Here is a 109,600-nt window from a genome sequence, read left to right on the forward strand (position 1 = left end):
GGCCCTTCACCGACGCGCGAACGCGCCGGCCGTCGGGAGCGATCGCCACATACAGTAGATCAAAATGGCCGTTCTCGCGCATCTCCTTCGACGGCCCCTCGCCGGCCTTGGGCGCATTCGGGCCGGTCTTCTCGGCGTTGGCTGCCATCACCAGCCTGGCGTTTGCCTGGCCCTGCTCGCCGTCGCCGGTCAGCACCATCTCGTCGTAGACGAAGTCCTGGCCGTACGGAAACCCGGTCAGCATGTTGGCACGATGGACGTTGCGCGTGTTGACGAGCGCCATCGCGAACGGCGCGGCCCAGGACTGCAGGTCGTCCTCGTAGAGCGGCCGGTTGGCCGGCGGCTGCTTCGGTCCGCGGAAGCCAGGCGTCAGCGCAAACGGGTCCTTCATGACCGCGACCAGGCTCAGATCGCGCGCCAACGCGGTCGCCGTCGCCTTGGCACTCGCAGCGGTGCCGCCCGACAACGAGCCGCTCATGCTGCGAATGCGGCCCTTGACGCGGGGCGCGGCGGCGCCGAGCACGCGCCGGGCCAGCTGCTGCACGTAGTGCACGCCGAGTTCGAACGGCACAGAATCGAAGCCGCACGAAAACAGGATGCGCGCGCCGCTCGTCTCGGCGTCGGCCTGATAGCTGTTGATCATCTGATGCATCCACAGCGGCTCGCCGCAGAGATCGACATAGTCGGTGCCCGTTGCCACGCAGGCGGCGAGCACGTCGGTCCCATACAGCTGATACGGCCCGACCGTCGTGAGCACGAGCTTCGCCTGATCGACCATCGCGCGGATCGAGGCGGGATCGCTGGAATCGGCGACGATCAACGGCAAATCGTCCGGCGCTCCGATCGCATCGCGGACGGCGGCAAGCTTCTCGCGGCTGCGCCCGGCGATCGCCCAGCTCAGCTCGGAGTCGCCGCGATCATGCGTGGCGATGTACTCGGCGACGAGCTGGCCGGTGAAGCCGGTCGCACCATAGACCACGATGTCGAATGTCGCAGACGTCATTCGTGCTCCCGAATGGATGCGGATCGGTTGCGCGCCCGTCGCGTCTCAGCTCTCCACCGCAAACGTCAGCCCGGCATTGTCGACCAGCCGCTTGATCAGGCTGTCGCGCAGCGCTGCGCCCGGCGTCCAGAAGCCGCCCTTCACGCTGGCGCCGTCACGCAGCAGGCCGATGGCGCATTCGCTGATCATCTTGGAGGTCGAGCCGTAGCCGGGGTCGCGGTCGCCCTTCACGGAGGCGTGGACCTGGCGGCCGTCGGGTGCGATGGCGACAAACAGCAGATTGTAGTAGCCCTTTTCGCGCTCCTCTTTCGACGGCCCCTCGCCCGGCTTCGGCGCGCTCGGGCCGGTCTTCTCGGCGTTGGCCGCCATCACCTTCTTGGCGATGGCCTCGCCCTTCTCGCCCGGGCCGGTCAGCACCATCTCGTCGTAGACGAAGTCCTGGCCGTAGGGAAAACCCATCAGCATGTTGGAGCGATGCACGTTGCGGGTGTTGATCAGCGCCATCATGAACGGCGCGGTCCAGGACTGCAGATCCTCCTCATAGGCCGGCTTGTTGCCGGACGGCTGCTTCGGCCCCTTGAAGCCCGGCGTCAGCGCGAACGAATCCTTCAGGATCGCCACGAGGCTCAGATCCTTGGCGACCGCATCGAACGTCGCCTTGGCGCTCGCCGCTGTGCCGCCCGACAGCGTGCCGCTCATGCCACGGACGCGGCCCTTCACGCGCGACGCGGCGGCGCCGAGTACCTTCTGGGCCTGCTGCTGCACGAAGTAGACGCCGAGCTCGAACGGCACGGAATCGAAGCCGCAGGAGAACACGATGCGGGCGCCGCTCTTCTCGGCGGCGGCCTGATGCTTGTCGATCATCTGCCGCATCCACACCGGCTCGCCACAGAGATCGATGTAGTCGGTGCCGGTTTCGGCGCAGGCGGCAACGAGCTCGTTGCCGTAGTACTGATACGGGCCGACCGTGGTCAGCACCAGCCGGGTCTGCGCCACCATGGCCTTCAGTGACTCAGGGTTCGATGCATCCGCGACGATCAAGGGCGTGTCAGCCGGCGCGCCGATCTCGTCGCGCACGGACGCAAGCTTGTCGAGGCTCCGGCCAGCCATCGCCCAGCGCAGCGACGAGTCGCCACGATAGCGCGTCGCGAGATATTCAGCGACGAGCTTGCCCGTGAAGCCGGTGGCACCGTAGACGACGAGGTCGAATTTGGAAGAGGTCATGCTTGTTCCTTGGAGATCAGCTGAATAACGGTTGCTCCGTCATTGCGAGGAGCCAACGGGTCCGCGCAAAGCGCGGCCCGATGACAGGCTCGGCGACGAAGCAATCCAGAGTCCATTGCGTCGCTTTGCTCGCAATGACGATCATCTACTTCTTTCCATAAGACACGCCCATGCCGGCGCGCACGTCGTTCTGGATGCCGTAGGGCGCGATCGGATAGCGCAGGCCGTTCCTGGCCAGCTGTTTCATGCCGGCGATCGCCTTGGCGAGATCGGCCGGCTTCAGCGCCATCAACATTTCTTCATCCGGCACGCCGCCATAGCGGCGCTCGGCGAAACACGGCAGCGACAGGCTCGGCTCGCCGGTCTTCAATGCGCGGCCCCAGGAGTCGGCGCAGGCGGTCTCGCCGACCACGCCCCATTCGAACTTCTTGTAGCCGACATATTGCAGGCCGTTGATCAGGATGATCATCTGCCCCGGCGTCGCGTAGACGAGGCAGATGTCCGGCGGATCGAGCCGGCCGCTCGCGAGCGGGCTCACCGCCATCGCCTGGTAGCGGCCGAACGGCACCACGTCGAGCGCCTCCTGCCGCTTGCGCGCATCCTCGGCGGTGCCATGCCAGACGCCGACATAGTTCTCGCCCTTGAGCCAATTGTCATCCTGCGGGCCGAGACCGATCACGGCGCGGCACTGCGCGCCGACCAGATCGTCGCCGGTGATACCGACGGTCCAACCGAGCCGCGCGGCCATGCTGACGATCTGGTCGGTCGTGTGCACCGCATTGGGCCGGCGGATCTTCTCCACCGCTGCCATGTCTTCGACGCGGGCGAACATCTTGATGCCGATCACGGTGGTCTTCAGCCGCAGCAGGCTGTTGAGATCGGCAACCATGGCCGCCAGGTCCAGCCTGTCCGGGGTCGGCTGTTGCATGTCGCGCTCCCTCCCTGATGCGTCGCCTGCGCCTATCGTGCGTGGTTCGGCTTCGGGGCGCTTGTTAGACCCTCGCCCGGCGCGATGCCAGTATTTCCGCCCCCAAATGCTCCCTCGAGGCTCGTCCGCCTTACCATGATCCTTCTCGATCCCCCAGGAATCACTTATCAATTTCGTTTCCTCAGGCAGGACCATGCAATGAGCCGCAGCGACCGGAAGGAAGGCGCCACCAGCGCGACGCCCGGGCCGGGCGGAACAGCGGTGCTGTCGCCCGCGGCGCTCTACGAGGCCGGCCTCACCCATCTCGGCGGTGGCCGTCTGCTCGACGCCCAGATGTGCTGCGAGCAGGCCCTCGCCGCCGATCCGAACCACGCCGACAGCCTGGCGCTGATGGGCATCATCGCGCTGCAGAGCGGCCAGTTCGACCACGCCGTGGCCTGGTTCTCGCGCGCCATCCGGCAGAGCCCGAAGATCGACTATCTCACCAGCCTCGGCTTCACCTTGAAGCAGATGGGGCGGCTCGACGATGCGCTGGCCGTGTTCGACAAGGCCATTCAGCTGAAATCCGACGATGCCGAATTGTGGAAACACATGGGCAGCGTGCTGCTGGCGCAGAATCGCGGCGCCGAGGCGCTGCTGAGCTATCAGCAGGCGCTCACGATCAATCCCGGTCATCGCGACGCCGCCTGGCAATGCGGGATGCTGCTGCGACAGCAGCAGCGCCTCGAAGAGGCCGTGCAGGCGTTCACCGTCTGCCTGACTCAGCAGCCGGACGATCTGCCGGCCCTGCAGATGCGGGCCAAATGCTTTGCCGATCTGAAGCGCTACGACGATTATCTTGCGGATTCCGAACGGGCGCAGGCGCTCGCGCCGGGGGATCCGATCACCTGCAACAATGTCGGTGACGCGCTGGTCCGGCTCGGCCGCAACGCCGAGGCGCTGCGATGGTTCGATCAGGCGCTGGCGGCGCGGCCGGATTTCGTCGACGTGCTGCACAACAAGGGCTTTGCCCTGCTGCAGTCGTTGCGGTTCGAGGAGGCGGCCGAGGTCTATCACCGGATCCTCGTCGTGGAGCCCGGCAACGCCAAGGCCGAATGGCAGCTCGCCCATGTCGAGCTGCAATGCGGCGACTACGCCTCCGGCTGGGCGCATCGCGAGGCGCGCTGGAACACGCCGGGTTTCTCGCCGGATTATCCGCGCTTCGTTCAGCCGAAATGGCTCGGCAAGGAGGACATCGCCGGCAAGACCATCCTGATCGAGGAGGACGAGGGGTTCGGCGACAACATCCAGTTCGCGCGCTATCTGCCGATGGTCGCGGCGCGCGGCGCCAAGGTGATCCTGGTCGTGCGCGAGGCGCTGCGGCCGCTGATGGCCGGCGTCCAGGGCGTGTCGCAGTGCCTTGCCTTCACGCCGGACCTGCAGCGGCCGGCCTTCGACATGCACTGCCCGATCCTGAGCCTGCCGCTCGCCTTCGGCACCACGCTCGACACGATTCCGTCCGCCAACTATCTGCCCCCGCTGCCCGCCGATCGTATCGCGGCCTGGGAGCAGCGGCTCGGCACGCATGATCGTCTGCGCGTCGGCCTGGTCTGGACGGGCAATCCGCACCAGGCCAATGACGGCAACCGCTCCATGCCGCTGACGACGCTGCTGCCGCTGCTCGAGGTCGACGCTGATTTCATCAGCCTGCAAAAGGAGCTGCGATCCGCGGACCAGGCGCTGCTCGCGCAGGAGAGCCGGATCCGCGATCTGACCACCGAGCTGACCGACTTCGCCGAGACGGCGGCGCTCATGTCCTGCCTCGACGTCGTCGTGACGGTCTGCACCAGCCCGGCGCATCTCGCTGCGACATTGGGACGGCCGACCTGGATCATGCTGCCGCATCTCGCCGACTGGCGCTGGCTCAGGGATCGCGACGACAGCCCATGGTATCCGAGCGCGCGGCTGTTCCGGCAGGATGCGAGCCGCCGTTTCGAGCCGGTCGTTGCCCGCGTGCGCGATGAGCTCGCAGCAAAGGCGGCAGGCTTCAGCAGGACGGGCGACTAGGCCGGTCCCGGAAACAGATCGTCGATGCGGCCGCGCAGGCGGTAGGCCAGGAGCCCGATCCATTCGCGCACCGCGATGTCGGTGCGCCGCAAGCCGAGCAGCGAGACGCCGTCGAAATCGAGCACGCGGCCGACGCGCCAATCCACCGGATAGGGCTCGACCGGAAAACCTGCCTTGCGGAACAGGCCGACCGAACGCGGCATGTGATAGGCCGAGGTCACCAGCAGCCAGCGTTCGCCGGGCTTCGGCGCCAGCATCGCCTTCGAGAAGATCGCGTTCTCGTAGGTGTTGCGCGACTGCCGCTCGAGCAGCAGCCGCTCCTTGGCGACGCCGAGGCTGAGCAGGATCTCGGCACCGACATCGGCTTCCTTGGCCTCCGTCGCGATCAAATTGGCGCTGCCGCCGGTGAACAGGACGCGCGCATTGGGATAGCGCCGCGCCAGCGCCGCCGCCTGAATCACCCGGTCGGCGCCCGCCACCGTCACCGGCATGCCGTACATCACGGAGAGATCGGAATCGACGGGACCACCGAGCACGATGATGCCGTCCGGCGCGCCCTTGGCCGGGTCCCAGATCGGAAACCGGCTCTCCAGCGGGTAGAGCATCAGGCTGCCGAGCGGCGACAGCCCGGCGATCGCCAGCAGCAGCATGGCCGACACCACCAGCCGGCGGCCGAGCACGGCCAGGCGGGTCAGCATCAGGATGGCGCCAACGAGACCGAGCGCGATCATGAAATTGGTCGGCAGCGCCAGCAGGCCGAGCGTCTTCGACAGGACGAAAAACATTCCGGGCTCCGGCGCGGGATGAGGTGTCACGGCCGCCCTCATACACGACAGCGGCCATGCGCCGCCATCTCTCTGCGAACGCCGTGCGATGCGCTATGCTCGGATCAGAACCGGCAACAATGAGAGCATCATGGCCCATCACCATCTGCACGCCAGCCCCGAGACCTGCCATTGGGGCTTCTTCGAATCCCGGCTGAAGCCGGTGCTCGCGGTCGACAGCGGCGACGAGGTCACCATCGACACCATCAGCGGCGGACCGGACGTGCTGCCGGACACCAGCAAATTCCACGTGCCGCCGGAATTGTTCGACGTCCATGCGAGGTCCGAGCGCATGGTGCCGGGCCACATCCTGACCGGCCCGATCGCGGTCAGGGGCGCCGAGGTCGGCGACGTGCTCGAGGTCGACATCCTCGACGTGCGGCTGCGCCAGGACTGGGGCTACAATTTCATCCGGCCGCTGGCCGGCACCCTGCCCGACGATTTCCACGACAGCCGACTCTTGAACATCCCGCTCGACAAGGAGCGCATGGTCGGCAAGCTGCCCTGGGGGCTGGAGCTGCCGCTGGCACCGTTCTTCGGCGTGATGGGCGTAGCACCGCCGCCGGCCTGGGGCCGCATCACCTCGCTGATCCCGCGCGCGATGGGCGGCAATCTCGACAACAAGGAGCTCGGCGCCGGCGCGAAGCTGTACCTGCCGGTGTTCGTGCAGGGCGCGCTGTTCTCCTGCGGCGACGGCCATGGCGTGCAGGGCGACGGCGAGGTCTGCGTCACCGCGATCGAGACCGCGCTGCAGGGGCGCTTCCGGCTCACGGTGCGCAAGGACCTGAAATTCGACTATCCGCGCGCCGAGACCGCCACGCATTACATGACGATGGCGATGGACCCCGACCTCGACCAATGCGTGGTCAAGGCGCTGCGCGACATGATCGTGCTGCTCGGCGAGAAGCGCAATCTGTCGCGCGAGGACGCCTATACGCTGTGCAGCCTCGCCGCCGATCTCCGGGTGACGCAGACCGTCAACGGCTCCAAGGGCATTCATTGCATGATCGCGAAGGCGGTCGTGCACGGGTGAGTGCCGTATGGCCCGTGCGCGCGCGACTCGCTCCGCTGTCGTCCCGGGCTTGACCCGGGATCCATAACCACCGGCCCGTGTTGTTGGGCCTGATCGTCGACGAGCGTGCCACCACCTGCTTCCTGTGGTTATGGGTCCCGGGTCAAGCCCGGGACGACACCGATGATGTTGCGCCATTGGTGCGCCTTCCCGCGGCAGATGCTGCCCGGGTTATGCTGCAGATCTCGCCCTCTCAAACATCGGAGGGCGCAGGGAAGGCCAGGCGTCAGCTGACGCCTGCGGCCCGCCTGCGAGAAAAATGCAGGCGGCAGAACCACAGGTGCAGCCGAGTACGCCCGGCCTTCCCTGCGCGATGGTCTTCACGCTTATGGCGCGCTCTCCCCGGTGTCCGGCTTGATAGCCACCGTCGTCGGCGGGATCATCATCACCCGCGGACTTGGCGCCAGCTTCGGGGCGCCAGGACCACACGCTTTTGCGTCCGCAACGAGCCGTTCGTCCGCGCATCCCAGAAGGACACGCTGCGGCTCGATCGCAGCCATCGCATCCCCGCCTCGCGTGTCGTGACGATCGCGCGCTACGCCCCTACCGAGTGAGGCGGGATGTGCACTATAGAGCACATCTTCCGGAAAAACGAAAGCAGTATTTTCTGGATAATCGAAATAACGATCGAAGGCGCTGCCGTCGCGCGATCGCCGTCCTGGTCGGCGGCTGCCATGCGCCCTCTGCTTGACGCCGCTGATCGGCCCGGGAACCGCCGCGGAATGAGTCCCGCCAGTTGAAGCGCGAATCCTCTCCACCCGCTCGTGTACCGTGCCAATCCGGGCCCGGACTCGCCGAGCGGGCGGAGAGTCACCGCCACGACCGCCCCGATTCGTCAGATTTGTTTATAATTCAATGTCTTAACCACTTATCCCCAGGCCGCTGTACAACCTAGTGGATTCCTAATAGAGTCTAAAAAGTTACTTTTCTGTACCCCGGTTACGGACTAGCTTTTCAGCATGGCGACGGAAAAAGCCGAAACTGACCGCATCCCCGTAACCCTGGCCCTGGCAACCATTGGCTATCTCGAAAAGCTCGTGAAACAGGGCACCCACGGCACCAGCGTTCCGGGTGTCTGCAGAACGTTGATCGAGGAAGGCATCCGGCTCGCCATCAAGGATGGGCTGCTGTCGATTCGCGACAACGGACGGGCGTAACAGGGACACGTCAAGCGGAGACAGTTTCGGGTGCAGCCGTCGGCCAGGACGATCCAGGACGGATCAAACTTGGAAGCGACACAATGCCCGCCGAACGACAGACCCAACCCACCTGGACCGAGGAACGGCTCCAGGCCCTGAAGCAGCACTTTGAGGCCGGGCTGACCTGCCGAGAGATCGCCGCCGAGCTCGGCGTCAGCCGCAATGCCGTGATCGGCAAGATCTCCCGCCTCGCGCTGACGCGCGACAATGGCGGCGACACAAGGCGCGTGGTCCGCGCCGAGAATGCCCGCGACGGTTCACGCCGTCCCGTGCCGAAGCTGCGCCGCCGCATCCTGCGCGCGGTGACCAACGATCCGCCGCCGATCCTGATCGAGGAGCCGCCCGCCGGCCCCGTCGAGAACGGCTGCTCACTGTTCGAGCTCTCCAAGGAACGCTGCCGCTGGCCGATCTCGACCCCGGGCGCAGACGATTTCTGCTTCTGCGGCTCGAAGCCGATCGACGGCCTGCCGTATTGCCCGAGCCATACGCGTATGGCGTATCGCGTGGCGTCGTCGCGGTAGGAAGCCATTTGACGAACTGACTCGTCGAAACGTCCTGCGGCGTAGCCGGCCCGCGCTTGATGACGTTCGCGCTGCTACGCTTTGCTTAGTCTCCGCGTTCTGCGGGGACGGCGCGGCGCTCTCGTCTCCCCTCCCCCTTGCGGGGAGGGGTCGGGGGTGGGGGTCCACGCACGCTGAACTTCGTGAAGTACACCGTCTATATTTCCCAGCACGTCGTTGTTCCAGAAGCGAAGAACGCGATATCCCATCGCTTCGATCTGTCGCGTGCGTGCAGCGTCTTCTTCCGCTGCCAATCATGCTGGCCACCATCGACTTCAAACACGAGCTTAGCCTTACGGCTGACGAAGTCGACGATGAAGGGCCCGATCTGGGCCTGGCGGCGGAAGTGAGAGCCGGCCAGCTTGATATCATTCCTCAGACGTTGCCAGAGGGCGCGTTCGGCTTCGGTGGGCTCGGCGCGCATTCGCTGGGCGAAAGATCGCTCACTGTCATCCATGGCAGTCTGATCTCATCATAAGCGGCGGGACTCGTGGACCCCCGCCCCCGACCCCTCCCCGCAAGGGGGAGGGGAGCTCACCGTCTCCTCGGCTGGAGGCTGCTCCCTAACTAACTAATCCCCTACCCCAGCTTCCAGCCAGCCTCCTGCACGAAGCGCTGGAAGAACTCCGGTTCATACGCCTGCTCCGGGGATTGGCGCACGCGCATGTCCAGCAGCTTGGCGTCCTCGCCGACGAGGATGCGCCATTGCTCGGCTTTGACGCCGTCGAGGATGATCTTCGCCGCCTGCGCCGCGGTCGTCGGCGCCTCCTCGAGGAAGCTGCGGGCGCGCTCGCGGGCGGCGGCCTGGATGTCCTGGTCGCTCATGGCGGAGACGTCGATGCCCATGCCCTTCATGCGCTGGCGCGCCTGGGCGATCTCGGTCTCGCTCAGTTCGTCCGAGGTGCCTCCGCTCTGCATCTTGCGCGAGTTCGACACGATCGAGGTGCCGATATGCCCGGGCATCACGACCGAGCACTTGACGTGCGGGGCGTTGAGGCGGAGGTCGTTGATCAGCGCCTCGGTGAAGCCCTTCACGGCGAATTTCGCGGCGCTGTAGGCGGTGTGCGACACGCCCATGCCGACCGAGGCCCAGAAGCCGTTGACGCTCGAGGTGTTGACGATGTGCGCTTCGTCCGCCTTCAGCAGCAGCGGCAGGAAGGTGCGGACGCCGAGATAGACGCCGCCCCAGCAGATGTTGAAGGTGCGCTCCCACTGCTCGCGGCTGTTGCTGAACAGGCTGCCGCCGCCGCCGATGCCGGCATTGTTGAACAACAGATGGATCTTGTCGGTGGCCTGCTGCTCGATGAGCTCGTCGCGGAAGCGCTGCAGCTGCGCCTCGATCGAGACGTCGGCGACATGAGCGGTGACCCGCAGTCCCTGCGGCAGCTTCTCCGCCTCGCACAGCCGCTTGGTCTCGGCCATGGCCTCGGCGGAGACGTCGCACATCGCGACGTTGCAGCCCTCGGCAACGAGCTGACGGGCGAGCTCACGGCCCATGCCCGTGCCGCCCCCGGTGATCACGGCGATCTTGCCGGCGAAATCCTTCATCGGACGCACTTCCTTCCCTGCTCTGCCGCGTGACGGCCGATGCCGCCGCGGCGACTCCTCGTTCGCTTGCACGTTCTCTTGGCGGAACGCGCCGCGAGCTTAGGGCGTCTGGGGTCAATGACCAGAGCAGATGTCGGTGCGCCCCTTGCCCCCTCGACGCGAGAACGTCAGCGCACGGGAAAAGCGTCGACGCACCATCGTGCCGGTTCTGCGGGACCGAACGCGTTGCATACAATTGAAGACGATTGCTCAATAATTAAGCTTATCTCTAGCGATCAAAGATTCTGCCCAACATCTCACCAATCGCAAATCACCAGGATTTCAGTGGCTTATTGAGCCTCCACAGCGTCCCGACCCTGGCACAAAGCTTGAAAGGTTCGTTCGCGAGGCTCCGCCGTGACGGTGAAGCCGAGATGACAGGAGCGGGCCAAGGGCTCGCCGAGGGAGCACACCAATGGACTTTGGCAGGATTTCGCGACGGCATCTGTTGCAGGGTGGCGCGGCGCTGACGCTGGGCGCAGCCGCGGGCCTGCGGCCGGCCTTCGCCGCGGAGACGACGATCGGCTTTATCTATGTCGGCTCGCGCGACGACTACGGCTACAACCAGGCGCATGCGCAGGGCGCCGCGGCGCTGAAGAAGCTGCCCGGGCTGAAGGTGATCGAAGAAGAGAAGGTGCCGGAGACCGACGCGGTCGAGAAGACGATCGAGTCAATGATCAATCTCGATGGCGCGACGCTGCTCTTCCCGACCTCGTTCGGCTACTACAATCCGCACATGATCAAGATGGCCAACAAGTACCCGAAGCTGCGCTTCGAGCACTGCGGCGGTCTCTGGAGCGAGAAGGATCCGAAGAACGCCGGCTCCTATTTCGGCTACATCGACGAGGCGCAGTACATCGCCGGCATCGTCGCCGGCTATACGAGCAAGAGCGGCAAGCTCGGCTTCGTCGCCGCCAAACCGATCCCGCAGGTGCTGCGCAACATCAACGCCTTCACGCTCGGCGCGCGGCTCGCCAATCCCAAGGCGACCACGCAGGTGATCTTCACCGGCGACTGGTCGATGCCGGTCAAGGAAGCCGAGGCCACGAACAGCCTGATCGACCAGGGCGTGGACGTGCTGACCTGCCATGTCGACGGTCCGAAGACGATGGTCGAGAACGCGGCGCGCCGCGGCGCCTTCGTCACCGGCTATCACGTCAACCAGTCGCCGCTGGCGCCGAAGGCCTATCTGACCGGTGCGGAATGGAACTGGGAGGCGCTGTATCCGAAGTTCGTCAAGATGCTGGCCGCCGGCGAGAGCATTCCGAACTTCTATCGCGGCGGTCTCAAGGAAGAGCTGGTCAAGGTGTCGCCCTATGGCGAGGCGGTGTCGGAGCAGGCGCGCAAGCATGCCGACGAGATCAAGGCCAAGTTCCTCGGCGACGGCTATACGATCTTCAAGGGCCCGATCAAGGACAACAAGGGCAACACGGTGATCACCGCGGGCACCGAGCGCGGCCAGAAGGATCCCGAGCTCGAAAAGATGGACTACCTGGTCGAGGGCGTGATCGGAGCGACGTCGTGACCACGGAGGCGGCCGATCCGGTTGATGCGGCCGCCATCGCGCCAGCCGCGGAGGCGGGCTTTCTGCAGCGTCATGGCGCGAGCATTGAGTACATTCTCATTCCGGGCGCGGCGCTGGTCGCCGCGCTCATCCTGTTCGGCATCTTCGTCGCGCTGTTCGGCAAGAACCCGCTCGATCTCTACTGGTACATGTATTACGGCGCGTTCGGCACCTGGTTCTCCTGGCAGAACACGCTGAGCCGCGCCGCGCCGCTCATCCTCACGGCGCTGTGCACCGCCCTGCCCGCGCAATTGGGCATGGTGATCATCGGCGGCGAAGGCGCGCTCCTGATCGGTGCATTGGCCGCGACGTCGGCCGCACTGGCGCTGCAGGGCATGCCGCCGCTCGTGGTGCAGACCGCGATGGTAATCGCCGGCATGACCGGCGGCGGCTTGTGGATCCTGCTGTCCGGCGGCCTGCGGCAGTATCGCGGGGTCAACGAGACGATCTCCAGCCTGCTGCTGGTCTACATCGCGCTCGCGATCCTCAACCATCTCGTCGAGGGCGTGATGCGCGATCCGGCGAGCCTCAACAAGCCGTCGACGCGCGAGATCGGCGCCGCCAACATGATCGGCACCATTCCCGGCACCGACGTGCATTGGGGCCTGGTGTTCGGACTGATCCTGGCGATCGCGTCCTATGTGCTGATCTATCACACCACCTTCGGCTTCGCCGCGCGCGTCGCCGGCGGCAACATCCGCGCTGCCAAGATCGTGGGTCTCTCCGTCGGCAAATTGATCCTCACCGTCTGCTTCCTCGCCGGTGCCTGCGCCGGCCTCGCCGGCATGGTCGAGGTCGCCGCGGTGCAGGGCCGCACCAACGCCAATCTCGCGGTCGGCTACGGCTTCACCGGCATTCTTGTGGCGTTCCTGGCGCGGCAGAATCCGCTGGCGATCATTCCGGTCGCGATCCTGCTCGGCGGCATCAATGCCTCCGGCGGCCTGTTGCAGCGCCGGCTCGGCCTGCCCGACGCCTCGGTGCAGGTGCTGCAGGGCATCATCTTCATCTCGGTGCTGGCGAGCGACGCGCTGTATGGGCGCATCGGCTTCCTCAAGGGAAAGTCGTGAGACATGAAAGTCGTGAGACATGGCTGACGGCAACATCGGACTCTGGACCGTGCCGCTCGCGGTGCTCGGCGGCGCGATCCGCGTCTCCACACCGTTTCTGTTCGTCAGCCTCGGCGAGTGCATCACAGAGCGCTCCGGCCGCATCAATCTCGGCCTCGAGGGCACGCTGGTGATGGGCGCGATGAGCGCCTATGGCATCTCCTATCTCTCGGGCTCGCCCTGGCTGGGCGTGCTCGCCGCCGGCCTCACCGGCGCACTGCTGGGGGCGCTGCACGCTGGCATCTGCTCGCTGCCGCGCGTCAACGACGTCGCGGTCGGAATTTCGCTGATGCTGTTCGGCACCGGGCTCGCCTTCTTCCTCGGCAAGCCGCTGATCGAGCCGACCGCGGCGCGGCTGCCGGCGATCGATTTCGGCTGGTGGAGCGACGTGCCGCAGGTGCGCGCCGCGCTGCGCATCAACGTGCTGTTCCTGCTTGGCGTGGTGCTTGCGCCGGTCCTGTTCTGGGCGTTCAAGACCACACGCTGGGGGCTCCTGATCCGCACCGCCGGCGAGAGCGCCGACGCGGCGCGTGCGATGGGCCATTCGGTGCTGGCGATCCGGCTGCGCGCCACCATGGCCGGCGGCTTCCTCGCCGGCATCGGCGGCTCGTTCCTGTCGCTGTTCTATCCCGGCAGCTGGAACGAGGGCCTGTCGTCAGGACAGGGCATCACCGCCGTCGCGCTCGTCATCTTTGCACGCTGGGACCCGATGCTGTGCCTGTGGGCCTCCCTGGCCTTCGGCGGCGCCGCCGCGCTCGGGCCGGCGCTGCAATCGGTCGGCGTCACCTCCGGCTATCATCTGTTCAACGCCGCGCCGTACATCCTGACGCTGCTGATCATGATCATCACCTGCTCGCCGAAGCGCACCCTGAGCGGCGCGCCGGCCGAGCTGTCCATTACCCGCTGATCTCCGGGAGACTGCCCATGACCGCGCGCACCATCCGCTCCGAGCCCTATGCCTGGCCCTACAACGGCGATCTGCGCCCGGAGAACACCGCGCTGATCGTGATCGACATGCAGACCGATTTCTGCGGCGTCGGCGGTTATGTCGACAAGATGGGCTATGACCTCTCGCTGACCCGCGCCCCGATCGAGCCGATCAAGAAGCTGCTGACCCTGATGCGCGCGCAGGGCTTCCTGATCATCCACACCCGCGAGGGCCATCGCACCGATCTCTCCGACCTGCCCGCCAACAAGCGCTGGCGCTCGCAGCAGATCGGCGCCGGGATCGGCGATCCCGGCCCGTGCGGCCGCATCCTTGTGCGCGGCGAGCCGGGCTGGGAGATCATCGACGAACTCGCGCCGGCGCCGGGCGAGATCGTGATCGACAAGCCCGGCAAGGGCTCATTTTGCGCCACGGACCTCGAGCTGATCCTGCGCCTCAAGGGCATCCAGAACATCGTGCTGACCGGCATCACGACCGACGTCTGCGTCCACACCACGATGCGCGAGGGCAACGACCGCGGCTTCGAATGCGTGCTGCTGTCTGACTGCTGCGGCGCCACCGATCAAAGCAACCACGACCACGCGCTGAAGATGATCAAGATGCAGGGCGGCGTGTTTGGCGCGGTCGCGACCTCCTCGGCGTTGATCGAGGCGCTGTCGTGATCGGCGAGGATCCGACACCAACGGCTGCATTCGGCGTCGAGGCCATCGCCATGACGATGCGCTTCGGCGCGTTCACCGCGCTCGACAATGTCGAGCTGAAGGTGAAGCCCGGCTCGTTCCACGCGCTGCTCGGCGAGAACGGCGCCGGCAAATCGACGCTCGTGAAATGCATCATGGGCTACTACCGCCCGACCGAGGGCGACGTGCTGATCGCCGAGCGCGCGCGCGCGATCGGCAACCCCAGGGATGCCCACGCGCTCGGCCTCGGCATGGTCTACCAGCACTTCACCCTGGTGCCGGCGATGACGGTCGCGGAGAACCTGGTGCTGGCGCGCGACGACGTGCCGGCGGTGGTCAATTGGGTGAAGGAGAAGCAGGAGCTGCAGGCGTTCCTGGCGCGCATGCCGTTCCGCGTGCCGCTCAATGCCAAGGTCTCCGACATCTCCGCCGGCGAGCGGCAGAAATGCGAGATTCTCAAGCAGCTCTATCTCAAGCGCCGCTTCCTGATCCTGGATGAGCCGACCTCGGTGCTGACGCCGGGCGAAGCCGATGAAGTCCTGGGCATGCTGCGCAAGATGGTCGAGGCCGGCGAGCTGACCATCCTGATGATCACCCACAAATTTCGCGAGGTGATGGCGTTCGCCGACGAGGTCACCATTCTCCGCCGCGGCAAGCTCGCGGGCCGCGGCAAGGTCAGTGAGCTGACGCCCGACGACATGGCGCGGATGATGATCGGCGCCGAGCAGCTCACGGTGCAGCCGTCGCGCACCGGCGAGGCCGGCAGGATCAGGCTCGAGGTCGAGAGACTGGTCGCGCGCGACGACGCCGGCGGCCTCGCCGTGCAGGACCTCTCGCTCACCGTACGCGCCGGCGAGATCGTCGGCATCGCCGGCGTCTCCGGCAACGGCCAGCGCCAGCTGGTCGAGGTGCTCGCCGGCCAGCGCGAGGCCGAAAGCGGCGCCGTCCGGGTCTCGGGCGCGCCCTATTCCGCGCGCCGCGAGGAGATGCGCCGGCACAAGATGTCGCTGCTGCCGGAGGAGCCGCTCAAGAACGCCTGCGTCGGCGGCATGAGCGTTGCTGACAACATCGCGCTGCGCGAGTTCGACCGCGCGCCGTTCGCCAGCGGCGGCTGGTGGCTCAACAAGTCGGCGTTCCGCAAGGACGCCACCAGCAAGATCAACCGCTACAAGATCAAGACCCGCACGCCGGATACGCCGATCTCGGCGCTGTCGGGCGGCAACGTGCAGCGCGCGGTGCTGGCGCGCGAGCTCGGCCACGACGTCGAGGTGCTGATCGCCGCCAATCCCTGCTTCGGCCTCGACTTCGCGGCGGTCGCGCAGATCCACGCCGAGATCATGGCCGCCCGCAACCGCGGCGCTGCCGTGCTGCTGGTGAGCGAGGATCTCGACGAACTGCTCGAGCTGTCCGACCGTCTCGTCGTGATGTTCCACGGCCAACTGGTCTACGAAACCGTCGCGGGCGAGGCCGACCTCACCGAGATCGGCCGGCACATGGCAGGGCATTGATCCGCGCCGGACAAACGACATCAACCACTGACTTGTCCCGCGGCGTTGGCATGCCCTCGGCGGATGTCGTTGACGCCGGTGCTTCGCCGCGCCCGGCCCGCCATGGCTTCGGCCGACATTGCAGTGCACGATCGAAAGATCTCATCCTGGGGTTGAACCTTGCGCTAACGCCTCCGACTTAATCTTGGGGAGACAGGCTCGAGGAGGTTCGCATGGCGTACCAACAGGGGCACTGGCAGGAGAAGCACTGGCACACGCCGATCCCAGATCCGGTCGTGCAGGACGAGGGTGCCTATCTGACCGGCTGGACGATCAGCGGGATTGCTGTCATCGGCACCATCGTCGCGGTGTGGCTGCTCGGGATCTGATCGCTTGGGCCGTGGCTGCTGACGCAACGAGGCCCCGTGCCTGATGGCACGAGGCCCCGTGAGATGGCTTGCGCACCGTTCGCTGTCAGCGGCCGGTGCCGCCGCCCGATGGCGTCAAGGTCGAGCCGCTCGGCGACGGATTGAGCAGGCTGTTGCCCGACGGATTGAGATTGCTGTTCGCGGCGGCCGCGGCGCCGCCGGCATTGTAGTTCGGGCTGCCGGCCCCGAGACCGGTGGTGGTGCCTGGCGTGGTCGTGCTGCCGGTTGCCGAGCCCGGCGTCGTCGTTCCGCCGACGGCCGCCGAGCCGCCCACGGTCGCGCCGCTGCCCGTGCTCTGGGCCATCGCCACGCCGCCGGTCAACGCCATCGCGGTCGCCAGTCCAATCGTCATGAGCTTCATGAAGGCTCCTCCTGTGCATCCCCGGGGGGGCTTGATCCAGCGGATCGAAGCCTCTGGTCAAACCGTTGAGCACGTTGACGTTCCGGGAACCGTCCTGAGCCGGACGCGGAGCAGATGGCGGCGTGGCGCTCGTCTCCTGGCAACATTGGATGCGGCGGTGCCCAGACCGGACCCTAGACGATCCGAGCGTCGGATCGCTGTCTGCCAGGCGCGTATCCGCGTCGACGACTTCAACGCATTCGGGACAAATCCACCACTTTGAGCTAACCTGCCCAGGTCGGTCCTTGAGCGATCGTCAGTTGCGATCTCTCGCCGATTTTTTCTGTTCTTTTTTCATTCTTTTTCATCAACGGATCGATCTCATGAAAGCCTATTTCATCGGCGGCGGCATCGGCTCTCTCTCAGGCGCGGCATTCATGATCCGCGACGGCGGCGTGGCCGGGCGCGACATCACCATCTACGAGAAGCGCCTGCCCTATGGCGGCAGCCTCGACGGCGCCCGGCTCGCGGACGGCTCCTACTCGATGCGCGGCGGCCGCATGCTGACGACCGAGCAATACGAGTGCACCTGGGATTTGCTGTCGACCATTCCGAGCGCCTCGCAGCCGTCCGAGGACATCCTCAGCGAGACCGAAATGTTCAACAAGCTGCACGTCACGCATGCGCAGGCGCGGCTCGTCGACATCAACCGGCACAAGGTCGACGTCTCCACCATGGGCTTCTCCATGCAGGACCGCATCGAGATGACCAGGCTCACCGAAGCGTCGGAGGAGAAGCTCGGCAATGCGCTGATCTCCGACTGGCTGTCGCCGCCGTTCTTCACCACGAACTTCTGGTACATGTGGCAGACGACGTTTGCCTTCCAGCCGTGGCACAGCGCGGTCGAGTTCAGGCGCTATCTACGCCGCTTCATGAACGAATTTCCGATGATGGATACGCTCGGCGGCGTCAAGCGCACCGTCTACAATCAGAACGACTCGATCGTGAAGCCGCTGCTGCGCTGGCTGGAGGGCCAAGGCGTCAACTTCGTCGGCGGCACCGATGTCACCGACATCGCGCTGGCGACGGAGAACGGCCGGCATCGCGCCACCCATCTGGTGCTGACGCAGAACGGCGCGCCCAGCACGATCGAGTTAGCCCGCGACGACCTCGTGTTCTACACCGCCGGCTCGATGACCGACGCCACCAGCCTCGGCAGCCATGACAGTCCGCCGAAACAGCTCACCAAGGAGGACAGCCACGGCTGGACCTTGTGGGAGAAGCTCGCCGCCGGCCGGCCCGAATTCGGCAATCCGGCGATCTTCAATTCGAACATCCCGGAATCCAGCTTCGAGTCCTTCACCGTGACCTGCCGCAACGCGCGCTTCTTCGACGCGATGCAGGCGTTCAGCGGCAACGTCGCCGGCACCGGCGGCCTCGTCACGTTCAAGGATTCGAACTGGCGGATGTCGATCGTGCTGTATACGCAGCCGTATTTTCCGGACCAGCCTGCCAACATCAAGATCTTCTGGGGCTACGGGCTGTATCCCGACCGCATCGGCAACTTCGTCGGAAAGCCGATGGCCGAGTGCAGCGGCGCGGAGATCCTGAAAGAACTGTGCGGACATCTGCGCTTCCCGCTTTCGGTGTTCGAGGACGCCACCTGCGTGCCGTGCTGGATGCCCTACATCATGAGCATGTTCATGCCGCGCAGCTATGGCGACCGGCCGCTGCCGGTGCCGCTGACCTCGCAGAACCTCGCCTTCATCGGCCAGTTCGTCGAGCTGCCGGAGGACGCCGTGTTCACCATCGAGTACTCGGTGCGCGCGGCGATGCACGCGGTCTATCAGCTCATGAAGATCGACCGCGCCATTCCGCCGGTCACGCCCTATGACAAATCGCTGAAGGTTTTGTTGCAGTCGGCGATCAAATCCTTCGCCTGAAGGCTGCAGATCGCAGCCTTCATACGGCATCCCCTCGCTTCGCCTTCTCGCGCGCCGCCACCAGCGCCACGCGCGAGATCGTGATCACGCCGCGCGGAGCCGTTTGACCTGGATCAGTTCCCCTGCGGAACCCCGCGGCTAATCCCGGGCCGCAATAAACGATCCGGGTGAAGCATCATGAAGTCCTATTTCATCGGCAGCGGCGTCGGCGCCCTCGCGGGCGCGGCATTCCTGATCCGCGACGGCGGCGTCGCGGGAGAAGACATCACCATCTTCGAGAAGCACCTGCCGTTCGGCGGCAGCCTCGATGGCGCCAAGCTGCCCGACGGCTCCTATTCGCTGCGCGGCGGTCGCATGCTGACCACCGATCACTATGAATGCACCTGGGACCTGCTCTCGACCATCCCCGGCGGGGCGGATCCCAGCCGCAGCGTGCGCGACGAGACGCTCGCCTTCAACAAGGCGCATGTCGCGCATTCGCAGGCGCGCCTGGTCGACCGCAACCGCCACAAGGTCGACGTCTCGACCATGGGCTTCTCGGTGCAGGACCGGCTCGAGCTCGTCCGGCTGACCGAAGCCTCCGAGGAGAAGCTCGGCAACTCCCGCATCACCGACTGGCTGTCGCCGGCGTTCTTCACCACGAACTTCTGGTTCATGTGGCAGACGACGTTCGCGTTCCAGCCCTGGCACAGCGCGGTCGAGTTCAAGCGCTATCTGCATCGCTTCATGAACGAGTTTCCGCGCATCGAGACGCTGGCCGGCGTCAAGCGCACCGTGTTCAATCAGTACGACGCGATCGTGGTGCCGCTGGTCAAATGGCTCGAAGGCCATGGCGTGAATTTCGCGGGCGGCGTCGATGTCACCGACATCGAGATCGCGAGCGAAGGCGGCAAGCATGTAGTCAAGCGCCTGATGCTGGATCGCAGCGGCAAGCCGGAGACGATTGCGCTGTCGAGCGACGACCTCGTGTTCCTGCAGAACGGCTCGATGACCGATGCGACCAGCCTGGGCACGCAGGACGCGCCGCCGCCGCGGCTCACCAAGCAGGACAGCCAGGGCTGGGCGCTGTGGGAGAAGATCGCAAAGGGCCGTCCCGAGTTCGGCAATCCCGCCGCGTTCAACTCATCGATTCCGGAATCCTGCTGGGAGTCCTTCACCGTCACCTGCCGTAACGCGCGCTTCTTCGACGCGATGCAGGCGTTCAGCGGCAATGCCGCCGGCACCGGCGGGCTCGTCACCTTCACCGAGTCGAACTGGCTGATGTCGGTCGTGCTGTATCACCAGCCGCATTTCGCGGATCAGCCCGACAATGTGCAGGTGTTCTGGGGCTACGCGCTGCATCCCGACCGCATCGGCAATTTCGTGCCCAAGGCGATGGCCGATTGCGGCGGCGCCGAGATCCTGAAGGAGCTGTGCGGCCATCTCAACTTCGACCTCTCGGTGTTCTCCGACGCGACCTGCGTGCCGTGCCGCCTGCCCTACATCACCAGCATGTTCATGCCGCGCAACCGAACAGACCGGCCGCTGCCGGTGCCGGCGAATTCGAAGAACCTCGCCTTCGTCAGCCAGTTCGTCGAGATCCCCGACGACGTCGTGTTCACGGTGGAATATTCGGTGCGCGCCGCGCAGATGGCGGTCTATCAGCTGCTCGGCATCAGCAGGGCGATCCCGCCGATCACGCGTCACGACAAATCGTTCCGTGTGCTGATCGAGACCGTGGAGAAGGCGTTCGCCTGACCCGAAGCAATCAATTCGCGGCAACGCAACGTCGTTGCCGCGGAATGTTAGCTCGGTTCGAGCCGCCGATCAGTTCGAGCACCTTTCCGGGCCCGCAGGCGCTGCTTTGAATCGTCACGCGGGCCCCGAGCGGAATAGTGCCCGACGGCGGCTCACCAGGCTGCGGCCCGCTCAAATCGACCGCCGCGGGCAAGGATCGCCGCGGGGGTTCGGTTCTCACGCTGTCGCGCTTCACCGCAGACTTCTCGGTTGGTTCGCAGCTGCCATCGGCCCGCGGCTGCGATCCGCCCTGACAAACGATCTTGACGCAACTTTCGCCATTTGTGCGATAGCCGGTCTCGCATGACAACGGACAGGCCCGCGATGTCCGGGCCTTGAGCACTTCGAGCGCGGCAAGGCTCGGCGCGGACGTCTCCAGATTGGTGCGCGCGTAGCCATTGAACTGGGTGAGAGCGCGTGTGGAGGCATCGTCCCAATTGCCGCTGGCGGCACCATCGAAACAACCGACACGCCTCAACTGAAGCTGGAGCGAGGTCGCAAGTTCGGAGTCGGATAGTCCCGGACGCGTCGCCGGCATCACGATGGCGGCCATCTTTTGAGTGTCGCCGCCCTTGTCGCCCGCGCGCTTCTCGGCAGCGGCCACCTTGTCGCCGTCGATGCGCGCCTGCTCGGTCGCCTTGCGCCGCTCGGCCTTGAGCCGCTCCTCTTCGGCGACCATCTTCTTCAATTGCACCCGCGCAAGATTGGCATAGAAGCCGCTCGGATAGCTCTGGAGGTAGGCCTCCCAGGCCTCCTTGTCGCCGGCCTGAAGCGCCAGCTCGTAATCGTGGCGCGCGTTGTCAATCGCCTTCGGCTCCGCGCCGGTGATCGCCGGTGCCGGCACGAGGGATACGTCCTCACCACCGAGCGAGCCGTAGACGTAAGGCTCTTGTCTGTTGCCTGTGCTCCTAAGCACGTCATCGCGCACAAAGCCGAACGCCTTCCGGAGATCGAGCCCAGGCTTCGGCAGATGCTCGGCCAGCGCCGTCGCAAACGGGCTGTTGCCGGCATCGCCGTCAGCGGCGGTCGATCCGGCCTTGGCCGCGAAGGCGATCATCGTATTCGGCGCGTTGGGCTCGACCTTGGCAAGGCCTCTGCCGATCGATCGTGACGCCATGGTCCGCTTCATCGTCTTCGCAAACGGGTTGTCGCGGCAGGCATCGAGGATCACGAGCCGAAGCTGCTTTGCGGGTTCGACTGCGACCAGCATGCGATCGAGCGACAGCGCCTCGTCGAGCACGTCGGTATCGCTCTCGATCGTGGCGTCGGTTGGAATGAGGTAATTGATGCCGTCCAGTTCGATGCCGTGCCCGGCGTAATAGATCACGGCCAGCTGCGCGTCGCGGGCCTTTGCGGCGAACTCCCGCAGCGCCTTGCGCATCTCGTTGATATTCAGGTCGAATCTGCTGGTGACCGACTCGAAGCCCGCGGTCTTGAACATCTTCGCCACGAGGGCGGCGTCATTGGCCGGATTGGTCAGCTTCGCGACGTTTCGATAGGCCGAGTTGCCGATGACCAGCGCAACCCTACGCTCGGCGTGCGCGGCGCCGCACCCGATCCACAACGCCAACAGTAGCACGGCGACGGACCGCAGCGCAGTCATGCCTTCTTCCCCCGATTTCCAGCGCAGGCAGGATAATCGGGAGATCATCAAATGCCAGTCCGAACGTCTGTGACATAAATCACAGTTGGATCGGTTTCGCACCGGTCTGCGGAGCTAGGGACGTCTGGAGCGAAGAGCCTTATGCACGACGTTCTACAAAACAGCTGGAACCTGCTCGACTAACAACTAATAGCCCAGCAGCGCGAGACCGACCCAGCTCACGGCGAACAGCGACACCACGGATGTTGCAGCGGCAAAAACAGACAATGAGACCTTCAAAGTCTTGAGGACCATACGCGCCTCCTTCAACGATAAAAGCTGCCTTCGGGACAACCCCGAGACCGATCCAAAATTCCTAAAAAGCGACTCGTCTCCGAGACGAATATCAGGTTGGTCCGCGCATCGACACGCAGGTTCAATGCAAGGGTGTGGCTCCCCTCGTTTTGGATCACAGCATTAACGCATAGGCGCGAATGCGGTTCCGGCGCGGAACTGGAACCGCTCTAAGTGCACGCTAAGCTTCGCAGGAACTGCAACTACATTCCACCGACGGTTGCAGCGACTATTTCAATGGCAGGAACAGATCTGCGACGGTCTCGTGCTCCGGCACTTCGGGAAAGAAGCTGAGCCGCTGGCAATAGATCGGGAAGTCGCGCGCCTCCTCGCCGCTGGCGGGGAGCCAGTCGCGATACAGATAGAGCGCGGCGGGCTCCAGATTGTGGGTGTGGCCGACGACGCGCAGCACCGCGCAGCGCCCGCCGGGGATTTCGCCGGCCTTGACCTGCTCACCATTCGCCTCGATGGGCCCGTCAGTTCCGACGCAGAGGTCAACGCTGTAGTCGGCGGGCGATGCCGGACGCCGTTCGGAGCGCCAGACGTTGAAGGTCGGGCTCGTGCTGGGGTGCAGGCCGGCGGCCTTGCGCCAAGCGATGAAGCGCTGGATCGTGGCACCGAGCGTCGCGGGGTCGCCGCGATGCGCGATGATGGCCACGCGTGTGGTCGGCACGTCGCGTATCGTCACGTCGTCAGGGGTGAAGGTGGTCTGCATCAGCTTGCTCCTCGCATCGTCGAGAGGCCCGAAGGCCGCAAGCCACGGCTCCCAGTCGGGAGATTTCCGGAACGATGATGGCGACTGCTTGAACCTCTGCCGAAAGGCGCGGGCGAAAGCATCCGGCGCATCGTAGCCGGCCTCCATCGCGACATCGGTGATGCTCTGCGCATCGCTGGACGCCAGCAAATATGACGCCCGCTTCATGCGGGCGAGCTGGACGTAGCGATGCACAGACAGACCGAAGGTCGCGGTGAACTGCCGGTGGAAATGGTACTTCGAATAGGCGGCGATGCTGCTCAGCGCGTCCAGATCCAGATCATCGTCGAGATGCCGGTCGATGTGATCGAGCACCCGTTGCATCCGGGCATGGTAGCTCTGCAGCGCCGCCTTCATCGTTCTCTGCTCCGTGGCGGCACCAGCTAAGCGGACCCCGCCGGGAGACGCTCGACCGATCTTGCGGCTTTGTCGGGACGGGCAGAACTTCCTAGTCGGGTCTCTGTCCCCGGCCTATGGATCGACTGCGGTCGCGATCCAGAACGCCGCGGGCATCATGACGCCCGGCCCCTTTGCATAGCGCGCGAGCACCTTCTTCACCGCCGCGGTCGCGGCCTCGACCTGCTCCGGCGGCTGGCCGGCCAGCGCGCGGCCGGCAGGGCCGATCGCGAGCGCCGTCTGCACCGCGCCATCGACGCCGGCGCCGCCGCCGAGGTCGAGACTGACGTCGCAACGCTCCAGCCGCACGCGCCGCAGCCCCGCCTCCGTCATCACCTTGTCGACCCACTCGCTCGCACCGAACGCGAAATCGTCCGGCGCGTGCGGCGGCAGCCCCGGCAGCTTCGGCACGTGGTCATAGGCCGCCTGCAGCGGCTCCAGCGCCCATGGGTTGTCGCGCAGCTCGCCCCAGCAGGCGAAGACGACGCGGCCCTCGGAGCGCAGCGCATTGCGGATGTTGAGGACGGCGCGCACCGGGTTGGCGAAGTACATCACGCCGAGCCGGGAGATCACGACATCGGCGCTCGCGGCCTTGAAGTGATGCACCATCGCGTCGCCCTGCACGAAGCTGACGGGAGCATCCGACGGCGCGAGTGCATGGGCCGCGGTCAGCATGGCCGCTGAGACATCGAGGCCGAGCACGCTGCCGCCGGCGCCGACCTTCTCGGCGGCGGCGATCATCGTCGCACCGCAGCCGCAGCCGACGTCGAGCACGCGCTCGCCCGGCGCGATCGCGGCCCGCGCGAGCAGCGCCTCCTGCACCGGCGCCAGCATCGCATCGAGCTCCGCCCGCCGCGCCACCCAGCGCTCGCCGCCCGCACCGTTCCAGAAGGCGATCTGCTCGGCATTCTCGAAGTGGCCAAAGGAGGTGTCGGTGACGGCGGCGTCCATAAGGGAACTCGGCAGGATGGCAGAAATGAAAACGAGCTCCGTGCGAGGGGACGCCCGGCAGCTCGATGGGGAGTTTAGGAGGTGGCTCGCGGGTTGGAAAGACGTCGCCGCAGCACGCGGCGTTCGGCCAGCGATGATCGGCCGCGACGGCCATGTCCGTCCCGCGCTGGCCGAGGTGATTGCCGCGGGCGACGCGCGATGAAGATCCGCGTTGCAGCCGGCCCATGAGCTATGGCAGGTGTCGCCGCGGCGCGGGACCGGCCCACGGCACGCACGCGCCCGGTCCTAAGGTGATCGACGTGCCGGCTCTGGTGCCTCCGCTGGCCAGCCGGCCACGTCCGCTATCCCGGCTCCGCCGCACCGATCACTCGATCCTGGAATCACACGATGTCGATAGCACCCGTTCTCGCGCTGCATGGTGGAGCCGGCACGATCCGCCGCGACCGGATGACGCCGACGCTGGAGGCCGCCTTCCACGCGGGCCTGCGCGCCGCGCTGCAGGCCGGCTATGGCATCCTGCGCGACGGCGGCTCGGCGCTCGATGCGGTCACCGCGACGGTGATGGCGCTGGAGGACGATCCGCTGTTCAACGCCGGCCGCGGCGCCGTCTACACCACCGACGGCACCCAGGAGATGGATGCGGCGATCATGTCGGGACGCGATCGCGCCTGTGGCGCGGTCGCCGGCATCTGCGGCCCGCGCCATCCGATCCTGGCCGCGCGGGCAGTCATGGAGACGACGGCGCACGTCCTGCTCAGCGGCGAGGGCGCGCGCCGTTTCTGCCGCGAAGCCGGTCTCGAACATCCCGCCCCCGGCTGGTTCGACACGCCCGAACGCCGCGCCGCGCTCGAGGCCGAGATGGCGCGCCGCGCCTCGGGAGCGGCGGACGACGGCGACGACGCGCGCCGGCACGGCACGGTCGGCGCCGTGGCGCGCGACGTCCACGGCCATCTCGCCGCGGCGACCTCGACCGGCGGCATGACCGCCAAGCAGCCCGGCCGGGTCGGCGATAGCCCGATCTTCGGCGCCGGCACCTGGGCCGATGACCGCACCTGCGCGATCTCGGCGACCGGCCATGGCGAGGTCTTCATCCGCCATGCGGTCGCGCACGAGATCGATGCGCGGATGCGACTCGCCGGGCAGTCCCTCGCGGCAGCGGCGCACGCCGTCATCACCGAGATCGCCCCGTTGGGCGGCTCGGGCGGCCTCGTGGCCGTTGATGCGCACGGCAACGTCGCCCTGCCCTTCAACTGCAGCGGCATGTATCGCGCCTGGACCGCTCCGGACGGCCAGATGCACACGGCGATCTACGGCGACTGATCTTGCCCCACCGCCACGGTCCATTGGGTGACTTCCAAGTCGACGGCGCGCCGCGTTGCCCGCGGACCACGCGCGACCGGCGGTGGTTACTCGATGGTGGTTGCTGAGCAAGGCGCGCGGCACTAGCCGCGCGCAGGGTGAGCACAGCCGCCAGCTTGCTGTGACGATCAGAAGATTTCCGCTGGCGTTTACGCGCCTCTTCGCCGCTCCGCTGAAACAGCGAAGGTGCAAGTGTCCCTTTGAATCAAAAGGTCAAAAGGATGAAATGGTCGGAGCGGCGGGATTCGAACCCACGACCCCTAGTCCCCCAGACGCAGGCAATTCATTGTATTTGCTTGGTTTTCTGGGACACTTTGATACAGATCCGCGACGCTACTGCAATGGTTTTCCGCAGAAAGTGGCAACCGCGGCCACAGCAAAGGCCCCAGCCCCACAGGCTAGAACTCGGGCTTGTTCTTGTTTCGTTCTATATCTATGGTGGTCGTCCGTAGACGGGCGCTTCGACCTGTGGGCTGGAGCCTAGCGATGGTTGACAGATACCGGCTTTGGGAAGTGCAGTGACAGTGCCTCTGATCAAGCACGAAACCATCCCGAGATGCGGGAGCTTCGAAGTGCGCTATTCGGACGGCAGACCGAGCGTTTACTTCTACTGGGATGATTTACCAGGCCGGCGGCTTCAACCGAATCTGTTGACCAGTGCTGATGCCCTCGCGGCCGCCAAGCGCCTAGCCAGGAAAGAGCGGGGTGATCCGTCAAATGGCTAATTCGACATGAGAACATACAGAAAACACGATGGATTGCGTGGGGAATGGAACACACCGGCCCCGAAAAATCTTTGTCCCAGCCGAAGTGTCAACAGCCTGATTTGTTAATCGGGAATCGGCGTAGGATGATCTCGCAGGGGTTAGAAAATGAACCAAGCTCTTTTTGCTGCACGCGATGACGCGCCTGCGCTTTCACCAATCTCTCCTGCGCTGGAACTCGGCGCTTACGAAGAGCTGTGGCTGCAGAGCGGCGCTACTTTTAAGACAATTGCCGAGCGCTTTGCTCGAGATCCGACGGCACTTCCGTCTGATTTTGTGCCGAGAGCGATAGCGCTTGCACGTGCCCAAGAGATCTTCACTGTTCTGAAATCGCGTGGCGTTTCTCGGTTTGGCGTGAGAATCAACCATGCCGGCGATTATCCGGTGAAGCTGCGGGACGCGCGGTATCCGGTCGAGCTGCTGTACTTTCAAGGGGCTTGGGAGCTCTCCGAAACGCGCAGCGTGGCCGTTGTCGGAAGCCGTAAGGCTTCCGAAGACGGGTTAAAGCGGGCGCAGCGCATCGCCCGCGAATTGGTAGGACGTGGCTTCACGGTGGTTTCGGGCTTGGCCGCGGGAATCGACAGGGCCGCCCATACGGCCGCGCTTGATGCCGGCGGACAAACGATTGCGGTCATCGGGACGCCGTTGGGCATTACATATCCTAAGGAGAATGCCGAGCTCCAAACCCGCATAGCAAAGGACTTCTTGCTCATTTCTCAGGTGCCAATCCTGCGATATGCCAAGCAGGCTGTGCCGCAGAACAAGCTGTTCTTCCCAGAGCGCAACGTGACCATGAGTGCTCTGACCGAAGCGACTATCATTGTGGAGGCTGGCGATACTAGCGGAACGCTGACACAGGCGCGCGCAGCCATTCAACAAGGGCGGAAGTTGTTTATTCTGGATTCTTGCTTCAACCGGCAAGACCTGACTTGGCCAGCGACCTATGAGGCTAAGGGGGCGATCCGAGTGAGGAGCGCTGACGATATATGGCAGGCATTGGGTGACGATAAAGCTCAGCAAAATCGATGATCAAAATCGAGCAGATCATCATCACCTAACGTCCGAGGACGTTTGCTTCTATCTTTGGGAGTATACGTCCGGTCGAAACTACGCTTTCAGCGAGACGAATTCCCTAATTTCGAATCTTAAAAAGAAGCCGTCGCAGAAAAAAGCCGCTGGGTACCAGTACAAGGGGCGCGCAATCGCCAAATGCGCTTCGGTACTCGGGCCAGCTATAAATCCTGCTTGGCTCGATGGTGCAGTACTTGTGCCAATCCCTCCATCGAGAGTGCGTAGCGATCCAGATTATGATGATCGGATCGCTCTGATTTGTCGATCGATTAAGTCTAGCGTGAAAGTCGATGTTAGAGAACTGCTCTACCAAACTAAGAGTCTTCGAGCGGCTCATGAAACCGACCAACGTCCTACGGTAGAAGAGATAAAGGCGTCTTATGCCATCGATGAGAAGCTAACCTCGCCGGCACCATCACGAATTGGGCTAGTGGACGATGTGATTACGGCAGGCGCTCATTACCGAGCAGCAAAGGAAGTCATAAGCGCGCGCTTCCCAAAGGCTACAATTGTGGGCTTCTTCATCGCTCGCCGCGTGTTTGCAGACCCGTTTGAAGGACTCGACCTTGAGTTCCAAGACGAATAGCTTCAATCTTCAGTTGTGCCGCCACCCACTTGCGTCTTCTAAACTACGATCAACCCTGACGTTTAAGAGTCGGATTGGAAGATGATTTGTCCCCATTGTGGAATACATTTCCATGACAATTGGGAAGCAGGGATCATACTCCGCGCCGGAACGGGCTTGGCCGCGCGCAACGTAACTTGGTTTTATCGTACAGCTGTTTGCCCCGGCCCCGATTGCGGAAAGGTAACGGTTGAGCTTGGCGGACGCCCGGCATCAAACGCAGGGGGCCCCATCGTAGCGGGCCCTATCGGTTGGTGGACAGTTTTCCCATCCGGAGCAAATCGAGGCCCCGTTCCAAAGGAAGTCCCGTCAGAAATTGCACAAGACTATGTCGAAGCTTGCAATGTGCTCCCAATCAGCCCCAAGGCATCAGCTGCTCTGTCGCGTCGATGTCTGCAGCACATGCTGCGGACTCACGGGTACACGGCCAGAGACCTAGCGCACGAGATAGATTTGTTACTTGCCGAGACCGACCCTGTAAAAGCTTTACCACTAAGATTGCGATCAACAATTGATGCAATTCGTGGCTTCGGAAATTTTGCTGCCCACCCGAGCAAGGACCGCGCAACACTCGAAATCATAGAGGTCGAGCCGCACGAGGCCGAATGGTGCCTGGAGACAATCGAAGAGATGTTTCAACACTTCTACGTAGGACCAGCAATCGCCAACGCAAAAAAAGCAGCATTGAATGCGAAGTTGGCGGCAAGTGGAAAGCCGCCGGCCAAGTGATGACGATCGACGGCACAGATTCGATCACGCTTACGCAAGACTCTATTTTCCCAACGTAGTCTTAACACCAAGCCAAATCGCTGCTACAAGCCCCGATACAATTGTGCCAACAACAGCTTTGAAGGTCAGGCTCTGCGCCTGCTCCACACTCTTGCGCCAGCGGCGCAGGTGCTGAAAATCGGCACGCAACTCACGATGGTCGTCATCTTCCAGGCCGAACGCCCGCAATACGGCGGCAACAGCCTCCTCTGCAACGTTCTTCGAGTGCTCCTGCTGCTCCGCGAGCACCGCGGAGACGATTTCGCGGACTTCCTGCATATCGGTCACGGTCGGGCCCTCAAGGCTTGTAGTTCGCGAAGCTCTTGCGAACGCTCTCGTACCAATCAGCCGAGGCCGAGAGGCGCGAATTTGCTTCCATCAACGCAGTTCGACTCAGCCGCAGCGCGGCCCTCACGTCCTGGCCCTTGTAGATGGCAGGGACCGGCACCGGCTGCATCAGCCTGTCCGGCGTGGGCGGGAGAAATCGCACAATCGGCGAAGACCGATCACTTGGAATTGACGCGCACCCCGCGAAGGTTGCGCAAATCGTCATCGCCGAGAGCACAAGCAGGCTTTGCCTGCAACGAGCCGATGTAATCCGCATCTGATTGCCTTTGAGAGGTTGCCGCCGCCTCGATCTCATCCGCGCGCCGCTTCGCGTCCTCCGCGGCCTTCTTGGCCGCGTCAAGTTCACGCGTGCGAAGCGCCAACGTGTCGCGAAGGATCAACACCGCGTCGCGCTCGTCCGAGCCCCGAAAGCCGAAAACGAACGCCACCACGAGCGCCAGGACCAAAGCGCCGACGCGCGCCGCCTGGACGTACGGTCCGACGATCGGAAGAAACCGCACCATCGGCAGATAGCCCACGCCGGCCGACGCCAGGAGCCCCGAGAGGTCCAGCGTCAGCGCGAAGTCAGAGGCCGCAAACTTCCAGAACAGAGCCGAGAGCATCAGACAGCCTTGAGTTTCGTGCTTTTCCACGTCGAGTAGATCGTAATGAGGATGCCTACCACCGCGCAGGCAACGAGCACGTACTTGATGGCAGACAAAACGTCGGAAAACGGGGACAACTGTTCCTGAATGGTCTGCACGGTCGCCGCCGCCGCGGCCGCGGTCGTGGTCGCGGCCGTTGCCGGCGCCGGATCGATCACCGGCCGGTCAATTTGCGTGTCCTGCGCCTTCGCCCCACCATCGGCGACCCGGACATGCGGAATATGATCATCCCCGAGCCCAGGCACGGCCATTGACGACGCGACGTGCTCAACGAGATCCACCCGCCTGATCCAGCCCTTGCCGAACACCTTGAAGGTTTTCAGCGAGCGCATGAACGCCCGGCGCTGCTGACACATGGCCGAAATCACATCGTCCGCGTCCGCCTGCGAAGCGGCCAGCAAGGTATGGTCGCCGATATGCCCGTCATCCTTGACGCCGAGCGCTCGTTGCATCCACTTCACGGACTGAGCAACGCCCGAGTTCACCGAGCCGTCAAACAGGCAATAGTCGATTCCGTCCGGCACCTCATCGCAGCGCGAGCCGTTCCAGTACTTGCCCCGATAGATTTCATCCCGCTCCGCAACCGTCATCAGGCGCACGTCACGCGGCGGGAGGCCCTTCCGCTTCCGGAATGCGTCATAGTCGCGCTTGGTGATGCCCCACATGGTGGCGCCGCCGGGATCGTCCGGGTGGTTCGAATACTGCCCCTCGCTGCCGAGCACGCGGCGCAACGAGCGCTCAAAATTTCCGGTTGCCATTTCTCAGTTTCCGCCAGCTAACCGCCGCTAAATTACGCCACACGCGGGCGCATCGATCGCAGATCAGAACAAACAGGACTGGAAAGCGGGGACAACTCCTCCTTGTGCGGGTCTTTCATCGCGCGCAATCATCAGTTGCGGAGACGCCTGAACTCCGGCTATGCTGCAACACAACCGGAGGTCGTTCGTGGAAATCTTCAAAACCGGCTTTATGGCTTTGGGTATCCTCGCCGTCATTGGCATTTGCCTGCAGCAGATTTCGAATCCGTCCTCAACAGAAGAGGACGGGGTCGATAATCTGTGGTGGTGGCTGATCAGATGACGCGGATGATGTAGTTGCAGACGATTGTCGGTTGAACGATTGCGATCGGCACGGACGTTCCGCCCTGTGCATTGCCGGTAAATGTCGAGGTTGCGGAGATGGCGGCGGCGTGGTTCGCCGTAGGAATGGTCACACTTGTTCCGCCGCCGGGGTCAACATTTCCGATCTGCTGTGCGGCGTTGTGGCTGATGCTGGTTGCGACAGAGCCGGACGGCGTATAGGGCGGCAAATTGGCGGTTACGAGCGTCCGGCTTTCAGCGCCGCTTTTGGTCCCAAGTTGCGTGGAATCGCCGCCGAAATAGGTAGAGGTCAACAGCGTCGCGGCCGTTTCCTTCATGACGGTCACGCGCCCGCGCACATCCGGCAAATTGAACGTCGTAGAACCATCGCCCGCCCCAAAGGTGGTGCCGAGCAGCGCGAACAGCGTTGCATAGGTTGTGCGGCTGATCGCCTGTCCGATCGGAAAAACAAACGAGCTGTTCGGCGCCGTCGTGCTCCAATAGTCCATTCCGGCCCCGATCGGGACGTTGTAGGGGTTGCCGAAAAAGCCCTGCAGATAGAAAGCGCCGTCCGTGGCGTTGTAGATCGCGGCATAAGGCGTGCCCTGGACAATGATGCCGCCCTGAAGATCCGCGCCCGGAGCCGTGCGCAGCGGCTTGGCGCCGAGCGCGTCAACGTTCAGCGTCACCGGGCCAGGACCGTTCGTCACGTGCGGCGTGAAGACGACGACCTGTCCGCCGAGGTGCGCCAGGGTGTCGAACTGCTGAAAACTCGAGACCGTGTATCCGGTCGAGCTGCCCGCCGTCACGATCAGCCCGCTGGTATCGTCGCGATACTTCGCAATCGCCGCCATCACGCCGCGCGCGCCGTCATTCATGGCAGACGGCGCCATGTTCTCAGGAAAGGGACAACTGCCGTCCGCAGTGCCGTTGGCCGCAGCGGCCTGCGACCATTTGTAAAGCGTCATCGATACCCCCCGAATGAGAACGGAGCCGCCTGCCCGAAATAGTTCGGCCGCGGCGGCAGGATGTTGCGAAGTTGAGGAACGGCCGTCAGGGCCGCCAGATCGACAGGAGCCGGCCCCGTCCATTGCGGCGCAGGAGCCGCAGCGGAGGCCGGCTGTGCGGCTCCCGCTCCCGCCGGCTCGGACGGAGCGCCGGCCGGCGCGGCGCCACCGGCGCCCGCCTGCGGCCCGGCCATGGCCATTGGCCCGGCCGGCGGAGCCTCACCCCCGGCGAAGCCCTGCGCATAGGCCAGTCGCTTGCCTTGGCTATCATCGCCATAGCGAATGTAGTCCTTAAGCGCCGCATTCGCGGAACCAACATCCTCAGAATTCAGGAAGCCGGCCGACGATCGGCGCTCCGGCCCGCTCATTTCCACGCCGATGTAATCGAGCTGCGTATTCGGGTCGCTCGCAGACGTGCCGCGCGAGGCCGCGAAATTCTCCAAGCCCTGCCGGCGATCGAGCCGCCATTGCAGCAGACCGTAAGCACCCTCTTTCGAGTTGAGCGACGTCGGGTCGCCGTGGCTCTCTTGGAGAATGTTTCCGGCCAGCGCAGCCGCACGCGCAGGGCTATAGCCGCGGTTGAGCAGACCGTGATAAATATCATCCCCGTTCATTCAGTCCCCCAAGGAGGCGGCGCATATGCGGCCGATCATCTGGCTTTGCATCGTGCTTTTCACAGCGGCCATGGCCGCTGTCAGGTTCGGCGTTCATGCGATGGTCGAGCACTACGGCGGACTGAGCGGGATCGCGCTCGCTATCGCCGTGTATGCTGCCGTGGTCTACTTCGAGCGGCGCCGGTCCTCGTTTGACTGCTGAATGGCCGCCTGACCGCGAAGGCCCGAGGCGAGCATCAGGCGATCGTTGACCGGCCGCCCGGCCTGCGGGCCGTAGAACAGCCGCCGCGCGTTGTGTGCGGCATTCATGTTGCCCATCGCCGTCACCGCCTTGTCGGCGGCATAGGCCGCCGCAGCGCCCGGCAAGCCGCCATGAGTGAGCCCGAGCAGCGGCAACAGCGTTTGGCGCAGGCCGCCCGCCATCCGCGCCAGCATCGGCGCGGTGCCCGAGGGATTCGTGGTGCCCTTCACCGGGATCATCTGCTTGTAGACGGCCGCCAGCTTCCGCATCAGGTCCAGTTCCTTGGGCGAGTAGAGGACTTGTGCAAGCTGTCCTCCGCTCTCGTTCAAGAACTCATGAAGCCGCTGGGAAAGCGCCTGCGCTTCAAACGGGATTTTCCCCTCGCCCGCATCGGTCAGCTCACGGAAGGCGACTTGACGAAGGCTGTTCCAGCTCTCCGGCGAAAGCTGCTGTTTCAGCCCTTGCGCGATCAGCGGCGCGTTGACGCCGGCCCCCGTACCGCTCGCGCCCATCAGATCGTTGATGATCTTCCGCGGCGAAGCCGGCGGCGCACCGTCCGCGCCGGTATAGCGGCGGATCGCCGCCGCCGCCGCGCCAGGATCATTTGCGCGCGGCAGCGTCGAGCGCAGCCCTTGCGCATGCTGCGCCAGCGCCGCGCGCTCCTGACCGTCGAACACGGTATGGGCCAGAAGCCTGCCCTTGGTGCCCTTCAGAAACTCATCAATGCGCGCCGCCGCCTTCTCCGGGGCGCCCTCCATCAGATGCGCGAACAGCCCTTGTTTGTAGGTCGCGAACTCCGGCGAGTTGCGGCCGAAAATCGACACGATCCGTTGCGCGATCTGCACCGGCATCTGACCGCCCGGCCGGCTCACGTCGCCATAGGCGAGCTTGACCACCGCATCAGGCGTGGCCGCCGTATCGGAGAACTTGCCGAGGATCTTTTCAACGGCCGCGCCGACAGTATCGCCGGCCCCGCGCCTGGAGAATTTCGCCTTGTAGTCGGCGAAGGCCGCCCGCGCGTCGCGCTGCATCTGGAGCACCGCCGGCCCGTCGCCCGAGAACTTGCCCTCCTGCACCATCCGCTCAACGCGAGCGCCGAACTGGTCCATGATGTGCTCAAGCGCATGCACGTCAGCGCCCGAGCCGCCCGCCATCATCTTCCGGCGCGCGTCGCCGTAGAGCGTGACCAGCTCTTTGCGAACCTGCTCAACGTCGCGCATCGTGAAGCCCGACCCAGGCTGTGGCGCAGCCTCCATCTTGGGCGCCGCTGCCGGCGCGTGGCTCCGATCGCCAGGGAAGCCATGGAGCCCAACCGCGTCCTCCTGCTCCAATTGCGCGAACGCACGTTCAACCGCGGTGTCAGCGTCGACCCCGTCGCGCGCCATCAGCTCAACGGCGCGCTTCCGAACGTCCGGGCCGAGTTCACCGTGGCCCGCCGCCGCAAGATCATCCTGCAGCCCTTGAATGTGCCGCTCATAATCGTGCTGCTCGCGCTCCGATCGCGCGGCCTGCTCGCGCTTTGTCGCGTGCCCCTCGAAGCCCTCCGGGTATCGCTTTTGCCCGCGCAGCTCGCTATCAATCGCGTCGAGGAAATCGCGCTGCGTCGAAGTGGCGTTGTGCTCACCCTTGAGATACCCGGCTTCCTCCGCCGCCTCGCGCGCATAATCGAGCGGCCAGCCGCCCTGCCTGACCAGCTTACGCCGGCCGGCCCCCTCAACGTTCACGAGATGGTTGTGCGCGCCGATCGCCTCCAATTCGGCGTCAGGCCCAAGCCCGCCCTTTGACGCGATGAATTCCAGCAGACTTTGCGCCTTCGGCTGCTCGAGCAATTGGGCCGAAACGGTCCTATCGCTTGAGCCGGGAGCTACACCCGCCGCCTTCTGCCGCTCATACGCCGCCGCGACCTGATCACCGTACTTGGCGCGAACGTCCGCAACGTTCTGCGCATGCTCCGCGCCGAGATCGGCCGCAGCGCCCGGCCGGCCAGGACCGACCGCGTTGAGCCGCCGGTCGATCACATCCAGCGCCTTTAGTGACTGGCCATGGTTGGTCGGATCGAGCTCGGACACCGGCCGGTCAGCGTTCGCAAGGCCGGCTTCAACGTCGTTGCGGAAGCCCGCTGCAGAGCCCGGAGCGAACTCGCCCGGCTGCTGATCGACCTTGGCATATTTGGCCCGGTAGTCCGCCTTACTGGCATCGCGCGCAGCAGCGAAGCGATCCGACAGCGTTTCGCCGGCATCAAACGCAGTCGGCGCCCGCATCTGGCCGCCGGCATCGAACGAGCGCGCCAGCGCCTGCCCCTCGCGGCCGACCTTGGCAACGTTCGCGGCCTCCGCCGCCTGCTGCGCCTGTTCCTTCGCAATCAGCTCCGCCGCGATGCGCTCCGCGGCGTCCTGCGGCGAGGCGCCGGCCGGATTGAGGCCCGCTGAGATATTGTCGCGCGCCTGCGCGATCGCGGCGTCTCGCGCGTCAATGGCCGCTTGCCCGGTTCGCTGGGCAGCGTCGCCGCGACCACCGCGCAAGATGATTTGCTGTTCGGCGGAAAGCGCCGGATCTTGCGTCGCCTCCGCCATCGTCAGCGGGATTTTCACGCCGCCCACATCCGCGAGGTTCTGAGCCACGGGCGCAGCCGGCCTCACGCGATCGGCGATCGCCGCCGCCACCTTGCCGACGCCCTTTCCGATCGGCCCAGCAACGCCGCCGATCGCGGCGCCAATCCCGGCCGCATCGAGCGGGCTTTCACCGCGCACGGCCGCATCAGCAGCCGCCAGCGCGCCACCCGAGATCGCGCCATTGCGCACCATCTGCGGAAGCGATCCAACCAGGCCGAACGCCTTCGGCGCGGCCGACATGGGACCAACCATCGACGCCATGTTGCCGACGATTTGCGCGCCCGTATCGACAACGGGATGGTCGCCAGCGAACCGCTTGTCTCCGCCTTCCTGATCGCGCAGCGAATGCGCGTAGCGCTCCGAAAACGACGCCTCCGAAAGCTGATCTTCCGGAGCGAAGAAGCGATTGAGCAACGGCGCAAGCGCGGCATTCGTCGCCGCGTCGAGCTTGTTCAGCGCTCCGCCGACGATCGGAACGCCGCTGGCGAAGGACCGCGCCACCTTGTTTGTCGTCACCGGCTCCGGGGCGCGCTCTGGAGCGGCCCCGATCTGGCCGGCGATTTCCTGCACGGCCGCGCTCTGCTGCTCTGGCGAGAGCTTCAGAAACCCGTCATCAATCGAGATCGTCTTGTCGCCGATGGTGAGTTGCGCCATTAGTGGACACTCCAATTCAACGACTGACCGCCGACGTTGACCTTTCCGCTTGCACGCGCAGCCGCGCCGGCTTGGCCGCCGGCTGGAGCGAGCGGAGCCGGCGACTGATAGCCAGGGCCGGCGGCACCGCGCATCTGATCAATCGCGCTCTTGCGCATTTCCGCCTTTTGCTGGACCACTTCGGGCGCGTCGAACGGCTGCGGGAACAGCTCGCGCTCGTAGCGATCAAACTCGCCTTTGTTGATCGCCGCGCCGCTCTCCTGGCGCAGCAACGCGGTGATGAATGCGGATTGCGCTTGCTTATAGCGCTGATAGTTCGCGGACTGTGCCACGTTGCCGACCCCACCCGGCAACGCGTCGAAGCCCTTCCCCCACATGCTCAGACCCTCGTTTTGCAGAGCGCCCATCACGCTATTCGCCTGCTCCATACGCGCGGCGAATGAAGACGCCTTGGCCTGCGCTTCCGTCTTCTTGCCGGTCGCGGCATCCGCGCTCGCTTCCGTGACGCGCTTGACGAATTCCTTCACGTTGACGCCTGCCGGGATCGGGATCGGCTTTCCATCAGGCCCCATGACTGCGGTAGGCGCAGCACCCGCCGGAGCTCCGATAGGCCGCAAGGTGCCGTCCTGCTCGTTGAGCACATGGAACGACTTGCCGCCCTGCCCATCCTCGCCGGTCTGCACAACCTTGTACTTGCCCGTGCCGTAATACTGGTCGATCAGCGATTTCATCAGCAGGGGATTGCCTACAGCCGCCTGCACGTCAGCGGGAGAAGCGCCCTTGGAAAGCAACGCCTGCCCGGTCGCGCTCATCTGCTCGCGCTGAATGCTGCCAGGGTCCGTGCTTTTGCCCGTCGCGATAGCGCCCAGGCCGCCCATGATCGCGCCGATAGGCCCGAGGTGCAGATTGCCGACGAAGCCACGGAAGCCCTTTTCGAACCGATCGCCACCCCCGCCCCCACCGAGCGAGAACGGCGCAGGAGCGCCGCCGCCGGGCGCGGCATGCGCCGGCGCATCCTCGCCGTCATCAGCAACCGGCGCCGCTGACGGTCGCGGCGCCGGCAACGGCACGGGGCCGCCGATCGGCGCAGCAGGAGCAGGCGGCCCAGCAGGAGCCGCGACAGGCGCCGCGACAGGAGCCGGCGCCGGAGCATCGACGCCGGCAAGCTGAGACGGCTGCACATTCATGGACCCAGGCCCGGCAAAGCTAAAAGGCGTGACACCCGCGCCCCACCCGGTTGCGGGCCTTGGCGGCGCATTCGGATTGACGACCGAGGTTTTCCGGGGATCTCCGAACGGATCAGGCGCCATCACGGTCGAGGGGTCGAGACCCAACGCGCCATAAGCCGCCGCGTCGCGCGCCGCCTGCTGCTGCGGGTCAGGCCCGAGCAGAGGCGAAGGATACAGCGCGCCCCAGGACGAGGCCGCTTGATTGTTGCCGCTCAAGAAATCGAGAATGCCCATTGATCACGTCCCAAACGAAATTGGTCCCTTCGGCATAATCGAGCCGATACCTTGCAAGATGGTCGCGAACTGCTGCGCCCCACTCATTTCTGAAGTGCCGGTAGCAGTCCCGTTCTGCTGACCGAAGGTCGCGGCCACCGGCGAAATCATCCCGAGCAGAGTTTGATATTGACTGAGCGGGATGCCGGAGCGCTGTGCTTCCGCCTGCAACGTGGCGTTCGCGCCCCAATTCTCGTTGTTGAGCGCTGCGCTCGCGACGCCGGTTCCGCTCTCAATGTTGCTGTTCCGGGTCGCGTTGTTCGCGTTGAGCAGACCATAGGTCGTGTTGCCGGCTCCATAGAGCGTATTCGCCGCGCCCAGCGCGTTCGCCGTGTCCGTGTTGTACTGCGCAGCGATCACCGGGGCCTCTGCAGCCGCGATGCCGCGCGCCAACGCCTGCGCATTGCCGGGCGAGCCATCCCGGCCAGCCGCCGCCCACGAGCTGTTGACTTGGTTGGTCGTGTCGGTAGCAATCTGATCAAGCTGCGCTTGCAGCGCTGCATTCTTGCCGATGTTGGCACCGCTCGCGGTCTGCCCGACGATGCCATTCTTAATCGCATCAAGCGTCCCCGAGATCGCCGCGTCATTGCTCGTTGCGCCGCCGCCGTTCAGCAGCCCGAGCGCTGCGCCCTTCATCGGATCAATAAACGGGTTGTTGTTCGCGTTCGCCTCGATCGTATTCAGCGCGCCGGTCTGCGCAGCGTTCGGCGTGGTGCCGATGCTGTTCGCAATCGTGCCGACGTTGCCAAGAATGCCGTTCAGCGTGCCAGAAGCCGGCCCGTAGGGATTGAGCTGCGAGGTCTGCGTTTGCGTGGTCTTGCTAGTCCCGCCCATCACAGGCCCCTTTCGAGAACGACGTTAGAAACGTGGTAGTCCTTCAGCTTCCGGACCCAACCCTTGCGGCCGAAGACCCGCACCTTTGCGCAGCCCTCGCCGCGCGCCCAATGCTCGATCACCGCCAGATGGCCGAGCCATCCGGCCATGTTGCCGCCGCCGCATGCGGTGATGACGCACACGAGGTGCCTATCTGTGCGGTCGAGCTTCGTCACGGCCGCCGCCTCGATCGCACCGCCGCGCATCGCCACCCACAGCACCGCGCGCCCGAACAACACATCTGCGGCGAGTTCTTCCGTGTGGCTCAGATCAGTTCGCAGATACGCCGCGCGCAGCAGCGGCGAGACCCGCGGCCACATCGTTGAAACCAGATCGGCAGGCACCGCGGCGAGATCAGCCAAGGCAGACATAGAAGAACGTCCGATCAGTTTGAGCATTGTTGGCATGCGAGATCGTGAACGACTGCTTTGCTACCGTGCTGATGAAGGTGCTGCCGAGCGCCGCCGCAGCGTTCGCCGAGCGCGGAAACAGGAACACCGCGCTTTGCGCGGCGCAGTTGGGCGCCGCTACTGTCGTGGTCGTTGCGCCGGCCGCGAGCGTCACCGAGCCCGCGGCATTCGATCGCCCGTTCAAAGCCGCCTGGATCGCCAGGGCGAACTTTGCCAAGTCCTTTTCTTGGGTCGATACCGAAAAAGCCGTCATCGTTTGCCCGTCGCCGAAAGGTCCGCCGGCTCAACGCCGTTGATGAATGTCCACGAGGTACCCGCCGGGATGCGACACTTGAGCCGGCTGTAACGGGTATCCAACAGCATGTTGCAGATACCCGTTACCGGGTGGATCAGGCTTTCATTGCCGGCAGTTGCGCTCTGCTGCTGCGTCTCCCGGCGTGACGCCGAGCCGTACACCACCCGCGCATCCGTGACCGGACGGAAGCCGACCTTGAGCTTGATCCGCTTCCCATCTGTCCCCTGTTCAGCGGTCTCAAGCACGGCCTCCGCCGCCGGCCCACGGAAGAAATTGAGAATATGATTTCCGTCGAACGCCGCCAATTCCGGTTGGATGGTGACCGCGAAGTTATCAAGAGATTGCGTCATCGCATCGAGCGAGCCGCCAACAAGGCCGCCCGAGGTGTAGGCGTGCGAGAACGCGGGACCACCCGTCAAGTTGGGGAAGGCGTAGAGATCGAAGTGCGTTGCATCGACCACGCCGGCCCACCAATTGCCGTTTGCTTCAGTCGTGCCAAGGATGCCGGACAGGGAGACATAGGCGGGAAGGTTCGCCGTCGAGGCAACCTGAATGCGAACGCCGCCGTTACCGTTGTTCGCCGCCCCCAGGATCGCCATCGCGCCCGGCGCAAGCTGGTCCAGCGCTTCCAGCGTCACGCCCGGTTGCGCCATCTGGAACAGGATTTCGCCCGAGATTTTCAGCGGCGTGAAGCGGTCGAGCACCACATCATAGCAAATCGCCTTGTCGAACTGATTTGCCGCGCCGTTGACGCTCTTATAGGCCCAAAGAATGCGCGAGGAGCGCGGATCAGCGACGCCCTGAAACATCTGCAGGCTGTTGATGTCGAGATCATCCTTGAACGTGCGGTCAATCCGCTCGCGCCCGATCGGCACGGGCGGCCCGCCGGGATCAATCCGATGGAAGCCGCGGAGCGAATAGAAGAACACAGTTGCGCCGGCGCGAACGAGGCTCAAAGGCCCATAGATGCCGATCCCTTCCGCGATTTTCTCGATCTGGAACACGCGCGGATCGCCCGGCAGGTAGATCATCCGCCGAATGATCGTGTCCTGCAGGATCACGCCGGTTTCGCCGCCGGCAATGCCGCGCGAGAAGCCACCGTCAGCCAAGTCCTGATAGTCGCTCGAATTGACGCCCGGCGTCCACGAATTCGGCCCGTTCACATCGTTCAAGCCGGACCACTGCACGCGGTTAGGATTGGTCAGCAACCCCGTCAGAACCACGAACCGGCCGACAACATCGATATAACGCGCCTGCGGCGGATTGCCGGCGAGGTTGACGAAGGCAGACCCGGAACTGATGTCGAAAACCTGCGGAACGACGTTCGCCTGTACCGCGATCACGAGCGAGTTGAATTGCACGAAGCGCCACTGATCCGGCTGTGACACCGCCGGATAGGACACGCCGCCTTGCGACACGCGCACCCATCCCATCGTGGTGTTGTTGAGCAAAAACAGATCGGTCGCGGTCGCGGCGAACACGACAACTGAGCCGTCCGTCCTGGTTGCCTCGATCGCCCCGCGGCATTGAGCCCCGAGCGACTGAGACAGCGCGGTAAGGCTTGGAAATGGCCCATAGCCATCCGCTCGCGGAACGACGTTGAGCACGTTCCGACCCGTTCCCGCCTCATAGTCGGAAACGTCCGGTTTGTATTCGCCGAAGGGGATGACAGGCATCAGAACTCCGTCGCGCAAATGCGACCCGTCGCCGAGCGCGCCGAGGTCTCATAGTCTAGGCCGGCTTTCAGGCCGGGGATTTGCGCTTGCATCCGCTGCGCGCCGTCCGCGTCCTCGATCGTGTTGAGGTACAGGATCAGCTTTGCTTGCGCGCGGATCAGGTTTTCCGCCTCGCTGGTCCATGGATTGCTGTCGTCGGGGTTCACCAGCGGCGACAACCGATAGTGCATATGCGGGCGCACCACATAAGCCATCACGGGCTTGGGCCACATGATAATCTGATTGTCTACATAGGTGTAGATCGTCGGCTTGCCCGGCGTGGTGTTCAGGCCGGCCAGGAATTCGAATTCGTCCGGCTCATACCAATCGAGCGGCGCAGTGGTCACGCCCCATTTAAGGAACAGCTTATCGATCCGGATGATGTTTGGGATCTGCGCAAGGTCCGCACCGGTATAGGTGCTCTGGTTAGCGACCGTCGAAAACGTGAGGCTCCGCGTCGTGTTGAACCAGAAGCGTTGCCGCTCGTACTGCTTAATTGCGTCCGCGATGGCGCTTTGGATTTGCGCGCCGAGGTCGTTTCGGCTGAGATCGCTCGCGATGCTGTTCTGAAGGTCGAGATACGTCCCCATCTTCCGCCGCCTCGATCTTGGGAACCACAGGAGCGGCGGGAGCCGGCTTGTCTGCCAGCTCCGCGCCGAAGTGCATCAGGAAAAGCGCGGCGTCCATCACGAATAGATCACGTACGCTTCCGCGCCCGGCGTAACGTTCGTCATGCGCAGCAACACCGTTTTGGACGTTGCGAACGGGATCGCTCGCGATCCGCCGCCCTGATTGGCGTCGAACGAGCCACCCGCACCGAGCGCAAGCGTGATGCCGCCGGACGCGTTCGCGCCATTGGTGATCAGGCAATAAATCGTATCGCCGACGCGCGCCGCCGATCCGAACATGCCCATTGCCGCTCGCATCTGCGCCGCGGTGGGCAGCGTCGCTGTGACGTTACCGGTGCCGTCGTGAACGATGATGCCGCCGATGAGATCGGCCGCCTGATAGGCCACCGAGCCCGCATAGCTTGCCGCCGCCGGCATGTTGTAGATGACGGGATTGCCGACGCGCTGCGCCATGTCCTTGCCGCCGTCATCGATACCTGAAACGCCCATTGCTTTGCCCTCGATTGTGCCGATGAAGAAGGAGGGCGGCCCAAAGGCCGCCCATCGCGACTACTGGCCGAAATTCAGATCGTTGTCGGGGATGTACTTGATGACCACATAGGCCGCGCCGGCCGTCGCCGCGGCGCCGGTCTGCGTGTAGGTCACCTGCACCTGTTTGTCGGCGGCGAGCGGCTGCAAATTCACGCCCGTGGGTGGAGCGTTCAGCGTCAGGCCGGCGGCGGTGACGGAGAGCGCGTTGACGATGTTGGTTGCGGTATCGCCGACCGTGCCGACAGACAGAACGTTCGTGGTCGCGGCGTTGAAGCCCTGCGCAACCTGCACGTCAGTGCCGACGAGGATTGCGCCCTTGGGAAGCCACTGCTTCAGAGTGGCGACGCCGGAGGCGGCATCGTTGAAATTCACCTTGAAGCGCAGATAGTGCACGAGCTGCAGCGCATTCTTGCGTGCGGTAGACATTGGGATCACCCGTTGATTTCACGAGAAAGGGGGGAAGCCGGCGACCGTCAGGCCGCCGGCTGGCTCACCGCCGCGCTAGTGCGGCGCTGCGTAGGTGGTGCAGACGATCGCCGCGAAGTCCGCGCCGTTGAAAACGGACTTCTTGATGCCCCACACGGTCTGCGCCGAGACGCCAAGCTCGCGTTCGTAGTCGAACAGCTCCTCAACCCACTTGAAGTGGGAGCCCTTCGCGAACTCCTTGCCGAAGCCGACGAAGCCGGCCTGAGCACCGCAGAACACGGCCCGGCGGGTGTTCGGCGCGAGGACGCCCGCGTTGGTGATGCCCTGCGGCAGGCGCACCCACTTGTGCAGAATCACGTTGTTGTACTCGCCGAGCGCATTGGTGTAGATCGGCGACTTGGACGCGGCACCGCCGGCAAGCGCAGCCTTCTGGATGTCCAGCCACTGGCCCGTGGAGGTGTTGTTGCGCATGTCGGTGACCTGATAGTTGTGAAGGAACATCAGGTACTTTTTCTCACCGTTGATCATGATGGGCCTGATCATCGGCGTATTCGTTTCCGCGCGCTCGACGCACGTATCGATGAGCTGAAGGTTGAACTTCGCCGTGCTGTCGGTCGCGCACGAGGCATCGTCCGTGTAGCTGTTCGGCCGGACAATCAGCGTGGGCGCCGTGACGGCGTTGTTGCCGACGTAGCGCATGTCGGTGACCAGCGTGTTGCCGGCCAGATGGTTGGCCATGCACACGTCGAAGCGGCCGGAAAACCAATCCTTCAGACCGGCCTTGCCCTGACCGCGCAGGTTGAACGGCACGCGCTGCGCGTCGATGGTGCCCTTGTTCTTGACGCGAACGGCGTGCGCCAGCTCGTTGATCACCAGGGCATCGTTTGCGGTCGCGAGGTTTTCCTCGTTGCCCTGGAGCGTGCCGCCCTCAGTCGTGCCGTCGCCGGTCAACTGGTAGCGCAGGCCGATGGTGACCTTGTCGCCAGCGTTCTGATCCAGCTCGGTCTTGATCTGGATCATGTTGTCATCTTCTTCGCCCATGAAGCGACCGAAGTAGGTCTCTTTCAGAGCTTCCTGATTGAGCTTCTTGGCCCAAAGCTTATTGGAAAGCGGATCATTGACCGCATACGTGGTCGTGGTCACGGTAGTCTCCGAAGGGAATTTGGGTGCTGGGTGACCGCAATCCGCTGCGATCCTCGCGAAACACCGAATTCAGCCTTCGGAGCGGGCTGGCGTGATGCGGACGCCATCCGAGACACCGCGATCAGGGTTCGCGCGAGACCCTTTGGCGCCATACGGAGGCGCCGGCCGAGACGCGCGATCGAGGCTCGCGCGAGGCCCTGTTAGTTGCGGGGATAAAGACGGCCTTAGCCGCCCATCAACCGCTTTGCCTTGGCGGGGTTCTTCTCCACCCAGGTGGTGTAGTCACTCATAGGCATCGAGAGCAGCCTTTCAACCGTCATGTCGTCGGCCCCGGACGATCCGCCCGTGTTATTCAGAGATTTGTTTGCGGCCTGCCCGCGCTCGATTGCGTCAAGCTTCTGAGCGGCCTCCTCCGCCGCCTTCCGTGCGGCCTCCTCCGCCGCCTTCTTCGCCGCGTCGGGCTGGTAACCGCGCTGTTTCGCCAGGGCATAGAGCATTTCCGCCGGGCTCTTGCCGGCCGCAAGCGCCCGCTGTGCAATGGCGAATTCGTCCGCGGTCAACGCCGCGTGCAAATCCTTCGGATCCTCATAGCCGATCGCGCGCAGCTCATCCGCCCGCGACTTCAGCAGGAAGCCGTACGCCGCCTTGAAATCCGGGGTGGTCTGCTCGAAGCGGTTCGCGTCGTTCCGGTAGTCGGTGACGAACTTGGTGTGACGCTCCTGCTCCGCCTGCGCTTCCTTCGCGGCCTTCTCCTGGCCTTCAAGCCGCGTCTGGATCGCCTTGACGGCGCCGAAGATGTCTTCTTCCGGATTCGGAGCGCCCTGCTCTGCCTGCCCCTGCTCCGCCGGCTGCTTGCCGGTCACGCGGTCGAGCACCGCAAAGCGGCCCTCAAAATTCGCCAGCTTCTCGCGCGCCTCGCGCAACTGGCGATCCAGCTCGCGGCGGCGCTGGCGCTCCTCTTGGAGCGCGGCAACCGGAACATGGTCGCGCTTCTCGCCGCCGGTCGGCGCCGGCTTCGTCGCACCCTCGCCGCTGCTCTCCTGACCGGAGCTCGAGCCCTGCTCGCTCGTGTTGCCGTCGCCGGCATCGGTCGGGATGCCACTTTCGCCGCCCGTCTCGAAAAACTTCGCCTCCTCAGCCGAGAACGACGGGCCGAAAGTGCTTTCCTGCGTATCCATTTGGTTCTTCCCCTGTGAAATTTGCATCGTACGATTCAACGCTATGACGCGAGCAGAAGGATCGCTTCCAGCTCACGCCGTTTCTTTGCCGCCTGGACGGCCTGCGCTTGGGCCTCCATGCGTTGCGCCTGGACGGCACCCATATCCACCGGCGGAGCCGGCGGCGCGCTCTGCGGCCTTCCTATTGGCCAGAACACCGGAGCCGTTCGGCGATCGATTGGCGGTGGCGGATTGCGCGTGATCGCCGCGAGCCGCTTCGCCTCCTCCAATTCAAGCTTGAAGTGGCCGACGCCACCGAGCTTGAATTCATAATCGTCGCCGGTGCGGACGAGCGCCGTAGGCGAGGGCGAGAGCGCGAACAGCGCAACGCCTGCGGCCTCCATGATCGTCTCATTGGCCGGGACGCCGTTGACCGTGAACGGCCCGGCCGCCGCGACCTCGGACACCGCGAACGACGCCGCTCCACCAGCGAGCGGGAAGGCTCCCACCGTTTCAGGAGCCGTTACCCGAAACGTTGCAGTAACGCCGGCCAAAGCCAGAGCACCAGGCGAAGCGGCCTCCGAAGCCGCGAACCCTGCCCCCTGGCCAGCCAATGCGGACGCACCAAAAGCCGCGCTCTGCTGAACGTTGAAGGATGCGTCAGCGCCGGTGAGCGAATAGACGAATGGAGGGGTAGACACCGAAAACGCTGAGGCGGCGCCCGAGAAAGCAAACGTGCCGGGCGCGGCGATCAGTGTGTTGGAGATGATCAGAACACGTTGCGATCCGGAGCCGCCACCACCGCCATTGACGCTGCTTGCGCCCGCCAGACCGCTGCCCGCCCCACCACCCGAGACAGTTGGGACCGGACCGCTATTGACGGAACACAAGACGGTGACAGAGCCGCCGCCGGAACCGGACCCGCCAGCATTTGCCGATGTCTGGGTCGCGGCATTCGCGCCGGCAACACCATTCGCCGTCACGGTACCCGCGCCGGAATAAACCCCGGCACAGATGATGATCAGCGTGCCGCCAGTGCCGCTATTCGTCCCGCTGCTACCTGCCGGATTGCCCGCGGACGTGCCGACGGTGTTGCCCGTCGTAGCGCCGTTTCCGCCTGCTCCACCATTCGCGCCAGCAGCGCCGCCGGTTGTGCCCGAGCCGGGACCGCCAGCCGAACCACCACTGAATGATGTGCCCGCCGCGCCTGCTCCGCCAGTTCCAACGGCGCCACCGCCGCCACCGCCGCCGCCAGTGCCGCCAGCGGGAGCCGAGCCACCGGCGCCGCCAGAAGCGTTTGTTGATCCCGTGCCCGCGCTGCCGCCGACCGCAGGCACCTTGGGATTTGTGACCCCTGAATAGGTGCCGCTCGCAATCAGGATGTCAGCAGCAGCGATGTTGCTTCCCGAGCTTGAGTGATTGGCACCGCGCGCCGTCATCGAGATTTGACCGTTGACGGTCAAACTCCCGGTGACATAGAGCACCGTAAAGAGCTTGCGCACTGCCGGCGCGAAGACTTGGCCAGCATTGATCGTCAGACTGCCGTTGACGATGACAAAGGCAGCTTCGCTGTCCGCGACGTTCGTAAAGAACGTCGATGCGGAAAAGGCCGATACAGTGAGGTTGCCGGTCGATTTGTAGTAGGAGAAATTTCCGAGCGGGTTCCCCCCGATCTTAAGCGCGCCTACGGATACAGGCCCGGTGTCCGGGGTCCCGAGCAGCACCGTTACAGCGTCGAGGATTGTCGCCGCGGAAAGAGACGAAATAGCGCCGCCGGCCTGCGGATTTTGGCCGAGCGCCCACCGACCGATTGCGTCAAAGCCGAGCAGCGACATCAGTAATACTCGTCAATGATGATGATGCCGGAGCCCCCGACGCCTCCGACGAAGCCGCCGCCTGCGGCACCGCTCGTGCCACCCGCGCCAACGGAATAGGCGTATGACGCTGCCGGTGCGGTGATCAGCTTTTCGCAGTATCCGCCTGCACCGCCGCCGCCACCCCCCTGGTTGGTCGTGCCCGACCCGCCGCCGCCGCCGCCGCCGCCGGTGTTGGTTCCCCCTGCCGAGCCGGCCGATCCGTTCCACCCTCCGTAGCCTCCGCCACCAAAGATGGAATTGCCCCCAGCGGACCCGCCGAAACCGGTGATAGCGCCACCCGCACCATTTGGCGTGTTGCCGGCGAGGCCGCTCAAATTAATATCCCCCCCGGAACTGGCCGTGCCCGCGTTCGGTGCGGACGCGTTGGCGGCGCCTTGGCCGCCGCCACCAGCGACGAGAAAGGACGTGCCAAAGGTCGTTGAGCCGCCTGCCCCACCTGCCGTGCCACTACCGCCGCCACCGCCGCCACCGCCGCCAACCAGACGCACCAAAAGCGCCTTGCAGCCGGCCTTGGTCGTGTACGTGCCCGATCCGCTGGTGAAGACCGTTCGCGTCCAACTACCCGGCGCAGCCGCCGCCGCAATATTGCTACGCGCTTGCGCCTGCTGTGCGGCAGAGAAGGCATTGGCCTCCTCGATCGAAACCAAGTCCGTCTTGATCGCGACAACCGCAACTTGGGGGACCGTGGCGAAGTTGATCTTGGTACCCGCGCCGGACTGGCCCGCCGCAATGCCGGTCCCCGATGAATTGTAATGGACCGTGACGCGCGTAAGCGTGTTTGTGGCCGTGTTATAGGCGCCTTCGCCGATCTCCCATTGTGACAGGTCGGAGGTTTCCGCCCGATACTTGTACGTGCGGCCGTTGACCGCGCCCGCCGCAGCCGGCGACTGACAGCCGGCAACAGCATTCGAATAGACGAAATCGACCGTCCCGGCCGAGGTTGCGTTGAACCTGCAATTATCGAGGAATGCTGCCATTGTGATTACTGCAACTGCAAGACGCCGTTGGTCTGGTCGAGGAACACCGAGAAGGTGTTTCCGTTCGTAAGTGTGAGGGATGTTGCGTAGTCCCACCAACCGATCAGGTTGCCGCTCGGCGTGCTCGAATTGTAGAGCACCGCGTATTGAAACGGCCCGATGCTGCCGCCGGCTGCAACGAAGGCCACAGGCGACAGGATAAGTTTGTAAAGACCGCCAGCCTGTGCACCCGACACGAAGGCCGCGGCGTTGCCGCCGGCCGTATAGCCGTTAGCCGCTGCAATCTCCGTCAGGTTCGCTTTCACCGTGTTGGTCGCGACCGGCGCCGTATTCGTCAACATGATCTTGAGCGCGTCGGCGTTGAGGTTGTGGACCTTCGTGGCCATGTCAGCGACGAACGAATTGAACTTGTTAAAACTTGCCATCTTAGGCCCCCATCGCCATTGGCGCGATGCCGACGATTTCACCCGTCTGCGGATCGCGGATCAGTTTTTTCGGCGCGTTGAAAGCCTGCGCCAGCATGTTCATGTCGCGCCGCATCTCGCCGAGCACCGACATAATGAGCGCCGCCGCCTGCTCGCCGTGGTTCGGCAGGGGCGCGCCGTCCGGTCCCACCGCAGGCGGCGCGGTCAGAGCTTGCGTCAGCGCGTCGTTGTGCGCCTTCTGCAATTCGATCTCATGCCGCGCCGCCGCCTCACGGTTCATGCCGTCGATTTTGGCATCGGTGAGCTTGCGGTGGTTCTCGATATCGGCCTGCGCCTGCTGTTGCTTCATCTGCAACTCTGCGTCGGCCTTCTCCTTCGCCGGATCAGGCTTCTGTTGCGCCTGCTGGATGCTGTCCGCGATGTCCTTTTGCGCCGAGGTCGGCAGCGGCGAGTATTTCAAGAGCGCGAGCCACGTTGCCGGCGGCAGCATCTTGCCGATAACCGGCAGGATCTGTTGCAGCAGCGTCCAAGTCAGCTCCTTCTGGTTCGGACTTGTCGGCGCTTCGTCAACAATCACGTCATACTGACTGTTGCCGGCGGCGGCCTCCTGCTTGATCAGCGGCACGAACTGAGCTTCTTCCGGCCCCTCAATCTTGATCAGCCGCCCGTCTGACAGATAGTTCTCGATCAGATACAGCAGCAAGCGCCCCTGCTCTTTCCGGTAGCGCCGCAGCCCATCGAACAGCGGTTGCAGGATCAGCATCACGGCTTGCTTGCGCTGACGGTCCAGCGATGCCGCCTGATCCGCCGCGCCCTGCATCCCGAGCATTTCGACGTTCACGCCCGAGACCGCCGGCAGCGACTGGACCGCGAATTGCATCAGGTTGAACGACGCCGCGGGAAACTCCGCGACAGGCTTCTGAATGAATTTCGGGTTGCCGCTGGACAACGCGCCCGGCTTCAGATGGGTGACCTGATCATTCTTCGCCCAGGACGCTTGCCCGTCCTCATCATTGTCGAAGAACTGCCCGCGCTCCACAGCAATGCCGCCCTTGGCACTGCTGTTCATGATGTGCATCGTCTGCGACATCCATTTATTTGACCAGCGAGCGGGGTCCTTCATCGCGCGAACGATGCCGAAGAAGGTATTCTTGTTCCGGTCGCGCTTGCCTGTGATGCACTTAAACGAGAAGTGACCCGGCACCGGCGCGTCGCCGATTTCGAGCAGCACCGAGCCGAGATAGGCTTGCCGGAAGACTTTGCGCGTGGTCTTGACGCACTTCGGCATAGGCGAGCCCGCGAGTTTGTATTTCGCGCGCAGCTCCTGATACTCCTCCTCCGAATAGGTCCGGATGACGCCAGGGTTTGCCGGATCAGCCATCAGGAAGGCCGGAACGCGCTCCCACCACTGCGCCCGAACGAGCGTCACAATCGCGTCGTCGTCGTCGTCATCGCGGCCGTTGTTGTTCTCCGGCCGGGAGTAGAAATGCGCGTCGTTTTCGTGCGGATCTTTCTCGTTCTCGCGGTCCTCCACCCATGAGGCATTGTAGTCGGCATCATCGAAAGGCTGGTCGGGATCACCAGGGCACAGCGCGCGCGCCTCCTCGATCGACACGCGGCGGATATGGAACAGCCGCCGCGCATCCACGATGTTGCGCTTCTTCGCGCTGCGGTCCCACACCATTTCAAGCGGGTCGGTGCGGTCAACCTTCGGCTCACCCTCCTGATTGTCCTCATAGTCGAGCCGGGTTTCCGTCCATCCCATGCCGCAGACCACAGTATCGCGGAAGGCGTCGCTTTCCTCGTCCTCCGCGTCGCACTGCTGCCGGAACCACTTCGCCGCCGAGGTCAGCAGCTCGTTGACCTTCACCGCGCCTTGCTGGCGCGGCAGGAACTGCACCTCTTGACGGTTGGCGACCTCCTGACCGGCCACGCTATCGACCGTCACGCCGATCCGGTTGAACACGACAATCGGCCGGTTCATGTCTTTGAGGATGTTCTTATCATCCTCCGTCAGTTGATCGCCGGCCTCGAAAGCGAAATCTTCGCGCGCTTCCGTGCGCCACTTCGTTTGCGCTTGGCTATCGTAATCGCCCTTGAACCAGCGCTTCAGCTTGTCGAAGATGGCGACACTGTCCGCCACGACCTTGCGGGCCGAGCCCTCGCGCTCGCCCTCGCCGCGCTCATCGCCGTCGCCGTCCCGATCCTCAGCCGCATTCTGCATCGTCAGCATCCCTCAAGGAAAGCGCGGCGCCGGGCCGCGAGCACCGCCGGCCGATCGCGTTCGGCCTGCTCCATGGCATCAGTCATCAGGCAGAAGTGATGCCAGCTCATCGGCGTCCAGAACCGCCGCGCATCCGACAGCGACACGCCCATGCCGGGGATGTACGGCGCACCGAGAACGCCCGGAATGATGCCCCAATGTGAAATGTTCACGACCGCCCCCTGTTAGCCGCGAGCACGTCCCGCCGCTCGATCAGCACGCGCAGCGTTTCCCGCCCGTTCGCCGGCTCCCAAAGCGCTTCGATCGACGCCCGGAACGTCTCCGCAGCGGCACTGGCCGCCGCGTCAACATCAGCCGCGATCCGCTCCATGATCCGCGCCTTGATTTCGCAGCGGATGCTATCGAGCAGCGAGGCGATCATTGCGCGCTGGACTGCCTCGCTTGTGAAATCGAACCTGTTGCCGATCGCCATCTGCCACCCGATTTTGTTTCGTACGATGCAATTAGGAGTGCTCGACCGTCACCACGCCATCGGCGCGCTCGATCAGCCGGCATTCCGCGCCGATCGGCGCGAAGGCGAAGAATTTGAACGTGTCGAAGTCGTAGCGGACGCCGCAAATCGAGATGACGCCCTCGTGCCGATCGACCTCCACAGGGAAGTCATCGACCGGCGCACGCCGATGCGTCCAAGGCTGGAAGCGACGCAGCGCCATGACATCCGGCCAGGAGCCATCGAACTGCAACGCGCGATCATCGAGCGACACGAGCGCGGGCGGCTTCGTCAGCGGCCAGTCAATCGCGTCAAAGACAACCTGCGCGTCGAGGCCGAGCGCTTCGCCATCGCGCAGCAGCGAGCCCGCAAGCCACTCCTGCATTGCCTCCAGGCCGCCCGGCTGATTAGAGCGCGAGGAGAACACCGCGACCCTGAAATGCTGCTGCGCTCGCGCGATGAACACGAGCGCGCCGGGCACCGGCGGATCGGCAACCACGGTCGCGCCCTGCCATCCGGTCATGTAGGAGTGAATAACGCCGTCGAAGTCGAGGCAGAGGATCGGCTTAGCCATCGGCGCGGCCCCCCGCGATGTCAGGCAACACGAACGAAAGCTTGCGCTCGACAAACCCGAGCGCGTTCGCGATGTCCGAGCAGGCGAACAGCAGCGCACCGGTGATCATGCCGCGCTGATAGTCCGAGACCGGCGCGGTCGGCGGCGCATCCGTCACCACGTAGCCGCCTTCCGGAAGCCGCTCGATCCGGTATGCGGTCGGCTCGCGCGGGCCGCACACCGAGACCAGCCCAGGCTGCACCACGTGCGGAAACGGTCGCATTTCAGAAACGTCCATCTTCCCCCCTCGCGCCTACGCGCTTTCCCAAGATCCAGAGCCGGAGCGCCCGCGATTGCCCGAGTAAGGCTTGCGCCCTTCCGGCTTGCCCGGCGGTTCGTCATAGACGACGCACATCAGCCCGTAGGCGTCGGCGCCATGGCTCGACCAATCGTGTGAAGGCCCGAGGCCCACGTTGCGGTCATCGTTCGAGCGCTTTTCGTGGTAGTAGCCGAGCGCATCCCGGCCATCGGCCGTTGCTTCCTCAGCGAAGAACACCCGGTTGAAGACGCGGCGCGCGGTCTGCACACGCGACATGGCCGCGCCGACGCCTTGGTTCGGGATGACGATCACATCCCATTCACCATTCGCCCCAGCGTCGCGCAGCCCGCTTTCGTAGGAAGTCGCGTGTACCTTGTCGCCTTGCGCGCCATCGTGCGGCAGGTAGACGGTTGCGCCTTTGTTGAATTTGCGCTCCCGCATCCAATCGACGTAGAACGAGAGCGGTTGCCCCTGCGCTTCGAGGTAGTCCAGCACGTTGATTTTCTGGCCGACGAACTGCGCAGCCCACACCGCGCCGGCATCGGCCCGAAGCCCCGTGCCGCCGATATCGAAGAACAGCCGGATTGACGCGTAGGGATCGCGAGGCAGGAAGCCGATACGCCCGTCGAGCTTAGCTTGCGCCAGATCCCTGGCGAAGTATGCGCCTTCAACGACCGTCCGCATGCCGCCTTCCCAAATCCAATCGTATTGGTCGGGCCGGTTGGCGAGATCATCGCGCCGCGTCGTGTCAAGGATCGCCGGAAACCACGGGTTATCCCGCCAGTTCAGCTCTACGATTTTCGCGCCGGCCGGCGGCTTCTCGCGGAAGCGCAGATGCGTGGCGCTCTTCTTCCGCTCCGGATTCCACGTCATCCAGATTTCGGCGCCGACCTCGCGAAAGGTGGGGATTGCTTTGAGCCAAGCCAGCTCCGAAACCGGCTCCGCTTCATCGACCCACAAGAGCAGAATGCGCGCTTTTGACTTGATGCTGTCCAGATTGTGCCGCAATCCGACAAACGCGAACGAGATCTTGCCGCATTTGGTGCGAATGTAGTTCGCACCGACGTCGAAATGAGCCGCAAGCCATGGCGTCGAAGCAATCGCCGCCGCAACTTCGGCGAACGAGCTATCGGCCAGCGAGTTCATGAACTCACGGCCGCACACGACCAGCCCCGAGCGCCCAGCCTTCGCCCACATATGAGCGCGGACAGCTGCCATCAGCGCGAACGTGCGCGTTTTGCCCGAGCCGCGCCCGCCATAGGCGCCCCGATACATCGCCTCACCCGAGAACACGGGCACGAGCTTGGGCGGCAACGGGATTTGCACCTTGCCCGCCTGCATCACGGCGCCCGATCAGGCATAGGAGCCGGGACGAGCTCGATTACGCTAACCTCGTGCTCGATCGCGCCGCCATTCGGCCCGGAGTGCTCGGACTTCTCCGCCAAGCCGAGATCACGCGCGATGATTGCCGGGTTCAGCAGCTCAGCCGCGGCGCCCTGGAATTTCTGCGTCCGGATAATCTCATCCGCGCGCGTACAGATGTCAGCAAAGCCTTCGCGCTTGCGATACTCGCCCCAGGTCTCGCGCGAAATATCCAAGAAGATGCAAAGACCTGAGACGGTCATCGCGCGCATCTTCGGCAAGTCGGCCATTTGCACGCCGTCCTTGGACGAAAACGCCTTGGTCTCATAGAGCGGGTTGGCTTCCACCCAATCGAAATACTCGCAGCAAGCCGCCCACAGCTCGTCAGCCGACGAGAACAGCGGGTTGCGCCCGTGAGACGAGCGGGCTTGCCAAAAGCTATTTCCGAGAGGTGCAGCCATCAGAAGAACCGGACAGCCAGGCCAAAGAGCGCCAGCGAAGCGAGGAGCGCGGCGAGGCCGAGCGCGGCGAATGAACGGATTCCGTGAATGTTCATCGGATCACAGCTCGTTGGTGAACTGGCCCATGACCGCAAGGAAGTCGTCAGTCTGGCCGTCGATCTTGTCCGCGAAGTTGCCGACGGACTGGAGCGCGTCACGCTGGCGCTGCAACGAGACCTGAAGGCGCGCGACGTTCGCCGCCTGAGCCTCAGCCATGAGCCGAACATGGCTTTCCATGATCTGCGCCACGGATTGAGCGACCGTGCCGGTATGGCCCGCAGGCGCGGTAACGGGGGCAGCAGGAGCGACGACAGCGGCCGCCGGCTTGTCGGGGATCATCGAGAGCGGCGGCAGCTTGATTGCATCGCGCACGGCCGCCTCAATATCGGAGTTTGAGGCCGCGGCATCGACCGAGGCCGAATAGGTGCCCCAGCGCAGCAGAATGCGCCCGCCCTGCAATTCCATCGACAGGTTTTCGATACCCGCAACATCAGCAAGCCGCGCCTTGAGATCCGCAACGCTCATCCCGAGCCCTCACAAGAGAATGGTTGCGGGGACCGGATTTGAACCGGCGACCTGGGCGGCATGAACGCCCCGAGGAGTCCGAACAGCTCCACCCCCGCACGAAACGAGAGAACGCCCAGCCTCTCCCCACCTCAAGGGCTCGACCTTGTTAGTAACCTGAATTGGTGGGAAAACCGCTGTTCTGGCTGGCTGAATCTAGAGGGGCGCGAGAAGGTCGACAGACGACGCTCCACGAAACGTCAAAGGCGGACGTCGTTCTTAGAAAGAAAACGACGATTTTACCGATCAACCTTATCCGTTGTCGGCCGATCGAGCCGCCTCGGCCCGAACGCCACGTCAGGTCCAGCTAAAAACCAATATCGCGGCGTTCCCAAGAGTTTAGGCCGTTTAACGGCCGGGACGCCTCGGCCGAGATGCTCGGTAATGCTGGCTCTTTGAAGGGTTGATTTTGGCACCCTCACGGGTACCATGTAATTTATTTAACCGCATCGGTCCTAGTTCGAGACGAAGCATGCCCACTCCTTTCGATGCACTGCTAAGAACACGTGAATCAATCTTGAACTTCGAAATTGACGGTAGGTGGAGCACGTTCGATTTTGTCGGATTGTTGAGTGCGGTCTCGAACCTGTACGTTTGGTTTACCGCCCCCGGCAAAGGTGCAACCGAGGAGGACGCGAGGTGGGCACTCCTAACTCTTCTTCGTGGAGAGATCCTGGACCATGATGGACTGTTCTCTATCAGTGCTATGAACATGCCTCGGATCGCGAGCATCTCCTATGCTTCCCCTGGTGGGATAAACATTCTGGGCTTGGGGGAGTGCTTTAAGCAGGTAAAGGAGTTCATCCAGTATTTTATAGATAGAGACCTGCACCGCCAAAAGTTGGCGTTAGAGAATGCCACTGCTGCGTTTGAGCTAAACAAGAAGACCATGCAACACTTGCAGAAGGTTTTGAAGGACGCCAAGAGGGCAAAGTTACTTACCGATGACCAAGCTCATGAGCTCTCCCATGAGCTACTGATGCGGGAGTTGCCTCATCTGCGATTGATTGGAAAGAACATTGAGCTCAAAAAGATTGTAAGCATACAGATCCGTGAGGTCGATCCGACAGGATGAGGTGAATACAACTACCGAACCGACCTATGCGCGGCCTCCATGCTCATTCTCTCTCCGACACCATATCTAGATCGACTCGATGCCAACAGTCCGCTGTCCGAGCCCCGGCTTAGGCGAGCGCCATGCGTAGGAGACGCAGCCCGTCCTTAGAGGACGGCTCTGCGAAGGACTCCTGACGGTAGTCACGCACAACCCATCACCGGCGCGGCGAACATCAATTCGTCAACCACCTCCTGAACGGGGGGTAACCGGCGTTGTCCATCCGCCCGCCGCGATCCCCTCACGAGAACCCCGGTCCAATCCTGCGGCCAAAGTAGTGAAACGCCTTCCGACCCGACATGGACGATAAGCCCCGGTATCTGCAGAACTACCGCCGCGCCTAACTCAGCGAGGGCCCGCCGGTAATCGGCCTGAATTTCAGCTGTCGTCATTTCGTCCCCTTACGCCGCGGCCGCGGCCGAAGCCCCCGACAATTTCTGCCCTTCAGCTGAAAGCCCGTGCCGCGCCAGTAATTCAGCGGACGCACGGCAGCCGGTCATTCCCGGCTCAGGCCCGGCCCAGCGCGACCACCGGCCCGACCGCGCGAACATCCGCACCGCGTCCTCAAGCTGCGCAGCCTCATCGGCCGCAGACGGGGGCGCAGCAGCGACCGCCGCGTGATCGTTCCACCGCTGCTGATTGAGCCAGGTCATCGCCTGCGGAATGAACCGCGTGCCGATGTTGCCGCGCGCAGCCTCGTCGGCACCCAACTTGCGGGCAGCGTTGATCACCGCTTGCTGATCAACCCCGGCCTTCACCAGGGCAGCAAACTTGGCTTCAGCCGGCTTGCGAGGGTTTGGCCCATCACGGCGGGGGTAAGCCTTCCAGAACTCATCAAACCGCGAGGGCTCGCGCGCCGGGCGCGACGCGCCAGCGTCCGACCGAGAGCCTGTTTCTGTATCTGCTTCTGCTCTGTTCTGTTCTGGGGGCGTTCCAGTAACGGCCGCTGTAACGTTACACTCACCGTCACCTGTAGCGTTCCCGCATTCAGTCACGGCGCCGTTACGCTGCTTTTCCCTGAAACGCTTCACCCGGTCGTTCGAGGTGTCGCTTTTGAATTGCCGCGCGCCCCAATTGTGCGGCGCCAGCCCTTCCGGATCCGCATCGAGCAAGCCAGCCGCCTGGAGCCCTCCCAGGACGGCCGCAGCGCGCTCCTCATCCATCCGGAGCATGAAGGCGACATCAGAGACCGCCGGCACGCGGCCGCCATTCTTGGAGGCGCAGCACAGCACCGCGACCCAATGCCAGCGCATCGCCTCCGGAAGCCTCATCACCTTCGGATCGTTGATGACGTCCGAATACATCCGAAACCACAGCGACATCAGCGCACCGCCCTGCGGACCGCCGACCAATCGCCGGGCATCGCTTCCAGAGCTTCGCAGACCGACTGCGCATCGAGATCGTACCAGCCTCCGGCAAGGTGGTAGCCGGACAGCTCGGATTGCATCGCCTCCGCGATCCGCCGAGCTTCAGCACGCGAGGCGAAGTCATACTGACCAAGCAATGACACTTCGCGATCTGCGCTCGATTGCATCGCTTCGAGCATCGATCGCGGGAACGCCGCGGCCGCGACCTTGCAAGGCCCATCCTCGCGCCCGAACACGCACACGCTAGTCACCTCAGCAGGCCGAAGCATCGGGCCCCCCTTTTGTATCGTACGATGCAATGATTTCCGCAGCCCCGTGCGGTATCTGGATTTCGATGCAGGCAAGCCGATCGCGGCCGGCCATCTGATCAGCGAGCGAACGGCTCGCGTAGACAGCGCCCATCGCTCCGTTGAGCGGCCGATAGACATTCACCCAGGCGCGCAGCCGCTTCATCTTGTGGGCTCACGAAGCCGCGCAAGGCGGTTTGCCACGTCGCTTTCGCGCATGCGCAGCAGCCGAGCGATTTCGAAGGTGTTGAGGCCCAAATCCCACAGGGCCAGAATTGCGCTATCAGCGATCAGCGCGCGAGTTTCCGGACGATCCGACACCACCGACGCACCTCAGTCCGCATACGAGCGGATCGGCGCGGCCTTTGCGTAGCTCTGCCGCGTCTCGAAAAGGCCAGCGTGCTCCGGATTGCGCGCGGCGAACCATCGCGCCAGCGGCGCCGACCAATTGTTGTTGACCTTGAAATCACGCTGGCCGCGCTCAACCTGCATATGCCAGCGAATGCGGTGCAAAATCGCGTCTGCCGAGTAGCGAAACCAGCCCGCGCCGACCAGTTCGAGCGCCACACGCTCAAACTGGCCGCAGACTTCGGCGGGGACGCCTTCCGGGCTACTCATTCGTCGCCCCCGGTAATCAGCCGGAACAGCAATGCGATGTCGTGGCAGAGATCGGCGTCGAGCAGCATCAAGCGGGCGATCTTGTCGCGCCCATAAAGCACCGTGGTGTGATCGCGGCCGAAGTGACGGCCGATCGTCGGCAGAGAGTACGGCGTCAGCTGCGAACAAAGGTACATGGCGACTTGACGCGGCCGGACAATGTGTCCGGTCCGCCGAAACGACATGATTTCGCGGACATTGACCGCGTAGAACGTGGCAACCGTCCTCACGATTGCTTTCATGCTTGGGTGGGTCGAGTAGTCGGGCAGCCAGGTCAGACGCGGAGCCGCGCTGGCGTCATCGAGCTCGATCGGCATACCGGGCTCTTCGAATTGCCCCACCGTGCCCGGAATTGCGCATGGCAGCTGGTCCTGCGGCTGCACATCTGCCGACTTAGCCGCCGCAAGGGCGTCCGCCTTCTCAGCGATTGCCGCATGAAACTTGCGGCGCCGTTCGATTGCCTGGATTTGCGTGCGAGTGAGCGAGATCATTGCGCCCCCCGCACAAACACATCATTCGGCGCCACCCTCACCGCACAGGAGCTGAGCCACCCGCTCAAGGCGATCAATTTCCGCGCGAAAGAGATGCGGATCCTTTGCATTCATAGCCCCTATCAATTCCCGATACTTCCCCACAAGCGCCAGCGCTTCCCCTCGCGCCGCCACGATTTCAGCAGCTCGCCGGACATCGCGCGCCGCGTGATGGTCCGGATCCACAATCTCGCCGTACCAGAGACTTTTCACCGTCCGGGCCGACACCGTTTCAACGCGCGTTTTCAGCGCGTCCTTGACCGCCTTCGGCACACGAGAAAGCCAGCTTTCCCGCGTGTCGCCCCACCTTCGGGGCCCTGCCAGGGTTCCGATTTCCTTACGCATACAACTAACTCCGGAACGCTTTTCCGACCTTTGGAACGCTCACGACCTAACCATGCGACCATGAGCGCCAATGACAATGAACCACTCAGCTTTCAGCCGCTCGCCGCGTTTGCAGCGAGACTGTTAAACCCGCATCAAAAGCAGGATCACAAAGGCCGAGCCGACGACGACGCCCAACAGCGAGCCGACGAGCAGCGCGCATACGTCGATCGCCGACTGAGAGAACTTGCCGCATTCGAGCGCAGAGCCGCCGGAGAGATCACACGCATTCGGAAAAGGTGATCCGATCATGCGGCCACCTTCGCGCGGGCCTTGATGCCCCACAGATCCGGCGACGCCGAAAGGCCACGCTCGGCAAGCGCGTGAGTGATCTTGAGTTGAGTCCTCCAAGGGAAAGCGCCGAGTGTCTTCCACATGGAGACAGCCTTGGATCTTGAGCCCGTCAGATCCGCAACGGGCCGGTTGCCGCCGAGCGCTGCAATGACATCAGATGTTGTGCCGAGAGGTCCCATACGCGGACCATAAACCAAATTATTTGGCTAAACAACACCCAAAAATTTTTCGTGGCGAATTGAAGCCGGCAGATGCACATTTCGCGAATGTCTGAGGTAGACGAGACCCCCGAAGCGATCGCCGATCGACTGCGCATGCTCCGGATGCTCATCTCCGGAACAAGCCAGCCGGCGTTTGCCGCTCGCCTCGGCATCGAGACCAGGCGATGGAATAATTTCGAACGCGGACTGCCCCTCTCAAAAGAGGTCGCAATCCGCATTGTGAAGACGTTTCCGGATATTACGCTCGACTGGCTGTTTCTGGGCCGAACCGACAGCCTGACGCTAAAACGTCAACGGGAATTGGAGGAATTATCCTCTCAATTGCCCGAAGGTCCCGCCTCGCAGCGCTCCCGAGCCTGATCAGGAACGAAGAGAAACTCTCGAACCAACCGGGCGCAGAGATCCAAGACGATCAGCGCATCCACCTGCCCCTCTGGCAACTGCGCAGCAAGCTGCACCGCCAAACGGCGATGCCAATCCTTTTGTTGCATACAAACTCCCCCGTCGTCACGTTCCGACTCCCACACCATCGCCCCACGCCAAGATTGATGAAATATTAACGCGTTGCAATACCATGTTACCTCTTATGGTTAATTGATACCATCGAGCCGTTGGGCCTCCAGCGCCCCTTCACGACGACTCTTGTAGCCAAATTTTTTGGCTACCTCCATTGCTAAACCAAATTTCTTGGCTATCATGCCTCCATCGCCCTCCGATGGAGACGCCGCAATGTCCGGCTCTTATTACTCTGCGAACCCGCACCACGCCCGGCCTGACCGTTCAGAGGAGCGCGAGCGCCAGGAGAGCGCGGAAAACTCAGCTTTCTGGTACTTCAAGAGTTCAACTAAGCGGCAGAAGGCGGCCTTTGATGCCGCGATGGCGCGCGCCGCAACGCTGAACGGTGGCGCCCATCATGTCGCCAAGCAGGCCGCGCATGAGGCATGGCACAGCACCACCGCCGACGCTCGCGCCCTCTACGAGGAGACCGTGGCGGAGATCCTTCGCACCGGCGAGGTTTCCGAGGAGACAGGCGACCGTTGGCAGGAGGTCGAAGACGCCGCCGAGGCCCGCGCCCGTGCCGCTACGATCATGGCGCAGTTTGACGCAGCTATCAGCTCGATCAAGGCGGCCTGATCATGACCGGCGCCGTTGCATCGTACGAAACAAAAATCCCCTCGGATGCCGGCCCGACCGTCACGAACTATGGCGAGTTGAACCGCGCGTATGACTTCTTCAACGATCGGCTTTTCGGCGGGGAGCTCCCCCGCTGCCTGATCACGATGCAGCGGCATAAGGGCTCCTACGGCTACTTCTGCCCCGAGCAGTTCGGCTCGCGTGACGGCGAAGTCGTGGACGAGATCGCCCTCAATCCCGTGCACTTCTCCACTCGCACCGTGCGGCAGACACTTTCGACGCTGGCGCACGAGATGGCGCACCTCTGGCAGAAGCATTTCGGCAAGTATCCGCGCCGCGCCTACCACGACAAACAGTGGGCGAAGAAAATGCGCGAGATCGGCTTGCAGCCGTCATCTACGGGCATGCCCGGCGGCAAAGAGACCGGCGCGAAGATGTCCCACTACATCGTAGATGACGGGCCCTTCGCGCGCGCCTTCGCCGAGTTCGAACAGCTCGGAATGAACGAGCTTTTCGGCGATCGGCTCCGCATCAGCGAGAGCGAAGCCGCCAAGACGGCCCGCGAGAAGAAGAAGGCCAGCAAGACCAAGTTTACGTGCCCAGGCTGCGAGTTGAACGCATGGGCCAAGCCTGACGCCCGGATCATGTGCGGCGATTGCGAGACGCCCATGGAGCCCGAGGAAACCGAAGGCGACGACGACTAACCGCTCTAACAACTCACATCACGCGAGAATCACCGCATGTCATCGGTTGAAATTGTCACCCCCGAGCCGCCCAGGCGCCGCCGCTCGCTTGACGGCCGCGCCATCCAGAAGCAGGCACACGGCGCCCCCGTGGCCGCACAGTCCGCCGGGGCGCTCGATATTGTCCGCGCGGCCATGGCAACGGGCAACGTCGAAATGCTCCGCGAAGCGGTCGCACTGGCGAAGGAATTGGACGCGATCGCCGCCCGCAAGGCGTTTGATCGCGCCATGTCTGAAGCCAAGGCGCATATCCCGGTTATCCGGAAAAACCGCCGAGTGGCGTTCGAGAGCCGAAAGGGCGGCGCGAATACCGACTACGCGCATGAGGACATGGCCGAGATCGCGCGCACGGTTGACCCGATCTTGGGCGAGCACGGGCTTTCGTATCGCTTCCGGGTGTCGTCGAAGATTGGCGAGCCGGTCTCAGTAACCTGCATCGTCACGCACCGGGACGGCCACTACGAGGAAACCACCCTGGACGCCGGCCGTGACGACAGCGGCAACAAGAACGCAATTCAGGGCGTGGGTTCAACCATCACCTACCTGCAACGCTACTCGCTGAAGGCCGCGCTTGGCCTCGCAGCGTCTGCGGATGACGACAGCCGCGCCACCGAGGCCGCGGACGAGCCGCCGGCCTACGCGCCGCTGCCCGGCTCGATCACCGACGAACAGGCCGCCTATCTTCGCGAAGCCCTGGAGGCGAAGGGCGCAAGCGAGCGCGCCTTTATCCAATTCGCGGCGAGCAAGGGCCTGTTCACCAACGGCCGCAAGCACCTCATCGCGGAAATCCCGGCCGAAAAATACGGCTTCTGCGTCAACGCCATTGCAGGTTTTCGGAAGGCTTAACCCATGAACGCTGTTGTCACCCTCGAAACCATCCTTGAGCCGGCCCCCGTCCCGGCCATCATCGCCGCGACCCTGTTCGGCACTGGACAGGTTGAAACCGTGCTCACCGCGATCGAGACCCAGGTACGCGGCACCTTGACGGACATTTCGACGGCCGCCGGCCGCGAGGCCGTGAAGTCGCTCGCCTACAAGATTGCCCGCTCCAAGACCATCCTTGACGACATGGGCAAGGAAGCCGTTGCCGACATCAAGGCGCAATCGGCCAAGATCGACAAGGAGCGCAAGACGCTCCGCGACCGCCTGGACGCTCTCAAGGACGAGGTGCGCAAGCCGGTTACCGACTACGAGGACGCCGAGCGCGAGCGCATCAACGGCCATGAAGCCGCGCTTGTGGACATCATCAACGCCGGCCGCCTCGCCGCTGGCCAGCCCGCCAATCTGATCCGCGGCGTTATCGAGACCGTCAACCGCTACGCCGGCCGCGACTGGCAGGAATTCAACGAGCGCGCCACGGCCGCAATTTCGGAGGCTATCGCCCTGCTCGCCGCAGCGCTGGCAGCCGCCGAGCAGCGCGAGCGCGACGCCGCCGAGCTCGAACAGCTGCGCCAGGAGAAGGCCAAGCGCGAGGCGCAGCAGCGCGCCGAGGAGGCTGCGCGGCAAGCCGCCGAGTTGGAGCGCCAGCGCGCCGAGTTGGCGGAGAAGTGGAAGCAGGATGCCGAGGAGCGCGCCCGCATCGCCGCCCAGGAAGCGGCAGCACGCGCCGTCGAGGCGGAACGCTTGCGCGTCGCGCGAGAGAAGGCCGCGCAGGAGGTCGCCGACCGCAAGCGCGCAGAGAACGCGCGCCGCCGCAACAAGGTCCATAGCGAGATCCTGACGGCCCTCAGCAACCACCTGGAGCCGGAGCTTGCCGCCGACCTCATCAAGACCATTGCCGCCGGGGGCATCCCCCACGTCTCCATCACGTACTAAGGGGCCAGGACCAATGCAGATTGTCGAGTGCGAGCAGAACAGCGAGGAATGGTTGCGCGCCCGCATGGGCATCCCGACCGCCTCCGCCTTCTCACAGCTTCTGGCGAAGGGCGAGGGCAAGACCCGCAGAACCTACATGCTCAAGCTGGCCGGCGAGATCATCACCGGCGAGCCCGCCAAGAGCTTTTCCAGCGAGGAGACGGAGCGCGGCCACGAGTGGGAGCCCGAGGCGCGCGACCTCTACGCCTTCGAGACCGGCGCAGACCTTCACCGTGTTGGCTTCGTCAGGAACGGCCGCAAGGGCTGCTCGCCTGACAGCCTGATCGGCGAAAACGGAGGCTTGGAGATCAAGACCGCCGAGCCTCACATCGTCATCGACATCATGCTGAAGGACGAATTCCCTTCGAAGCATGTTGCCCAGGTGCAGGGAACGCTTTGGGTGACCGGCCGAGAGTGGTGGGACTTGCTGATCTACTCCCGCAATATGCCGCCCTTCATCAAGCGGGCGCACCGGGACGAGCGCTACATTCAGAGCCTCGCAACCGAGGTGGACCGCTTCAACGCCGAACTTGACGCCGTGGTGTCACAGATCCGCAAGAGCGGCGAACGGGTGGCAGCATGAGGACGAACCCGAAAAGACCGTTCATCGTGTCGCACGAGCGGGCGTTCCGCCCCCTCGCCCGGTGGCTCAAGGAGCGCGGTTGCAACGCCTACAGCTACGACGATGGTCAGACCATCCGCGTCGGCTACGACACGAAGCCGGAGAGTGATTGGGGCGGACGCTACACGCCGAAAGGCCGCCTCATCGTCACAAAGCCCGAGCTTTTCGAGCAGACGTGCAAGACGATCGAGCGCGCCTACGGCTGGCCGGAGAACGTCGAATGCTGACCGCATCCCTGCTTGCCGCACGCGCGGCGATCATCCTTTGGGTGCAGATCGCCGTCATTCCGTTCGAGATCGCGCACGACGCGATTGACGCAGAGCTTCGCCGCCAGGGGATCGAGCAATGACCGGACGCGCGCAGATCGTTTTCAACAGGCCCGCCGATCGCGCGCTTGCGCGGTCGTGGATTGATCGCGCGCCGCCGGGAACCCGCGTCGAGTTCAAGGGGCCACAGCGGACGCCCGAACAGAATGACCGCATGTGGGCGATGTTGACCGACATTGCCCGACAGAAGCGCATCAACGGTAAGCGCTATTCCACCGATCAGTGGAAGGTGATGTTCCTCAAGGCATGCGGCCAGGAGGTGCAGTTCATCCCTTCGCTGAATGGCGAAAGCTTCATCCCTTACGGCCACTCGTCTTCCGATCTCTCCGTGCAGGAAATGATCAACCTGATTGAGTTCATGTTCGCATGGGGCGCCGAGAACAACGTGGTTTGGAGCGATCCGAAGTTGACGGAGGGTAGCCAGGATGCAGCGTAAAAAGCCGCAACAGCTGATGCTCGACGTCCGCATGTACGTGATGAACTGTGGCCCGTTCGGAGCCGTCGAAGTGCAAGCGGGGACGCGATCAGCGGCCAAATATCAGGTCTTCAAGCAGGCACGCGAAGCCGGCTATTTCGACAAGCCGAACGGCTTCCGCGAATTCCTTTCGCGCGGGTGGCATCTGATGGAGTTGCGCCATTGAGCGAGACCGCCCGCAGCGTCAAGGAATGGATCGGCAAGACGCCGGACAGCCGGCCGCCGCCGCATGTCAAGCTGAGGATCTTTGAGCGCTACAAGGGCCGCTGCCACTGGTCCGGGCGCGTCATCAGGCCCGGCGATCAATGGGACGTGGATCACGTCAAGGCGCTGATCAACGGAGGCGAGAACCGCGAGAGCAACATGGCGCCGATCCTCCGCGGCAAGCCGCACAAGGAGAAGACGGCCCAGGACGTGGCCGAGAAGGCGAGGAACTACCGCAAGCGAGCGCGGCACGTCGGGCTCACACCCACGCCCCGCAGCAAGATTAACAGCCGCGGATTTCCGAAGGCCGAGCCTCAGCGCAAGGCGTCATCGCCGGTCAACAAATGGAGGGGATTTTGAAGGACAACCTAAGCCACATTCGGATGATGCAGGCGCGCGTGCTCTCGAAGGCAGAAGCCGCAACATATTGCGGCTGCAAGACGCTCGCCGCCTTCGATAGCTGGCGAGCGAAGGGCATCATTCCCGACGCGCTACCCGGGACTAATCGATGGGATCGCAAAGCCCTTGATATTGCCCTGGACCGCGCGAGTGGCCTTGTGACAGGCTCTGCAGAGTTGACCCCCTACCAACGTTGGAAGGCCGAGAATGCCGCGCATCAAGCGAAAGCCTCTTAGGCTGAAGGGCGTCAAGCGCACCACAAAACGCATGGCCGATGGCACTGTGAAAGTTTACTATTACCACCGAGCCACCGGCCTGCCACTCGATGAGAGTCGGCTGGTCGAAAGTTATGCCGAAGCCGAAAAAAGGAAAAAACGCGCGGGCGGCAAGACACTGACCGATCTGATACGTCACTTCGATCAATCTGAGACCTTTGCGAAGCTCAGCGACGAGCACCGTAAGCAATACGTCTGGAAGCTGGCGCGGATCGAGAAGAAGTGGGGATCGGTTCCTGAGGAGACTTTCAACAATGCTGACGACGCCGACGCATTCGCAGCCGATGCGCTCGCATGGCACCAGGAGCTTGGCAAAACCTCTCATCGGTCGGCCGACAACCTTATGAGCGCGCTTTGCCGCGTGCTATCGTTTGCGAGGGAAAAGCGCCGAATCAAGCACCACCCGATCCCCTCGTTCGAACGCCTCTACAAGAGCAACCGGGCCGACAAGATATGGTCCGAGGAATTGCAGCAACAGTTCATCCGCACTGCTCGCCCCGCGATGCAGACCGCCATGATCCTCGTCCGCAACACCGCCATGCGTGCGTCGGACATCCGAAAATTTGCGTGGACCCGCTACGACGGCGAGCGCGTCCAGATCCGCTCAAGCAAGACTGGGAAGTGGCTCTGGATCCCCGCAACTCGCGAGCTTAAAGCCCATCTCGACGGCCTCAGCCGTGCCGGCGCGTTGGTTATGCTCACTCAGACCGGCAAAGCCTACACGAGGCGATATTTCAATGAGCATTGGCGCGAGGACGCCGACGCTGTGAATGCCGGAGAGCTGAATTTTCACGACAACAGGGGCACTGCGGCAACGTTACTTGCCGAGGCCGGCGCCACCGCGCCAGAGATCGCCGAGGCGCTGACCTGGACCGTGGATAAAGCGCAGCGCATCATTGACACTTACCTTGCCCGGCGGGGCGTGCTGGCGTCAAACGCCGTTGCAAAGCTGGAAGATCATCGCGACAGAATCGCCAGACGCGAAAAATAGCAAAGAAGCACCCCTGAGGTGAGACAGCGCCCAGCAAAAGGGCGAATCCACTAAAAAGTGGACACAAACCTGTTCGCCCTACGGCGCTTCTGGTACAAACGATTCTCGGACGCTCTCCAGCGAATCACGACCGTCAGCCACTCCCCTTCGTCACAAGTTTGGGGTGCAAGTGCCCCCAAGGGGCGACGGCCTGTTCCGTCTGATTCGAATGGAGAGACTGATGTCAAAAACTCGGCGTCTGTGTCCGTCTCACATGCCGGTCCACGTGGTCGAATACCTGAGATTCAGGTTCGGCAAGTGGGAGTCCGTATGTGAACACTGCCGCGGAAGGCGCAGCCGCTAGGCCGCACCTTCCCGACAGTCTGCTCAGACTTGGGGCCCCTTCGGGGGCCCTCTTTTTTCCCGCGTACGGGATTCAAAGACGATTGCTCAGTGAAGCGAGCGCCGATGCCGAGACGCAGGGCCGGTACAACGGCATATTGTTCGAGGCGGGGAAGGCTGGCCGAGCAACACTTAACGCACGATTAACGTACGCGTTCGCTGCCACAACGTAGTCCTCCCAAGCGCGGGCGTTTTTCCGCTCGCTGTTGCGTTGAATCACTAACTTTTTTCAAACATACGGCACAACTGAAATCGCAGCAACTTTCTGCATAGCTCAGAACGCGCAATTGCAATGAGACCATGGCTTTCCCATCGGACGTTGCTCAACGGCAACTGTTTAGAAACATGAACTGCATCCGTAGGATTGAAATCCGCCCTGAAACGGCGATCCCATCATTTGCTTGATCAGGATTTTGGGGAACGGACGGTGCTCAAGATTGGCAACCGCTCGGCAACTGGCGGTTCTCCTAGAAACCATATCGAAGAAACGGCATTGAATGTATTGAAAAAAATGGTCGGAGCGGCGGGATTCGAACCCACGACCCCTAGTCCCCCAGACTAGTGCGCTAACCGGGCTGCGCCACGCTCCGATGGCCGTTCCTCTAGCCGTGATCCGGGCCCGATGCAAGGCACGGCGGCCGGGTTTCATGGGGGGATGCTGACCGGGGTCTTCGAAGTCCCTCGCTGCCCGGCTTCCCATGCGACCGCCTCAGACCTCTTTCATCGCGCGGTCCAGCAGCGCGCGGCAGTCGAGCAGCGCCTTGAGCACGCCTTCGAGCCGTTCGCGCTCTTCCGGCCGGATGCCGGCACGTTGCGGCGGGCCGACGCGGAAGGTGTCGAGAATGTCGTCCTCGGTCTCGACGAAGCGGAAATCGATGCCCTCCTCGTCGGAGGCCTCCTCCTCCTCGTCCTCCGATTCGACCTCGGCCTCCTCGACCGGCTCCTCCTCCATGAGGGCCGCGCCGAGCGTCTCCTCCAGCGCGCCGAACGAGACCGCGGCGGAACTGTCGGCGAGCCCCTGCACCGACTTGACGCCGTGCTCCTTGAGGATCCGCTGCACGCCCTTGATGGTGTAGCCTTCGCCGTACAGCAGGCGGCGGATGCCCTTGAGCAGGTCGACGTCGTCGGGCCGATAATAGCGGCGGCCGCCGCTGCGCTTCATCGGCTTGATCTGGGCGAACCGGGTTTCCCAGAACCGCAGCACGTGCTGCGGGATGTCGAGCTCCTGAGCGACCTCGCTGATGGTCCGAAACGCGTCCGGCGCCTTGTCCAAATGCCCGTTCCCCGTGCTGGCGAGTTGAGGAGACTACGCGGAACGCGTCGAACGCAACACGACCGTCCTGATCAGGCGGTCAAGCTCAACGGCCGCTGTCGGCCGCGCCGCCCTATTCGGGCTCGGCGCTGAGCTCGTGGCTGGCCTCGCCGTTCATCTTGCCGACGCTCTGGCCGTTGATGCGCTGCTTGAGGATCGCTGACGGCTTGAACACCATCACCCGCCGCGGCGAGATCGGCACCTCGGTGCCGGTCTTCGGATTGCGTCCGATCCGCTGACCCTTCTTGCGCACCATGAAGGAGCCGAACGACGACAGCTTCACCGTCTCGCCCCGCTCGAGGCAATCGGTGATCTCCTTCAATACGAGCTCGACGAAGGCGGACGACTCCGTCCGCGACAGGCCCACCTTCTGGTAGACCGCTTCGCAGAGATCAACGCGTGTGACTGTCTTGCCGGTTCCCGTCATCGCCTGCCCCAACTCACGGCGAATAATTCGCTTCGGAAATTAAGAGGTTAAGGGGCGGTGGTCAACAGGAGCGTGAAGCTGGAACCGACCGATTCGCCGCTTTTCGTCCGCTCTCCCCCGCCCAGCCCGCCGTCTACCAGCGGACCAGCGCCGATCCCCAGGTGAATCCGCCGCCCATCGCCTCGAGCAGCACCACATCGCCCTTCTTGATGCGGCCGTCCTTGACGGCGACGTCGAGCGCCAGCGGGATCGAGGCCGCGGAGGTATTTCCATGCCGGTCGACCGTCAGCACGACCTTTTCCGGCGCGATGTGCAGCTTGTGCGCCGAGGCGTCGATGATTCGCTTGTTGGCCTGGTGCGGCACGAACCAGTCGATGCTCTCGGCCGATTGGCCGGTTGCCTCGAAGGCGTCCACGATCACGTCGGTGATCATGCCGACCGCGTGCTTGAACACCTCGCGGCCCTCCATCCGCAGATGGCCGACGGTCTGCGTCGAGGACGGACCGCCATCGACATAGAGCTTGGCCTTGTGCCGGCCGTCAGAGCGCAGATGCGTGGTCAGCACGCCGCGGTCGTCCGCGCTGCCGTCCTGCTCCTGCGCGTCCAGCACCAGCGCGCCGGCACCGTCGCCGAACAGCACGCAGGTGGTGCGGTCGTTCCAGTCGAGGATGCGCGAGAAGGTCTCGGCGCCGATCACCAGCGCCCGCTTGAACGAGCCGCTGCGCAGGAAATTGTCGGCGGTCGCCAGCGCAAAGACGAAGCCGGAGCACACCGCCTGCAGATCGAACGCCGCGCCGTGATGAATGCCGAGCCCGTTCTGCACCGCCACGGCGGTCGCCGGAAAGGTGTTGTCCGGCGTCGAGGTGCCCAGCACGATCAGGTCGATCGACTGCGGATCGACATCGGCGGCAGCCAGTGCCGCGCGGGCGGCATTGATCGCGAGATGGGAGGTGAACTCGCCGTCGGCTGCGACATGGCGCTCACGAATGCCGGTACGCTGGACGATCCATTCGTCCGAGGTCTCGATGCGGCTTGCGAGTTCGGCATTGGTCACGACCCGCTGCGGAAGATAGGAGCCACAGCCGAGCACGACCGAACGAATTGTCACGAGACAGCCTCCTGGGCGACCGGTTCCGACGCCGATGCGCCGCCGTCGCGATTGAGTGTTTGAATGATCTTGGTCAGGAGATCGGTGCGGGCCATCTCATAGCCAACCCTGACAGCCGAGGCAAAGCCCTCGGCATCGGTTCCGCCATGGCTCTTGACCACGAGGCCCTTGAGCCCGAGCACCACGCTGCCGTTGGATTTGCGCGGGTCGAGCCGGGCGCGCAGCGCGGCGAAGGCGCCTTGCGCGAACAGATAGCCGATCCGCGCCAGCCAACTCGCCTGGATGGCGCCGCGCAGGAAGTCGGTCACCTGGCGGACCGTGCCCTCGGCCGTCTTCAACGCAATGTTGCCGCTGAAGCCTTCGGTCACGACCACGTCGGCGGCGCCCTTGCCGATGCCGTCGCCCTCGACGAAGCCGATATAGTCGAGCTGCGGCAGATTCATCGCCCGCAGCTGCTCGGCCGCCTCGCGGATCTCCTCGTGGCCCTTCATCTCCTCGACACCGATGTTGAGGAGGCCGACCGTCGGCCGCGGCTTGTTGAACAGCACGCTCGCCAACGCGCCGCCCATCACCGACAGCGCCACGAGATGATTGGCATCGCCGCCGATGGTGGCGCCGAGATCGAGCACGACCGACTCGCCGCGCGCGGTCGGCCAGATCGCCGCCAGCGCCGGCCGGTCGATGCCATCGAGCGTGCGCAGGCAGAACCGCGCCATCGCCACCAGCGCCCCGGTGTTGCCGGCGGACACCGCGACATCGGCCTCGCCCTTTTTCACCGCTTCCAGCGCCAGCCACATCGACGAGGTCTTGCGCCCGCGCCGCAACGCCTGACTCGGCTTGTCCTCCATGCTGACCGCGACATCAGTGTGGATGACGCGCGACACGGCCTTCAGGCGCGGATACTGGTCGAGCTCGGGGGTGATCTTGGCGCTGTCGCCGAACAGCAGGAATTCCGCACCGGGATGGCGGCCGAGCGCGATCGCGGCACCGGGAATGACGACCGCCGCGCCGAAATCTCCGCCCATGGCGTCCAGCGCGATTCGAACCTTTTGAGGCATGACGTCCCGGAAACCTGATCTCTTGGTGGCCGCATCTGGCTCGGCCGTGTTTTGGCGGTCTTGGCTTGGCGGTCGTTCAGGGCTCTGCGCCGCCCCCTGGACGGACCAGAGGCCGTCCGAGCCCTTTCGCCGCACCCCCGACCGGGCGCGACAATAGCGTCTCTCCGTGTCGAAACAACCTCCTGGCCCGATCCCTTTTTGCGATCGCGGTTGTCGGGAGTTTCTCGGAGAAGCGCATATTATCGTGGTGAGACAGCCGCTTATCGCGATTTTACGAGCTTTCCCGCCAGCATCCGCCCGTATCCCGCTGGCAGCAGGCCGCTCTCAATCGTCCTCCGGCGCCTTGGCCCGGCCGGCGCGGGGCGGCTCGTCTGCTCCCGGTTTAAGCGCCTTGAGCGCCGCGAAGGGATGATCCTGCGGGTCGGCGGCCGCAGCCGGCTGCTCGAACACCGCGCCCGGCTTGCGCGGATGGGGATCGATCGCCAGGAACAGTGCGTCGGCCGCGAGGCGGCCGAGATCGATCTGGCCGCCCATGATCGGCTCCGGCGGATCGGCGGTGTCGACCTCGCTGTTCGGGTCGTCCTCGACGAAGTCGGCCAGCTCGGGAATCTGGTCCGGCGGCGCAAACATCTGGTCGATCGGCTCGTCGATTTCGGTCTCGATCGGATCCAGCGTGACCACGCAGGTCTGGCCGATGCGGGCGCGCACCCGGCCGCCGACATGGACCTTGCCATCGCGCCTCTCGACCACGTCGAAAGACGCTTGCGCCGAGATCACCTCGCGCAGCTCGGCAATCGCGGCGAGCGCGGCGCGTGTGGCCGCATCGGCCTCGATCTCGCGATGCAGGCCGGCGTCGGGAATTTGCGCCACGATCACCGGCGGCGCCCGCCAGGGATCCCGGGATGGGTCGCGCGCCGTCTCGCGCGAAGCGTCTTTGTCTTTGCTGCTCATGTCGCTGTGTCCTGCTCAACCGGCTGCGGAAAGCTCCAGGCGGCGCCGAGCAGCCTCGCGTCGTCCATGGCCGCGAGCTGTGCTGCGACCCGTCCCGCATAGCCGGCGAGTCGTGCCGCGCTGTCCGGATGCTCTCCGTTCAAGATATTCTTCTGCAAGGCCTCCGCCAGCTGGGCCTCGCTGTCCGACCACGCCAGATCATAGGCCGCGGTGCGGCCATAGAACGCCTCGCCGAACTTCTGCATCCGCTTGGGTACCGTCAGGTCGCCAACCCCCATCTCGCGCAGATTGTCGTCCATGTCGTCGCAGAACCGGTCGAACAGGGCCTGCGACAGGTTCCCACCCACCCCGCGCAGCCGTCGGAGCACCAGCCAGAGGTGCAGAATCAGCAGGTCGAACCGCCCCTCGACCGTGTCGGGGACATTTAAGTGCCTATAAAACAACGGTTCTCGGGTTTGTGCCACGATCGTGCCATAGATCGGCTCGATGGTCCCGCGCGGGGACGGTCGCGACTTGCTGAAACGGTTGAATGGCCAGAGCATGACGGTTCCGCGGCTGAGTTTCGCTGTCCCTCGTCGGGGGCATGTTGCAATCCGCAAGTTTGCCCGGTACGTCAACGCCCTGCCCGACGCAAGGGGACGGGATCCGATCTGAAGAAGATGACCCAGACAATGCGAACGACTGCCCGCCTGCTTACCCATGGCCTCAGCACCCTGCGCACCGCCGGCGCGATTGCGCTGACCTGCCTGGCGCTCGCCGCCTGCACCGGTGAGCAGTTCCAGAAGGGCTACATCATGCCGCCCGGTGCCCTGGAGCAGATCCCGATCGGGGCCAGCCAGGACCAGGTGCTGATCGTGATGGGAACGCCCTCGACGGTCGCCACGCTCGACGGTGAGGTGTTCTATTACATCTCCCAGCGCGCCGAGCGCCCGGTCGCCTTCATGAACCAGAAGATCGTCGATCAGCGGGTCGTGGCGGTCTATTTCGACAAGAACCGCCAGGTCCGCCGTCTCGCCAATTACGGCATGAAGGACGGCAAGATCTTCGACTTCGTCAGCCGCACCACGGCGACCTCCGGCCAGGAGCTCAGCTACCTGACGCCGCTGTTCAAGCTGCTCAGCTTCAACTGATCCAAAGCCTGATCACCGTCGCTCGGAATATGACGTTCCGGGCGACGGCACAAAGCCATGTGCTGCGCTGATTGGCGCAGCTCTCCGATGACCCGCGCGCTTGCTCTGGCAGTGCAACCTTCCCTAACCTCCCGGCAAAACGAAAGCAGGGAGGAATCAATGGCCCATCGCATCAGGCTGTCGCGCCGCAAACTGTTGTCCGGAGCCGCAGCGTTATCGACCGCCGCCATTCTGCCGCGCAGCAGTCTCGCTGATTGGCGCCCGACCGAAACGGTGCGGCTGATCGTGCCGGCCGCGCCCGGAGGCAGCACCGACGTGATGGGCCGGCTGCTGGCTGCTCATCTGCAGACGGCGTGGGGCCAATCGGCCGTGGTCGAGAATCGCTCCGGCGGCGGCGGCACGATCGGCACCGCCGAGGTCGCCCGCAACGGCAAGGGCGATGGCACCACCATCCTGATCGGCAATCCCGGACCCAACGCGATCGCCTATTCGATCTTCCGCAGCCTCGCCTACAAGCCGGATCAGCTGCAGGCGGTGTCGAACATGATCCGCATCCCGAACATCGTCTCGGCGCATCCGTCGACCGGGATCAAGTCGATCCCCGAACTCATCGCCTACCTCAAGGCCAATCCCGACAAGCTGAACTACGGCTCCTCCGGCGTCGGCCAGAGCCCGCATCTGACCGGCGCCTGGTTCCTGCAGCTCACGGGGCTGAAGATGACGCATATCCCGTTCCGCGGCGCGGGCCCTGCCCTGCAGGCTGGGCTCGCCGGCGACATCCAGATCCTGTTCGACAACCTGTTTCCGTCGCTGCCGCAGGTCCAGGACGGCAAGCTGACCGGCCTGTGCGTGACGACGCCAGAGCGCAGCGCCAATGCGCCCGACCTGCCGACGATGCGCGAGAGCGCGCCGGAGCTTGCCAAGTTCGACGTGTCGTCCTGGTTCGGCGTGTTCCTGCCAAAGGCCTGTCCGCCCGAGATCGTCAACGCACTCAATCTCCAGGTCAAGGCGATGCTGGCGCGCGAGGACATCGGCAAGAGCATCGCGACCATGGGGGCCCGGGCCGATTACGGCACGCCGCAGCAGTTCGGCGACTTCGTCCAGGCGGAAACGACCAAATTCGCCTCGATCATCCAGAAGGAAGGGCTGCAGATGGACGTGCAATGAGCGTATTTCGGGGCTGGTCGCCCCGACCGGCTCGAGGGGGCCGGGGGTGTAACGGCACCTTAAGCCGCCTCGTGCGATAGATGACAGCCGCGTGTCTTTGATCTGGTGATGAGATACCGTCAACGGAGGTAGGCCCACTCCCCTGGATGAGATGGGCCCGATCACCGTCCGAAGGGCAGGCCGCGGCAGACATTCATCGCGTGAGCCGTGCCTTGCCCAACAACGTCCTGCATCAGCTCGAAGATATTCTCGCCAGCCGCTACGTGTCCCGGCGCGCCGATATCCTGGAGCGCGTCACCGACCTGTTCGTCGTGGGCTCGGGCAAGTTCAACGACGAGCACGTCGACCTGTTCGACCACGTCCTGTTCAAGCTGCTCGATAACGTCGCCGTCGCGTCGCGCGCGCAGCTCGGCAGCCGGCTCGCGGTGCTGCCGGATGCGCCGCCGCGCCTCATCAAGCTGCTGGCCAGCGACGAGACCATCGCGGTTGCCGGTCCGGTGCTGCGGCAGAGCGACCGGCTCGACGAGACAACGCTGGTCGCGACCGCACAGAGCCGCAGCCAGGAGCACCTGCTGGCGATCTCCGATCGCAAGGTCCTCACGGAATCGGTCACCGACGTTCTGGTCGATCGCGGCGATCAGGCGGTCGTATCCAACACGGCCAACAATGCTGGCGCGCACTTCTCCGACCACGGCTTCTCCGGGCTGGTGATGAAGGCCTCGGACAACCCCGCCCTCGCCTTGAAGCTCTGGAGCCGCCCCGACAGCCCGCGCGAAGTGCTGGTCCGGCTGTTCGTCGAGGCCTCGGACGCCGTGCGCGGTCAGCTCGCCTCTGCGGACAGCGCACGGTCCGAGATCGTGGAACTCGCCGTGGCGCAGGCCTCGGACCATCTGCAGGCCGCGGCGCGCACGCGCTCGGCCGATTTCACCAACGCCAGAGCCTATGTCGAGCAGTTGCACGCCACCGGTCAGCTGAACGAGGCGCAGCTGCATGGCTTCGCCAAGGAAGGCAGCTTCGACAAGGTCACGCTGGCCTTGTCGCTGATGTGCAAGCTGCCGCTCGACGTCGTCGAGCGCGCCTTCGTGCGCCGGCAGCCGGATCAGCTGCTGGTGCTCGCCAAGGCGCTCGATCTGTCCTGGGTCACCACGACGACACTCTTGTTTATGCAGGCCAACGCCAGCGGCAGCGCGCGCCCGCAACTCGATCAGCATCTGGCGAGCTTCACCCAGATGCAGCCGCGCCTGGCGCAGAGCACCTTGCAGACCTACCGGACGCGGCAGCGCGCGGCGGAGTAGTACCCGGATCGAAGAGCGAGGCTCGAATGAAAAACCCCGCGGCTCGCACCGCGGGGTCTTTGTTTGTCGGGCCGTTCTGCCGATCAGTGCGCGAGAATCGCCAGCAGCAGCAGGGCCACGATGTTGGTGATCTTGATCATCGGGTTCACGGCTGGGCCCGCCGTGTCCTTGTAGGGATCGCCGACGGTGTCACCCGTCACCGCCGCCTTGTGCGCATCCGAGCCCTTGCCGCCGAAATGGCCGTCCTCGATGTACTTCTTGGCGTTGTCCCAGGCGCCGCCGCCCGAGGTCATCGAGATGGCGACGAACAGGCCGGTGACGATGACGCCGAGCAGCATCGCACCGACCGCGGAGAACGCCGCCGACTTGCCGGCCGCGCCACCACCTGCGATCGCGTAGATCAGGAAGTAGACGACGATCGGCGACAGCACCGGCAGCAGCGACGGGATGATCATCTCCTTGATCGCCGCCTTGGTCAGCAGGTCGACCGCCTTGCCGTAGTCAGGCTTGTCGGTGCCCTGCATGATGCCCGGCTTCTCGCGGAACTGCCGGCGCACTTCTTCGACGATCGCGCTGGCGGCGCGGCCGACCGCGGTCATGCCCATCGCACCGAACAGATACGGCAGCAGGCCGCCGAACAGCAGGCCGACCACGACATAGGGGTTGTTCAGCGAGAAGTCCGGCTTCACCCCCAAGAAATAAGGATGCTTCGCGGAGTCGGCGATGAAGAACTGCAGGTCCTGGTTATAGGCCGCGAACAGCACCAGCGCGCCGAGACCGGCGGAGCCGATCGCGTAGCCCTTGGTGACCGCCTTGGTGGTGTTGCCGACCGCGTCGAGCGCGTCGGTGGACTTGCGGACCTCCTTCGGCAAGCCGGCCATTTCGGCAATGCCGCCGGCATTGTCGGTGACCGGGCCGAAGGCGTCGAGCGCGACGATCATGCCGGCCAGCGCGAGCATGGTCGTGGTCGCGATCGCGATGCCGAACAGGCCGGCCAAGCTGTAGGTCACCAGGATGCCGGCGATGATCACGATCGCGGGCAGCGCGGTCGATTCCATCGAGATCGCGAGGCCCTGGATCACGTTGGTGCCGTGGCCGGTCACCGAGGCCGACGCGATCGACTTCACCGGGCGGAAGTCGGTGCCGGTGTAGTACTCGGTGATCCAAATGATCAGGCCGGTGACGATGAGACCGACGACGCCACACGCGAACAGCGCGGTGCCGGTGTAGTCGACGCCGTCGAGCTTGCCGAAGCCGATCAACCAGCCAATGGCGATCGCGACGCCGGCGAGCGACAGCACGCCGGTCGCGATCAGGCCCTTGTACAGCGCGCCCATGATCGACTGGCTGGCGCCGAGCTTGACGAAGAAGGTGCCGGCGATCGAGGTGATGATGCAGATGCCGCCGATGGCGAGCGGCAAGGTCATCATGTTGGTGAGCAGCGACGACTTGGCGAAGAAGATCGCCGCGAGCACCATGGTGGCGACCGCGGTCACCGCATAGGTCTCGAACAGGTCGGCGGCCATGCCGGCGCAGTCACCGACGTTGTCGCCGACGTTGTCCGCGATCGTCGCCGGGTTGCGCGGATCATCTTCCGGGATACCCGCTTCGACCTTGCCGACGAGGTCACCGCCGACGTCGGCACCCTTGGTGAAGATGCCGCCGCCGAGACGGGCGAAGATCGAGATCAGCGAGGCGCCGAAGCCGAGCGCGACAAGCGCGTCGATCACGGTGCGGCTGTCGGGCGCGAGCTTCATGAAGCCGGTGAGGATGCCGAAGTAGATGGTGACGCCGAGCAGCGCCAGACCCGCGACGAGCAGACCGGTGATGGCGCCGGCCTTGAAGGCGAGCTCGAGGCCGCCGGCGAGCGAGGTGGTCGCCGCCTGCGCGGTGCGGACGTTGGCGCGCACCGAGACGTTCATGCCGATGAAGCCGGCGGCGCCGGAGAGGATCGCGCCGATCGCGAAGCCGACCGCGACGAGCATGCCGAGGAAATACGCAAGGAGCACGAAGATCACGACGCCGACGATTCCGATCGTCGTGTATTGGCGGCGGAGATAGGCCTGAGCGCCCTCGGCCACGGCCGCCGCGATTTCCTGCATGCGCGCATTGCCGGCGTCTGCACTGAGCACGGATTGTGTGGCCCAGATGGCGTAGACGATCGACAGCGCTCCGCAGAGCACGATCACCCATAAAGCTGACATTTAGTTTCCTCGGCTCTTTGCTTTTGTAACTACGTCACGCCGCGCTCACGCGACGTACGCCCCCTTGATCAGGCCGCTCCGGGCGGAGCCGCCTCAAACGGCGGTGACCTTGCCAAAATCGCCATCATGACGCAACGCCGCGACGCCTGAACTGCTCCAAATTCAGACGCTTCTTTGGTCGCATTGTGCACTGCGAATAGATCTCAGAAATGGCTGAACGACATGCGCGTCAGCGTGACTGGACGGCCCTGCTCGTCCAGGAAGCGCGGCGCCCGCGCGCCTTCGAGGATGACGCCGATGTCGGTGACGGCGACGCCCGCCATGCGGGCTGCAGCGCGGAATGCATCGCATTTCGCGGCCGGAACGGTGCAGAGGATCTCGTAGTCGTCCCCCCCGGCGATCAGGCTTTCGATCTGGGTGGATCCCGCAGCCAGAAGCGTCGCGGCGGCCGGGGAGGTCGGCACGTGCGCCAGCGCGACGTCGGCGCTGACCGACGAGGCCGCGCAGAGCTTGGCGAGATCGCCGGCGAGACCGTCGGAGACATCCATCGCCGCGGTCGCAAAGTCTCTCACCGCCACCGCCAGCGCCTGGCGCGGCTGCGGCACGCGATAGCGGCCGATCAGCATATCCCGTGCGGCGGGATCATCGGCCAGCATGGCAGCCCCCGCTGTGTCGGTCAGGATGCGCAGGCCTAGCGCAGCATCCCCGATCGTGCCGGTGACCATGACCCGGTCGCCGGGACGGGCGCCAAAGCGGTGCATCATGCGTCCCCGGGGCACCCGGCCCCAGGCGGTGATCGAGATCATCAGCGGGCCCGGCGTCGACACGGTATCACCGCCGAGCAGCGGGCAGCCGAAGGCCGCCGCGTCCTCGCCGAGGCCGCGCGCGAAAGCGGCAAGCCATGCTTCATCCGTCTGCCGCAGCGCCAGCGTCAGCAGGAAACCGGCGGGGACCGCGCCCTTGGCGGCGAGATCGGACAGGTTCACCCGCAGCGCCTTGCGCGCGATGGTGTCGGGCGGATCGTTGGGCAGGAAATGAACGCCCTCGACGATGGCGTCGGTATTGACGACGAGGTCGTCGCCACTGGCCGGAATCACCGCGGCATCGTCGACCAGGCCGAAGGCGCCGGGATCGGTCGCGAGCGGCTTGAAGTAGCGGGCGATCAGGGAGTCTTCGCCGGAGGCGTTGTCTGGGCTGCCCGACATTCTGCGATCCTGCTCCCGCGGGTCGTCATTGCGAGCGTAGCGAAGCAATCCAGAGTCCCGTCCGCAGCCCTGGATTGCTTCGCTGCGCTCGCAATGACGGGAACCCTACTTCGGCCCCATCTCGTCGGCGCGATACTGCCGCGCCAGTTGTTCGAGCACCGCATTGACCATCCCGGTCTCGTCGCGCTCGACGAAGGCGTGGGCGATGTCGACATATTCGGACACCACGACACGGGCCGGAATGTCCTTGCGGCGCTCCAGCTCGTAGGCGCCGGCGCGCAGCACCGCGCGCAGGATCGCCTCGATCCGCTGCAGCGGCCAGCCGCGCTCGAGCGCGGTGTCCAGCACCGGATCGATCTTGGTCTGGTCGCGCACCACGCCGGAGACGATGTCACGGAAGAAAGCGGCTTCGGCCGGCAGATACTGTTCGCCCTCGACCTCGGTGCCGAGCCAGTGGCTCTCGAACTCCGCCAGCACGTCGTTGATACCGGCGCCGGCGATGTCCATCTGGTACAGCGCCTGGACGGCCGCGAGCCGCGCGGCGCCGCGGCGGTTGGCCTTGCGGTCGTTGGCGCGGACCGGGCCCTTGAAGGGTTTGTTCTCGGCCATCTCAGCCTCGCACCAGGCGGCGTTTGATGCGCAGCACCGCGAGCGCGGCGCGTGCGGCATCACCGCCCTTGTTCATTTCGGAGACCCGGGCGCGCGCCCAGGCCTGGTCCTCATTGTTGACGGTGAGGATGCCGTTGCCGAGCGGCAGGCCGCGCGCGACCGACAGATCCATCAGGGCGCGAGAGGATTCCTGCGACACGATCTCGAAATGGATGGTGTCGCCGCGGATCACGCAGCCGAGCGCGATCGCGAGATCATAGGGCTTGCCGTTCTTGGCTGCCGCGTCGAGCGCGATCGCGATCGTCGCCGGAATTTCCAGCGAGCCGGTGACGGTGAGCACATCGTGGCTCACGCCCGCCGCCTTCAACTCGGCGGTGGCGCCCTCCAGCATCGCGTCCTGGATGTCGTCGTAGAAGCGGGCCTCGACGATCAGCGCCCGGGCGCCGGTGATGTCGGTCTGATCTTTGAGCGGCGCGCGCCGTGCGTCTGCCATGCGTCCAATCCGTTTTGAAGTTGCCTCACCCTGAGGAGCGGCCCGTTGGCCTGACCTCGAAGGGGCCGAGAACGATTAGGGCCTCATGGTTTGAGATGGCGCCTTCGGAGAGCTAGTTCGGCTGCCGGCCTCGCAAATGCTCGGCCTGCTCCGGTGCATGCGCCTCCTCGCCATGAGGAGCTTGGCCGGCGTTTTAGGCGCCGGCGTCGGTGATTCCAAGGGACTTCGATTCCAAGCTACTTCATTTCCGTGAGGCGCGCGGCGTAGCGCGCCATCAGGTCGACTTCGATATTGACCTCACTGCCGGCCTGCCAGGACGACAGCGTGGTCACGCTCAGGGTGTGCGGAATGATCAGCACCGAGAACGTCAGCTCGTCGACCGTGTTCACGGTGAGCGAGACGCCATCGAGGGTGATCGAGCCTTTGGTCGCGATGAAGCGGGCCAGTTCGCGGGTGGTCTTGAACACGAACCGCGCCATGTCCGGCAGGTTCTCGCGGCTGACGATGGTGGCGATGCCGTCGACATGGCCGGAGACGATGTGGCCGCCGAGCTCGTCGCCGATCTTCAGCGCCCGCTCCAGGTTCAGCCTGGTGCCGACGCGCCAGTGTTTTGCAGTCGTCAGCGCCAGCGTCTCAGCCGCGGCATCGACCTCGAACCAGGTCTTCCCGTCGGCTTTGCCCGTGTGCACAACGGTCAGGCAGACGCCGTTGTTGGCGATCGACGCGCCATCGGCGATGCCAGCCTGGTCATAATTGCAGGCGATGCGCAAACGGTGCAGCTTGCCTTCGGTTCGCGGCGTCAGGCTGACGATCTCGCCGATGTCGGTGACGATGCCGGTGAACATTACGCGCGCTCGTAAATCGTGAGGTTGTCCTGATCGAGCGTCTCGCTAGCACGGACGCGATAGGCCGGCGACTGCGTGATTGCGGTCAGCGGCAATGCGTCCAGCGCAGCGATCCCGTCGGCGCCAATCTCGCCGGGCCCGCGCAGGAGCCAGATTTCATCGACCAGACCGCTCTGCATGAAAGATGATGCGACGCGGCTGCCGCCTTCGATCATCAGGCGGGTGATGCCCTTGTCGGCGAGCGCCTTGAGCACGGCGGGCGGCTCGAGAGCGGATGGATCGGCCTGCGGCGGCACGCGGATCACCTGCGCACCGGCGGCCCCAAGCCGCGTCGCCGTCACCGGCTCGGCAACTTCGGAGGCGACCAGCCAAAGCGGCGTGGTCCGCGCCGACTGCATCAGGCGGCTCGCAGCGGGAAGCCGCAGCATCGGATCGAGCACCACCCGCACCGGCGAGCGGGCCTCCATGCCCGGGAGACGGCAGGTCAGCAGCGGATTGTCGGCGATCGCGGTGCGCACCCCGATCAGGATGGCGTCGCTCTGGGCGCGCAAGAGATGCACACGCGTACGCGCCGCCTCGCCGGTGATCGCCACCGGCGTGTTGCCTGCGGCTGCAATCTTGCCGTCGGCGGAGACGGCGAGCTTCAGGACCACATGCGGCCGACCATCGCGGATGCGTCGGAAATGGCCGGCATGATCACGCTTGGCGTCCGTCGAGCACAGGCCGACCTCGACCTGAATGCCGGCAGCCCGCAGCCTGGCATGCCCCTGCCCCGCCACCTCGGGATTGGGATCCTCGATCGCCGAGACGACGCGGCTGATGCCGGCGGCGATGACTGCATCGGCGCAGGGCGGCGACTTGCCGACATGCGAGCACGGCTCCAGCGTCACATAGAGCGTCGCGCCCTTGGCCGCCTCACCAGCGCGCCGGAGCGCCTCCGGCTCGCCATGTGGCCGGCCGCCCGGTTGGGTCCAGCCGCGGCCGACGATGACGCCATCCTTGACCACGACGGCGCCGACGGCCGGGTTTGGCCAAGTGCGCCCCTGCCCGCGCCGGCCGAGCGTCAGCGCCAGCTGCATGTAGCGGCGATCGGCGTCCTTCTGCGCTTTGAGCTTCTCGCCGACCTGATCGACCAGGACCCGGAAGATCATTTGCGGACCGGCGCCAGCCGCGGGGCTTCATCCTCGGCCGAGAGTTCGCCGAGCACGGCCTCGAAATCCTTGGCCTCGCGAAAGTTGCGGTAGACCGAGGCGAAACGGACATAGGCGACATCGTCGAGGTCGCGCAGATGCTCCATTACGATCTCGCCAATCGCCTCCGAGGACACTTCCGACTCGCCGCCGCTCTCGAGCTCCCGCACGATCGCCGACACCATCCTCTCGACCCTTTCAGGATCGACCGAGCGCTTGCGCAGCGAGATCTGTACCGAGCGCATCAGCTTGTCGCGGTCGAACGGCACGCGACGGCCATTGCGCTTGATGACGGTGAGTTCGCGCAGCTGCACCCGCTCGAAGGTCGTGAAGCGGAAGTTGCAGGTGACGCAGACCCGCCGCCGCCGGATCACCGAGGAATCCTCGGTGGGGCGGGAGTCCTTCACCTGCGTATCGAGGCTGTTGCAGCTCGGGCAGCGCATCTTGGCTTCAAGCCTTACTGATAGATCGGGAACCGGTCGGTCAGCGCCTTCACCTTCTCCTTGACCGCGGCTTCCACCAGCGGCGCACTTCCTTCCGAGGACTGCGCGATCGCGTTGAGCACCTCGGCGATCAGGCTGCCGACCTGCTGGAATTCAGCGACGCCGAAGCCGCGGGTGGTTGCCGCCGGCGTGCCGAGACGCAGGCCGGAGGTCACGAACGGCTTCTCGGGGTCGAACGGGATGCCGTTCTTGTTGCAGGTGATGCCGGCACGGACCAGCGCCTTCTCCGATGCGTTGCCCTTCAGCCCCTTCGGCCGGAGGTCAACCAGCATCAGGTGGTTATCGGTTCCGCCGGAGACGATGTCGAAGCCCTGGGCGCGCAGCGATTCCGCCAGCGCCTTCGCATTTTCGACGATGTTCTTCGCGTAAGCCTTGAACTCCGGCCGCAGCGCCTCGGCGAACGCCACCGCCTTGGCCGCGATCACGTGCATCAGCGGGCCGCCCTGCAGGCCGGGGAAGATCGCCGAGTTGAACTTCTTGGTGAACTGCTCGTCGTTCCACAGGATCAGGCCGCCACGCGGGCCGCGCAGCGACTTGTGGGTGGTGGTCGTGGTGACGTGGGCATGCGGCACCGGCGAGGCATGGACGCCACCGGCCACAAGACCGGCGAAGTGGGCCATGTCGACCAGCAGGTAGGCGCCAACGCTGTCCGCAATCTCGCGGAAGCGCTTGAAGTCCCAGGGGCGCGAATAGGCGCTGCCGCCGGCGATGATCAGCTTCGGCTTCACCTCCTCGGCCTGCTTCGCCACGGCATCCATGTCGATCAGATGGTCGTCGCGCCGCACCGTGTAATGCGAGGCCTTGAACCACTTGCCGGACATGTTGACCGGCGAGCCGTGGGTCAGATGGCCGCCGGCGGCGAGATCGAGGCCCATGAAGGTGTCGCCGGGCTGCAGCAGCGCCAGGAACACGGCCTGGTTCATCTGGCTGCCGGAGTTCGGCTGGACGTTGGCGAAATTGGCGCCGAACAGCTTCTTGGCGCGGTCGATCGCGAGGTTCTCGGCGACGTCGACCCACTCGCAGCCGCCGTAATAGCGCGCGCCCGGATAGCCCTCGGCATACTTGTTGGTCATCACCGAGCCCTGGGCCTCCAGGACCGCCCGGCTGACGATGTTTTCCGAGGCGATCAGCTCGATTTCGTGCCGTTGCCGACCGAGTTCACCCTTGATGGCGGCGGCGATCTCCGGATCGGCCTCGGCCAGGGTGGCGGAGAAGAAGGAATCGACGGACGAGGCGGGCTTGGCGCTGGAAGCGGTCATGGGCGGAATATCTCCACGTCCGCAAGGCCTTAGGCGGCCTGCGGTCGGTTCAGTGAAGGCGGTCGGAAAAGACCCCTGCCCTTACCATACGGACGGCGGCAGGCCAAGGGAGAGGCCAAGCGGTTGCGGGTCAAACCCGATATTTGCGCCAGATATGGTGGACGGCCGCCGGGGCAAGGCCGCCTCATCGCCGCCGCCGGGTGCGAGCTTTCGACACCTGCCAAGCGGAAGATTGCTTCCCGAAAAACAGAACAACCTGCCTGAAACCGGACGGTCTCAAGCAGGTTGTCGGTATCATGAGCAATTGGGGCGCGAGACAACCCGCGCCTCAGACAGTCACAGGCCGGTGTAGCCCGCCTTGACCGGATCGACGCGACCGTCCAGCTGACGCAGATAGGTCAGGCCGCATACGGTAAGACGATGCGGATCCCGCTCGCCTGCTTCGAACAACGTCTGGATATAAGCGCTGACCTTCTGGCGCGCCTCCTGGCTGGCCGCAGCGGTGCGGTTCGCCAGCAGGTCGTACGTGTGCATGATGCGATCGATGGCGGCTTCCATATCATCCCCTCTTGATGATCAGACCGTGAAGGCTATCTCGAACGCCGAGATCGCCTTGTTCGCGAGCCTGAGCTTGTTGAACTCTCCGCGGTGGATCAGCTGCACGATGATGTCGATCAGCCGGTCGTCCGGGGTGATCGTCTCCGGCAAGGCCCCCGTCAAACGCAGATAGTTGGACGCGATGGCATAGGCATCGCTGACCAGCTCCACGTTCATGACCTGCATTCCGTGATCGCGCAGCATGGTCCAACCTCCGGCACAGACAAGTCGGGGCCTTCGGATTAGTTCCAATTCGAATTGGGTTGTTTCTCGCAATCGCGAATGACGAGACGGATGATCAAAGAAAATGGCGCCGGCCTGGAGGGCCGACGCCAAGGTCTGAAGTAGATGATCAACGGCTCTCCGGTCTTGGCTCCGCTGCGCGGAGGCCGGCTCAGCCGGAACGATGTGCGCCTCAGAGGCGATAGAGAATCTGATCGGTCCAGAACCGCTCGAGACGATGCAGCGACTTGTTGAGCGTGGAGAACTCCTCGCTCGAGATGCCGCCGACCTGCTCTACGGTCTTGACGTGCTTCTGGTACAGCGCATCGACGATGCGGCGGATCTCCTGGCCTTGCGGCGTCAGGCGGATGCGGACCGAACGGCGGTCGACGCGCGAGCGCTGGTGGTCGAGGAAGCCGAGTTCGACCAGCTTCTTCAGATTGTAGGACACGTTGGAGCCGAGATAGTAGCCGCGCGTGCGCAACTCGCCCGCGGTCAGTTCCTTGTCGCCGATGTTATAGAGCAGCAGCGCCTGGACCGAATTGATGTCGGAACGACCACGGCGGTCGAACTCGTCCTTGATGACGTCGAGCAGGCGGCGATGCAGCCGCTCCACCAGCGTCAGGGCTTCCAGATAGAGCGACTGGACAGTGCCGCCCGTGCCCGGCGCAGCAGTCTCCACGGCCGTCGCAACGGCTTTCATCATGACACTTCCCCTGTCGTCGTTTTTGTCGACTTATTCGACGAAACTTTTGTCCCGTCTGATAGAGCGAACTTAAGGGGGGTGCTTTGAAGATCGCCTTAAATAAGAGCATAAAGAGAGAATGAATCGCGGAGAGTGAATTCTCTTTTAAGCCTGTAAATACAGCGGCTTTTGCAAGAGTCCGTTGACGGTGGCGACGGGATGTTCGCGTTTTGTCTCATCTGCTGTCGCATTCCAAAACAGGTGAGGTTCCCGCCGCTAAGGTCTGTGTAACAGCTGTGGCAAGTGGTCTTAAGGTGCTCGAAACATTACTTGCATCGCGTAAGAAGGATTTACGGCGAGCAACGATTTGTCAGCACCACCTACGGTGGGCGCTCTCGCGCCGACATCCAGGCCAGCACGAGATAGGCCGCGAGCATGATCGCCTCCCCGGCGACCACCAGCAGGTTGCCGCCATAGATCCCGGGGAACATCAGTTCGATGACGGCCATCGAGACCACCGTGGTGAGCCACACCACCGCGCCCCAAGGCGTCGCCAGCCACAGCCCGACGGCTGCAACGAGCTCGATCACCGCGAAATAGACCGTCGCCGCCTGCCAGGCCATCGCCTGGTTCTCGAACGCCTCGTCCTCGCCGCCGATGAAGCCGGTGACCTGGGCCCAGTGGTACAGCCCCTTGGCGATCGAGAGCATCGCCATGACCCGCAGGAACAGCACGAGCCGCCGCGTCCAGACATTCTCGTCACCGTCACGCCGGTCCGACGACAGCGCCGCAACCGACATGGCGACGTTGTCGCGCGCCAGATCTCGCGCCGAGGGGATTTCAGGCATGGCCGTTCGGAGCTTTCGGGCGCGTCGTCATTTGGGGCCTCTCAAGACCAGGAGGATGGCGATTCCTGGGCTGGCCGGCACCGTGAGACCAGCCGGGCCGGAAATCAACCGGGCAGCTTGCGTCACGTCAAGTGACGCGCAGGGTGCAAAGTGCTACAGATTGTTGGAATACCAACAATCAAAATCTGGCTCGCCGGCCAGCTCAAGGAGCCAGCACCCCATGGCAATCAAATTCGGGCGCCCGATCGATGTGCGTGACGTCACGCGGACCCCGGCCGCGGGAACACCACCAACGCTCGATCTGACCATCCGCCCGCGCCGCAACCGGAAGGCCGAATGGGCGCGCCGCCTGGTGCGCGAGAACGTGCTGACGACGGACGATCTGATCTGGCCGCTGTTCGTCGTCCAAGGCGACCGGACCCGCAGCACCGTCGCCTCGATGCCGGGCGTGGAACGGCTGAGCGTCGACGAGATCGTGCGGGACGCCGAACGCGCCGCCAAGCTCGACATCCCCTGCATCGCCCTCTTCCCTTATACCGAGCCGTCGCTGCGCGACGAGCACGGCTCCGAATCCTGCAATCCCGACAATCTGGTCTGCCAGGCGGTGCGTGCGATCAAGCAGGAGTTTCCGGAGATCGGCGTGCTCTGCGACGTCGCGCTCGACCCGTTCACCAGCCATGGCCATGACGGCCTGATCAAGGACGGCCGCATCCTCAACGACGAGACGGTCGCGGTGCTGGTGCGTCAGGCCCTGGTCCAGGCCGAGGCCGGCTGCGACATCATCGCGCCCTCGGACATGATGGACGGGCGCGTCGGCGCCATCCGCCAGGCGCTCGACCAGGCCGGTTTCCTCGACGTCCAGATCATGGCCTATGCGGCCAAATATGCCTCGGCGTTCTACGGCCCGTTCCGCGACGCGATCGGCTCGGCCAAGACGCTGACCGGCGACAAGCGCACCTATCAGATGGACAGCGCCAATACCGACGAGGCGCTGCGCGAGGTCGAGCTCGACATCGCCGAGGGCGCCGACATGGTGATGGTGAAGCCCGGCATGCCCTATCTCGACGTCGTCCGGCGCGTGAAGGACACCTTCGCCATGCCGACCTTCGCCTACCAGGTGTCCGGCGAATACGCGATGATCGCCGCGGCCGCCAACAACGGCTGGATCGATGGCGACCGCGCGATGATGGAGAGCCTGCTCGCCTTCAAGCGCGCCGGCGCCGATGGGGTGCTCACCTACTTCGCGCCACAGGCTGCCGAGCGGCTGCGCCAGCAGCGCTGAGCCGACGCGCGAACTGCCGATAACCTGGCTGGGGCCCAGCGATTCGCGGCCTCGGCTGAGCTGCGGCATCTGACGCAAAATCGTCCGAAATTTGCCGCGGGCCGTCCCAGGACGGCCCCTTGCAACCGCGTCCGCGGTTCCCATGTCCTGGTTGCCAATGTCGGAGGGTACATCCATGGCGTACACGGGTCCCGGTGGGAACGGCTGGAGCAGCGGCGGAGCCGGCCTGCGGCCGCACGCCTACGATCCCTATCAGCAGCCCGAACTGTTTCGTGGCGTGCTGACGCGGCGAATGGTTGCGTTCCTGATCGACCTCCTCGTGCTCACGGTCCCGGTGATCCTGGCCGTGATCTTCATTGCGCTGTTCGGCGTGGTCACCCTTGGCCTCGGCTGGGCGCTGTTCTGGCTGGTGTCGCCGGCCTCGGTGATCTGGGCGATCGTCTATTACGGCGCCACCATCGGCGGACCCAACTCGGCGACCATCGGCATGCGGGTGATGGATCTGCAGGTGCGGACCTGGTACGGCGCGCCGGGCTACTTTGTGCTCGGTGCCGTGCATGCGGTGTGCTTCTGGATCTCGGTTTCGGTGCTGTCGCCGTTCGTGCTGCTTGTCGGACTGTTCAACGGCCGTCGCCGGCTGCTGCACGATTTCGTTCTCGGCACCGTCGTGATCAACACGTCGGTGCGCGCACAACTGGCTGAACCGGCCCGGACGTGGTGAGACCGCACGTGTCGCATCAAAAGCGATTGACCCAAAGCTTTCGGGGCGCAATTCTGTTCACGATCGCCTCGGAGGCTCACGACGTTCCTTGACCCAGCATTCGCGTGACACCCCGCAATTCTACCTGACCGCGCCGTCGCCCTGCCCGTATTTGACCGGGCGACAGGAACGCAAGGTGTTCACGCATCTGGTCGGCGACAAGGCGACCGATCTCAACGACCTGCTCACCCATGGCGGCTTCCGCCGCAGCCAGTCGATCGCCTACCGTCCCGCCTGCGACCAGTGCCGGGCCTGCGTGTCGGTCCGGGTGATCGCCAACGAGTTTCGGCCATCGCGCAACTTCCGCAAGGTGCTCGCGCGCAATTCCGATCTGGTCGGCGAGCAGCGCAGCGCGGTGCCGACATCCGAGCAATATTCGATCTTCCGCGGCTATCTCGATCAGCGCCATCGCCATGGCGGCATGGCCGACATGACGGTGCTCGACTACGCGATGATGGTCGAGGACAGCCACGTCGAAACCCGCATCATCGAATACCGGCGCCGCAACCTGAGCAATGGACCTAACGCCCGTGGCGGCGAGTTGGTCGCGGTGGCGCTGACCGACGTGCTCAGTGATGGGCTGTCGATGGTGTACTCGTTCTTCGACCCGTCCGAGACCACCCGCTCGCTCGGCACCTTCATGATTCTCGACCACATCGCACGGGCCCGGCGCCAGGGGCTGCCCTACGTCTATCTCGGCTACTGGATCGAGGGCTCGAAGAAGATGGACTACAAGAGCCGCTATCTGCCGCAGCAGCGCCTGGCGGCTGCCGGCTGGCTGCGCGTCGACGCCGAGGGAGGCACGGCGCCGGAACCGCAGGAATGAAAGGGGCGAATAGCCAATAGGGCTTCTCTTACCCCCCTATTCGCTACTCGCCTCCATCACCCCGTCGCCAGATCCCACACCAGCTTCGCATTGAGCACGATGATCGCCACCGCGATCAGCCCGGCAATGGCGGTCAGCCAGCGCGGCGCGACGAACTGCCCCATCTTGGCGCGGCTGGCAGTGATCAACACCAATGGCACGATCGCGAATGGCAGCTGCAGGCTGAGCACGACCTGACTGAGGATCAGAAGCTGACCGGTCGCCTTTTCGCCGGCCCAGATCGTCACCACGACGGCCGGGACGATCGCGATCATGCGGGTGATCAGGCGGCGCAGCCACGGCGCGATCCGCCATTGCAGGAAGCCTTCCATCACGATCTGTCCGGACAGGGTCGCGGTGATCGTGGAATTCAGACCGCAGCACAACAGCGCGATCGCAAACAGCGTCGGCGCCAGCGTCGATCCGAGCAGCGGCGCCAGGAACGAATGCGCCTGGTCGAGTTCGGCCACGTCGTGCTGCCCGGTGCGATGGAACGTCGCCGCCGCCAGGATCAGGATCGAGGCGTTGATGGTCAGGGCCAGGCAGAGCGCGATGGTGGAATCGATCGTCGAGAGCGTGATCGCCTCGCGTTTCTCAGCAGGGCTGTCGCCATAGCCGCGGGTCTGCACCAGCCCGGAATGGAGATACAGATTGTGCGGCATCACGGTCGCGCCGAGAATGCCGAGCGCGAGATAGAGCATCTCGGGATTGGCGATCAGCTGGCCGCTCGGCACGAAGCCCTTGACCACCTCGGCCCAGTCCGGCTGGGCCATCGCGATCTGGATCGCGAAGCACAGCGCGATGATGCCGAGCAGCGCGACGACGAAGGCCTCGATCCAGCGGAAGCCGAACGCCTGCAGCGCCAGGATGAGGAAGACGTCGAGCGCGGTGACGCAGACGCCGATCGACAGCGGCAGCCCGAACAGCAGGCTGAGCCCGATCGCCGTGCCGATGACCTCGGCGAGGTCGGTGGCCGTGATCGCGATCTCAGCCGACAGCCACAGCGGCACCGAAACCCAGCGTGGCGTCGAATCGCGGCAGGCCTGGGCGAGATCACGCCCGGTCGCAACGCCAAGCCGCGTGCACAGCGACTGCAGCACGATGGCCATCAGGTTCGACAGCAGCGCGACCGAGAGCAGCACGTAGCCGAACTTGGAGCCGCCCGCGAGCGAGGTCGCCCAGTTGCCGGGGTCCATGTAGCCGACCGCGACCAGATAGCCCGGGCCGAGAAAGGCGATCAGCTTGCGCCACAGCGATCCTTTCGCGGTGGTTCGCACCGACGCGAACATGTCGCCCAGCGACGGCTCTCCGCGCTCGCCGCGCCAGCCTTCACCGCCATCACTCGGGGGCAGCATCACGTGCAACTGCGAAAGGTCTGACGATTTTGCGTCCATCATGGTATCCTGAACGAAACCGACCTTTAATGCAACTTATTTGCAAGTGCATGCATGGTCGTCGCGTTTGGCGCGGTGGAGGCTGTGTCGTTCGTCACGTTCATGCTCGCTTCTGCTGGGCGCACAAATTGCGAGCCCGGTCGTATCGTCATGTGAATGGTAACTGGTCGCACCTGACATAATCCCGTCGCGTCTGCGAAACTCGGCCACCGACCTGTCTGAAACGCCTGTGGCGCCCTGCAAGATTTGTGACGGGTACAGACGGCGTCGGGTGACGGGGAATGTGAAGGCGGGCGACGGGAGCGATCGGAAAGCGGGTGGGACCGAAGGGCCTTGGTGTCGATGATGTCAGCATCCATCACCACAGGTTCCGCATCATGCTGCCCTCGCCCACCCTGCCCGCCAGCTTCCAGCGCCTCGCCTGGTCCAACCTTGCAGCACAATCCGCCGAGCAGATCGCGCTCGCTGCCGCGCCCATCGTGGCCGTGCTTGCGCTCGGCGTCGGCGAAGGCGAGACCGGCCTGCTGCAGACCGCGCTGACCGCGCCGTTCGTGCTGTTCGCCATTCCCGCCGGCCTGCTCGCGGACCGCATGCCGCGGCGGCGGCTGATGGCCGCGGCGGAAGCGTTGCGCGCGCTGGCGCTGCTGGCGATCCTCATCGCCTTCGCGACCGGCGCGCTGACGCTGTCGCTGCTGGCCGCGCTCGGCTTCACCGCGGTGTGCGGCACCGTGGTGTTCAGCGTCGCGGCGCCGGCCCTGGTGCCGAGCCTGGTCGACCCGGCGCAGCTGGCCGCGGCGAACGCGCGGATCGAGCTCGCCCGAACGATCGCCTTCGCCGGCGGGCCGGCCTTGGGCGGCATGCTGGTCGGGTGGATCGGCGGGGCGCCCGCCTTTGGCTGCGCCGCGGCGCTGTCGCTGATCGCGGTGCTGTGCCTCGCCGGCATCGCCGAGCCCGTCCGCATGGCGGTGCCGCGCCGCCATCCGCTGGCCGAGATCAAGGAGGGCGCCGCCTTCGTGTTCAGTCACGCGCTGTTGCGGCCGGTGTTCGCGACCCAGTTCATCTTCAACACCGCGCATTTCCTGCTGCTGGCGGTGTTCGTGCCCTATGCCGTCCACCGGCTCGGCCTGTCGGCCGGCGGGGTGGGAACGGTGCTGTCGATGTTCGGCATCGGCATGGTCTGCGGCGCACTGCTGGCGACGCGGATCATGCGGCGCCTGCCGTTCGGCACCGTGATCGGGCTCGGGCCCGTCACCGGCTTCGCCGCGGCGCTGATGATGGCCCTCACGACGCTGGTGCCCTCTCCTATGCTCGCGGCGCTGAGCTTCTTCCTGCTCGGCGCCGGCCCGATCCTCTGGGTGATCTCGACCACGACGCTGCGGCAGTCGGTGACGCCCGCCGGCCTGCTCGGGCGCGTCTCGGCCATCAACATCCTGAGCTACGGCGCCCGCCCGTTGGGCTCGCTGCTCGGCGCCGCAGTCGGCGCCAAGTACGGCGCCGACCTGTGCCTCTATCTCGCAGCGGCCATCTTCGGCCTGCAGGCGCTAGTCATCGTCACCTCTCCGGTCGTCGGCATCGCGCGCCAGCCGGTGCCGCAGCCGGCCTAGCGATAGACCAGGATCGGCACGGTCGAATGGGTCAGCACCTTCAGGGTCTCGCTGCCGAGAATGGCCGAGACGCCGCGCAGGCCGTGGGAGGCCATCAGCACCAGGTCGCAATCCTCGTTGCGCGCCGTCTCGACGATCGCCTCATAGGGCTTGTCGTGCTCGACGCAGAGCGTGGCGCAGGCGACGCCGGCCTGCTCAGCATCCTCCTTCACGTGGTCCAGATATTTCGCGGTCTGATCGGCGACCAGCGACTTGTACTGCGCCAGCGCCTTGGTGGCGGCATGTGGATCGACGACCAGCGAATGCAGCGGCGTCGACACCACCAGCGCGGTGACCTTCGCTCCGGTCGCTTTCGCCAGCGCGACGCCGTGCCGGATCGCGGCCTTGGACAGATCGGATCCATCGGTTGGTAGCAAGATATGCGTGTACATGAGCTTCGTCTCCCCGTGGGAGAGGCTGGGCAGACTCGCATCCCCGGGCATTGACGTGGGTCAAGCCTGCGACATCTCGTCCGCCAGGTAGTTCTCATAGGCGCGTGTCGCAGGCGCGCTCGCCGCGATCTCCGGATCGAGCGTGAACAGGTCCTGCGCACGGCCGATGCCGCGCAGCGCGTAGCGGCCGGTCGACACCAGATAGCGGCGGCCCTCGTCGTCCAATCCTGCGCAGAATTCGGCCGACGCCAGCAACTCCCGATCGACCGAGCGGCACATCGAGGCGATGCGGCTGACCTCGTTGACCGCCGGACCGACGACGGTGAAGTCGAGCCGGTCCTCGCTGCCGATGTTGCCGTAGAACACCTCGCCGACATGCAGGCCGACATAGGCCGACGTCACCGGCCGCCCCTCGCTGCTTCGTCGTGCATTGAGCTTCACGATGTTGAGCCGGAAGCGATGCTCGGCGCGCAGCGCGGCCTGACGGGCCGACGCCATGTCGCCGGTGAAGATCGCCAGCACGCCGTCGCCGATCAGCTTCAGCACGTCGCCGCCGGACTCGTAGATGGCGTCGATCGACGCTTCCGCATAGTCGTTGAGCAGTGGGATGATCTCGTCGGGCGAGATGCTCTCGGAGATCGCGGTCGAGCTGCGCAAATCGGAGAACCACAGCACCGCATTGATGCGCTCGGTGACGCCGCGGGAGATGCGGCCGCGCAGCACCTGCTCGGACGCATCGCGGCCGAGATAGACCCGGCCCAGCGTGCGCACGATGTCGACCTGCTGCGCGGACTTGATCGTCAGCGCCAGCACCGGCACCAGGTCCCGCAATGCGCCGATCTGCGCCTCGGTGAAACCAACGTCGCGCCGCGTCAGCCAATTCGAATAGAAGCAGTCCATCTGCCCGAGCGTGCCAGCGTCGCCGAACCGGTGCACGAAGGCGACATAGTGCCGATGCCCCTGTCCGGAAAGCTCACCGATGACTGGAAAGTCGAGATGGGCGGCATTCAGCAGGTCGATGCGGAACTCGTCATCTCCGTTCTCAAGCATGTGGTGGAAGACGGAGCGCCGCCAGTTCTGTGCCGCCTCTCCCTCGTTGCTCGAGCCATATTCGAAGCTGTCGGCCTCGTTGGTGTCGCGATCATTCCAGCGGAAGCCGCGCCCCTCGAAAATCGGATGCAGCGTATCGATGATCCCCATGCTGCGCGACAAGGCGAGCCCGGCCGCGCAGCAGCGCTCACAAAAGCCGCGCAGGATTTCGTTCTCCGGTACGCCGGTCAGGCCCTGAGCCACGAGCCAGTTCATCACGTCGAGACGGGTCGCAACGTCCATTTCAACTCACATTTCCAAACTTCAAAACGGCCGGCTCACCACCTCGCCGTCCTCCTTCGTGAAGGAGGCGACGGGATGGTCGAGCAGGTCGAGCACGCGCTCGGACGGGCGGCAGAGCCGCGCGCCCTTGCCCGTCACCACGATCGGCCGGTTGATCAGGATCGGATGCGCGAGCATCGCCTCGATCAGCTGATCGTCGGTCCACCTGGCATCGCCGAGCCCGAGCTCGGCATAAGGCGTCCCCTTCTCGCGCAGCACGTCACGGACCTTGATCCCCATCGCGTTGACCAGCGCAATCAGCTGACCGCGGCTCGGCGGCGTCTTCAGATACTCGATCACGTCCGGCTCCTCGCCGGAGGCGCGGATCATCGCCAGCGTGTTGCGCGACGTGCCGCAGGCCGGATTGTGATAGATCGTTACGGTCATGGTTGGCTTGAATCTTCTTTGTAGGTGATGCGCGCGCCATGGCGTGTCGGACATCGATGGCCGGCCCGGCAAGTGCCGATCATACCGCGACGCGACGACGATTGACACGACCAACCGGTTCCGCTGTAATATTCCGCATGGGGACTTCGCGATCTCCCCACGAGGCGACATGCCCAAGTATCGCGTCCCGTCATTTTTGACACGAGGACGCATCATGTCATCCTTCGCATCGATTTCTCCTGACAAGCTCGGCCGGTTGATCGGAACACCGCAGTGCCCGGTGCTGATCGACGTTCGCATGGACGAGGATTTCGCCATAGATCCGCGGCTCCTTCCCGGCTCCATCCGGCGCTCCGCCGAGGACGCTCCGCAATGGAGCGCGGACTTTGCCGGCCGCGCGGTCGTCGTCGTCTGCCAGCGCGGCGCCAAGTGGTCGCAAGGTTCCGCGGCCTGGCTGCGCGTCGCCAAGGCATCGGCCGAAAATCTCGAAGGCGGCTTCGAGGCGTGGCTGGCCGCTGGTCTGCCGCTCGTGCCCGTGGCCAAGCTGCCGCCCCGCGACACCAGGGGACGCACCGTCTGGGTCACCCGCGCCCGGCCGAAGATCGACCGGATCGCCTGTCCCTGGTTGATCCGGCGTTTCGTCGATCCGCAGGCCGTCATCCTCTACGTCGCGCCGCCCGATGTGATGGCCGTGGGCGAGCGTTTCAAGGCTGCGCCATTCGACGTCGAGAACACGTTCTGGAGCCATCGCGGCGAACTCTGCACCTTCGACGTGATGATCGAGGAGCTTGGCCTGACGACGCCGGCCCTGCAGCGGCTGGCCACGATCGTGCGCGCGGCCGACACCGCGCGGCTCGATCTCTGTCCGGAGGCGGCCGGCCTGCTGGCGGCGTCGCTCGGCTTGTCGCGCATCTACGATGACGATCTCGCGCAACTCGAGGCTGGCCTTGGGCTCTATGATGCGTTCTATCGCTGGTGCCGCGACGCGACGGCCGAATCGCACAATTGGCCGACCAACAGAGTGAAGCCATGACCGAGCTGGTCTCATCGACAGCCTCCACCGAAGCTGACGCCACACATGGCGTCAGCTTCAACGAGGCATTCAAGGTCTGGCTGCGGGTGGCGCTGCTGTCGTTCGGCGGCCCGGCCGGCCAGATCGCGGTCATGCATCGCATTATCGTGGACGAGAAGCGCTGGGTGTCGGAGAGCCGGTTCCTGCACGCGCTCAACTACTGCATGCTGCTGCCCGGCCCCGAGGCGCAGCAGCTCGCGACCTATATCGGCTGGCTGATGCACCGGACGGCCGGCGGCCTGATGGCCGGCGGGCTGTTCATTCTGCCCGGCATCATCGCGATCATGGCGCTGAGCTGGATCTACGTCGCCTTCGGTCACGTCTGGTTCGTCGAGGCGCTGTTCTTCGGCTTGAAGGCCGCCGTGCTCGCCATCGTCATCCAGGCGGTGGTGCGCGTCGGCAGCCGCGCGCTGCGCAACAACGTCATGATCGCCCTCGCGGCGATCGCCTTCATCGCGATCTTCTTCTTCGCGGTGCCGTTTCCGATCATCATCATCGGCGCCGGCGTGATCGGCTATCTCGGCGCGCGCGCCGGTCGTCCCGAGTTCGCCGCGGCGGGTCACGGGAGTGGCAAGAACGGCGACGGCGACAGCGCGCTCGGGGAGGTGCTTCCCGATCACGCCAAGCCGAATGCGCGGCGAACGATCGTCACCGCCCTCGTCTGGCTCGCCCTGTGGCTCACCCCGGTGATCGCGCTGGTCGCGATGCTGGGCGCGGCGAACACGTTCAGCCAGATCGCGCTGTTCTTCAGCAAGATGGCGATGGTGACGTTCGGTGGTGCCTATGCGGTGCTCGCCTATGTCGGCCAGCAGGCGGTGGAGCACTATCATTGGCTTGCACCCGCGGAGATGCTCGACGGTCTCGGCATGGCCGAGACCACGCCGGGGCCGCTGATCATGGTGCTGCAATTCGTCGGCTTCATCGCCGCCGCGCGCGATGGCGGCTCGCTTTCGCCGCTGATCGCCGGCACGCTGGGCGGCCTGCTCGCCACCTGGGTGACGTTTGCGCCGTGCTTCCTGTGGATCTTCGTGGGCGCGCCGTACATCGAGGTTCTGCGCGGCAACAAGGGTCTCTCCGGCGCGCTCGGGGCGATCACCGCGGCGGTGGTCGGCGTGATCCTCAATCTGTCGATCTGGTTCGCGCTGCATACGCTGTTCCGCAAGACCGTTCCGGTGAGCGGCTTCGGCGTCGACTTCGATGCGCCCGTGCTGTCGAGTGTCAATGGCCCGGCCTTGGCGCTGGCGATCGCCGCGGCGGTGGCGATCATTCGCTTCAAACAGGGCATGCTCACCGTGCTCGCCGCCACCTGCGCCGCCGGTGTTCTGCTCAGATTGGCGGGCTGGAGCTGAGGCATCGGCGGCTCACACCACGTCGGCCGGCGCCAGCTTGCATGGCTTGCCGTCGGCCTCGATCTGCAGGGTAGGATGCTGGATGTTGAAGCGGCGGGACAGCTCGGCGCAGACCTGATGCAGGAACGCGTCGTCTGTGCCGTCGGGGCACACCAGATGCGCGGTCAGCGCAGTCTCGTTGGTGCTCATCGCCCAGACGTGGAGATCGTGCACCTCGTGGACGCCATCGAGCGAGGCGAGATAGTCACGCACCTCCGGCAGCGCGATGTCGCGCGGCACGGCATCGAGCGCGAGGTTGACGCTGTCGCGCGCCAGATCCCAGCCGCTGAGCAGAATCACGATGGCGATGACGATGCTGACGACGGGATCGACCCATAGCCAGCCGGTCCAGATCGTGATCAGCGCGGCGATGACGACGCCGAACGACACGGCCGCATCGGCCGCCATGTGCAGATAGGCGCCGCGGATGTTGAGATCGGTATCGCGGCCGCGCATGAACAGCATGGCTGTCGCGCCATTGATGACGATGCCAAGCGCCGCGACCCACAGCACGGTCGTGCCGGCCACCTCGCCCGGATTGCGCAGCCGGTCGAACGCCTCGACCGCGATGCCGCCGACGACGAGCAGCAGCAGCCCGGCGTTGATCAGCGCTGCGAGGATCGAGGCGCGCCGATAGCCGTAGGTATGACGATCGGTCGGCCGCCGCGCCGACAGCCACAGCGCGCCCCACGCCAAGAGCAGCGACATCACGTCGGAGAGATTGTGGACGGCGTCCGAGATCAGCGCCAGCGAATGCGCGGCGTAGCCGAAGATCAGCTCGGCGACGACGAAGGCGCTGTTGAGCGAGACGCCGATCGCGAACGCCATGCCGAAGCTGGCGGGCGCATGGCTGTGGCCGGCGTGGCCGTGCCCGTGGGAATGCGCGTGGGAGTGATCTTCGGAATGACCATGATCGTGGTCGTCGTGATGCGAATGGGAGTGCGCCATGAGACCACTTAACAGGTGCTGATAACGGAATGAGATGTCGTCCCGGCGAACGCCGGGACCCATAACCACCGGCGGCAATCGGTTGGCACGCGCGTCGTTCCAGCCTGCCCCATCCCGCGTCCTGTGGCTATGGGTCCCGGGTCGGCGCCCCACGCGCTATGCGCGCGGGGCTTGCCCGGGACGACGACCTTCTTTGTCGGTCCGGCTGTTGCCAAATCGGACCATCGGAAGATCGCCGAGCTTCGCTCACCTCACGCCCGCTCGCCTCACTCGATCGGCCGGTTGAACTTGTTCGACTTCGGCAGGCCTGCCGCGACGCGGCCGGCGTCGGCGCGGTTGCCGCGGAAGTCGGCCAGCTCCTTCCAGCTCAAGCCCTGGTCGCGCCCGGCGGAATCCTTCCAGGCGAGCCCCTGCTTCTGCTCGAACGTCGTGACGTCGGACAGCTGCGCGCTGGTGTATTTCTGCAGGCGGACGCCGCGGCCGCGCGCCATCTCCGGCACCTGGTCGAGCCCGAACACCACCATCTTGTGGTTGGTGCCGATGACCGCAACCTGATCGCCCGTGACCGTGGTGATCGCGCGGGCTTCCGCCGGCGCCGTGACGTTGAGCACCTGCTTGCCCTTGCGGGTATTGCTGAGGCAATCCTCTTCCTTGACCACAAAACCCTGGCCGTCGGAGGCCGCCACCAGGAACTTGCGCTCGCCCTTGGTGACGAACATCGAGACGATCGAGGCGTCCTGGTCGAGATCGATGAACATCCGGATCGGCTCGCCATGGCCGCGGCCGCCCGGCAGCTTGCCGACGTCGAGCGAGTAGAACTTGCCGTTGGTCGCGAACAGCAGCACCTTCGAGGTGTTCTCGGCGAAGAACGCCTGGCCGAGCTGGTCATCGGTCTTGAACTGCAGGTTCGATAGATCGGCGACGTGGCCCTTCAACGTGCGCACCCAGCCCTTGTCGGAGACGACCACCGTCACCGGCTCGCGCTCGATGAAGGCCTCCTCGATGGCGGCGAGATCATGCTCGGGCGCATCGGCGAAGTTGGTGCGGCGCTTGCCGAGCGGCGTCTTGGGCCCGAATAGGTCGCGCACCGTCTTGACCTGCTCGCCGACCTTGGCCCACTGCAGCTCCTCGGACCCGAGCAGCGCATTGATGCCCTTGAGCTCGCCGCGCAGGTTCTTGTCCTCGGTGCGGATCTCCATTTCCTCGAGCTTGCGCAAGCTCCGCAGGCGCATGTTGAGGATCGCCTCGGCCTGCACCTCGGTGAGCTTGAAGGTCTTCATCAAGACCGGCTTCGGCTCGTCCTCGGTGCGGATGATCCGGATCACCTCGTCGATGTTGAGATAAGCGATCAGGTAGCCGCCGAGGATCTCGAGCCGGTTCTCGATCTGCTTCTTGCGGTAGTTCGAGCGCCGCAGCAGCACGTCGCGCAGATGATCGAGCCATTCGCGCAGGCACTCGGCGAGGCCGACGACCTTCGGGATCTTGCCCTTGATCAGGACGTTCAGGTTCAGCGGAATCTTGCTCTCGAGGTCGGTCAGCCGGAACAGCGATTCCATCATCAGCGCGGGATCGACGTTCTTCGACTTCGGCTCGATGACGAGCCGCACGTCCTCGGCGGATTCATCACGGACGTCGCCGACCAGCGGCAGCTTCTTCTCGTTGAGCAGCTCGGCGATCTTCTCGACCAGGCGCGACTTCTGCACCAGATACGGGATCTCGGTGATGACGACGATCCAGGTGCCGCGGTTGCCTTCTTCCTGCTTCCACTTGGCGCGCACGCGGAACGAGCCGCGGCCGGTGGTGTAGGCCTCGATGATCTGTTCCTTGGAATCGATCACGGTGCCGCCGGTCGGGAAGTCCGGACCCTTCACCCAGCGCAGCAGCGCGCGCGACTTGGCATCGGGCTTCTCGATCAGATGCAGCGCGGCGTCGCACAGCTCAGCAGCGTTGTGCGGCGGGATCGAGGTCGCCATGCCCACGGCGATGCCCTGCGCGCCGTTGGCGAGCAGGTTCGGGAAGCCGCCGGGCAGCACCACCGGCTCCTTCGACTGGCCGTCGTAGTTCGGACGGAACTCGACGCCGTCCTCGTCGATGCCTTCGAGCAAAAGGCGCGCGACATCGGTCATACGCGCTTCGGTGTAGCGATAGGCGGCCGGATTATCGCCGTCGATATTGCCGAAATTGCCCTGGCCGTCGACCAGCGGATAGCGCGACGAGAAATCCTGCGCGAGGCGCACCATCGCGTCGTAGATCGCCTGGTCACCGTGCGGATGGAACGAGCCCATCACGTCGCCGACGATCTTGGCGGACTTCTTGAACGCGGTGCCGGGATCGAGCCGCAGCAGCCGCATGCCGTACAGAATGCGTCGATGCACCGGCTTGAGGCCGTCGCGCGCGTCGGGCAGCGCGCGATGCATGATGGTCGAGAGCGCATAGGCGAGATAGCGCTCTTCGAGCGCATCCCGCAGCGTCACCTCGTGGATCTCCGCCGGCTCCGGCGGAATCAGTGATTTTCCCATAAGCGAGAGCTTTCAGTGGGTTAGCCCAAGGACTTGAGCTGAAACGAACGATTTGGGAACACGCTTTATGCGATCGCGGCCCTGGGCGCAACGACGGGCCTGTCCGGTTCCCGGCCGAACGACGCGAAACGGCCGGCATGGAACCGCATCGCAGCCCGCCAAACATGCAGCCTGCTCGGCCCTGCCGCAGCTTGGCGCCCACGAATTGCGCAGGCCGATGCGCTTCGGCGTGCAACGATGTCGCACACTATTCTGTGTAGCTGAGATCGTCATGCTGCACCGCTAAGGTGACTGCGCGCCGCGCCTTGAACGCGGCAAGTCCCATGCAGTGAGAAAGGCAGATTCCCCATGAGCTCAGGATTCGTGACGACATCGGACGGCACGCAGATCTTCTACAAGGATTGGGGCTCGGGCCAGCCGATCGTCTTTCACCATGGCTGGCCGCTGTCGTCGGACGATTGGGATGCGCAGATGCTGTTCTTCCTCGACAAGGGTTTTCGCGTCATCGCCCATGACCGGCGCGGCCACGGCCGCTCGAGCCAGACCGAGCACGGCAACGAGATGGACACCTACGCCGCCGACGTCGCCGCGCTCGCCGCCAAGCTCGACCTCAAGGACGCCGTTCACGTCGGCCACTCCACCGGCGGCGGCGAGGTCGCGCGCTACGTGGCGAAGCACGGCAAGGGCCGCGTCGCCAAGGCTGCGCTGCTCGGCGCGGTGCCGCCGATCATGGTGAAGACCGAGAGCAATCCCGGCGGGTTGCCGATCGAGGTGTTCGACGGCTTCCGCACGGCGCTCGCCGCCAACCGCGCGCAGTTCTTCCTCGATATTCCGACCGGCCCGTTCTACGGCTTCAACCGCGACGGCGCCAAGGTGTCCGAGGGCGTGATCCGCAACTGGTGGCGCCAGGGCATGATGGGCGGCACCAAGGCGCACTACGATTGCATCAAGGCGTTCTCGGAAACCGACTTCACGGAGGATCTCAAGGCGATCGACGTGCCGGTGCTGCTGATGCATGGCGAGGATGACCAGATCGTTCCGATCGACGATTCCGCCCGCATCGGCATCAAGCTGCTCAAGCATGGGACCTTGAAGACCTATCCGGGCTTCCCGCACGGCATGGCCACCACGCATGCCGACGTCATCAACGCGGATCTGCTGGCCTTCATCAAGGGGTAGCTCCAAAACCGCCGTCATCGCGAGCGTAGCGAAGCGATCCAGAGCACCGCGACGACTCTGGATTGCTTCGTCGCCTTCGGCTCCTCGCAATGACGATGGCATGCGTCTCTTCGTTCTCGCGACGCAATCCGCGCCCGAGCTATCAATTTCGATCCGCCCTCATCTAACAGGAGGGCGCAGGGAAGGCCGGACCTCGACTGAGGCCCGTGGCCCGCCTGCGAAAAAAAATGCAGGCGGCAGGAACCACAGGTCAGCCGGACGACCCGGCCCTCCCTGCGCGATGGGCTACCGACTTATACGCAGTCTCCCCGGTGTCCGGCTTGTTAGCCACCGTCATCGGCGCCATGCGCTGACGCATGCATCGCCGACTTGGCACCAGCATCGGGGTGCCGGGACGCTGCGATTTCATCGTCCTGCCGGCTTCGTTCGTCCGCACGCCGTGAAGCGCGCTGCGAGCCGACAGGCCACCGCTCCCCGCCTCGCGTGTCGTGACGATCGCGCGCAACGCCCCTCCGACTGAGGCGGGATGCGCGGAAACATCGTCCTGATTTGCCCGACGACACAAGTCGATAAGCCTGCGACAGATTGGCTCGACGGGCAATCCGCGCATGGCAGGCCAGCTAATTCTGTATAACCGAATTTCGGCTGAGCCGGAACCGCTGCGGCCGCCAGCGCGTTGCCAGCTGACAAATGTGCCGCGTGATCGATGTCCCCCGAAGCTCCCGCTGCGGACACGTCTCCATGAAGGACTTCTCAGACGCCGCCTTTGCACCCGACGTGATCGCGCTGATGACCGAGGCGCTCGATGGCGCGGTCGCCGCCCTCCCCGAGCCGGTCAGCTCCACCCATGTCAACCTGCTCGCCGAATCCGTGCTTCGCACCGCCAAGACCGGGGAACGCGACCCCGCCGTGATGCAGCGATTGGCACTCCTTGAACTGCAGATCATGCCGCGGGTGTAGGTCGGACTCACTTACAAAGTGCCCCACCCCGTCATTCCGGGGCAAGGCCGCAGGCCTTGAACCCGGAATCTCGACATTGTCTTGCGTCCCTCATCTCGGGATTCCGGGTTCAACCGTCAACGCGCTGACGCGCGTCGTCGATTGCCCCGGAATGACGGCGAGGAACGGCCATGCCGTCCCGCGAAACCAAGCCGCCTCGCGACCTAGCAAGTCAACAATCCGGACTGCGCCTCGCTTATTCGTTATTGACAAATCTATTCGTCATTACCTAACTTCCTTGCATCGCCGCCGACAGAGCGGGAAGCAACCGGGAGGATTCTTCATGCGACGGCAGTGGCTCGCCTGCGCGTTCCTGGCAACGGCATCATTCATTGCGACGAGTGCGTCGGCTCAGGTCTCCGACGACGTGGTACGGATCGGCGTGCTGACCGACCTGTCGAGCTGGGGACGTGACAACAGCGGTCCGGGCTCGGTGGAAGCGGCGAAGATGGCGGTCGAGGAGTTCGGCCCCACCGTGCTCGGCAAGCCGATCGAGATCATCAGCGCCGATCACCAGATGAAGACCGACGTCGGCACCACCATCGTTCGCGACTGGTTCGACAACGGCAAGGTCGACGCCGTCGTCGACATCCCCAATTCCGGCATCGCGATCGCCGTGCACAACATGGTGCGCGAGCGCAACAAGATCGCGCTGCTGTCCGGCCCCGGCGCGAGCTCGCTAACGGACGAGCTGTGCAGCCCGAACACCGTGCACTTCACCTACGACACCTATGCGCTGTCGAAGGTGACGACCTCGGCCGTGATCGGCCAGGGCGGCAAATCCTGGTACTTCATCACCGCGGACTACGCGTTCGGCCAGCAGCTGGAAAAGGACGCGACGCGCTTCATCAAGGAGCTCGGCGGCACCATCCTCGGCGGCGTCAAGCATCCGACCAACACCGCCGACTTCTCATCCTTCGCGCTGCAGGCACAGAGCTCGAAGGCTGACGTCGTGGCGTTCGCCAATGCCGGCCAGGACACCGACAATGCGATCAAGCAGTCCGGCGAGTTCGGCCTGGTCAAGGGCGGCCAGAAGCTGGTCGGCCTCTTGATGTTCGACACCGACGTGCACGCGATCGGGCTCGAGGCGGCGCAGGGTACCTACATGACCACGGCGTCGTACTGGGCGATGGACGACAAGACCCGCGCCTGGTCGCAGAAGTTCTTTGCCCGCACCAAGGTGATGCCGACGATGATCCAGACCGGCGTCTACGGCTCGGTGCTGCATTATCTCAAGGCCATCAAGGCGGCCGGCACCGACGATGCCAAGACGGTCATGGCCAAGATGCGCGAGCTGCCGATCGAGGACACCTTCGTTCATGGCGGCAAGCTGCGCGAGGACGGCCGCGTCATCCGCGACATGTATCTCGCCCGCGTCAAGAAGCCGTCGGAATCGAAGGAGCCGTGGGACTATCTGGAGATCATCAAGACCGTGAAGGGCGAGGATGCGTTCCGGCCGGTCTCGGAATCCAAGTGCCCGCTGTTGAAGAAGTAGGAGCGCACGCATGAGCGGAGCCGATGCCAGAGACGGCGATACCTATGATTGCGACGTGCTGGTGGTCGGCTCCGGCTGTGCCGGGCTGTCGGCGGCGGTGACCGCCGCCCATGCCGGATTGAAGGTGGTCGTCACCGAAAAGGAGCCACGGTTCGGCGGCACCACGGCGCGCTCCGGCGGCTGGCTGTGGATCCCGGGCACGTCGCTCGCGAAAGCCTGGGGCATCGATGAGCCGCCGGAACTGGCGCGCACCTATCTGCGCCACGAGGCCGGCAACAGCTTTGATGCGGCGCGCGTCGACGCGTTCCTGACAAAGGGCCCGGAGGCGGTCGACTTCTTCACCGGCAATACCGCTCTGAAATTCGACATGCCGCTGACCTTCCCGGACTATCACGCGGAGGCGCCGGGCGGCACGCAGGGCGGCCGCTCGATGGTGACACGGCCGTTCGACGGCCGCGAGCTGGGCGATCACGTCAAGGATCTCGGCCAGCCGCTGCCGGAGCTCACCGTGTTCGGCATGATGCTCGGCTCCGGCAAGGAGATCATCCATTTCATGCGCGCGACCAAGTCGCTGACATCGGCGTTCTACGTCGCCAAGCGGCTGTCGAAACATGCGATGGACGTGCTGCGCCACGGCCGCGGCATGACGCTGACCAACGGCAATGCGCTGGCGGGCCGGCTGGCGAAGTCGGCGTTCGATCTCGGCATTCCATTGTGGCTGTCCTCGCCCGTGGCCGAGCTGATCCGCGACGGCGATGCAGTGCGCGGCGCTGTCGTGACGCGGCAGGGCAAGCGTGTCCGAGTCAACGCGCGGCTCGGCGTCGTGCTCGCCTGCGGCGGCTTTCCGCATGACGTGGACAGGCGCAAGGCGATGTTCCCGCATGCGCCCAGCGGCCAGGAGCATTTTTCGCCCGGCCCTGTTGGCAACACCGGCGACGGCTTGCGGCTCGCTGAAGCCGTCGGCGGCCGCGTCGAGGATGGCCTGCCGCATGCGGCGGCGTGGGTGCCGGTCTCCGTCACCACCCGCAAGGACGGCAGCAAGGGCGTGATGCCGCACTTCATCGATCGTGCCAAGCCGGGGGTGATCGCGGTCACCCCGGATGGCGTGCGCTTCGCCAATGAGGGCAATTCCTACCACGACTTCGTGCAGGCGATGGTCAAGACGGCCAAGCCGGGGCGCGAGATCGCGGCCTATTTGATCACCGACCATCGCTCCTTGCGCCGCTACGGGCTCGGCTGCGTGCCGCCGTTCCCGATGCCGCTCGGGCACCATCTCAGCACGGGCTATCTCAAGCGCGGCGCGACGCTGGCCGAACTGGCGCGCGTCACCGGCATCGATGCGATGTCGCTGGAGGCCACGGTGGCTGCGTTCAATGCCGACGCAGCGCTCGGCCAGGATCCGGCGTTCGGCAAGGGCTCGCGCGCCTACAACCGCTACCAGGGCGACGCGCTGCACGGGCCGAACCCGTGCGTCGCGCCGATCAAGGACGGGCCGTTCTACGCCATCAAGATGGTGATCGGCGATCTCGGCACCTATGCCGGCATCCGCACCGACGAGCATGCCCGCGCGCTCGACGCGCAGGGCCAGCCGATCGAGGGGCTCTATGCCGCCGGCAATGACATGGCGAGCATCATGGGCGGCAACTATCCGGGCGCCGGCATCACGCTGGGACCGGCGCTGACCTTCGGCTACATTGCCGGCCGGCATCTCGCCGAAAGTGCCGCCCAAAGGAGCGCCGCATGAGCGACCATCAGATGTTGGCCGGAAAGCTCGCGCTGGTCACCGGCGCCGGCAATGGCAATGGCCGTGCGATCGCGCTCGGGCTCGCGGACCGCGGCGCCGATGTCGTGATCACCGACATCGACATGGATGGCGCCGAGCGCTGCGCGGCCGAGATCCGCGGCCGCGGCCACAAGGCCTGGGCGCATCGGCTCGATGTCACCGACGCCGCGGGCTGCACGGCGCTGGCGGCGCAGATACGGGCTGAGGTCGGCGCCATCGCCATCCTCGTCAACAATGCCGGCATCATCATCCGCGAGAACATCGATTCCCCGCGCGCCGCAGAGAATTGGCAGCGTGTCATCGACGTCAATCTCAACGGCGTGTTCAACGTCACCTACGCCTTCCTCGCCGCCTTGCGCGAGACGCGCGGCACGATCGTCAACATCGCCTCCGTCGCCTCCTTCATCGGCATCAGCAACACGCTCGGCTACTCGCCGTCCAAGGGTGGCGTGAAGTCGCTGACCCAGGCGCTGGCGCGCGAGCTTGCCGCCGACGGCATCCGCGTCAATGCGATCGCGCCCGGCGTGATCGCGACCGCGATGACCGAGTCCACGCGCAACGATCCGCAGCGGCTTGCTGGCTTCATGAGCCGCACGCCGCTCGGCCGCGTCGGCCAGCCCGAGGAGCTGGTCGGCCCGGTGGTGTTCCTGGTCTCCGACATGGCGTCCTACGTCAACGGCGTGACCTTGCCGGTCGACGGCGGCTTCCTCGCGGTGTAGGCAGCAGCCGGACCGGGGGACCAGCGCATGGGCAGAGAGAGCCGCGGCATCCAGTCGATCGAGGTCGGCGGCAGCTTGCTGCAGGCCTTGGCGCGCAGCGGCGAGCCGATGATGCTGCGCGACCTCGCGCGCGAGGCCGGCCTGCCGCCCGCCAAGGCGCATCCCTATCTCGTCAGCTTCTCGCGCATCGGCCTGATCGAGCAGGACGAGACCACCGGCCGCTACGAGATCGGCCCGCTGGCGCTCGAGCTCGGCCTGATCAGCCTGCGCCGGCTGTCGGCGGTGCGGATCGCGACGCCCAAGATCGCCGCGCTCGCCAGCGCCATCGATCACGCGGTGTCGCTCGCGGTGTGGGGCACCAACGGGCCTACGGTGGTGCGGCTGGAGGAGCCGAGCCACGCCGTACACATCGTGATGCGCGTCGGCTCGATCATGGCACTGCTGGAGACCGCGACCGGCCGCGCCTTCGCGGCGTTCCTGCCGCCCAAGACGGTGAAGGCGGCGCTCGACGCCGGCCTCGACCGTCTCGGCGTCGGCTACAATCCGAAGCGCGCACCGAAGAGCCCGAAAGTCGCGGAGATGCTGGACGAGGTCCGCGCGCAGGGCCTCGCCCGCGCCGTCGGCGATCCCCTGCCCGGCGTCAATGCCTTCGCAGCCCCCGTGTTCGACCACGCCGGGCACGTCGCGCTGGTGATCACAGCGATGGGACCGGCGGGCAGCTTCGATGCCGGCTGGCAATCGCCGCTGGCGAACCGCCTGCGTGCCTGCGCGGCCGAGATCTCGAAGCAGCTCGGCCACGGCACGGTGCAGCCGTAGAGCCTACGCGGCGGCCGACTGCTTCTCCGGCCATGGATCGGACCACGCCGGCAGCCGCATCAGTCCATCCAGCCAGCGGACGATGTTTGGAAACGACTCCAGCGGCATCTCCGCGTCGCGCCAGTCGGTCGCCATCGAGGCGGCGGCGAAATCGGCGATGGTGAGACGGTCGCAGGCGATGTGACTGTGCGAGCGCAGATGCGCGTCGAGCACGGATGCGAACGTCTTGAGCGGCGCGACCTTGTCGACCAGCGCCGCGCGGTTCGGCGCCCCCAGGCCGAAATTCCTGCGCACGATGTGCTCGAAATAGAATGGAGCCACCGCCGGGTTCCAGTGGCTGTCGGTCCACGCCAGCCAGCGCAGCACCTCGACCTGCTCCTGCGGATCGCGCGCCGGCCACATGTCGCAGCTCTCGCGGATGCAGAGGTGCGCCATGATCGCTGTGGACTCCCACAGCACGGTGTCGCCGTCGACCAGCACCGGCGCCTTCATGTTGGGATTGAGCGCAGCGAACTCCGGCGTCTTGAGGCCGCGGGTGATGTCGATGAACTCGGCGGGCACGCCGAGATGCTTGACCAGCGCCAGCACGCGCCGCGGGGCCTGGGCCTTGATCCAGTAGATCTTCATCAGGGGTCTCCTTGGCTGATGCCTTGAAGACGAACGCAGAGGGACGGGATCGACAGCCGCTCACGGAAAAAATTGTCGCGGCTAACCCACACTATATCGCCGTCATTCCGGGGCGCCCGCAGGGCGAGCCCGGAATCCATACCCACAGGCCATCATGGCTGGGCAAGATGGCTGTGGGCGTCGATCTCGTTTTACCAAACGCAGTCGTGGGTATGGATTCCGGGCTCGCCCTGCGGGCGCCCCGGAATGACGGGCGGAGAGTTCCTGGCTTCGAACCAACGACGCGTCTGTCTCACCGGGCGTCGCGCGCCGCCGCGCTCCTCACATCGCGCGCGCGGCCGCCCGTGCGGTGAGAATGCAGCCCGGCAGGAAGGTGCCCTCCAGGGAGCGTTTGCCGGAGGCGCCGCCGCCGCCGAAGCCGGCGGCTTCGCCGACGGCATAGAGGCCGCTGATCGGGCTGCCCGCGGCGTCGAGCACCCGGCTCTGCAGATCGGTCTTGAGACCGCCGAGGCTCTTGCGGGTGATCAGCTGCATGTGGATCGCGATGTAAGGCCCTGCCCCGCTCATCTGCAGCGGCTCCGGCTTGCAGGTGCGGAGCTTGTCGGGGCCCCATTGCCGCGCGTGCAGAATGCGGCGCAGCTGATCGTCGTTGTGGAGTTTGTCGCCGTTGGCGAAGTTGGCATCGAAGCTGTCAGCGGTCGCCTTGAGCACCTCGGGCTTGACGTCGTCGGTCCCCGTGAGCGCATTCATCTTCGCAGCGAGGCCGGCCAGGGTCTCGTCGACCAGGAAGTGCCGACTCTCGCGCTGCATCTGGCTGATCAGGCGGTGATTGCCGAGCAGCGTCTCCTTGAGGAACATCGCCATCTGCCGGTCGCGGATGCGCGGGTTGTGCTCGGCGCCTGAGATCGCGAACTCCTTGGCCGCGATGCGCCAGTTCAGCAGGTGCCACGTATACGGCTTCTCCTGCGCCGCGACGCGCTGACACAGCGTATGCGTGTCGAAGCCGGTGACCAGCGGCTCCGGCCCGATGCGCTCGCCGCGATGGTTGAGCCAGAGCGCGGATTTGCACGGCACCAGCGACAGGCCATGGCCCTCGAAATGCGGAAACGGATGCGGGATGCCGGCCGCGTAGTTCCACATCTCGCCGGCGTGGGTGATCTCGGCGCCGACGGCTTCGACCGCATGGTGATGCAGCCGGCCGTCGGAGAACGGATGCGCGCCGTTGAGCATCGCAGCCGGCAGCGGCCGGCCCTTCGGCCAATTGGCGCGGACCTGGTCATGGCTGCCATTGATGCCGCCCATCGCCAGCACAGTGATCGGTGCGGTGATGCAGATCTCGGCGCCGGTCTCCTCGTCGACGGCGACGACGCCGGACATTGCACCGGCGGCGCGGTCGAGGCCGACGACGCGGTGACGGTGCAGCACGGTGAGCTTGCCACCATTGTCAGAGGCACGCATCGCCGCGATCATCACGCGCGTCAGCCGCTGCGAGGTGCCCCAGACGATGTGATAGCGCGGCAGCGCATTGCCGTCGCCCTGCAGCCCGCGCTCGACCCAGTTCACCGCGGGCATGAACGTCACGCCATGCGCGAGCAGCCAGTCGTAGACGTCGGTACGGGATTTCTCGACGTAAGTGCGCGCCCATTGCAGCGGCCAGTGCTCGGTCTCGTCGAGCTCACCGAACCTGATCCAGTCGCGCAGCGCGATCTCAGGCGTATCCGGAATCCTCATGCGCGCCTGCAGCGGCGTGCCCACCAGCGCCATGCCGCCGAACGCCCACAGCGCCAGGCCGCCGAAACGCTCCGGCGTGTCGCGGTCGACGATGGTGACCGACTTGCCGGCGCGTAGCGCCTCGAGCGCAGTGACGATGCCGGCGAGGCCGCCGCCAGCGATGACGACATCGGATCGAAGCGTCTTGCTCATGTCAGGCTGCCACAGAATGGGGCGTCACGGCGCGATCTTGCGCTTGAGCGCGTGCGCCACCGGCCGCGGCATCCGTTCCAGCGAGCCCAAGAGATGCGGCAGCAGCTTCAGCTTGAGCCCGGTGAGCGCCGGCGGCACCATCGCCTCGATCAGATGCGGTCCCG

At 64.8% G+C, this 109,600-nt stretch carries 119 protein-coding genes, 2 tRNA genes and 1 pseudogene (2 of these 122 running past the window's edge); 48 read left to right on the forward strand and 74 right to left on the reverse strand.

What is annotated here, in order from left to right:
• The 3 genes from ACQR1I_RS16365 to ACQR1I_RS16375 form a co-directional block, all read right to left on the reverse strand.
• On the reverse strand, positions 1-1,003 hold the 5' portion of the coding sequence (locus tag ACQR1I_RS16365; RefSeq protein WP_434866921.1) for a saccharopine dehydrogenase family protein. It extends 176 nt beyond the left edge of the window; only the first 1,003 of its 1,179 coding nucleotides appear in the window; it begins with the start codon at positions 1,001-1,003; its stop codon lies beyond the left edge, outside the window.
• Positions 1,004-1,048: 45 nt separating this feature from the next.
• Positions 1,049-2,227, reverse strand: coding sequence for a saccharopine dehydrogenase family protein (locus tag ACQR1I_RS16370; protein ID WP_434866920.1), 1,179 nt, complete (start codon positions 2,225-2,227; stop codon positions 1,049-1,051).
• A 145-nt stretch (positions 2,228-2,372) separates the two neighbouring features.
• The gene (locus ACQR1I_RS16375) at positions 2,373-3,155 is read right to left on the reverse strand and encodes a DUF169 domain-containing protein (RefSeq protein WP_434866919.1); all 783 of its coding nucleotides are present in this window, start codon (positions 3,153-3,155) and stop codon (positions 2,373-2,375) included.
• A 198-nt stretch (positions 3,156-3,353) separates the two neighbouring features.
• Between ACQR1I_RS16375 and ACQR1I_RS16380 the strand changes: the two genes are divergently transcribed.
• Positions 3,354-5,201, forward strand: coding sequence for a tetratricopeptide repeat protein (locus ACQR1I_RS16380; RefSeq protein WP_434866918.1), 1,848 nt, complete (start codon positions 3,354-3,356; stop codon positions 5,199-5,201).
• Here ACQR1I_RS16380 and ACQR1I_RS16385 read toward each other — a convergent pair.
• On the reverse strand, positions 5,198-5,986 hold the full coding sequence (locus ACQR1I_RS16385; protein ID WP_434866917.1) for a YdcF family protein: 789 nt from the start codon (positions 5,984-5,986) through the stop codon (positions 5,198-5,200). The genes ACQR1I_RS16380 and ACQR1I_RS16385 overlap by 4 nt on opposite strands.
• A gap of 130 nt (positions 5,987-6,116) precedes the next feature.
• Between ACQR1I_RS16385 and ACQR1I_RS16390 the strand changes: the two genes are divergently transcribed.
• The 3 genes from ACQR1I_RS16390 (at position 6,117) to ACQR1I_RS16400 (ending at position 8,817) form a co-directional block, all read left to right on the forward strand.
• Positions 6,117-7,058, forward strand: coding sequence for an acetamidase/formamidase family protein (locus ACQR1I_RS16390; protein ID WP_434866916.1), 942 nt, complete (start codon positions 6,117-6,119; stop codon positions 7,056-7,058).
• 998 nt (positions 7,059-8,056) lie between these two features.
• Entirely contained in the window at positions 8,057-8,254 is a 198-nt protein-coding gene (locus ACQR1I_RS16395; protein ID WP_006614936.1) for a hypothetical protein, read from the forward strand.
• 83 nt (positions 8,255-8,337) lie between these two features.
• Positions 8,338-8,817 carry a GcrA family cell cycle regulator gene (locus ACQR1I_RS16400; protein ID WP_434866915.1) on the forward strand — a complete coding sequence of 160 codons (480 nt, stop codon included), beginning with the start codon at positions 8,338-8,340 and terminating at the stop codon, positions 8,815-8,817.
• Positions 8,818-8,891: 74 nt separating this feature from the next.
• Here ACQR1I_RS16400 and ACQR1I_RS16405 read toward each other — a convergent pair.
• Both ACQR1I_RS16405 and ACQR1I_RS16410 read right to left on the reverse strand, forming a co-directional pair.
• Positions 8,892-9,313, reverse strand: a pseudogene (locus ACQR1I_RS16405) (endonuclease domain-containing protein).
• 122 nt (positions 9,314-9,435) lie between these two features.
• Positions 9,436-10,404 (reverse strand): SDR family NAD(P)-dependent oxidoreductase, encoded by a 969-nt coding sequence (locus ACQR1I_RS16410; RefSeq protein WP_434866914.1) that lies wholly within the window; start codon positions 10,402-10,404, stop codon positions 9,436-9,438.
• 454 nt (positions 10,405-10,858) lie between these two features.
• Here ACQR1I_RS16410 and ACQR1I_RS16415 point away from each other — a divergent pair, with 454 nt between their 5' ends.
• The 6 genes from ACQR1I_RS16415 (at position 10,859) to ACQR1I_RS16440 (ending at position 16,615) form a co-directional block, all read left to right on the forward strand.
• Positions 10,859-11,968 carry a BMP family ABC transporter substrate-binding protein gene (locus ACQR1I_RS16415; RefSeq protein ID WP_434866913.1) on the forward strand — a complete coding sequence of 370 codons (1,110 nt, stop codon included), beginning with the start codon at positions 10,859-10,861 and terminating at the stop codon, positions 11,966-11,968.
• Positions 11,965-13,074, forward strand: coding sequence for an ABC transporter permease (locus tag ACQR1I_RS16420; RefSeq protein ID WP_434866912.1), 1,110 nt, complete (start codon positions 11,965-11,967; stop codon positions 13,072-13,074). Before ACQR1I_RS16415 ends, ACQR1I_RS16420 begins: the two co-directional genes overlap by 4 nt.
• 19 nt (positions 13,075-13,093) lie before the next feature.
• Complete coding sequence (locus ACQR1I_RS16425; RefSeq protein WP_434866911.1) at positions 13,094-14,020, forward strand: ABC transporter permease; 927 nt, start codon at positions 13,094-13,096, stop codon at positions 14,018-14,020.
• A gap of 17 nt (positions 14,021-14,037) precedes the next feature.
• A complete protein-coding gene (biuH, locus tag ACQR1I_RS16430) occupies positions 14,038-14,721 on the forward strand; it encodes a biuret amidohydrolase (RefSeq protein WP_434866910.1) in 684 nt (227 codons plus the stop codon).
• Positions 14,722-14,771: 50 nt separating this feature from the next.
• A complete protein-coding gene (locus ACQR1I_RS16435; RefSeq protein ID WP_434867420.1) occupies positions 14,772-16,247 on the forward strand; it encodes an ABC transporter ATP-binding protein in 1,476 nt (491 codons plus the stop codon).
• A 212-nt stretch (positions 16,248-16,459) separates the two neighbouring features.
• The gene (locus tag ACQR1I_RS16440) at positions 16,460-16,615 is read left to right on the forward strand and encodes a hypothetical protein (RefSeq protein ID WP_434866909.1); all 156 of its coding nucleotides are present in this window, start codon (positions 16,460-16,462) and stop codon (positions 16,613-16,615) included.
• Positions 16,616-16,700: 85 nt separating this feature from the next.
• Here ACQR1I_RS16440 and ACQR1I_RS16445 read toward each other — a convergent pair whose 3' ends face one another.
• Positions 16,701-17,015: a hypothetical protein gene (locus ACQR1I_RS16445; protein ID WP_434866908.1), complete on the reverse strand. Its 315-nt coding sequence runs from the start codon at positions 17,013-17,015 to the stop codon at positions 16,701-16,703.
• Positions 17,016-17,368: 353 nt separating this feature from the next.
• Between ACQR1I_RS16445 and ACQR1I_RS16450 the strand changes: the two genes are divergently transcribed.
• Together ACQR1I_RS16450 and ACQR1I_RS16455 are read left to right on the forward strand one after the other, a co-directional pair.
• Entirely contained in the window at positions 17,369-18,937 is a 1,569-nt protein-coding gene (locus ACQR1I_RS16450; RefSeq protein WP_434867419.1) for an oleate hydratase, read from the forward strand.
• A gap of 177 nt (positions 18,938-19,114) precedes the next feature.
• Positions 19,115-20,674, forward strand: coding sequence for an oleate hydratase (locus ACQR1I_RS16455; protein WP_434866907.1), 1,560 nt, complete (start codon positions 19,115-19,117; stop codon positions 20,672-20,674).
• Positions 20,675-20,684: 10 nt separating this feature from the next.
• Here ACQR1I_RS16455 and ACQR1I_RS16460 read toward each other — a convergent pair whose 3' ends face one another.
• The 3 genes from ACQR1I_RS16460 to ACQR1I_RS16470 form a co-directional block, all read right to left on the reverse strand.
• The gene (locus ACQR1I_RS16460; RefSeq protein ID WP_434867418.1) at positions 20,685-22,316 is read right to left on the reverse strand and encodes a caspase family protein; all 1,632 of its coding nucleotides are present in this window, start codon (positions 22,314-22,316) and stop codon (positions 20,685-20,687) included.
• 562 nt (positions 22,317-22,878) lie between these two features.
• A complete protein-coding gene (locus ACQR1I_RS16465; protein ID WP_434866906.1) occupies positions 22,879-23,760 on the reverse strand; it encodes an AraC family transcriptional regulator in 882 nt (293 codons plus the stop codon).
• Positions 23,761-23,874: 114 nt separating this feature from the next.
• The gene (locus tag ACQR1I_RS16470; RefSeq protein ID WP_434866905.1) at positions 23,875-24,750 is read right to left on the reverse strand and encodes a class I SAM-dependent methyltransferase; all 876 of its coding nucleotides are present in this window, start codon (positions 24,748-24,750) and stop codon (positions 23,875-23,877) included.
• Between the two features lie 387 nt (positions 24,751-25,137).
• Here ACQR1I_RS16470 and ACQR1I_RS16475 point away from each other — a divergent pair, with 387 nt between their 5' ends.
• From ACQR1I_RS16475 to ACQR1I_RS16490, 4 genes are all read left to right on the forward strand, one after another.
• Complete coding sequence (locus ACQR1I_RS16475) at positions 25,138-26,070, forward strand: isoaspartyl peptidase/L-asparaginase family protein (RefSeq protein WP_434866904.1); 933 nt, start codon at positions 25,138-25,140, stop codon at positions 26,068-26,070.
• A gap of 911 nt (positions 26,071-26,981) precedes the next feature.
• Positions 26,982-27,902 (forward strand): DNA-processing protein DprA, encoded by a 921-nt coding sequence (locus ACQR1I_RS16480; protein ID WP_434866903.1) that lies wholly within the window; start codon positions 26,982-26,984, stop codon positions 27,900-27,902.
• Complete coding sequence (locus tag ACQR1I_RS16485) at positions 27,874-28,530, forward strand: hypothetical protein (RefSeq protein ID WP_434866902.1); 657 nt, start codon at positions 27,874-27,876, stop codon at positions 28,528-28,530. The genes ACQR1I_RS16480 and ACQR1I_RS16485 overlap by 29 nt, the downstream gene beginning before the upstream one ends.
• Positions 28,531-28,611: 81 nt before the next feature.
• The gene (locus tag ACQR1I_RS16490; protein ID WP_434866901.1) at positions 28,612-29,298 is read left to right on the forward strand and encodes a DUF4145 domain-containing protein; all 687 of its coding nucleotides are present in this window, start codon (positions 28,612-28,614) and stop codon (positions 29,296-29,298) included.
• A gap of 42 nt (positions 29,299-29,340) precedes the next feature.
• Here the strand turns inward: ACQR1I_RS16490 and ACQR1I_RS16495 are convergent, their stop codons facing one another.
• From ACQR1I_RS16495 to ACQR1I_RS16505, 3 genes are all read right to left on the reverse strand, one after another.
• Positions 29,341-29,616, reverse strand: a complete 276-nt coding sequence (locus tag ACQR1I_RS16495; RefSeq protein ID WP_434867417.1) for a hypothetical protein — start codon at positions 29,614-29,616, stop codon at positions 29,341-29,343.
• A gap of 227 nt (positions 29,617-29,843) precedes the next feature.
• Positions 29,844-30,287, reverse strand: a complete 444-nt coding sequence (locus ACQR1I_RS16500; RefSeq protein WP_434888745.1) for a hypothetical protein — start codon at positions 30,285-30,287, stop codon at positions 29,844-29,846.
• Positions 30,287-31,087: a glycoside hydrolase family 108 protein gene (locus tag ACQR1I_RS16505; protein WP_434866899.1), complete on the reverse strand. Its 801-nt coding sequence runs from the start codon at positions 31,085-31,087 to the stop codon at positions 30,287-30,289. The genes ACQR1I_RS16500 and ACQR1I_RS16505 overlap by 1 nt, the downstream gene beginning before the upstream one ends.
• Positions 31,088-31,274: 187 nt before the next feature.
• On the opposite strand from ACQR1I_RS16505, the gene ACQR1I_RS16510 reads away from it, so the two are divergent.
• On the forward strand, positions 31,275-31,409 hold the full coding sequence (locus tag ACQR1I_RS16510; protein WP_434866898.1) for a hypothetical protein: 135 nt from the start codon (positions 31,275-31,277) through the stop codon (positions 31,407-31,409).
• On the opposite strand, the gene ACQR1I_RS16515 is transcribed toward ACQR1I_RS16510, so the two are convergent.
• The gene (locus tag ACQR1I_RS16515; RefSeq protein ID WP_434866897.1) at positions 31,402-32,376 is read right to left on the reverse strand and encodes a phage tail protein; all 975 of its coding nucleotides are present in this window, start codon (positions 32,374-32,376) and stop codon (positions 31,402-31,404) included. The genes ACQR1I_RS16510 and ACQR1I_RS16515 overlap by 8 nt on opposite strands.
• Positions 32,373-33,029, reverse strand: coding sequence for a phage tail tip lysozyme (locus ACQR1I_RS16520; protein ID WP_434866896.1), 657 nt, complete (start codon positions 33,027-33,029; stop codon positions 32,373-32,375). The genes ACQR1I_RS16515 and ACQR1I_RS16520 overlap by 4 nt, the downstream gene beginning before the upstream one ends.
• A gap of 25 nt (positions 33,030-33,054) precedes the next feature.
• On the opposite strand from ACQR1I_RS16520, the gene ACQR1I_RS16525 reads away from it, so the two are divergent.
• Complete coding sequence (locus ACQR1I_RS16525; RefSeq protein WP_434866895.1) at positions 33,055-33,231, forward strand: hypothetical protein; 177 nt, start codon at positions 33,055-33,057, stop codon at positions 33,229-33,231.
• On the opposite strand, the gene ACQR1I_RS16530 is transcribed toward ACQR1I_RS16525, so the two are convergent.
• Positions 33,195-36,074: a hypothetical protein gene (locus ACQR1I_RS16530; protein ID WP_434888746.1), complete on the reverse strand. Its 2,880-nt coding sequence runs from the start codon at positions 36,072-36,074 to the stop codon at positions 33,195-33,197. The genes ACQR1I_RS16525 and ACQR1I_RS16530 overlap by 37 nt on opposite strands.
• A gap of 105 nt (positions 36,075-36,179) precedes the next feature.
• Here ACQR1I_RS16530 and ACQR1I_RS16535 point away from each other — a divergent pair, with 105 nt between their 5' ends.
• The gene (locus ACQR1I_RS16535; protein WP_434888747.1) at positions 36,180-36,539 is read left to right on the forward strand and encodes a hypothetical protein; all 360 of its coding nucleotides are present in this window, start codon (positions 36,180-36,182) and stop codon (positions 36,537-36,539) included.
• Here the strand turns inward: ACQR1I_RS16535 and ACQR1I_RS16540 are convergent.
• The 22 genes from ACQR1I_RS16540 to ACQR1I_RS16645 all read right to left on the reverse strand — a co-directional run bounded on the left by ACQR1I_RS16540 (position 36,536) and on the right by ACQR1I_RS16645 (position 54,568).
• The gene (locus ACQR1I_RS16540; RefSeq protein ID WP_434888748.1) at positions 36,536-37,606 is read right to left on the reverse strand and encodes a hypothetical protein; all 1,071 of its coding nucleotides are present in this window, start codon (positions 37,604-37,606) and stop codon (positions 36,536-36,538) included. The genes ACQR1I_RS16535 and ACQR1I_RS16540 overlap by 4 nt on opposite strands.
• A gap of 396 nt (positions 37,607-38,002) precedes the next feature.
• Positions 38,003-38,872 carry a tail fiber domain-containing protein gene (locus ACQR1I_RS16545; protein ID WP_434866892.1) on the reverse strand — a complete coding sequence of 290 codons (870 nt, stop codon included), beginning with the start codon at positions 38,870-38,872 and terminating at the stop codon, positions 38,003-38,005.
• Entirely contained in the window at positions 38,872-39,309 is a 438-nt protein-coding gene (locus ACQR1I_RS16550) for a hypothetical protein (protein ID WP_434866891.1), read from the reverse strand. Before ACQR1I_RS16550 ends, ACQR1I_RS16545 begins: the two co-directional genes overlap by 1 nt.
• Entirely contained in the window at positions 39,266-39,538 is a 273-nt protein-coding gene (locus ACQR1I_RS16555; protein ID WP_434866890.1) for a hypothetical protein, read from the reverse strand. The genes ACQR1I_RS16550 and ACQR1I_RS16555 overlap by 44 nt, the downstream gene beginning before the upstream one ends.
• A 32-nt stretch (positions 39,539-39,570) precedes the next feature.
• Positions 39,571-41,292: a hypothetical protein gene (locus ACQR1I_RS16560; protein ID WP_434866889.1), complete on the reverse strand. Its 1,722-nt coding sequence runs from the start codon at positions 41,290-41,292 to the stop codon at positions 39,571-39,573.
• A complete protein-coding gene (locus ACQR1I_RS16565) occupies positions 41,292-41,921 on the reverse strand; it encodes a hypothetical protein (RefSeq protein ID WP_434866888.1) in 630 nt (209 codons plus the stop codon). Before ACQR1I_RS16565 ends, ACQR1I_RS16560 begins: the two co-directional genes overlap by 1 nt.
• Before the next feature lie 96 nt (positions 41,922-42,017).
• Positions 42,018-42,413, reverse strand: a complete 396-nt coding sequence (locus ACQR1I_RS16570; RefSeq protein WP_434866887.1) for a hypothetical protein — start codon at positions 42,411-42,413, stop codon at positions 42,018-42,020.
• Positions 42,414-42,509: 96 nt separating this feature from the next.
• A complete protein-coding gene (locus ACQR1I_RS16575; protein WP_434866886.1) occupies positions 42,510-42,917 on the reverse strand; it encodes a hypothetical protein in 408 nt (135 codons plus the stop codon).
• A gap of 75 nt (positions 42,918-42,992) precedes the next feature.
• A complete protein-coding gene (locus ACQR1I_RS16580) occupies positions 42,993-44,060 on the reverse strand; it encodes a N4-gp56 family major capsid protein (RefSeq protein WP_434866885.1) in 1,068 nt (355 codons plus the stop codon).
• Positions 44,061-44,284: 224 nt separating this feature from the next.
• Positions 44,285-45,238 (reverse strand): hypothetical protein, encoded by a 954-nt coding sequence (locus tag ACQR1I_RS16585; RefSeq protein WP_434866884.1) that lies wholly within the window; start codon positions 45,236-45,238, stop codon positions 44,285-44,287.
• Positions 45,239-45,279: 41 nt separating this feature from the next.
• Positions 45,280-47,052, reverse strand: coding sequence for a hypothetical protein (locus ACQR1I_RS16590; RefSeq protein ID WP_434866883.1), 1,773 nt, complete (start codon positions 47,050-47,052; stop codon positions 45,280-45,282).
• Positions 47,052-48,071, reverse strand: a complete 1,020-nt coding sequence (locus tag ACQR1I_RS16595; protein ID WP_434866882.1) for a hypothetical protein — start codon at positions 48,069-48,071, stop codon at positions 47,052-47,054. Before ACQR1I_RS16595 ends, ACQR1I_RS16590 begins: the two co-directional genes overlap by 1 nt.
• Before the next feature lie 5 nt (positions 48,072-48,076).
• Positions 48,077-48,457, reverse strand: coding sequence for a hypothetical protein (locus ACQR1I_RS16600; protein ID WP_434866881.1), 381 nt, complete (start codon positions 48,455-48,457; stop codon positions 48,077-48,079).
• Positions 48,458-48,497: 40 nt separating this feature from the next.
• The gene (locus ACQR1I_RS16605) at positions 48,498-50,720 is read right to left on the reverse strand and encodes a phage portal protein (protein WP_434866880.1); all 2,223 of its coding nucleotides are present in this window, start codon (positions 50,718-50,720) and stop codon (positions 48,498-48,500) included.
• 2 nt (positions 50,721-50,722) lie between these two features.
• A complete protein-coding gene (locus ACQR1I_RS16610) occupies positions 50,723-50,932 on the reverse strand; it encodes a hypothetical protein (RefSeq protein WP_434866879.1) in 210 nt (69 codons plus the stop codon).
• Positions 50,929-51,192, reverse strand: coding sequence for a hypothetical protein (locus tag ACQR1I_RS16615; RefSeq protein WP_434866878.1), 264 nt, complete (start codon positions 51,190-51,192; stop codon positions 50,929-50,931). The genes ACQR1I_RS16610 and ACQR1I_RS16615 overlap by 4 nt, the downstream gene beginning before the upstream one ends.
• A 31-nt stretch (positions 51,193-51,223) precedes the next feature.
• Positions 51,224-51,784 carry a hypothetical protein gene (locus ACQR1I_RS16620; protein ID WP_434866877.1) on the reverse strand — a complete coding sequence of 187 codons (561 nt, stop codon included), beginning with the start codon at positions 51,782-51,784 and terminating at the stop codon, positions 51,224-51,226.
• Positions 51,777-52,046, reverse strand: a complete 270-nt coding sequence (locus ACQR1I_RS16625; protein WP_434888749.1) for a hypothetical protein — start codon at positions 52,044-52,046, stop codon at positions 51,777-51,779. Before ACQR1I_RS16625 ends, ACQR1I_RS16620 begins: the two co-directional genes overlap by 8 nt.
• 30 nt (positions 52,047-52,076) lie before the next feature.
• Positions 52,077-53,423, reverse strand: a complete 1,347-nt coding sequence (locus ACQR1I_RS16630; protein ID WP_434888750.1) for a PBSX family phage terminase large subunit — start codon at positions 53,421-53,423, stop codon at positions 52,077-52,079.
• Positions 53,423-53,905, reverse strand: coding sequence for a DNA-packaging protein (locus ACQR1I_RS16635; RefSeq protein WP_434866874.1), 483 nt, complete (start codon positions 53,903-53,905; stop codon positions 53,423-53,425). The genes ACQR1I_RS16630 and ACQR1I_RS16635 overlap by 1 nt, the downstream gene beginning before the upstream one ends.
• A 99-nt stretch (positions 53,906-54,004) precedes the next feature.
• Positions 54,005-54,469 (reverse strand): hypothetical protein, encoded by a 465-nt coding sequence (locus ACQR1I_RS16640; protein ID WP_434866873.1) that lies wholly within the window; start codon positions 54,467-54,469, stop codon positions 54,005-54,007.
• A gap of 20 nt (positions 54,470-54,489) precedes the next feature.
• Positions 54,490-54,568: transfer RNA gene (locus ACQR1I_RS16645), tRNA-Met, on the reverse strand.
• Between the two features lie 412 nt (positions 54,569-54,980).
• On the opposite strand from ACQR1I_RS16645, the gene ACQR1I_RS16650 reads away from it, so the two are divergent.
• Positions 54,981-55,583, forward strand: a complete 603-nt coding sequence (locus ACQR1I_RS16650) for a hypothetical protein (RefSeq protein ID WP_434866872.1) — start codon at positions 54,981-54,983, stop codon at positions 55,581-55,583.
• A 440-nt stretch (positions 55,584-56,023) separates the two neighbouring features.
• On the opposite strand, the gene ACQR1I_RS16655 is transcribed toward ACQR1I_RS16650, so the two are convergent.
• From ACQR1I_RS16655 to ACQR1I_RS16690, 8 genes are all read right to left on the reverse strand, one after another.
• A complete protein-coding gene (locus tag ACQR1I_RS16655; RefSeq protein WP_434866871.1) occupies positions 56,024-56,944 on the reverse strand; it encodes a hypothetical protein in 921 nt (306 codons plus the stop codon).
• Positions 56,944-57,168 (reverse strand): hypothetical protein, encoded by a 225-nt coding sequence (locus tag ACQR1I_RS16660; RefSeq protein ID WP_434866870.1) that lies wholly within the window; start codon positions 57,166-57,168, stop codon positions 56,944-56,946. The genes ACQR1I_RS16655 and ACQR1I_RS16660 overlap by 1 nt, the downstream gene beginning before the upstream one ends.
• 73 nt (positions 57,169-57,241) lie before the next feature.
• The gene (locus ACQR1I_RS16665; protein ID WP_434866869.1) at positions 57,242-57,442 is read right to left on the reverse strand and encodes a hypothetical protein; all 201 of its coding nucleotides are present in this window, start codon (positions 57,440-57,442) and stop codon (positions 57,242-57,244) included.
• On the reverse strand, positions 57,439-57,597 hold the full coding sequence (locus ACQR1I_RS16670) for a hypothetical protein (RefSeq protein ID WP_434866868.1): 159 nt from the start codon (positions 57,595-57,597) through the stop codon (positions 57,439-57,441). The genes ACQR1I_RS16665 and ACQR1I_RS16670 overlap by 4 nt, the downstream gene beginning before the upstream one ends.
• A gap of 12 nt (positions 57,598-57,609) precedes the next feature.
• A complete protein-coding gene (locus tag ACQR1I_RS16675; RefSeq protein ID WP_434866867.1) occupies positions 57,610-57,894 on the reverse strand; it encodes a hypothetical protein in 285 nt (94 codons plus the stop codon).
• Positions 57,891-58,424: a helix-turn-helix domain-containing protein gene (locus ACQR1I_RS16680; protein ID WP_434866866.1), complete on the reverse strand. Its 534-nt coding sequence runs from the start codon at positions 58,422-58,424 to the stop codon at positions 57,891-57,893. Before ACQR1I_RS16680 ends, ACQR1I_RS16675 begins: the two co-directional genes overlap by 4 nt.
• Positions 58,425-58,445: 21 nt before the next feature.
• The gene (locus ACQR1I_RS16685) at positions 58,446-58,808 is read right to left on the reverse strand and encodes a hypothetical protein (RefSeq protein ID WP_434866865.1); all 363 of its coding nucleotides are present in this window, start codon (positions 58,806-58,808) and stop codon (positions 58,446-58,448) included.
• A 123-nt stretch (positions 58,809-58,931) separates the two neighbouring features.
• Positions 58,932-59,099, reverse strand: coding sequence for a hypothetical protein (locus ACQR1I_RS16690; RefSeq protein ID WP_434866864.1), 168 nt, complete (start codon positions 59,097-59,099; stop codon positions 58,932-58,934).
• A gap of 308 nt (positions 59,100-59,407) precedes the next feature.
• On the opposite strand from ACQR1I_RS16690, the gene ACQR1I_RS16695 reads away from it, so the two are divergent.
• The 13 genes from ACQR1I_RS16695 to ACQR1I_RS16755 all read left to right on the forward strand — a co-directional run bounded on the left by ACQR1I_RS16695 (position 59,408) and on the right by ACQR1I_RS16755 (position 66,385).
• Entirely contained in the window at positions 59,408-59,722 is a 315-nt protein-coding gene (locus tag ACQR1I_RS16695) for a hypothetical protein (RefSeq protein WP_434866863.1), read from the forward strand.
• A 369-nt stretch (positions 59,723-60,091) separates the two neighbouring features.
• Positions 60,092-60,496, forward strand: a complete 405-nt coding sequence (locus ACQR1I_RS16700; protein WP_434866862.1) for a hypothetical protein — start codon at positions 60,092-60,094, stop codon at positions 60,494-60,496.
• A 2-nt stretch (positions 60,497-60,498) separates the two neighbouring features.
• Positions 60,499-61,200 (forward strand): SprT-like domain-containing protein, encoded by a 702-nt coding sequence (locus ACQR1I_RS16705; protein WP_434866861.1) that lies wholly within the window; start codon positions 60,499-60,501, stop codon positions 61,198-61,200.
• Positions 61,201-61,236: 36 nt separating this feature from the next.
• Positions 61,237-62,085 carry an ERF family protein gene (locus ACQR1I_RS16710; protein ID WP_434866860.1) on the forward strand — a complete coding sequence of 283 codons (849 nt, stop codon included), beginning with the start codon at positions 61,237-61,239 and terminating at the stop codon, positions 62,083-62,085.
• Between the two features lie 3 nt (positions 62,086-62,088).
• Complete coding sequence (locus ACQR1I_RS16715; RefSeq protein WP_434866859.1) at positions 62,089-63,054, forward strand: hypothetical protein; 966 nt, start codon at positions 62,089-62,091, stop codon at positions 63,052-63,054.
• Between the two features lie 13 nt (positions 63,055-63,067).
• Complete coding sequence (locus ACQR1I_RS16720; RefSeq protein WP_434866858.1) at positions 63,068-63,676, forward strand: lambda exonuclease family protein; 609 nt, start codon at positions 63,068-63,070, stop codon at positions 63,674-63,676.
• 26 nt (positions 63,677-63,702) lie between these two features.
• Entirely contained in the window at positions 63,703-63,942 is a 240-nt protein-coding gene (locus ACQR1I_RS16725; RefSeq protein ID WP_434866857.1) for a hypothetical protein, read from the forward strand.
• The gene (locus ACQR1I_RS16730; RefSeq protein WP_434866856.1) at positions 63,936-64,064 is read left to right on the forward strand and encodes a hypothetical protein; all 129 of its coding nucleotides are present in this window, start codon (positions 63,936-63,938) and stop codon (positions 64,062-64,064) included. Before ACQR1I_RS16725 ends, ACQR1I_RS16730 begins: the two co-directional genes overlap by 7 nt.
• Positions 64,061-64,477 carry a recombination protein NinB gene (locus ACQR1I_RS16735; RefSeq protein ID WP_434866855.1) on the forward strand — a complete coding sequence of 139 codons (417 nt, stop codon included), beginning with the start codon at positions 64,061-64,063 and terminating at the stop codon, positions 64,475-64,477. The genes ACQR1I_RS16730 and ACQR1I_RS16735 overlap by 4 nt, the downstream gene beginning before the upstream one ends.
• On the forward strand, positions 64,467-64,682 hold the full coding sequence (locus ACQR1I_RS16740; protein WP_434866854.1) for a hypothetical protein: 216 nt from the start codon (positions 64,467-64,469) through the stop codon (positions 64,680-64,682). The genes ACQR1I_RS16735 and ACQR1I_RS16740 overlap by 11 nt, the downstream gene beginning before the upstream one ends.
• Complete coding sequence (locus tag ACQR1I_RS16745) at positions 64,679-65,080, forward strand: HNH endonuclease (protein ID WP_434866853.1); 402 nt, start codon at positions 64,679-64,681, stop codon at positions 65,078-65,080. The genes ACQR1I_RS16740 and ACQR1I_RS16745 overlap by 4 nt, the downstream gene beginning before the upstream one ends.
• A complete protein-coding gene (locus ACQR1I_RS16750) occupies positions 65,077-65,355 on the forward strand; it encodes a hypothetical protein (RefSeq protein ID WP_434866852.1) in 279 nt (92 codons plus the stop codon). Before ACQR1I_RS16745 ends, ACQR1I_RS16750 begins: the two co-directional genes overlap by 4 nt.
• Positions 65,327-66,385: a tyrosine-type recombinase/integrase gene (locus ACQR1I_RS16755; protein ID WP_434866851.1), complete on the forward strand. Its 1,059-nt coding sequence runs from the start codon at positions 65,327-65,329 to the stop codon at positions 66,383-66,385. The genes ACQR1I_RS16750 and ACQR1I_RS16755 overlap by 29 nt, the downstream gene beginning before the upstream one ends.
• 893 nt (positions 66,386-67,278) lie before the next feature.
• Here the strand turns inward: ACQR1I_RS16755 and ACQR1I_RS16760 are convergent.
• The 7 genes from ACQR1I_RS16760 to ACQR1I_RS16790 all read right to left on the reverse strand — a co-directional run bounded on the left by ACQR1I_RS16760 (position 67,279) and on the right by ACQR1I_RS16790 (position 72,164).
• A tRNA-Pro gene (locus ACQR1I_RS16760) sits at positions 67,279-67,356 on the reverse strand.
• Positions 67,357-67,475: 119 nt separating this feature from the next.
• The gene (locus ACQR1I_RS16765) at positions 67,476-68,039 is read right to left on the reverse strand and encodes a MerR family transcriptional regulator (protein WP_434866850.1); all 564 of its coding nucleotides are present in this window, start codon (positions 68,037-68,039) and stop codon (positions 67,476-67,478) included.
• 112 nt (positions 68,040-68,151) lie between these two features.
• Positions 68,152-68,505 carry an integration host factor subunit alpha gene (locus ACQR1I_RS16770; RefSeq protein ID WP_434866849.1) on the reverse strand — a complete coding sequence of 118 codons (354 nt, stop codon included), beginning with the start codon at positions 68,503-68,505 and terminating at the stop codon, positions 68,152-68,154.
• A 133-nt stretch (positions 68,506-68,638) separates the two neighbouring features.
• Positions 68,639-69,613 carry a beta-ketoacyl-ACP synthase III gene (locus tag ACQR1I_RS16775; RefSeq protein WP_434866848.1) on the reverse strand — a complete coding sequence of 325 codons (975 nt, stop codon included), beginning with the start codon at positions 69,611-69,613 and terminating at the stop codon, positions 68,639-68,641.
• The gene (gene plsX / locus ACQR1I_RS16780; RefSeq protein WP_434866847.1) at positions 69,610-70,671 is read right to left on the reverse strand and encodes a phosphate acyltransferase PlsX; all 1,062 of its coding nucleotides are present in this window, start codon (positions 70,669-70,671) and stop codon (positions 69,610-69,612) included. Before plsX ends, ACQR1I_RS16775 begins: the two co-directional genes overlap by 4 nt.
• A 324-nt stretch (positions 70,672-70,995) precedes the next feature.
• Positions 70,996-71,622, reverse strand: coding sequence for a YceD family protein (locus ACQR1I_RS16785; protein ID WP_434866846.1), 627 nt, complete (start codon positions 71,620-71,622; stop codon positions 70,996-70,998).
• Complete coding sequence (locus ACQR1I_RS16790; RefSeq protein ID WP_434866845.1) at positions 71,619-72,164, reverse strand: ubiquinol-cytochrome C chaperone family protein; 546 nt, start codon at positions 72,162-72,164, stop codon at positions 71,619-71,621. Before ACQR1I_RS16790 ends, ACQR1I_RS16785 begins: the two co-directional genes overlap by 4 nt.
• 129 nt (positions 72,165-72,293) lie before the next feature.
• On the opposite strand from ACQR1I_RS16790, the gene ACQR1I_RS16795 reads away from it, so the two are divergent.
• The 3 genes from ACQR1I_RS16795 (at position 72,294) to ACQR1I_RS16805 (ending at position 75,214) form a co-directional block, all read left to right on the forward strand.
• The gene (locus ACQR1I_RS16795; protein ID WP_434866844.1) at positions 72,294-72,752 is read left to right on the forward strand and encodes an outer membrane protein assembly factor BamE; all 459 of its coding nucleotides are present in this window, start codon (positions 72,294-72,296) and stop codon (positions 72,750-72,752) included.
• Positions 72,753-72,911: 159 nt separating this feature from the next.
• A complete protein-coding gene (locus ACQR1I_RS16800) occupies positions 72,912-73,919 on the forward strand; it encodes a Bug family tripartite tricarboxylate transporter substrate binding protein (protein WP_434866843.1) in 1,008 nt (335 codons plus the stop codon).
• A 212-nt stretch (positions 73,920-74,131) separates the two neighbouring features.
• Entirely contained in the window at positions 74,132-75,214 is a 1,083-nt protein-coding gene (locus ACQR1I_RS16805; RefSeq protein WP_434866842.1) for a DUF2336 domain-containing protein, read from the forward strand.
• 83 nt (positions 75,215-75,297) lie between these two features.
• Here the strand turns inward: ACQR1I_RS16805 and ACQR1I_RS16810 are convergent, their stop codons facing one another.
• The 12 genes from ACQR1I_RS16810 to ACQR1I_RS16865 form a co-directional block, all read right to left on the reverse strand.
• The gene (locus ACQR1I_RS16810; RefSeq protein WP_434866841.1) at positions 75,298-77,418 is read right to left on the reverse strand and encodes a sodium-translocating pyrophosphatase; all 2,121 of its coding nucleotides are present in this window, start codon (positions 77,416-77,418) and stop codon (positions 75,298-75,300) included.
• A 203-nt stretch (positions 77,419-77,621) separates the two neighbouring features.
• Positions 77,622-78,623 (reverse strand): thiamine-phosphate kinase, encoded by a 1,002-nt coding sequence (gene thiL / locus ACQR1I_RS16815; RefSeq protein ID WP_434866840.1) that lies wholly within the window; start codon positions 78,621-78,623, stop codon positions 77,622-77,624.
• Between the two features lie 105 nt (positions 78,624-78,728).
• The gene (nusB, locus tag ACQR1I_RS16820) at positions 78,729-79,232 is read right to left on the reverse strand and encodes a transcription antitermination factor NusB (RefSeq protein WP_434866839.1); all 504 of its coding nucleotides are present in this window, start codon (positions 79,230-79,232) and stop codon (positions 78,729-78,731) included.
• 1 nt (position 79,233) lies between these two features.
• Positions 79,234-79,725 carry a 6,7-dimethyl-8-ribityllumazine synthase gene (gene ribH / locus ACQR1I_RS16825; protein ID WP_434866838.1) on the reverse strand — a complete coding sequence of 164 codons (492 nt, stop codon included), beginning with the start codon at positions 79,723-79,725 and terminating at the stop codon, positions 79,234-79,236.
• Positions 79,726-79,961: 236 nt separating this feature from the next.
• The gene (locus ACQR1I_RS16830; protein ID WP_434866837.1) at positions 79,962-80,570 is read right to left on the reverse strand and encodes a riboflavin synthase; all 609 of its coding nucleotides are present in this window, start codon (positions 80,568-80,570) and stop codon (positions 79,962-79,964) included.
• Entirely contained in the window at positions 80,570-81,721 is a 1,152-nt protein-coding gene (gene ribD / locus ACQR1I_RS16835; protein ID WP_434866836.1) for a bifunctional diaminohydroxyphosphoribosylaminopyrimidine deaminase/5-amino-6-(5-phosphoribosylamino)uracil reductase RibD, read from the reverse strand. Before ribD ends, ACQR1I_RS16830 begins: the two co-directional genes overlap by 1 nt.
• Positions 81,718-82,203, reverse strand: coding sequence for a transcriptional regulator NrdR (gene nrdR / locus ACQR1I_RS16840; RefSeq protein ID WP_434866835.1), 486 nt, complete (start codon positions 82,201-82,203; stop codon positions 81,718-81,720). The genes ribD and nrdR overlap by 4 nt, the downstream gene beginning before the upstream one ends.
• Before the next feature lie 14 nt (positions 82,204-82,217).
• Positions 82,218-83,522 (reverse strand): serine hydroxymethyltransferase, encoded by a 1,305-nt coding sequence (gene glyA, locus ACQR1I_RS16845; protein WP_434866834.1) that lies wholly within the window; start codon positions 83,520-83,522, stop codon positions 82,218-82,220.
• A gap of 336 nt (positions 83,523-83,858) precedes the next feature.
• A complete protein-coding gene (locus ACQR1I_RS16850; protein ID WP_434862148.1) occupies positions 83,859-84,080 on the reverse strand; it encodes a hypothetical protein in 222 nt (73 codons plus the stop codon).
• 18 nt (positions 84,081-84,098) lie between these two features.
• Entirely contained in the window at positions 84,099-84,323 is a 225-nt protein-coding gene (locus tag ACQR1I_RS16855) for a hypothetical protein (protein WP_434866833.1), read from the reverse strand.
• A gap of 211 nt (positions 84,324-84,534) precedes the next feature.
• Positions 84,535-85,047, reverse strand: a complete 513-nt coding sequence (gene ldtR, locus ACQR1I_RS16860) for a transcriptional regulator LdtR (protein WP_434866832.1) — start codon at positions 85,045-85,047, stop codon at positions 84,535-84,537.
• A 359-nt stretch (positions 85,048-85,406) separates the two neighbouring features.
• A complete protein-coding gene (locus ACQR1I_RS16865; protein ID WP_434866831.1) occupies positions 85,407-85,874 on the reverse strand; it encodes a DUF6163 family protein in 468 nt (155 codons plus the stop codon).
• Positions 85,875-86,094: 220 nt separating this feature from the next.
• On the opposite strand from ACQR1I_RS16865, the gene hemB reads away from it, so the two are divergent.
• The 3 genes from hemB to ACQR1I_RS16880 all read left to right on the forward strand — a co-directional run bounded on the left by hemB (position 86,095) and on the right by ACQR1I_RS16880 (position 88,742).
• Entirely contained in the window at positions 86,095-87,156 is a 1,062-nt protein-coding gene (gene hemB, locus ACQR1I_RS16870) for a porphobilinogen synthase (RefSeq protein ID WP_434866830.1), read from the forward strand.
• Between the two features lie 175 nt (positions 87,157-87,331).
• A complete protein-coding gene (locus ACQR1I_RS16875; protein WP_434866829.1) occupies positions 87,332-87,877 on the forward strand; it encodes an RDD family protein in 546 nt (181 codons plus the stop codon).
• Between the two features lie 88 nt (positions 87,878-87,965).
• A complete protein-coding gene (locus tag ACQR1I_RS16880; protein WP_434866828.1) occupies positions 87,966-88,742 on the forward strand; it encodes an arginyltransferase in 777 nt (258 codons plus the stop codon).
• A gap of 56 nt (positions 88,743-88,798) precedes the next feature.
• On the opposite strand, the gene ACQR1I_RS16885 is transcribed toward ACQR1I_RS16880, so the two are convergent.
• Positions 88,799-90,136 (reverse strand): Nramp family divalent metal transporter, encoded by a 1,338-nt coding sequence (locus ACQR1I_RS16885; protein WP_434866827.1) that lies wholly within the window; start codon positions 90,134-90,136, stop codon positions 88,799-88,801.
• A 416-nt stretch (positions 90,137-90,552) separates the two neighbouring features.
• Here ACQR1I_RS16885 and ACQR1I_RS16890 point away from each other — a divergent pair, with 416 nt between their 5' ends.
• On the forward strand, positions 90,553-91,779 hold the full coding sequence (locus ACQR1I_RS16890; RefSeq protein ID WP_434866826.1) for an MFS transporter: 1,227 nt from the start codon (positions 90,553-90,555) through the stop codon (positions 91,777-91,779).
• Here the strand turns inward: ACQR1I_RS16890 and ACQR1I_RS16895 are convergent.
• From ACQR1I_RS16895 to arsC, 3 genes are read right to left on the reverse strand one after another with little or no spacing between them, the layout of a single operon-like run.
• Positions 91,776-92,210: a universal stress protein gene (locus ACQR1I_RS16895; protein WP_434866825.1), complete on the reverse strand. Its 435-nt coding sequence runs from the start codon at positions 92,208-92,210 to the stop codon at positions 91,776-91,778. The two genes, ACQR1I_RS16890 and ACQR1I_RS16895, sit on opposite strands and share 4 nt — an antisense overlap.
• A 60-nt stretch (positions 92,211-92,270) precedes the next feature.
• The gene (locus tag ACQR1I_RS16900) at positions 92,271-93,542 is read right to left on the reverse strand and encodes an adenylate/guanylate cyclase domain-containing protein (RefSeq protein WP_434866824.1); all 1,272 of its coding nucleotides are present in this window, start codon (positions 93,540-93,542) and stop codon (positions 92,271-92,273) included.
• Between the two features lie 21 nt (positions 93,543-93,563).
• Positions 93,564-93,968, reverse strand: a complete 405-nt coding sequence (gene arsC, locus ACQR1I_RS16905) for an arsenate reductase (glutaredoxin) (protein ID WP_434866823.1) — start codon at positions 93,966-93,968, stop codon at positions 93,564-93,566.
• Positions 93,969-94,182: 214 nt separating this feature from the next.
• Between arsC and ACQR1I_RS16910 the strand changes: the two genes are divergently transcribed.
• Together ACQR1I_RS16910 and chrA are read left to right on the forward strand one after the other, a co-directional pair.
• Positions 94,183-95,001: a chromate resistance protein ChrB domain-containing protein gene (locus ACQR1I_RS16910; protein WP_434866822.1), complete on the forward strand. Its 819-nt coding sequence runs from the start codon at positions 94,183-94,185 to the stop codon at positions 94,999-95,001.
• Positions 94,998-96,389, forward strand: a complete 1,392-nt coding sequence (gene chrA / locus ACQR1I_RS16915) for a chromate efflux transporter (protein WP_434866821.1) — start codon at positions 94,998-95,000, stop codon at positions 96,387-96,389. The genes ACQR1I_RS16910 and chrA overlap by 4 nt, the downstream gene beginning before the upstream one ends.
• Before the next feature lie 12 nt (positions 96,390-96,401).
• Here chrA and ACQR1I_RS16920 read toward each other — a convergent pair whose 3' ends face one another.
• Together ACQR1I_RS16920 and parC are read right to left on the reverse strand one after the other, a co-directional pair.
• The gene (locus ACQR1I_RS16920; RefSeq protein ID WP_434866820.1) at positions 96,402-97,376 is read right to left on the reverse strand and encodes a cation diffusion facilitator family transporter; all 975 of its coding nucleotides are present in this window, start codon (positions 97,374-97,376) and stop codon (positions 96,402-96,404) included.
• 266 nt (positions 97,377-97,642) lie between these two features.
• Complete coding sequence (gene parC / locus ACQR1I_RS16925) at positions 97,643-99,895, reverse strand: DNA topoisomerase IV subunit A (RefSeq protein ID WP_434866819.1); 2,253 nt, start codon at positions 99,893-99,895, stop codon at positions 97,643-97,645.
• Between the two features lie 348 nt (positions 99,896-100,243).
• Between parC and ACQR1I_RS16930 the strand changes: the two genes are divergently transcribed.
• From ACQR1I_RS16930 to ACQR1I_RS16955, 6 genes are all read left to right on the forward strand, one after another.
• Positions 100,244-101,074, forward strand: a complete 831-nt coding sequence (locus ACQR1I_RS16930) for an alpha/beta fold hydrolase (RefSeq protein WP_434866818.1) — start codon at positions 100,244-100,246, stop codon at positions 101,072-101,074.
• A 741-nt stretch (positions 101,075-101,815) separates the two neighbouring features.
• Positions 101,816-102,034 carry a hypothetical protein gene (locus ACQR1I_RS16935; RefSeq protein ID WP_434866817.1) on the forward strand — a complete coding sequence of 73 codons (219 nt, stop codon included), beginning with the start codon at positions 101,816-101,818 and terminating at the stop codon, positions 102,032-102,034.
• 322 nt (positions 102,035-102,356) lie between these two features.
• Positions 102,357-103,568: an ABC transporter substrate-binding protein gene (locus ACQR1I_RS16940; RefSeq protein WP_434866816.1), complete on the forward strand. Its 1,212-nt coding sequence runs from the start codon at positions 102,357-102,359 to the stop codon at positions 103,566-103,568.
• A 10-nt stretch (positions 103,569-103,578) separates the two neighbouring features.
• Positions 103,579-105,312 carry an FAD-dependent oxidoreductase gene (locus ACQR1I_RS16945; protein WP_434866815.1) on the forward strand — a complete coding sequence of 578 codons (1,734 nt, stop codon included), beginning with the start codon at positions 103,579-103,581 and terminating at the stop codon, positions 105,310-105,312.
• On the forward strand, positions 105,309-106,070 hold the full coding sequence (locus ACQR1I_RS16950) for an SDR family NAD(P)-dependent oxidoreductase (protein ID WP_434866814.1): 762 nt from the start codon (positions 105,309-105,311) through the stop codon (positions 106,068-106,070). The genes ACQR1I_RS16945 and ACQR1I_RS16950 overlap by 4 nt, the downstream gene beginning before the upstream one ends.
• A gap of 27 nt (positions 106,071-106,097) precedes the next feature.
• Complete coding sequence (locus tag ACQR1I_RS16955; RefSeq protein ID WP_434866813.1) at positions 106,098-106,886, forward strand: IclR family transcriptional regulator; 789 nt, start codon at positions 106,098-106,100, stop codon at positions 106,884-106,886.
• Positions 106,887-106,889: 3 nt separating this feature from the next.
• Here the strand turns inward: ACQR1I_RS16955 and ACQR1I_RS16960 are convergent, their stop codons facing one another.
• The 3 genes from ACQR1I_RS16960 to ACQR1I_RS16970 all read right to left on the reverse strand — a co-directional run.
• A complete protein-coding gene (locus tag ACQR1I_RS16960) occupies positions 106,890-107,513 on the reverse strand; it encodes a glutathione S-transferase family protein (protein WP_434866812.1) in 624 nt (207 codons plus the stop codon).
• Between the two features lie 321 nt (positions 107,514-107,834).
• Positions 107,835-109,436 (reverse strand): FAD-binding protein, encoded by a 1,602-nt coding sequence (locus ACQR1I_RS16965; protein WP_434866811.1) that lies wholly within the window; start codon positions 109,434-109,436, stop codon positions 107,835-107,837.
• Between the two features lie 24 nt (positions 109,437-109,460).
• Positions 109,461-109,600, reverse strand: partial view of an acetolactate synthase large subunit gene (locus ACQR1I_RS16970; RefSeq protein WP_434866810.1) — the 3' end only. It continues 1,522 nt past the right edge of the window; 140 of the gene's 1,662 nt are visible here — the last part of the coding sequence; its start codon lies beyond the right edge, outside the window — the gene reads right to left on this strand; it ends in the stop codon at positions 109,461-109,463.

Origin of the sequence: Bradyrhizobium sp. HKCCYLS2038 (assembly GCF_051167655.1) — a bacterium.
In the GTDB taxonomy this organism is placed as follows: Bacteria; Pseudomonadota; Alphaproteobacteria; order Rhizobiales; family Xanthobacteraceae; genus Bradyrhizobium.

Coding starts and splice junctions, on each gene's coding strand:
- ACQR1I_RS16390 (WP_434866916.1), top strand. CDS start 6,117: ATGGCCCATCACCATCTGCACGCCAGCCCCGAGACCTGCCATTGGGGC.
- parC (WP_434866819.1), bottom strand. CDS start 99,895: ATGGGAAAATCACTGATTCCGCCGGAGCCGGCGGAGATCCACGAGGTG.
- ACQR1I_RS16895 (WP_434866825.1), bottom strand. CDS start 92,210: ATGTACACGCATATCTTGCTACCAACCGATGGATCCGATCTGTCCAAG.
- ACQR1I_RS16525 (WP_434866895.1), top strand. CDS start 33,055: ATGCGGCCGATCATCTGGCTTTGCATCGTGCTTTTCACAGCGGCCATG.
- ACQR1I_RS16935 (WP_434866817.1), top strand. CDS start 101,816: ATGAAGGACTTCTCAGACGCCGCCTTTGCACCCGACGTGATCGCGCTG.
- ACQR1I_RS16720 (WP_434866858.1), top strand. CDS start 63,068: ATGCAGATTGTCGAGTGCGAGCAGAACAGCGAGGAATGGTTGCGCGCC.
- ACQR1I_RS16495 (WP_434867417.1), bottom strand. CDS start 29,616: ATGCAGGAAGTCCGCGAAATCGTCTCCGCGGTGCTCGCGGAGCAGCAG.
- ACQR1I_RS16425 (WP_434866911.1), top strand. CDS start 13,094: ATGGCTGACGGCAACATCGGACTCTGGACCGTGCCGCTCGCGGTGCTC.
- ACQR1I_RS16640 (WP_434866873.1), bottom strand. CDS start 54,469: ATGAGCGTTGCGGATCTCAAGGCGCGGCTTGCTGATGTTGCGGGTATC.
- ACQR1I_RS16625 (WP_434888749.1), bottom strand. CDS start 52,046: ATGCGACCGTTTCCGCACGTGGTGCAGCCTGGGCTGGTCTCGGTGTGC.
- ACQR1I_RS16890 (WP_434866826.1), top strand. CDS start 90,553: ATGCTGCCCTCGCCCACCCTGCCCGCCAGCTTCCAGCGCCTCGCCTGG.
- nrdR (WP_434866835.1), bottom strand. CDS start 82,203: ATGCGCTGCCCGAGCTGCAACAGCCTCGATACGCAGGTGAAGGACTCC.
- ACQR1I_RS16585 (WP_434866884.1), bottom strand. CDS start 45,238: ATGGATACGCAGGAAAGCACTTTCGGCCCGTCGTTCTCGGCTGAGGAG.
- ACQR1I_RS16940 (WP_434866816.1), top strand. CDS start 102,357: ATGCGACGGCAGTGGCTCGCCTGCGCGTTCCTGGCAACGGCATCATTC.
- ACQR1I_RS16635 (WP_434866874.1), bottom strand. CDS start 53,905: ATGGCTGCACCTCTCGGAAATAGCTTTTGGCAAGCCCGCTCGTCTCAC.
- ACQR1I_RS16855 (WP_434866833.1), bottom strand. CDS start 84,323: ATGCTGCGCGATCACGGAATGCAGGTCATGAACGTGGAGCTGGTCAGC.
- ACQR1I_RS16685 (WP_434866865.1), bottom strand. CDS start 58,808: ATGCGTAAGGAAATCGGAACCCTGGCAGGGCCCCGAAGGTGGGGCGAC.
- ACQR1I_RS16715 (WP_434866859.1), top strand. CDS start 62,089: ATGAACGCTGTTGTCACCCTCGAAACCATCCTTGAGCCGGCCCCCGTC.
- ACQR1I_RS16370 (WP_434866920.1), bottom strand. CDS start 2,227: ATGACCTCTTCCAAATTCGACCTCGTCGTCTACGGTGCCACCGGCTTC.
- ACQR1I_RS16395 (WP_006614936.1), top strand. CDS start 8,057: ATGGCGACGGAAAAAGCCGAAACTGACCGCATCCCCGTAACCCTGGCC.
- ACQR1I_RS16875 (WP_434866829.1), top strand. CDS start 87,332: ATGGCGTACACGGGTCCCGGTGGGAACGGCTGGAGCAGCGGCGGAGCC.
- ACQR1I_RS16515 (WP_434866897.1), bottom strand. CDS start 32,376: ATGACGCTTTACAAATGGTCGCAGGCCGCTGCGGCCAACGGCACTGCG.
- ACQR1I_RS16500 (WP_434888745.1), bottom strand. CDS start 30,287: ATGCTCTCGGCTCTGTTCTGGAAGTTTGCGGCCTCTGACTTCGCGCTG.
- ACQR1I_RS16740 (WP_434866854.1), top strand. CDS start 64,467: ATGCAGCGTAAAAAGCCGCAACAGCTGATGCTCGACGTCCGCATGTAC.
- ACQR1I_RS16455 (WP_434866907.1), top strand. CDS start 19,115: ATGAAGTCCTATTTCATCGGCAGCGGCGTCGGCGCCCTCGCGGGCGCG.
- ACQR1I_RS16605 (WP_434866880.1), bottom strand. CDS start 50,720: ATGCAGAATGCGGCTGAGGATCGGGACGGCGACGGCGATGAGCGCGGC.
- thiL (WP_434866840.1), bottom strand. CDS start 78,623: ATGTCGGGCAGCCCAGACAACGCCTCCGGCGAAGACTCCCTGATCGCC.
- ACQR1I_RS16785 (WP_434866846.1), bottom strand. CDS start 71,622: ATGAGCAGCAAAGACAAAGACGCTTCGCGCGAGACGGCGCGCGACCCA.
- ACQR1I_RS16505 (WP_434866899.1), bottom strand. CDS start 31,087: ATGGCAACCGGAAATTTTGAGCGCTCGTTGCGCCGCGTGCTCGGCAGC.
- ACQR1I_RS16865 (WP_434866831.1), bottom strand. CDS start 85,874: ATGCCTGAAATCCCCTCGGCGCGAGATCTGGCGCGCGACAACGTCGCC.
- ACQR1I_RS16735 (WP_434866855.1), top strand. CDS start 64,061: ATGACCGGACGCGCGCAGATCGTTTTCAACAGGCCCGCCGATCGCGCG.
- ACQR1I_RS16965 (WP_434866811.1), bottom strand. CDS start 109,436: ATGAGCAAGACGCTTCGATCCGATGTCGTCATCGCTGGCGGCGGCCTC.
- hemB (WP_434866830.1), top strand. CDS start 86,095: ATGGCAATCAAATTCGGGCGCCCGATCGATGTGCGTGACGTCACGCGG.
- ACQR1I_RS16385 (WP_434866917.1), bottom strand. CDS start 5,986: ATGTTTTTCGTCCTGTCGAAGACGCTCGGCCTGCTGGCGCTGCCGACC.
- ACQR1I_RS16665 (WP_434866869.1), bottom strand. CDS start 57,442: ATGAAGCGGCTGCGCGCCTGGGTGAATGTCTATCGGCCGCTCAACGGA.
- ACQR1I_RS16440 (WP_434866909.1), top strand. CDS start 16,460: ATGGCGTACCAACAGGGGCACTGGCAGGAGAAGCACTGGCACACGCCG.
- ribH (WP_434866838.1), bottom strand. CDS start 79,725: ATGGCAGACGCACGGCGCGCGCCGCTCAAAGATCAGACCGACATCACC.
- ACQR1I_RS16690 (WP_434866864.1), bottom strand. CDS start 59,099: ATGATCGGATCACCTTTTCCGAATGCGTGTGATCTCTCCGGCGGCTCT.
- plsX (WP_434866847.1), bottom strand. CDS start 70,671: ATGCCTCAAAAGGTTCGAATCGCGCTGGACGCCATGGGCGGAGATTTC.
- ACQR1I_RS16630 (WP_434888750.1), bottom strand. CDS start 53,423: ATGCAGGCGGGCAAGGTGCAAATCCCGTTGCCGCCCAAGCTCGTGCCC.
- ACQR1I_RS16460 (WP_434867418.1), bottom strand. CDS start 22,316: ATGACTGCGCTGCGGTCCGTCGCCGTGCTACTGTTGGCGTTGTGGATC.
- ACQR1I_RS16660 (WP_434866870.1), bottom strand. CDS start 57,168: ATGCTCGAAGCGATGCAATCGAGCGCAGATCGCGAAGTGTCATTGCTT.
- ACQR1I_RS16575 (WP_434866886.1), bottom strand. CDS start 42,917: ATGTCTACCGCACGCAAGAATGCGCTGCAGCTCGTGCACTATCTGCGC.
- ACQR1I_RS16545 (WP_434866892.1), bottom strand. CDS start 38,872: ATGGGCGGGACTAGCAAGACCACGCAAACGCAGACCTCGCAGCTCAAT.
- ACQR1I_RS16755 (WP_434866851.1), top strand. CDS start 65,327: ATGCCGCGCATCAAGCGAAAGCCTCTTAGGCTGAAGGGCGTCAAGCGC.
- ACQR1I_RS16930 (WP_434866818.1), top strand. CDS start 100,244: ATGAGCTCAGGATTCGTGACGACATCGGACGGCACGCAGATCTTCTAC.
- ACQR1I_RS16810 (WP_434866841.1), bottom strand. CDS start 77,418: ATGTCAGCTTTATGGGTGATCGTGCTCTGCGGAGCGCTGTCGATCGTC.
- ACQR1I_RS16415 (WP_434866913.1), top strand. CDS start 10,859: ATGGACTTTGGCAGGATTTCGCGACGGCATCTGTTGCAGGGTGGCGCG.
- ACQR1I_RS16910 (WP_434866822.1), top strand. CDS start 94,183: ATGTCATCCTTCGCATCGATTTCTCCTGACAAGCTCGGCCGGTTGATC.
- ACQR1I_RS16795 (WP_434866844.1), top strand. CDS start 72,294: ATGCGAACGACTGCCCGCCTGCTTACCCATGGCCTCAGCACCCTGCGC.
- ACQR1I_RS16475 (WP_434866904.1), top strand. CDS start 25,138: ATGTCGATAGCACCCGTTCTCGCGCTGCATGGTGGAGCCGGCACGATC.
- ACQR1I_RS16945 (WP_434866815.1), top strand. CDS start 103,579: ATGAGCGGAGCCGATGCCAGAGACGGCGATACCTATGATTGCGACGTG.
- arsC (WP_434866823.1), bottom strand. CDS start 93,968: ATGACCGTAACGATCTATCACAATCCGGCCTGCGGCACGTCGCGCAAC.
- ACQR1I_RS16565 (WP_434866888.1), bottom strand. CDS start 41,921: ATGGGGACGTATCTCGACCTTCAGAACAGCATCGCGAGCGATCTCAGC.
- ACQR1I_RS16445 (WP_434866908.1), bottom strand. CDS start 17,015: ATGAAGCTCATGACGATTGGACTGGCGACCGCGATGGCGTTGACCGGC.
- ldtR (WP_434866832.1), bottom strand. CDS start 85,047: ATGATGAAAGCCGTTGCGACGGCCGTGGAGACTGCTGCGCCGGGCACG.
- ACQR1I_RS16700 (WP_434866862.1), top strand. CDS start 60,092: ATGTCCGGCTCTTATTACTCTGCGAACCCGCACCACGCCCGGCCTGAC.
- ACQR1I_RS16480 (WP_434866903.1), top strand. CDS start 26,982: ATGAACCAAGCTCTTTTTGCTGCACGCGATGACGCGCCTGCGCTTTCA.
- ACQR1I_RS16800 (WP_434866843.1), top strand. CDS start 72,912: ATGGCCCATCGCATCAGGCTGTCGCGCCGCAAACTGTTGTCCGGAGCC.
- ACQR1I_RS16730 (WP_434866856.1), top strand. CDS start 63,936: ATGCTGACCGCATCCCTGCTTGCCGCACGCGCGGCGATCATCCTTTGG.
- ACQR1I_RS16410 (WP_434866914.1), bottom strand. CDS start 10,404: ATGAAGGATTTCGCCGGCAAGATCGCCGTGATCACCGGGGGCGGCACG.
- ACQR1I_RS16600 (WP_434866881.1), bottom strand. CDS start 48,457: ATGGCCACGAAGGTCCACAACCTCAACGCCGACGCGCTCAAGATCATG.
- ACQR1I_RS16955 (WP_434866813.1), top strand. CDS start 106,098: ATGGGCAGAGAGAGCCGCGGCATCCAGTCGATCGAGGTCGGCGGCAGC.
- ACQR1I_RS16695 (WP_434866863.1), top strand. CDS start 59,408: ATGTCTGAGGTAGACGAGACCCCCGAAGCGATCGCCGATCGACTGCGC.
- biuH (WP_434866910.1), top strand. CDS start 14,038: ATGACCGCGCGCACCATCCGCTCCGAGCCCTATGCCTGGCCCTACAAC.
- ACQR1I_RS16710 (WP_434866860.1), top strand. CDS start 61,237: ATGTCATCGGTTGAAATTGTCACCCCCGAGCCGCCCAGGCGCCGCCGC.
- ACQR1I_RS16885 (WP_434866827.1), bottom strand. CDS start 90,136: ATGCTGCCCCCGAGTGATGGCGGTGAAGGCTGGCGCGGCGAGCGCGGA.
- ACQR1I_RS16655 (WP_434866871.1), bottom strand. CDS start 56,944: ATGTCGCTGTGGTTTCGGATGTATTCGGACGTCATCAACGATCCGAAG.
- ACQR1I_RS16590 (WP_434866883.1), bottom strand. CDS start 47,052: ATGTCGCTGCTCGGCTTTGACGCAATCGGTCGGTGGGCGCTCGGCCAA.
- ACQR1I_RS16520 (WP_434866896.1), bottom strand. CDS start 33,029: ATGAACGGGGATGATATTTATCACGGTCTGCTCAACCGCGGCTATAGC.
- nusB (WP_434866839.1), bottom strand. CDS start 79,232: ATGGCCGAGAACAAACCCTTCAAGGGCCCGGTCCGCGCCAACGACCGC.
- ACQR1I_RS16615 (WP_434866878.1), bottom strand. CDS start 51,192: ATGGCGATCGGCAACAGGTTCGATTTCACAAGCGAGGCAGTCCAGCGC.
- ACQR1I_RS16435 (WP_434867420.1), top strand. CDS start 14,772: ATGACGATGCGCTTCGGCGCGTTCACCGCGCTCGACAATGTCGAGCTG.
- ACQR1I_RS16950 (WP_434866814.1), top strand. CDS start 105,309: ATGAGCGACCATCAGATGTTGGCCGGAAAGCTCGCGCTGGTCACCGGC.
- ACQR1I_RS16920 (WP_434866820.1), bottom strand. CDS start 97,376: ATGGCGCACTCCCATTCGCATCACGACGACCACGATCATGGTCATTCC.
- ACQR1I_RS16550 (WP_434866891.1), bottom strand. CDS start 39,309: ATGCTCAAACTGATCGGACGTTCTTCTATGTCTGCCTTGGCTGATCTC.
- ACQR1I_RS16770 (WP_434866849.1), bottom strand. CDS start 68,505: ATGACGGGAACCGGCAAGACAGTCACACGCGTTGATCTCTGCGAAGCG.
- ACQR1I_RS16830 (WP_434866837.1), bottom strand. CDS start 80,570: ATGTTCACCGGCATCGTCACCGACATCGGCGAGATCGTCAGCCTGACG.
- ACQR1I_RS16560 (WP_434866889.1), bottom strand. CDS start 41,292: ATGCCTGTCATCCCCTTCGGCGAATACAAACCGGACGTTTCCGACTAT.
- ACQR1I_RS16705 (WP_434866861.1), top strand. CDS start 60,499: ATGACCGGCGCCGTTGCATCGTACGAAACAAAAATCCCCTCGGATGCC.
- ACQR1I_RS16650 (WP_434866872.1), top strand. CDS start 54,981: ATGCCCACTCCTTTCGATGCACTGCTAAGAACACGTGAATCAATCTTG.
- ACQR1I_RS16380 (WP_434866918.1), top strand. CDS start 3,354: ATGAGCCGCAGCGACCGGAAGGAAGGCGCCACCAGCGCGACGCCCGGG.
- ACQR1I_RS16960 (WP_434866812.1), bottom strand. CDS start 107,513: ATGAAGATCTACTGGATCAAGGCCCAGGCCCCGCGGCGCGTGCTGGCG.
- ACQR1I_RS16675 (WP_434866867.1), bottom strand. CDS start 57,894: ATGAGTAGCCCGGAAGGCGTCCCCGCCGAAGTCTGCGGCCAGTTTGAG.
- ACQR1I_RS16400 (WP_434866915.1), top strand. CDS start 8,338: ATGCCCGCCGAACGACAGACCCAACCCACCTGGACCGAGGAACGGCTC.
- glyA (WP_434866834.1), bottom strand. CDS start 83,522: ATGACCGCTTCCAGCGCCAAGCCCGCCTCGTCCGTCGATTCCTTCTTC.
- chrA (WP_434866821.1), top strand. CDS start 94,998: ATGACCGAGCTGGTCTCATCGACAGCCTCCACCGAAGCTGACGCCACA.
- ACQR1I_RS16790 (WP_434866845.1), bottom strand. CDS start 72,164: ATGCTCTGGCCATTCAACCGTTTCAGCAAGTCGCGACCGTCCCCGCGC.
- ACQR1I_RS16535 (WP_434888747.1), top strand. CDS start 36,180: ATGGTCGCCAGCGAACCGCTTGTCTCCGCCTTCCTGATCGCGCAGCGA.
- ACQR1I_RS16570 (WP_434866887.1), bottom strand. CDS start 42,413: ATGGCGCAGCGCGTCGGCAATCCCGTCATCTACAACATGCCGGCGGCG.
- ACQR1I_RS16595 (WP_434866882.1), bottom strand. CDS start 48,071: ATGGCAGCATTCCTCGATAATTGCAGGTTCAACGCAACCTCGGCCGGG.
- ACQR1I_RS16680 (WP_434866866.1), bottom strand. CDS start 58,424: ATGATCTCGCTCACTCGCACGCAAATCCAGGCAATCGAACGGCGCCGC.
- ACQR1I_RS16490 (WP_434866901.1), top strand. CDS start 28,612: ATGATTTGTCCCCATTGTGGAATACATTTCCATGACAATTGGGAAGCA.
- ribD (WP_434866836.1), bottom strand. CDS start 81,721: ATGATCTTCCGGGTCCTGGTCGATCAGGTCGGCGAGAAGCTCAAAGCG.
- ACQR1I_RS16620 (WP_434866877.1), bottom strand. CDS start 51,784: ATGGCTAAGCCGATCCTCTGCCTCGACTTCGACGGCGTTATTCACTCC.
- ACQR1I_RS16530 (WP_434888746.1), bottom strand. CDS start 36,074: ATGGTGCGCAATGGCGCGATCTCGGGTGGCGCGCTGGCGGCTGCTGAT.
- ACQR1I_RS16465 (WP_434866906.1), bottom strand. CDS start 23,760: ATGAAGGCGGCGCTGCAGAGCTACCATGCCCGGATGCAACGGGTGCTC.
- ACQR1I_RS16375 (WP_434866919.1), bottom strand. CDS start 3,155: ATGCAACAGCCGACCCCGGACAGGCTGGACCTGGCGGCCATGGTTGCC.
- ACQR1I_RS16900 (WP_434866824.1), bottom strand. CDS start 93,542: ATGGACGTTGCGACCCGTCTCGACGTGATGAACTGGCTCGTGGCTCAG.
- ACQR1I_RS16470 (WP_434866905.1), bottom strand. CDS start 24,750: ATGGACGCCGCCGTCACCGACACCTCCTTTGGCCACTTCGAGAATGCC.
- ACQR1I_RS16850 (WP_434862148.1), bottom strand. CDS start 84,080: ATGGAAGCCGCCATCGATCGCATCATGCACACGTACGACCTGCTGGCG.